The following is a 115343-nucleotide window of genomic DNA, read 5'->3' on the forward strand; positions in this document are numbered from 1 at the left end:
AGCTTCACATGGACTTCGGCTTTGTCCATACTTCGGATCCCTCCTTACGAATTGATAAATGAAACGAGTAAAGGAAACGCTTACAACCGATGTAGAACCCCGCCGCCATTGCTATGGATTCAGTATATGAATAAATGTAAGCGTTTCAAATGTGATAATCTTTACATTTTATTAGTTATTCGAATCAGACTCGTGACAACTAGACTTGTCCGTCCTCCGCATGTCTCAAGCTTTCGACCAGCATCAGCAGCGTCATGGATTGTCCGTACGGCATCGGACAGATCGGGATTTCCTTGTAGAAATCCAAGGTGCGCCCCATTCTCGTCCCGTAGGAAACCCCTTGAACCGTACCTCGTTCGTCGATTTTGCCGATTACCGCATGCAACGCTTTCATCCCGATTTCCCGGTACGACTCGCTCAAATAACCTTTGCGGATCGCCTTCAGGATTCCGTATGCAAATCCGGCGGTCGCCGACGTTTCCTCGTAAGAGGACGGATCATCCAGAAGCGTGTGCCACATCCCGCTGGAGGCCTGGTATTCCGCGAGCGTCTGCACCTGACGTTCCAAAGAGGATAGGAGGAACAACTCGACGCCGAGCGGCAGGCGGACCATATCGAGAAAATCGACCAGACCGGCAGTATACCACGCGTTCCCTCGTCCCCACAGCACTTCCGCAAAATTATGGTTGCCCTCGAACGTCCAGCCGTGGAAGAACAAGCCCGTCCGGGTATCCGTCAAATATTTGAGGTGCACGAGGAATTGACGAATGCTCTCCTGTACGTAATGCTCTTTGTTCAGAAGGATTCCCATTCGCCCCATGAAGAGTACCGTCATGTACAGGGTGTCGTCCCAAAGCTCGCCTTGATTCGGATTATCGATCGCATTATGCGTAATGCCGAACTCTTTCGTCCGCGGCATCTCATTCACCGCATAGCTTGCCCACTCCTCGCAAATCCGTAAATATTCGGGATTTCCGGTGAGATCGTAGAGATAGCTCAGCGTTAACAGCGGGCACATCGTGTTGACGTTTTTCGCGGGAAGACCTTCCCGAATGCGGTTGTCGAACCAATCCGTCAGGTAGGTCAGGATCGATTCATTCCCCGTCTCCAAATAGTACCGATACAACGAGAACAGGCCGACGCCTTGCGACCAATCCCACTTATCCATCGATATGATGCTTACGGGCGTGTCCTCTTGGATCGTAATTTCAAGGTTTTGCATGCCTGAGATGACGTTCTGGATCAATCCTTCGATTTCGTTCCGATCTAGCTGTTGTTTTGGCATCCTTATTCTCCTCCCTTGTTCACTTACCACTTTAAAATAGGGCGAGGGAGGTTTACATACGGGATTCTTACGTTTTTATTAGTTTTCTTTCACTCCGTTTTTGTACTCCTTGGGCGATCGCCCTTCGATTCGCTTAAATACTTGATAGAAATAAGCGTACTCTTTATATCCGACCATCTCGCCGACTTCGTTGACCTTATATCTTGGATCCCGCAGCAGCCGTTTCGCGGCTTCGATTCTTGCCTTCGATACCAGATCGACGAAATTGATGCCGGTTTCCGTCCGCAGCAGCCGACTGAGATAGCTGTGGCTGATCCCGAAATGTTCGGCGACGGAGGTCAAGTTGATCGGCTCCGAGAAATGAGTGTTGATGTAGTCGATAACCTTCCTGACCATTAGACTGTACTCTTTCTCTCCTCCTTCCACCTTGCGCTTGACGACTCCGATCCATTCGGCCAAATAGTCCGATGCTTCTTTAAGACTATTTAGTCGGAACACATCGTCCAGCACCTGGTCGATGCTCTTGCCGAGTCCGAATTCGTCTCCGGTCAAACGGAAATAGTATCGGGCGGTTGCGATGCAAAGTTCCGACAACAGTCCCTTTACCACCAAAATATTGCCCTCGCTGTACACGCGAATCTGTTCTAAAAACCGTTCCAAATAGCCGACGACTTCCTCGCCGGTAGACTGCTCGAGCATCCGATTAAACTGTTCGAGATCTTGCATAATGGAAAATTTCCCGGCTTCTCGGAATTCCGAACTTGCATCCTGAAGCAAAATATGGTCTGCCTCCAGGAAAAATCCGGAATTGATCAGTCCCTTGACCTCCCCGTAGGCTTGGTTCAGCTCCATCAGCGACTTACGGAGGATGCCCACGGCGATATGGCAGCGTACGCCGTTCCATCGCCGTATCCGCTCGAGCCAATCCGACGCAAGCGATTGCAGCTTCATACGCGCTTCGCGCGTCGTCGGAATACGGGGAAACAGGCAGACGAACAATAATTCGTCATTTCGATAAGCGGGGATGATTTGGAGTTCGTCTTTTTCGGTCGCGGATAACACGGTTTCGACGATCCGCTCGCGATAGGCGGTGAACGCCGGGTCCCGTTCTTGAGATCCCAAGGGCAACGGATTTACCGCAATCAACGAAAACCGGCTGTAATGAATCCCAAGCTCCTTCTGCACGGACTGGATGCCGTCTTCCTCCATCGCTTTCCCGCCGATCAGATCGGTCATCCATTTGCTGCGCAATGCCGGCAAGCTGCTGTTGTGGCGTTGCTCCAGAACGTTGTATTCGCGGCTGAGCCGCTCGACGGCCAGCTTCTCGGATCGCATTGCGTCGATTTCGCGGGCGGCTGCTTCTACAACCTTATAAAGCTCATCATTTCGAAGCGGTTTTACGATAAAATCGAAAGCGCCCAGACGAATCGCCCGTTGCGCGTATTCAAATTCCTGATAGCCGGTGATGAGAATCGTTTTCGAAAGCGGCAAGTTCGTGTGCATGACTTCCGTCAAATACAAGCCGTCATGACCGGGCATCCGAATATCCGTAATGAGGATGTCGGGTCGCATGTCCAGAATCAGCCGCTCTCCTTCGAAGCCGTCTTCCGCATGGCCGACCACTTCGCAGCCCAGACGTTCCCAGTCCATCGTCTGGACGATGGATCTGACGATAATCGGCTTATCGTCAATGACGATCACTTTCTTTTTCATCTCGCTCTTCTCCCCGCATGATAGGCAATCGGATCAGAATCGTCGTATATTCGCCGGGAACGCTTCGGATCGATAATCCGTATTCGCCTCCGTATAGGATGCCAATGCGTTTGTGAACACTGATGATACCGACCCTCGTATGCTTATCCTTCACGGGCAGGCCGGGATCATTCCCCGGGTTCATCACTTTGTCGATCGTCGCTTCGTCCATGCCGATCCCGTTATCGGTCACTTCCAGAATCAATGTCTCCCCTTCGGATCGACAGGCGATTCGGATCGTCCCTTTCCCGGGTTTTTCTTCGATTCCATGCTTTATCGCATTCTCTACAAGCGGCTGCAAAATGAATTTAGGCACGACGCAGTCCATCCATCGTTCATCGAGCTCATAACAAACCGCGATTTTATCCTCGTAGATGATTTGATGAATCGTTAAATAGTCGCGGATAAAATCAAGCTCTTCTCTGAGCGGGATAGTATCGCCCTTCTTCCCGATGCTTTCGCGCAGCAAGGAGCCGAGCAAATAAATCAATTCCCCGATCTGCTCCTCGCCCTTCAGCTTGGCCAAGGCGTAAATCGATTCCAACGTATTGTATAAAAAATGCGGATTGATTTGAGCCTGTAACGCTTTATACTCGAACTGCAGCGTCCGATACTCCGCCTTCTGCTTCAGCAGCTTTTCTTTATATACCGTATTGACGAGTTCACTGATTTTATCCGCCATCAGATTGAACTTCTCCGCCAACAACCCGACTTCATCCCGATTCCTCGGCACGATAATCCGATGGGAGAAATCCATCGTGAAAATCGTCATGCTGTGCAGAAGCAGCCTAACGTTGCTCGTTATGCTTTTGGACAAGAAGGCCGCAAGCAGGAAGGCGGCGATCAGCGCGATGATCGTAATGTGGATCGTCCAATACTTGATGACGGACGTCCCCCGGGTCAGCTCGTCTACCGAAATGATTTGAACGATGCTCCATTTATCGCTGGATGTCGAAAGAACCGTATATAAATAGTTCGTATTATTCCACTGGAAAGAATGGGTAGAGCTGTCGCGATGTAAGTAAAAATGATTGTCCATAAAAAACGCGGCTAATTCCGGAACGATGCCGCCGCTGTTCATGATCTGATGATCCTCGTTCAAAATCAAAATATTCGAGCTGGTCAACCGATTGATTTCCGTATAGATGTTTTCGATTTGATTGCTCTCGATCCCTAGCACGACGGTCCCGACATAAGCGCCTGTCGTCAATCCGTATAGCGACTTGAACATCAATAGGGTTCCTTCCGAACCCGGGACCCATATCGCTTTGCCTCTCATCTGCTTCACTCGCTCAATGTCGACCCTGTCGAGGCCGATCCCGGCCAAATCGGAATCCAATGTTTTGCCGATATGGCGGGGAGCGCCGTTCGGTTCGATATAAGCAGCTCGAACGATATAGGGTTGCGAATAGAGCAGGTTGGACAAATAATCGGCGATGTCTTTGCTTCGAAGAACACTGCCGGTATGATCGTCGCTTTCTTGGATTGGAACTTGATCCAAGTTCGAGAGCCTGAACACCTCGAAGGCCAGCTCTTCGATATCCGAAGTCCGTTTCTCGAGGTTGATGCCGATTTGATCGATGAGGAAACGGGAGTAGCTCGCCGTATTGTTTTTAATCGTATTGACCGACACATTGTAGAGGACTGTCGCAATCGTTAACACGAGAATCAAGATGATCAACACGAAGGAAAGCAGAAATTTTGTGCGGAGCTTCATGTCGTGTATTTTTTCCACTATAGTATTCAACGTTGTCACCCCGCCCAATCATGAAAAATAGCGCTATCTTTCATCTTAACACAGGGGCTTCCGACGCCGCTATCGTTCCCGCCATCCATACAGATGGGAGAGATAGGGGACTTCCCCCTGATCTTTCCCATACTCGATCGCATTAATTCGGTCTTTCGCTCTTCGCAGCCCGCAGTCGAAGGGTAACGATCGCCCCCGGCGATAGGTTGCCCAGATCGAGCCTGCGATCATCTTCCAAAGCTAGACGCCTGATCTTGTCCTCCACCAGATTCACTTCTTCCGCGAATTCGACGGGGAACGAGAACGCAATCCTAGCGCGCGTCGGCCTATTGTGAGGCTCGAAGAGCCGAAGCACGTAGTCCGCTTCCGTTCCGGAGCTTCCGAAAGCCGGCTTGAATGCCGTTGCAAGCAAGCCCTCGGACGGCTGCCACCCCGAAGAACCAAGCTCCTCGATGCGGATCGCCCCGAACGGTTCCGATAGCGGCGCATCGCCCGATTCGCTCATATGCGCGGCCATGGGCTGATTGAATTCCCATGCCCTTCGATCCGCTTGCCCCGCCTTCCAATCGGACGCATGGGGATATACCGAGTAGGCAAACTCGTGTAACCCGAGATCCGGGAGATTGTCGGGCTCGTAAGAGCTTCTCAGGAGCGTCAGCGAGATCGTAGAGCCTTGGATCGAGCAGCCGAATTTCCCGTTATTAAGCAGCGTGACCCCGCAGCTTGAAGGAGATTCGGCTTCCGATACACCGCACCAATGGATGGCCGGCACCTCTTGTCCGTTCGCCTCGCGTCGAATCGTGCCGAACGGAATATCGAATACGGCGTCCGGCGATTGGAGCTGCGTCGCGAACGACACCTTTAGCATCGGGGCATCCGCTTCGGCCGTCCCCTTCTCCTGCCAGTTCACGCGGGTCAGAACATCGATCCGTTCGATCCCGGCGTACATCCGGATCTCTTGACGGATTTCCGAGGACTGATGGCGGTGAACGACGGCGATCGATTGAACGACAGGTCCATTGGTCACCGCGGACACCTCGGCTCCGCGAACAAGCCGGTGGATTCGGGTGATGGGACCGATATGCCAGGCCGACATGCCGTGCGGTGCTTCATCATGCACCTCCAACAAATTAAAGCCGGCCTTGCTCGTCAATTCGCGTTGAAGCGTCTTGTCCAAGAGGCTTGTGATCGTGCCGGAACCGCTGTCCACCGCGAGACGATACCGATTGTTCTCAAGTATGTGCGTTCTGCCTCCGCCGGCGGAAACGACGTTACTGCCGTCAGCTTTGGCTCCGGCAGCTTTGGAATAACGATAAGACGCGAAGCCGTAAGCAGGGATTTCTTCCGCCAAGAAAACTACGGAACCGTCATTCATTTTTTGAATCGGCGTCCGGTTCCCGGAGGAATTTATCATTTCATCGCCGGTTTCCCAGCCTTCTATTTGCGGGAAATCGCTTCGCTGTAGCGTGACGATATCGGTCCGGCTCCACGACAGCGAGTTGAACACGGTAACGACCGGGTCCGAGGCCCCACGGCTGCCGGGGATCGTCCGCTCCATCGCGCGGCGCGCTCGGCTCTCGGCGATCGAACGAGCGTCACGAGACGCGGGCACCGCCTCCTGATACGTCACCTGAATGGCGCAGCCGCAGACGATATCATGGAATTGGTTAAAGCATTGCGTACGCCACGGCTCCCGAAGCGCATGCTCCGTCTCCGCGGGCGGCGGCGGATTCGTTCCGGATGCAAGCGAGTAAGCATCGGCAATAACGGTGAGGCTTTCCGCCTGAACAAGCGCATGCTCCGTTTCCCGATTCGCGCGCTTGATATCGCCGTGAGACGTATAGCAGCCTTCGAAAATCGTGTTAAGCTCCCCTTGAATGACAGGGAGGCGAACGCCGGATGACTCGACATCCCGATAGAACGCGGTACTACCCGAGAATATAAAGCGAGGCAAGAGACGGCTTTCGTTCAGTCGTATTCCTCTGCGAATATCTTGTTTGGTCACGCCGCCCCCGTGGTCGCCGATCCCGTACACATACATATTGCAGGACAATCCGTAATCCTTGGCCATCTCGATCGTGCCCGGAACGATATCGGAGGCATAAATTCTTCCGTTATAATGACGGGGATCTTGAAAGGCGAGCACGCGAGAGCCGTGTTCCCCTTCCCACCAGAACAGCGAAGCCCCTTTGCCTGCTCTGCAAAAGTAATAGTATTTTAGCCCGGCCTGAGACAAAATGTCCGGCATCGTCGCCGGGTGCCCGAACGTATCCGGCTCCCAACAAATTTCCGGAGATACGCCCAGTTCATCCCGGCAATACGAGATGCCTTCGACGAGCTGCCGGATCATCGTCTCGTAGCCGGCCATGTTCAAATCGCCCTCCACCCAGGTCGAGGCCGTTACGTCCCAGCGCCCTTGATCGATCCGGGCTTTGACCCGAGCCCACAGCTCCGGATACCGCTCTTGCATGGCTCTGTACGTGGCGGCTTGACTATGCGAGAAACAGACGTCCGGATATTCCTCCATCATACCGTCGACCGATTCGAAGTCTCTGCGGATCAAGTCCTCCGTTTCGCTCCACGGCCATAACCAATTCATATCGATATGAGCGTGTCCGACCAAATAAATGCGATACTTCTTCGCATACGGCTCGAACGAACGAAGCTTCTCCCGCACCGACGCGATGGAGCGTTCAAGCTCCTCCCATCGGTTTTCCTCAAGAGCCGATACAGAAAATGCAGCCAGAGAGTCCTTCACAGCCCGAACATGACTCTCCGTATTCGCATCCCCGTTCTGCAGCAGAAAGAGAACGAAGCGAAGCTCTTCCGAGAACGTATCGAGCGTGTACAGCCATTCCTCCACGACGCCGATTCGAAGATCCGCATCATGAAAGTATCCGAGGCCGTCCCCTTTGCGGCAGTGAATGACGATATCGTACACTTCATTGCCGTTCACCGCAGCAGTCAGCGGGATCGGAACGACCTTCGTATCGGCCCAATAGTCGACCGCATACACCCGCTCGCCATTGATGAAGATGTCGGAGCCGATCAGCAAACAAATCTCGAGAAGCGCCTCGGAGCCGGTGAGCTTCAGACCCATGAACTCCGCCGGAATTCGGACTTGGCGGTAAAAGGTTTTGTCGCTTTTTTGAGGAGGCCATGCGTATCGAATGCGAGCTTCTTCCCAATTCCGATGCAACGCGGGGCATTGCTCTACCGAAACGATCTCATTCGTATATTGCCACTTGCTCAGCGAGGCGATCGCCTGAAGCTGCTCCTTCTTCGCTCGCAACGAACCGCGCAGCCCGTCGACGGTTACGGTCAGTTCCGATATTTTCTTAGAAGTATTCATCTGATTCCCCACCTTGTATCGCTAATTCATACATGCCCTGCAAACAGATTTCCGCATGCTTCATCATATCCTCGATGCGGACATACTCGTCCGGCCGATGCACGTTGTTATCGACCCCGCCCACCAGTCCTGCGCCGAAGGCGACGCCATTGTTGTTAAGCTTTCGGGCATACGTGCCCGCTCCCATCCGCAGCAGCTCGGCCTTCTCTCCTGTCGCGCGCTCGTACACTCGGCTTAAGATGCGGATGACGGGATGCTCGGGAGGGACGTACACCGGATGGAGATGCCTAGTAATATTCATCTTCAGCCCATACGATTGCCCTTGCTCCGCGACGCGGCCGAGCAGCCGATCGCCGTCCGCGGTTACCGGATAACGAACATTGATAATGGCGGTTACGGTATCCTCTTTCGTGACGATTTGCTTGAGAAATACAAGCGTAGACCCCGAAGCCTCGTCGCTGTGTTGAATGTCCAGCGACTGCCCGTTCGTCTCATGTCCGAGCTTCTCATGCAGAAAACAGACAAGCGGCGCGGCATCGGTCGCAACGGGGAGACCGGCGAGCCATTCCATCAGATCCGCGATCGCATTGGTCGGTTTGTCTCCGGTTTTACCGTTTGCCGTGATCGCGATATGCCCGTCCGCGCTCATCTCCACCTTCAGGTTCGTTCGGCCGTTCAACAGCTCGCGCCATTCGCCTTCGGAGACATGCCCTGCGGCGATCCGGACTTCGCACGTATCCGGCTGCATAATAAGCGGCATCCCGCCCGTCAAGCCGACGATGCGGAGCCGTTCCGTCTCTTGACGGCGATCTGGGGTATGCGAGATTTCGACCATCGCGTTGCCCATTTCTACGTTAAACATCGGATAGCCGGCATCCGGGACGAACGCGAAATCCGGCTGCGGCTCTTTGGAAAAATAATAATCCATATCTTTCATGCCGCTTTCTTCGTTCGTTCCGAAGATGACCCGGATGCGGGTCCGGATCGGAAGGCCGAGGTCGCGAATCGCCTTCAAGCAATATAATGCGACGACAGACGGCCCTTTATTGTCGGACGCTCCTCTTCCGATAATCCGGTCGTCCTCGATCAAGCCGCCGAACGGCGGATACGTCCACCCTTCCCCTTCGTGAACCGTGTCCAGATGAACCAATACCGCCGTCTGAAGGTCGCCGCTTCCGTATTCCGCATAGCCGGCGTATCCGTCCACATTTTTCGTCTGAAACCCCATCGAAGCCGCCAATTCAAGCATGTACTCCAGCGCCCGGTTCACCCCGCCGCCGAAAGGCTTGCCCTCCTCGGGTTCCTCCAGGACGCTTCGGATCCGGACGAGCTCGGCGATATGATGAACGATCTCGTCCCGATATTTGGCCATTTCATTCCCTGTCAACATCTGCTTTCCCTCCATGTTACACCTTCATCGAACGTAACCCTCTATCCAAATCGTCAATGAGCGAATCGACCTGTTCCAAGCCGATCGAAATTCGGACCAAGCCCGAAGGAATGCCGGTTCGCCCGGAGCTTTCCTCCGAAATCCCGATGCCGGGTGAATTGATCAGGCTTTCGAAGCCGCCCCAGCTCGGCCCTTCCTCGAAGAAGCGCAAGGACTTGATGAACGCCCAGATTTGCTCGTCATTGCCTTTCGGCACGAAGCTCATCAAACCGGAGTACCCGGTCATCTGTTTGCGGCCGAGCTCATATTGCGGGTGGCTCGGAAGCCCCGGGTAATAGACGCGCTCCACGGCCGGGTGCTCTTCCAGAAACTTCGCCACTTTCATCCCATTTTCCTGATGCTGGCGCATCCGGATCGGCAGCGTGCGGAGACCGCGCAGCAGCAGCCAGGACTGGTGAGGGTCCATGATCCCGCCGAGCATCCCTCGCTCGCGGTGCATCATTTCGGTCATCGTTTCCTTCCGGCCGATCACGACGCCCCCGACAATATCGCTGTGCCCGCCCAAATATTTGGAAGCCGAATGGACGACCAGGTCGATCCCGAACCGGATCGGATTTTGATACATCGGAGTAGCCCACGTATTGTCTATGATCGTCGTAATGTTGTGTGCGCGGGCCAACCGGGACAGCTCCCCCAAGTCCTGCAGACTGAACAAGTTGGACACCGGACTCTCCAAGAAAATCACCTTCGTATTCGGGCGAATCTCCCGCTCGAACGCTTCCACGGACTCCGATTCGACGAACGTCGCCTCCACGCCGAAGCGAGTCAGGTACGTTTCCAAAAAACCGCGCGTCGGCGTGTATACGCTTTTCGGACATATGACATGGCTGCCCTGCTCCAACGCATGCAGAAGCGCCGAAGTGATGGCGGCCATGCCGGAAGCGAAGCACTTGGCTTCTTCCCCTTCCTCTAAAGCGGCGATTTTTTTCTCCGCGATTTCGGTCGTGGGATTCGTCACGCGAGTATAGGTATAGCCGTGATTGACCGTTTTCCGCGTAAAGAGCGAATTTTGAAAGATCGGCGGGACGACAGCCCCGAGAAACCGATCGTAGTCGTCCCCGAGATGCGCGCAAATATCTTCTTTGCTCCATGTTTCTTGACCTCGATGACCGCCCACGCGGAACACCTTCTTTCCGAAAAAGTGGTAAGGAGCCGCTCCGGAAAGCGGCCCCTCTTTGTAAGGCATCGCCTGCTCACTTCAAGGGCTCGCCGTCGCATATCGCATTGAGGATATTCGTATGGGGTGCCTTGCCGCGCGTATCGGCGAATATTTCGTATCCCTTGCAATAAACCCCGTCGATCAGGAAGTTTTCGGCGCTGCCCGTTTGTTCGTCGAAGGAAACGATTTTGCCGCAAGGCGCATCGTTTTTCCGTACGGCCATCACGTTTTTCAGCACCAGATTGTCCACGGCGCCGACCACTTTAATATACTCCGCATTGGCTGTGGCGCTGCCTTCCTCCAAGATCGTAAGGCCGTCGATGATGATCGTGTTCATGTGCTGGCCGTGCGCTTTTTCTATGTTTTTCTTTTTATCGACGAACGGAATGCCGATCTCGGCGATCGGACGGTCGTCGCTCGGGTAATGATGACGGATATTTTTGAGCGTAAGGCATTCAATATTTCCCCCGATGCGGAAGAGGAACGGGTTCGTATAATGGTAATTGGGCTCCGACTGACGTAAATCCACGTTTTCAATCAAAATATTCCCGAACGACCCGTAGCCGTCGCTGAACCACGGATTGATGTAAAATCCGAAGGACTTGTATGTTCCATAGACGTTGCGAATCGTTACTCGGTCGAGCCGTCCCTTGGCTCTGGAAAGCAGCCGTATGCCCTGATCGGCATCGTCCATGTACACGCCGTCGACCTCTACATCGGTAATATCCGACTCCCGGTCGAGCTCATCCGGCGCCAGCGCAAGAATATCGTCCCCCGTACGGCCGCTGAGGTTTTTGATCGTGAGGAACCGCCCCGGCCCCCAGAAGTGCAACCCGTCCTGATTTTGGCCGGGCATATGCTCTTGCAGATCGATGTGCACGTTTTCCACGACAACATGCCGCCAGTTGCAAATAACGGCCGCCCAGCTTCTTTGATCGCGAATCGTGATATCCTTGATCGTCAAATATTCAACGCCGTAAAATTCCAGCGCCATCACCATGCGGCCGTCGACATATTCAAGATCTCCGGGCGAGCCGAACACAAGGTCGCGTTGGTCGGTGGGGACATGATGCAGTTGGTTTTTGGCGTTGTGGTTGTACGTGCCGCCCAACAGCGAGATACAGCGGGTTTTGATCGACTTTTTGTCCCGGTCGGCGTTGATCACGATGGAGCAATTGGACTGATCGTCCAGAAAGAAGCCGCAGTCTTTCGTCAGACATTCGATCGTCGTATTGGAGTGAACGACCAGACCGCTCACCAGCGCGACGCCGTCCATCACGAGATGAACGCCTCCGTCTGATTTGGCTCTGTCAAGAACCTCTTGAAGCTGCCTTGTGACGTTTGTGCCGCCGCCTGTAAATACATTGCTGTCCAGCGTCGCGACAGAGCTTGCGTATACCGTTCTGACAACCATGCGATTCCATCCTTTCTTCTATGCTCAATGGCAATAGGGTCTTTTTTGATCATCCCTAGTATAAGATCGGCTGAAAGCGTTTCACACCGTGTGAATTTGTTCTTTTATTAGGTTTCTTGCGCTTCCCCAGATCGACACACGCGGTTGTGCGACACATAAACAGACCCCCGTTCCGGACCGGAGCGGGGGTCGTCCAATGTATAAGGCCTTCATACGGGCTGCGGCAGCTTGCTCGTCTCGCGCCAGAAGATCGCCGTGCCGATGAGGCCGCAAGCCGCGGCGAAGAGCAGCAGCGCCGAGATCGGGATGACGTCGACGAGTGCCGCGCTGATAATCGGGCCGAACGAGCCGCGGATTCCGGCTAGCAGCAGGTGGAGGCCGAAGACGACCGCCTCGCGTCCCGGCGCGATGCGGAAGACGTACGCAAGGATGCCGATGTCCCAGATCGCTTCGCCGACGCCTTGCACCCCGCCCGCCGCGATGACGGCCGGGTAATTGCCGAACAAGCCGTAGAGAAGCGGCGCCACGCCGAACGCGGCGATGCCGTACGTCAGCGTCCGCTCGGGCGGATACCGATCGACCGCCCAGCCGACGACGAGCAGAGCGGCGATGAAACATACATAATACGTCATGCGTGCGTATCCGATCTCCACGTTGGTCAGCTGCAGCATGTCGACCTGCAAGATCTGATACAATGGCTGCGCGAAGAGGTTGCCGTAGCCGGAAAACGTCGTCGCGATCAAAAAGATCGCCAGCGGCCGATTCTCCTTCACGACCGCCCACTGCTCCTTCAGCGACGCGCGCTTCGCGGCGGGGGGGCGGACCGGCGCCGGCTCCGACGTACGCACGCCGAAGAACATCGAGATCGACGCGAGTCCGGTGAGAGACGCTAAGATTAGCGGACCCGAAGGACCTGCGATATCCGTCCACAGGCCGATGAAATACGCGATCGGGATCATGAGGACGCCCATGGCGACGCGCACGTACCCCATCAGCCGTCCGCGGAGCGGCGCCGGGTACATGCGAGTCATTAGAGACGCGTACGCCGGCGCTTGAATGCCCATCATCAAATGGAACGCGAGCGCGGTGGCGACGAACACCCACGGCGCGCCGAAGAACGCCGGAAGGAGAATGAGCGCCCGTCCGACGACGTTCGGCCAGATGACGAACGGCTTTGGGTTCATCCGCTCGATCCATGCGGCCCACAGCGGCGAAAACAACAGCCCGATCGCCGGCGCCGCCGACAGCATCCCGGCCTGAACGTTCGTCGCCCCTTGCTGCAGAGCCATCGGTACATAGAATTGGTTAAAGACGACGTTGAACGCGCTGAACACGACGGTCGCGCCGAAATCCCAGCGGAAGTTGTTCCATGCGTCGGGGCCGAGCGGCATGCCGAAGCGAGGCTGAGGTTGAAACGAAAAAGCAGTCTTCAAGAGGGTTCCTTCATTCTGTAAGTAGTTTACGCATTTTCATGTAGAATCCCATAAACGCGGTTTTCGCAAGGAGCAATTGGACCGTTCCGGAGCGCGGTGGGGGTCTCCGGCACGGCTTTTATCGTACTCCGCGAACACCCGCGCTTCGCCTTCCCGAATTCAATGGCGTGAAGTCTTCTTGTCCCGGTCGGTGCCCCGTCTTCTTTGGCTCGGTCAAGAACCTCCTGAAGCTCCAGCGTGACGTTTGTGCCGCCGCCTGTGAAGACGTCGGCGTCCAGAGTCGCGACAGGGCTTGCGTAAACAGTTTTGACAGTCACACCCATGACATCCTTCCTTTTCAGCGGACGGTTTGGGTTAATAGTGACTATCCCCAGTATAAAATCGGTCGAAAGCGTATCCCATCGTGCGATTTTGTTTTTTTATTAGGTTTCTTGCGATCTACAAACCCATTTGAGATTTGTTTGTCCTAAATTCAAGGAGGCTGCCAAACGGCAGCTTCTTCCTGTTGGCAAGCCCTGCTTTTTAATAATTTTATTTGAAAAAGAAAAGTTCGCCCGCCCCTTGAGCCAGGAATTGCGTCCGCACATCTTTCAACATTTTTCGAAAATGTACAAAAGCCGCTTCGGGTGCCCTCCAAGCCAAATCAGGCATCGATAAGAAAAAGCGGTTTGGATACAATTCTTGCTCGTTTTAACAAAGTCAGTCTGTCGTAAAGCCTCTTATTATGTAGGGTATCCGATACACTTCACTATAGGAGGTTTTTTTATTATTGCATTTGCAGGCAGTTCAAACCCGTATAGCCCTGGAAAGCATAGCGTAGATCAAACTCGAAGGTGCTGAGAAGATACCGATATATCCACGAGTAATTGTTCCGCTGTGAAGCGGCTCAGTTGCCTGCCAGGGTTGCCTGCCAGGGTTGCCTGCTAGGGAGCATTGGTACCTGAAAGCGGCTCTGGACAAGCATCTCTACGAGGATGCGGAAGCTGCAGGAACACTCCGACGGAGAATTTCTGGAGTTGCGAACGCCCCCGCCCCAATTGCAGAAAGAACCTAACGTTACGCTGCCGCTTCTCTTTGAAGAGCTGATCCGTGCGCAAACGGATATGGAGCTGTTAGTCGGCATTTATCGCGTTTTGAAACCGGCGCTTTTAGAAGCGTATACGCCGCATATGGCGGAAAACCAGCAGCTTGTCGACTATCCGACCATCCGTGTATTAAAGGGATTGTGCTCCGATCTACGCGAGCAGACCGGCTGGGGGGAGCGGATGATTACGCAGCTTCAGCGAGAGGGCGAACCTCCGGAGGAAGCGGCCGAATTCGAACGGCGGATTGCCGACTATTTGACCGCCGCAGGAGGAATTGCAGGTGAGCAAGGAGTCGATGTACACGTGCCTGCGCGGTGGCGGTCGGGCAAACCGTATAAAATGCCGAAGAACGCCGTCAGGGATGCCAAGCGAATGGGAGCATCCGCATTGGGACGAACGCCTAGGACAAGGTTCTTGACACGCATCGGAAATTGGATCAAGTTCTTGACATTGGCTATTGAGAGAACTTGACCCTCTTCGTCGATGATGGAACATACATTCATTCATTGCACCACCTTATGAAAGAAACGGCTGCCTCAGTTAGGTAGCCGTTTCATTCTGCAAATCCTCGATAAGCGAAACGTAATAATTCATAGCTTCTTCGGCGTTACCTTCAAACATGAGAAACGATGCGACCTTTTTCATTTTCTACAGCACCTCCAAAGTGGGTCAACCTTATAACCTGGTTTCAATTCTTCAGTATTTCGTCAATGGGACTATATTATTTTTTGATTTTGATTCTGTAACGACCATCTCTAGAGCATACGCAACGGATTCTCCCGGTTGCAAAACCAGCGGCACCCCCGCGCCGCGTTTCCGCCTCTCGGCCTTCAACCAAGCAATTGGATGGCTCCAGTCCAAGGACATGCTCCCCGGCCCCGGGCATCCGCCACTGCACAAGGATCGGCAGCGTGTCAGCCGACCAGCGCAACGTCACTCGAACCGGTTTTGTCGCCGTCCCCGCCGGAAACGCTGGATTAAAGAGGCTCGCTTCAGCCATGTGATCCGACTTCAGCGCTTCTTGATCGAGCATATGGTAATAGACGGACTCCCGGCAACGAGGGTCCGGATCCTGCCACCTCAGACAATCCGCAAGCCTTGCATGCTCGTCTCTCGACGTGCTTTGGGCGGGCGGTAAATCAATCTCCGTATGTTTATCCAGTAACGGAAATCCGAAGTTGAAGTGGTACAGCATCATATGCGCGGCGGGTTGAAACCCGAAGTTTTCGACACGATCCTTGATCGTGATCCGATTTTCTCCAAGTCGTCCCGAGATGCTCCGATACAGCCTGAGTTTGCACCCGAAGATGGAGCTTTCTTCGATCACGCCGGAGATGCTCCATTCGACCTCATCTCCAGACCATTGCTCGCATATGGCAATATGTAAAGCCGGCGTATGATGCGCCCGACCATGAAGGCCGTTAGCGCCGTGTTCGTCCTCGGACGGGGACCCGACATGAGCCAATCCGCAGGTCATCAGCAATCCTCCCGACGCTGTCCGAAGCCAGCCCGTTCCCTCCGGTTCGTAAAAAGCCGGGTTCGCATCCCCATTCGGCGATTTCCAAGCCATTGAGGCGCCTAGAAATTCCGCAAGCGAAATATCGAGCCCATTGGACGGAACGACGTCGAAGGCGAGCCCCGCGCCCGTTCGCACTCGAATGATGTCCGTCCCGGCCTCTCTGCCTTCCGTTAACGTCATTCTGCGAATGCCGCCGATCTGCCCCAGATGGCCGACACGAGCTTCCAGCTCGCGCCGCGTCCATGTTCTACCATACAACTTCATTCGATGCGCACCTCCCTAATCCTCATCGATGGAACGCGAAATAATACAAGGAACCAATTAAGAGGAACCATGAAATGTCAAAGTCGTCCCCATTAGTGCTCGAGAAAATGGTGACGATCGCGCCATTTCCGCTTCCGCGAGCAAGATGCCCGCCACAAAAAGCATCCGCATTGCAGGCACCGGCTCGTAAACGACAGGAAGCGGCAGTCTTACGGCCTTACAACGGTCCCATCCGCTTTCCGGTCTACAGGGTACGGCTTATGATACGGCGTCGACTTCGCCTCGGCCGCAAGCAAGCGGGCCGCCTTCCCCTCGTCGATATCGACGCCGAGTCCCGGAGACTCGTTCGCATACAAATATCCCCTCTTTAATTCCGGGGTGCCGGGGAACGCCTCCCGCTCCTCCGGTCGGAAGACGTTGTCCTCCTGGATGCCGAAGTTCCAGATCGCCAGATCCAGATGCATCGCCGCGGCCTGGTTGACCGGGTCGTTGTCTCCGCCTTCCTGCCAAGCGGTTCGGATGCCGTAGGCCTCCGCCACCGCCGCGATTTTCCGGCACTGCGTGATGCCCCCGACTTTCGAAACTCGGACGCGGATATAATCGATCAGCCGTTCTTGCAGCAACGGCAGCCATTCATGGGGATGGGTGAACAATTCCCCGACGGCCTGCGGCGTCGCACATTGGCGGCGAATGTCCCGATAGTACACGATCTGCTCCGGAGGGAGGACATCTTCGAGAAAGAACAATCGGTAGGGCTCCAACCGCTTCGCCAATTGAATGGCATTACTGGGATTGAGATGTTCGTGGACGTCGTGCGTAAATTTCGGAGCATCTCCGAACTTTACGCGCAATCGCTCGAACATAAGAGGAATGGCGTTCAGGTACGCCTCTTCATCGAAGACGTGCGGCACAGGCGGCGCGCGTTCGGGTACATTCGCTCGGCTTGCGGGAATGAACCCTCCTCCGCCGTAAGCTCCTAATTGACAGCGAATAACGCCGTACCCTTCCTCCATATACTTGGCGATATCCTCTTCCAATTCCGTCTGGTCGCGCCCGGCGGCATGAGCGTAGCACGGCACCGCCGAACGGCAAGGGCCGCCTAACAAGCGGTATACCGGCATGCCGGCCTCCTTGCCCTTCAAATCCCAAAGCGCCATATCGATGCCGCCGATCGCTGTCATGAGATGGGACCCGTTCCGCCAATAGCCGCTCTGGTACATCGTCTGCCACAAATCCTCGATCGCTCCGGCGTCCTTACCGATCAATAGCGGTGCGAGCAGTTCCTCCACGACCGATACAACAGCCGACGGGTTGAAGTGGTCGTTCGCCGAGCCTATGCCGTATAAACCCGGTTGGTCCGTCTCCACCTTGATGATCGTCCAGCTGGCGTCGCGCCTTGTGCGAATGCAACGCATGCGTTTGATTTTGGTCACATCGAACGCCTCCTTATCTGCGGATATAATCTCGCCAAGAATGCATGGGACTCCAGTTCAGCAACTCTCGCGCTTTCCGATTGGTATAGATAAGCGCATGGCCCTCGAGCGGTTCGCGGATGTCCGTCAGCGCCGGGTAGTACCTCTTAATGAGCTCCATCGTCTCCACCTCGGCCATCGTTTCGTTCGCCGTGATGTTTAACGCTACAGCGCCGAGCCCCTCCGCTTCCATCGCCGCACGGCAGGCGGCGGCGGCGTCGCGGACGTCGACGTAGCTCCACAAGTTTTTCATGTAAAGCCCGGGATCGTCGATCATTCCGCGGAAGTGTTCATACTGGTCGGGCTTCACGATGTTCGCGAACCGAAGAGACACCGTTTGAATTCCCGTTTTTCGGTGATACATCTCGCAAGTAAGCTCGTTGGTTTGTTTGGATAACGCGTAGCAGTCGCCAATCTGGAACGGGTGCTCCTCGTCCATAGGCACATAACGAGGAGACTGCGGCTTCGAGGACCAGCATATTCCGTAGATCGATTCGCTGGAGCCGACGACAGCCTTGGTCATGCCAAGAGAGGAGGCGGCTTCCAGCACATTGAACGTTGAGATCGCGTTATTGCCGAAGGTCACTTCCGGCGTGCGCAGGACGGGAGCGGGGATGGCGGCTAGGTGAATGACTGCGTCGCAGCCCTTCAGCGCACCGTATACTTGGCCAAGATCGTTCAATTCCGCTTTGAGATGCGGACAGACCTTCTTACTAGGCGGATTGACGTCGATGGACAAGGCTTGGTATCCGTTAGTGAGCAGTTCGTCGATCACCCATTGGCCGAGGGAGCCTCCTCCGCCGGTAACTGCAATTTTCACCCTGTTCCCGTCCCCTTTCGATTCGGCATCCTCTGCTTTTGCCGGAGTCATTTTCATTTAATAGAAAGATTTTCGCCATTTAATTATGATCATTATAATATATGGCAAGCCGTTGCACTGGCATTAGTACCAATCGGTGTATAACATAGATAACTCCGATTAAAAATGTTATAATTAAATTATAACATTTTATCGGAGGCCGTATGACGAATCAAAATCAACCTTTATATCTACAAATTCGGACCTTCCTGCGTAATAAAATTGAAACCGGCGAGTTAAAGCCCGGAGACCAAATTCCGGTGGAAGCGGAGCTTGCGCAGCAATTTAACGTCAGCCGAATAACGATTAAGAGCGCATTAAAGATGCTCGTCGACGAAGGACTCGTGTACCGCACCGCAGGAAGGGGCACCTTCGTGTCCGATCCGCAGCGGCCCGCGGCGCTCGAGCCGGCCGGCCCGGACAACTACAGGAAAATCGGCCTCATCGGCCCGATGACCAGCGATTCGTACACGCTCGGCCTCTTAAGAAGCATCGAGGATCAATGCAAGGAACAGAACTTGATTATGTTGTTCCGCTCCGCGGTCACGCAATCCGAGGAAAAGGAAGCGATCCGCATTCTGCGTTCGCAAGGCGTCGAAGGACTCATTATTTTTCCTGCGGACGGCGAAGCCTACAGCCAAGCGATCCTCGATTTAAAGACCGAGGGCTTCCCCTTCGTGCTGATCGACCGGTATTTGCCGGGCATCAAGACGAACGCCGTCGTCTCCGATAACTTTCAAGGCGGCTACCTCGGTACGGAGTATTTAGTCAATAAGGGGCATCGGCAGATCGGCATCGTCTCCGGAACGAAGTCGAAAACCGCCAGCTCGGAAGACCGCTTTTCCGGTTATCTCGAGGCGGCGCGTAAGACGGGGCTGAAGATCGAACCGCTCCATTGGCTGACGCGAATCGACGAAATTTCGTATCACGAGGAGCAGCCGACCCGGGACATGATTCGGGATTGGCTGAACGGTCAGCAGGAGCTCACGGCGGTTTTCGCCTTCGGCTCCGCCATGGCCGTCTACGTCGCGGAGATCGCCGTACAGCTCGGGAAGCGCGTTCCCGAGGATTTGGCGATCCTGTCTTTCGATACGCCCAATATTCGGGATTTTCAAGGTCTATACTTCAGCCGCATCGAGCAGCAGGAGGAACGGATCGGCGTCAGCGCCGTCGAACTTCTCCTGCAGGTCATCGCCGATCCCTCGATCATTGAACGGATCGTCATTCCCGTCAGCCTAGTCGAAGGCAGGTCGACGTAACGAGTTTGCGAACAAGGGACGGCAGTCGCCGTCCCTTCCGTTATCGACGCTCAAGGTACAGATCGTCCGCGCGGAACGTGACGCCAGACCGGAGATAAAACTCGTACCGGATCCATGTCGTTCCGGGCGCTAACGTCGCCGTACCTCCGTAGCTTTGCCATGCGGTTCCGGTCGCGATCGGTAAAATATCGGTTTGTATGATCGTCGAGCCGTTAAACTGCCTGACGACCAATTCCAATGTCCCGCCCGCCCCTTCGGACATAAACTTCCCTCCGAATCGCAAGGTGCCGGGGCCTCCGCTCGGGATCGCGACATCTTGATAGATGCTATTGGTAGGCGCACAAAGACCTCCGCAGTTCGTCGCGAAATAAGGCGTACCGTCCGGGGAGTTGTTCGGCAGGCGATAGACGGCCCAATTCGTGCCTGGCCCCAATCGATTCCACCCATACGTATCGGAACGCCAAAAATCGCCGTTCGCTAACAAATTGTCGGATTTCTCGAGCCGGTACCAATAGAGGCCGTCGTAATCCGGATCGGCCGAGCGGCGTCCGAACGCCAAATATACGAATCCGTCCGTCGGGTCTTTGAACAATCCGGCGTACTGCACGTTGCAAGGCAATATCCCGTTCGCGTCCTCAACAGCTCTGCTGGAGTAAATCATCGGATTCCCGCCGGGGAACTGGCTCCACGTCGTCGCGGTCAGCGAATCGCTGCGATAGAGACCGTAATTCCAATTCTGATTCGCGCTGCACGCCAAATTGATATCGGAAGCCTCGATCAAGTGATAATAGTAAACTCCCTCCTTGATCATATTTCCGGCCCCCGCTCCGATCGTACCTCCAGCCGTCCAGCTTTCCCGCCATGCGGCGGAATCGTACCGATCCGCCACCGCGTCGTTGGGCACGCCTTGGGAAGGATCGCCGGCGATCCATGCCTGAAAGTCGCTCGTCTTCGCGATGCCCCGGTACCCACGAATTCCGTCGTACCCGTGGAACGCCACCCAATAATACGTACCGTCGAATTGAAAAATATTGAAGGTACCCTCGTCGAACACGTTGCCCGGGCCGCCGGCCAAGGACGAGCAATCGTCCGACGCGCTGTCACAGATGTCATCCCACAGCTCCCCCGGAGTAACGACCGGGTTGCCTCCCGCAGGTTGAATCGTGAACGGACCCATCGGATCCGCCCCCGATCTAGACAACGCGCACCCCTTCCAACTAGTGCCGTCGAGACATTGAAACAAGTAATGCCACTTATTTTCCGCAACGTTGTAATAGGCGTCCCCATCGGTCGCCGCGCACGAATAAGGCGTTCCCGGAACGTGCGGAATGATCGTGACGGGCGCGGACCAAGTCGCTCCCTTGTCCGTCGATTTCCGAACCTGCGTCTCTAGTGCGACTCCGCCGAGCGAGGTACATGCCGAATCCGCAACATATTTCCTGTTAAAGTGATACCACGTTCCGTCAATCATGGTTTTGACCTGCGTACCGTCGAAATAGCTTTGCACGCCGGTAGATGCCCAGGTATTCTTACGAACGAATACCCACTCTGCATCGCCGTTCCAGTATTCGTCTAGCGTACCCGGCGCGCCGTTCCCGACCGCGGCGGAGGCGTCTTCGGCGGGGAACGGCGACTGCGGCGCCAAAGACAACAGCATCATTAAGGCGAAGCACCAAACGAAAGAGTACCGAACAGGTCGACGGCCGGGAAACCTTTGCATAAGACCAATACCTCCTACTCAATGTATGTCAACAGGTACAGATCGTCCGACCGATAAGAGATTCCCGCGTCTCGTACCCGAATCTCGAATCGCAATCGAACCGTCTTGGAAGATAGCTCGGCGACATCGTCGAACGACGCCCATTCCGGCGTCGCGGCGACGTTGAGCTCGTCGCTCCGGATCGTCTTCCCATTCGCGTCCATCTGGTGCAGCGCGATCGTCAGACCGCCTTCCGCTTCCTCGGCGTAAAATCCCCCCCCGAACCTGGCTTTGCCATTCGCGATTCTCGGAATATCGACGTCTTGATACGCGCCTGGGCTCGCCTTCGCTTCGCAACCGCTGCAATCGATATGTAAATACGGCGTCCCGTTCGGCGACCGGTTCGGCAGTCTCGGCGCCGCGAGGGACGCTCCGCCCGTCGCCGTCCACCCTTCCGTATCCGCCCGCCACAGATCGGCGTTCGTCAACAAATTGTTCGATCTTTCCAGCCGGTACCAATACAGACCGTCATAGTTCGGATCGTTGGAGCGGCGTCCGTGCATCAGGTATATAAATCCGTCGGACGGATCTTGAAACACCCCGGCGTATTGCACGTTGCACGGAAGAATGCCGCGATCGGGATCCTCCTCCGCCTTACTGGAATAGATGATCGGATTGCCCTCGGGAAACTGCTCCCATGTCGTGTTCGTCAAAGATGTGCTTCGGTATATGCCATAATTCCAGTTTTGATTGTAATTACAGGCTAGATTGATGTCGGACGCTTCGACCAGGTGGTAATAATAGTCGCCTTCCTTCAGCATCGCGCCGGCTCCCGCGCCGATATTGCCGAACGGGACGTCCCACGCCTCGCGCCAGACGGCCGAATCGTTCAAATCGTGGATCGCGTCGTCCGGCACGCCTTGGGAAGGATCGCCAGCGATCCACGTTTGGAAGTCTGCGGTTTTGGCGATGCCGCGGAAGCCGTGCGTCGAATCGAAGCCGTGGAACGCAACCCAATGATGGGAACCGTCGTACTCGAAAATGTCGAAGGTGCCTTCGTCGAACACGTATCGCGGCCCGAAGCTGAGGCTTACGCAATCGTCTTCGAACTCGTCGCAAATTTCGTTCCACAGTTCGCCGGGAGAGACGACCGGATTGCCCCCGGGAGGCTCGATCGTGAACGGCCCCATCGGGTCCTCTCCTTCGCGGGACAACAGACAGCCCTGCCATCGCGCCCCGCTGCCCCCCTCCAAGCATTGGAAGAGATAATGCCATTTGTTTTCCGCTTCGTTATACCAAACGTCACCGTCCGTCGCCGCGCAGGAATATGGCGTATCAGGAGTATGCGGCAGGATGACGACCGGGTCGGACCAGGTTACGCCCTTGTCGGTCGATTTCCGCACCTGCGTTTCCAGCGGCGAACTGCAAGCGTCGTCGGCGGCCAAAATTTTCCGGTTGAACAAATACCAAGTGCCGTCGTCCATGATCTTGACCTGCGTCCCGTCGAAGAAACTGCGCACCCCGGTGCTCGCCTGCGTATCCTTGCGCAAATAGTTCCACTTCGCCTCGCCGTTCCAATACTGCGCCAGCGTGGCCGGGGCGCCGTCGTCCGCGGATGCGTATTTGCTGCCCGGCGGCAGCGGGGGCGGCGGGTCGCCCTCCCCCGCTGCGAGCAGAAACCAGACCAGAGCGAGAACGAAGGCGAGAACGGCAATCCCGGCGAAAACGGCGACTCGCGGCCCCCGCGCATCGGCCCATAAATTCATTCGAACCCCTCGCAATGCATATCAGATATCGAATTGTACGGTGATCGTCGCGATCTGCTTCGACTTCAGTGATATCGGCACGCTTCGCTCCGCGAACGCCGCATCCGATAGCGGTCGTTCGTCCAAATCGACGAGCATCGCCGAGCGCAGCGGCTTATCGAAAGACAGCGTTCCCTCCTCGGACCTGTCGGCGGCGTTCCATACGCGAACGACATATTGTCCCGGTCGATCCTCCGCAGCTTTGACTGCGCTGACGAGTACGTTCGGATTGCTCGACGAGAGGAACGACTTCGCGAGCGGCAGGTCCGCATTCTTCCGCCGGTGCGGCGTCTCGAAGCAGGCGCGGTCCATCGGCCGGTCGACGGAACGGATGCCGCAGACGAAAGCATGATGCTCTTGGAACGAGCGACCCGGGAACGATTCGTCCATTGCGAACGGGCGAATCACATAATCGAACGTCAGCTCGCGGAGCAGCTGCCCGCCGTCGCTTCCGTCGCTCAACACTTCCTGGCCCGTGCTTCGGAATAATGTCAAGGCGACGGTCCGTTCCGTGTCGCTCCGCACGGCGACCTCGTACAATCCTTTGCTGTAGACGGCGAGACCGGAACGGTCGTCCGCTAGAGCGACGATGCCGTTGTGGGGAACCTCGTCTCGCGCCTTTTCCATATAATCCGAATAATCCAGGCGCTTCACGCTCCGCCGCACGAAGTCGAACGGCGTGCTCGTGTAGTACGCGTCCGTCCGAAGCCCCGTCGCGAACAGAACCTTCAACCGATGATCCCGCGCCCGGTTATCGATCGTCGTCCGGCAGACGAGCGCCGGATCATCCTTTTTCAGGTCGATCCGGGTGACGATCGGAAGCTCTACGAACTCGTTATGCCTCCTCGTCCCGCCGGCTTCGATCGACTTCGGAAGGCGCCAGGTCAGCCGAATTTCGATTCGAGTCATGTACGGCCCGTCGAAGACGGTAGAAATATCCGCCGCATTCCCCGTCGTGCGGAACACGCCGTTCGTCACCGGACTAACGTGGTTCCAGCCTTCCCCGATGTCCGCCTCGTCCTCGAACAAAAGCAACGGACCGAAATCCCGTCCGGTCTCGCGGTCGTGAATCCGGATCGAGCCGTTCGAATACACTTCGAGCCGAATCCGCTCGTTCTCCCATGCATTCGCGTTCACCTGCATCGTGCCCGGATACCGGACCGGCTTCCTCATGCGCGGAGCGTCGTATTCCCCGGGGCCCGGCCCTTCGTGCTGCACGAGCTCCACCGTATAGGATGCGTACCCGTATGCGGGAATTCGCGCCGGCAGAGCGATCCGGTACCGGTCGACGGCATCGGCGTGCGGAATGTCCCGGTAAGGTCTGCGTTTCTGCACGCTGTTCCTCATTAGCTCCAACAGCTGATAGGGAATCTCCCGGCGGTCGGCATCGAAGATGCGGAACAACGTACCCATCAATCCCGTCGCGACGCCGGCGACGCCGGTCGGCAAGGCGAACTCCGTCTCGACGACGCCGTTCGTCTCCGAAGCGGACGCGTTAAACAGCGTCAGCACTCGTTCGCCGGGAGCGCCGCTAGCACTCAGATGATTTGAGACGTAGCGGAGCTGCTCTTCGATCATGCGTTCCGCGATCAGCTTGGACTGGTCGAAGCGATAGATCATATCCCGGTGCACCTGATCGATCGAACAACCGCAGATGGAGTCGTGGGGATGATTTTGAAGGAGATGTTCCCACGCGCGGTCGAAGAACGCCTTGGGATAAGGCCGTCCCTCCAAGGCGGCGAAGACGCCCCATGGCTCTGCCCATCGTTCGAGCGTCGACTCGCAATCGTAATTTCGTTGCTTAAGGTGAATCCGGGAGGACAAGACGTTATTCATCAGCCAATTGTTGACGCCAGAGTATCCCGGAGAGCGCTGCTCGCCTCGGAGCACCGCGACGTCCCGCACCCGCTTCCGCATATCCTCAAGATAATGCTCAAGATGCGTATGTATGAATTCGACGCCGCCCAGCTGCTCCGCCTCGTTCAACGTCTGCAACATCCAAGGAAGCCGAGGCTCGACCTCGATATGATCGACGCCGTCAAGCCCGAGCGCCAAGTCCGTCGTCGCTCGGACCGATTTGTACTTCAGCATGGTTTGCGCGCGCTCGATCAGCTCCTTGGCGTCGTAAGCGAAACCGCGCTCCGCGAAAGGCCACCGAAGGAAAAAGTAAAAATCGCCATAGGAGCGGTCCTCGTCCAGCTTTAACCCTAGCACGCGGCTTCCGTCCGCTCCTTCCCAAATCATCTCTGAGGCGTCGGCGTCGCCGCGGAAACCGCGGAACAGCACCGCGTTGTCGATGCCGAAGCCTTGCAGGAGCTGAGGAAGCTGGCTGTTGTGGCCGAAGATGTCCGTGACGTACCCTGACTTCATCGGCTCGATGCCCCAGCTGCGGGCGCGCCGGAAGCCGGTCGACAAATTCCGGATCAGCGATTCGCCGCTGACCAGAAACTCGTCAGGCATCACATACCAAGGTCCTACGCGAATTCGCCCCTCTCGAATGAGCTTCAGGAGTCGATCGCGGTTTTCCGGACGAATTTCCAAGTAATCGTCGATAACGATCGTCTGGCCGTCCATCATGAAGTAACGGTACCCCGGGTCGCTTTCCATTACTTCGAGCAGCTCGTCGATCAAATAAACCAGCCGCACCCGGTAGCCTTGAAAATCCTGATACCATTCCCGATCCCAGTGGGTATGCGACACGACATACACCTTCTTGATTTCACCGGTTGCTTTCGTCATGATTCACCTCGTTAGCGAGTTACGGCAGTCGATCAGTCCAATGGAACGACTGTTCGACTGCCGCTGGGATTCCCTGCCGGTTCCTTATCCTTATTTCAAGAGCGCTTCTACCTTTTGCTGAGCGCCGTCGAGGATCGACTTGACGTCTTCGTTCGTCATGAGGGTACGGGACATCGCCTCGCCGTAGATTTGCCATGCACGCGTGTTATCTTTCGCGAACGTCGGCAAGCCCTTGACGTTGCCGGCCATCGCTTCGTAGAATTTGTAAATTTCAGGATGCGCTGTTTTGTATGCTTCGCTCTCGCCGATGCTCTTCAGCACAGGCGGGCGTACGCCGGCGTCTGCGATGATTTGCTGCACGTCCTCGCTAAGCATCGCTTCGATGAATTTAAAGCCGCCCTCTTTGTTCTTCGCGTAGATCGGAACGGAAGCGAACGCCGCTCCGATCGTAATATTGGCTTGCTGGCCGCCTTCGGACAACGGCAGCGGTCCCGTGCCGCAATCCAAGTTCAGAGACGCGCAAGTGGAGACCATCCACGGACCTTCCGCCCAGATGCCGACCTGCCCCTTGTTGACAGGATCCCAATAAGCGCCTTCGCCCGTGTTGGCCATGACGCCCTTCGGCGCGTATTGATTCAAATCACGCAGGAATTGAAACGCCGCGACGTTCTTTTCATGGTTGAATATCGGATGGTTGTTCTCGTCTACGAAGCCGCCGCCGTTGATAAGCGGGTAGATGCCGGCGCGGAGGTAACCGCCGTTATTCGGCCCCGCGTAGATAACGCCGCCCCAATATTCGCCTTTGCCGGCTTCGGTGATTTGCTTCGACATCTCCAGCATTTCGTCCCAAGTCGTCGGCCCCTTCTCGGGATCGAGACCCGCTTTGCGAAACACGTCCTTGTTCCAAAACAGGATCGATACGCCTGGCTGGAAGGCTACGCCGTAAATCTTCCCGCCGTACTCCATCGGTTTCCAAGCGCCTTCGACGACCTCGTTGCGAACTTTCTCCGCGAGCCAATCCGGGAACGGCTCCAGCAACCCCTGTGCCGCGTAACCCGGGGATTGCGTTTCGCCGGTGATGACGTCCGGCGTCGATTTCGCGATGAACGCGGCCGTTTGCTTTTGCACAAGCGGCTCGGACCAGCCCCAATCCTCTTGAAGCAAGTTATAGCCTTGATCGGCCAGCTTCTGGTTGACCGCCTTCGCGATATCGAGCGGCGCCAACTGATCCTTCGGCATCGGATCCGTCGCCTTCTTGATGTCCGCTTCGCGGGCTTTAATTTGGTCGTCTACGTCGCCTGTGCCAGCCACGTTATCCGCACCATTCACATTGATGACGATGTCGGCGATCTTCTCCGGCTCCGCTTCGCCCGCGGCGGGCTCTTCCTTCGTTTCTTTCGCGGGCATCTCCGCGGGGGCCGGATCGCCGGCGGCCGGATCGGCGCCGTCGCCCCCGCCTCCGGAGCAAGCAACAACGGTAACGAATGCAAAGACCGATAAAAATGATAAAATCCATTTCTTATTTAACCGCATATAGAAACCCCTTCCATATTGTGGTTACACTCAAAGCGCAAACATCATCATAATCATATAGAATATATTTTTTGGAATTTATTAGCCTTTGATTCCGGTGTTCGCCAGTCCCTGCACGATGTAGCGTTGGAAGAAGAAGAAAATAAGCAGCATCGGAATCGTGATGCCGAGACCCAACGTGATCATCAACGGATAATTCGGCAATCCCATCGGATTTTGCGCGAGCGACGACATCCGCGAGATTGCGGCGGGTAGCGTCTGCAGCTCGTTGCTCGTCGTGAAGAAGAACGGCGTCGCCCAGTCGTTCCAAATCGCCTGGGACGTCGTAATTGCGATGAACGCCAAGATCGGGAACTGCAGCGGCATTAAAATTTGGAAGATAATGCGGAACGTGCCTGCCCCGTCGATTTTCGCCGCTTCGTCCAGCTCGAACGGAACCTTCTCCAACGATTGCTTCACAAGGAAAGTGCCCATGATGTTAATGGCGGGACCGCCGACCAAGTACACCCACCACGAGTCCAAGATGCCTTCTCCGCCCGTGAAAATGTAGTTGCCTCCGGCGAGCGGCCATCTGGCGAACTCGATGAACGTCGGGATAATCGCCACCACGGGCGGCACCATCTGCGTCGCCAGAAGCACGAGGAACAGCGTATCCCTTCCGCGGAACTTCAGACGGGAGAAGACGTATCCGCCGAGAAACGCCGTCAGCACGGCCCATACCAGCCCGTACGCCGTGCGCAGGATGGAGTTCAAAAAGTAGAGCCGTACTAGCGGATCGCCGGCTCCCCCGACGAGCGTCATGAAATTCTCGATCGTCGGATCTTTCGCGATCGGGAACGGTCCGATGACGGTGCCGGCGTACTCCTCTGCCGTCATGAAGCCCGTCATCACCATGAAGAGAATCGGATATACGAGCGCAAGCCCCCCGAAGAAGAGGACGACATGCCCGAATACATGGATCGGCCGCCATTGCCGGCTCATGCGGTTCTCCCTCCCTTCGCCTTCTTCCGTTCGTTCCGTTCGTTCTCCGTCGCGTACCGGAAGTAAACGACCGTAAAGATAAACACGACGGCGGCCAAGACGACCGAGGAAGCGCCGGCCATCCCTAAATTAAAGTCGAAGAAGCCGTCGCGCAAAATGCGATACACAAGCACCTCGGTTTGTCCGAAGGGCCCTCCGCCCGTGATAAAGATGACTTGCTCGTAAATCTGAACCGCCCCGATTAAACCTGTAATGACGACAAAGGTGGCGATCGGCTTGATGCCCGGAATCGTCACGTGCCAAAATTGCTGCCGGCGGTTCGCTCCGTCGATCGCTGCCGCTTCGTACATGACCGGATCCACGGACTGCAGGCCTGCCAGCCAGATGAGCGCCGTGCCGCCGATTCCCTTCCAAATCGAATAAACGACGATCCAGAATACGCCCCAACCGACCGAATATTGCCACAGGATCGGCTCCTTCCCGAGGCTCTTAAGAATGTTGTTGATGACGCCGTTGTTCGCGTCCAGGAAGATGTTGAAAATTTGGGTCGTGGCTACCACCGACGTCACAACGGGGATGTACCACATCGTCCGGTAGAGACCCTTGCCGGCCAGCGGCAAGTTCATCAGCAAAGCGACGGCGAAGCCGCCGACGATCGTTAGCCCCGTTACGAGCAAGCCGATCCAAATCGCTCTCCATAACGCCAAGTAATAGACTGAATCTTGAAAGAAACGAACGTAGTTTTTAAATCCGATAAATTTGGGAGCGTTCGTCACGCCGATCCATTCGAAGAATCCTAGGAAAAATCCAAATAACGTCGGGAAACCCGACACGACGAGCCACCAAATCAGCATCGGACCCAAGATGACGGAGGCTACGATCGCATCCTTATGCCTGCGGTAAAACACGGAGCTTCGGATGCGGCGGACGCCTGAACGCGGCGCGGGCGGGGCATCCGTTTTCAGAATGAGCTGCTTTGACATGAGACTCCACCTCGCGCGACGTCTTGGAAACGCATTCAAACCGATCGAAAAGAAAAACCTTCCTTCTTACCATATGGTATAAATAATATAATCTTTAGTCATTTGGTATGTCAATAAGGAGTTTCGCCTGAATTCCAACATCGAAAAGCGATCTCCGGTCGTTCGCCTGTCCGTGCTTCGTAAGACAACTCGAATATTCGGCGTTCTCCCGGCAACAGCACTGCGAATTGCTGCGGCGAGAACAGGGCGATCGTTCCCCCGTCCGCTTGCGCTTCCACGTACCATGCTACGGACGCTCCCGCATTTTCCACCTCGTATCGTTCGTACGCTTGCCCTTCCCTCGCCTCCCGATCCTTCATCGTCCACCGCAGAATGGCTACCGGAGCTCGCAGCATCTCGGCGAACGGAGCCTCCTCCTCGACGGAAAACACGTACGTCTCCGGCTCCTGCCGCTCGACCTGCAGACGAACGGCGAAGACGCCTCGCAGCGTCTCCGGCAGCTCGGCTGCGAGCGTGCCTGCCAAGATGCTGCTGCTCTGCGACGCGTTCGCCGCCCCTCCCTCTTCTGTGAAAACGACCCCGCCTGCGTCGAAGCAGGCAGCTTTCCATTCGAGCTCCCCCGCCTCTAGGCTGTTGTGGAGATAGACGTCCGCGCGGAACGTCCCCCCCGCCCGCTGAAGCAAGCTTTCGTATCGCAGCGAGGCATGCTTCGGCGCATAGGAACGAAGCATGGCGTAATAAGCCATCTTGGGATGCCCGTAATAATCGACCAAGCTGGTGCACGAGGCGTTCGGGAACGGCTCGTTGAACTGCCAGACGATGCTGCCGCTATTGCGGAACTTCCTGCGCCGGTTCGCCTCGAGCGCATAGCGAATCGCTTCCGCCTGCGTCCACTGACTGGCGCGCACGAATTGCGACAGCGACGCGAACGGCCCGAATAGTTCTCGGTCCCGATCGAGGGTGCACCACCATTCTCCGTGATGCCTCCACGTCGCGTTCTCTTTCATCGAGGTCACGACGAGATCCCGGCTCGGCAAAAACCGCGCCATCGATGCGTACGCGCAGCAGCCATCCGCGCCGAATTCGCTGTGCAGCAAGCTATCGGATGCGTTGTAAACCGTATAATGTCCCGTCGGCCCGCCGTATTTCCAAGGTCCGTGCACGTCATGGTTGCGCCCGGGCTCTTCGATACGTAAAAACTCGTTCGGCCCGGACGCCGAGGACGGAAAAAATCGCCGTCCGGGATCGTAACGTTCGACCAAGCGCTTCAGCATCGCGATGTTGGCGTCCTCGTCGGCAACGGGGACGCCATCCGCATTCGTCAGCTCGTTCCCGCCGCTCCAACAGCCTAAGCTCACGTGGTTGCGTTTCGTCTTCAGCGCGTGAATCGCCGTCCGTTCCAGCAAGCCGAGAAATCCTTCGTCCTTCGACGGAATATTGTCGATGCCGGAGCTGGATTGTATGAATTCTTGCCATATGAGAATGCCCGCTTCGTCGCAGCAATCGTAGAAGACTTCTTTTTCGATCAAGCCTCCGCCCCACACCCGGACGAGGTTGACGTTCGCCCGCTTCAACCAGCGCACGACCCGTTCGTAGCGCTCCCTGTCGACCGTACCATAGAGCGCATCGAGCGGCGTCAGGTTGACGCCCTTGATGTATACGGCCTGGCCGTTGACGCGAAGCGCATAAGGCAGCGCCCCTTCCGGCGCGTCCGCGTTGTCCGTCCACTCCAGCTGCCGAAAGCCGGTTCGGCCGTGCCATGCGTCGGACACTATGCCGTCCTCTTGCAGCAGCTCGACGCGAACCCGATAGAGCGGCTGGCTCCCCGAACCGTTGGGATACCAAAGCTTCGGCCTCTCCAATCGAAGGGCGCATTCGAACGAATGTTCTCCCTCGTCTCGGATACAGTTTCGTACAGCCGGAGCGACAGCTGTGGCGGCAATGCCCGCTTCCGTCGCCTCTCCTCCATATAGCGTTACACGACATGCAACGACGGCGCTAGGCGATTCCGCATCGGCATTCACGCGGACGAAAACCTCGCCGACGCCGGCCTTGAGGAAAGGCCGCACCTGCACATCTCGGATCCTCGCCCCGCGGGTAATTTCGATCGCGACGTCGTCCCACAGCCCTAGCGGGACAATCCGCGTCGTGAAATCCCATTTGTACGAGAAGCGGCTTTTCTGCGTCTTCGTCCGGGACGTATATCCGATCTGCCCCATTTCGTCGGGGGCGTGCTCGAGCAACACGGTCAGCTCGTTGCGCCCCCGCCGGAGCAGCTCCGTCACCGGATAGGACGCCGGCTCGAACATGCCTTCGTGTACGCCAAGGTACGTCTGATTGAGGTACACATGCCCTTTGTAATCGATCCCCCGCAGCGTCGCATATGCGCGTTCGCCCTCCGAAAGCTCCAGCTCGAAAAACGATCGATACATCCACCACCGGTTTTCGACCCATTCGCTCTTCAAGCTGTTCATGCCGAAGTACGGATCCTCGATCCACCCCGCTCGATGCAGATCGCGCTGTATGCTTCCGGGCACTTCGGCCGGTATCCAGTCCGTGACGCCGAGCAGCTCGCCGCCCGTTTCCATGCTGTTCCCCAGGTGGGGGACATGCGGATAAAAGCTTTTCGCCTCCCAATCGCGAAGTGCGATCATACACGGCGTTCCCGTACGCATCCGATCCCTCCCTTCACCGTCTCGACCCTCCGAACGGATGAACCGCCTTACCTACGGCAAGCATCGACAGGCAAGGCGATTCGTTCCCGCTTTCCTTACGCCGGATCGAACGGCGGTGTCTGGTATCCGAGTCCGTACGGACTTTCCGGCCGCTCGAAGTCGCCCATCAATGCGCGTCGCAGCGGCGTCGTTCGGGCCATAAATTCCGGATTGTTTTCGAACCGATCCGAAGGCGCCACCCAAGGCGGGCTATATATGTAGTGGGCCGTGTACCGGTCGTAATCGCCGTCGTGAGCGTACGTCCGATGCCACACCGCGTTATGGAACAGCAGTACCGAGCCGGCCGGCGCGCAGACGATATGGCTGTTCGGCGGGCTGCCCCCGTTTTTTCGGAGCTCCGCCGGCAGCGGCGCGAGGCTGCGGTGGCTGCCCGGGACCATCTCCATATTGCCCGTTCGCGGGGCGAGCTGATCCGTTAACAGGAACGACGCCCGCAGCTGCAGAAGCGGAATCGGGTAACCGAGCAGCTTGAAATCGTACGCGCCCGATCCGTCTTGATGCCAGCCGCCGTTGGCGCCGAAGGCGGGCTGCTTCGTGTTCCAGCTCGACTGCAGGATGAAGCGGTCCCCGTACAGCCCGCGCACCTTCGGGAGAACCGCCGGATGGTCGATGAGCCGCTCGAGCGCCGGCTCCGTCTCGTACCCGCGCCCGACCTGCGCCCAACCTTCGGTGCCGGCGGCTTGATGAACGCGAATGGAAGCCTCTAGACATTCCTTCACTTCTTCCTTCGAGAGCACGTCGCGAATGATAAGGTATCCCCACGATTCGAAAATAAAGCGGTCCGTCTCCGTGAACGCCCCCGCTTGAACGACTGGTTCCAACATCGAAATCCCCTCGCTCCTCAGACTTGTCAACCCCGTTCCGCCTTACAACGACACTCTTCTTCGCTCCTTAGCCGAGGCGCGCACCGCATCAAGAACGGCCATGTTGCGGACGGCGTCCGCGGGATCGAACCGGGTCGGCGCATCTTCGAGAATGCAACGGGAAAACTCCGCGACTTGCAGTTCGTACGCGTCGACGACCGGAACGACGACCTTCCGCCGTTCCCCCTTCGTCACGACGAAGAAATCCGCCGATTCCGGAGACGGCACGTATGCCTCCGGAATGTCGATCCGTCCTTTCGTTCCCGCGATTTGGAGCGAGTTTCGTAATTCCGCGGACATGCCGCACTGGAACGATAAACCGATGCCTCCCGGGAATTCGAGCAATCCGGATACCATCATATCCACGTCTGGATCCGTCTCCAGGTACGTCGCGATCGCCGTCGCCGCCTCCGGTTCGGCGCCCAAGACGAGACGCGCCCCGCTGACCGTGTAGCATCCGACGTCATAGATGGCACCTCCGCCGAGCTTTCCGTCCATGCGAATGTTGCCTTCGACGCCGACGTCCTCGATCTGGAACGTAAAGGCGACCTGCACGCCTCGAATATCCCCGATTTCGCCGGATCGAACGATATCGCGCACCAGATCGTAACGCGGATGATAGCGATACATGAATGCCTCCGCCAGCTTGACGCCGTTCCTTCCGCAAGCCTCCGCCATCGCCTCCGCCTCCGCGGCGTTCATCGCGAACGGCTTCTCGCAGAGGACGTGTTTGCCCGCTTCGGCCGCCTTCACCGTCCATTCCAGATGCAGATGGTTCGGCAGCGGGATATAGACGGCGTCGATTTCGGGATCGGCGAGCAGCGCCTCGTAGCCGCCGTACGCCTTCGGTATGCCGAAGCGCTCCGCGACGCTTCGCGCCTTCGCCTCGTCGCGGCTCGCGACGGCGGCGATCTCCGCCTCCCGCGCCGCCTGCAGCGCGGGAATGATGGCGTTGACCGCGATTTGAGCGCAGCCTAGAATGCCCCACCGTACGGTTTTGCGATGTTGCGCGTTTCCGCTCATGGGCCGTCTCTCCCGTTCCCGTTGTTATTGCCGGTGCCGATGCCGTTATCGTGGTCCGTCGCGACCGTTAGCGGCTCGCTCTCCGCAGACGCCCCCGAGGCTCGCTTCGCAATAACCGTAATCGCATACGGCGTATCCTTCTTCAGCCCTTCAATCGCGAACGTGGTCGCCGGCGCGGCGACCGTGCCGACGACGGCTCCGTCGAGCCGGACCTCGTATACGACGACGCCTTCGGACGCCGGCGCGGCCGTCCAACCGACCGTAATCGACGTCTTCGTGACGTCGAGCGCCGCGAGCCCGGTCGGTGCGCTCGGCGCGGGAGCCGCGACGAATCGCAGCTTCGCCCACTTCGCTTGATCGTCGCCGTTGCCCGCCCACATGATCTGTCCCCAGGAATCCGGGCCGTGCGTGGCGAGAACGGACATGCCGATCGTCTTACCGTCCTCCGGCGCGAACGGCACCTGTTGCAGCGCGCTCCACGGTATCGCCGCTTCGAACACGAACGACGTCTCGCCGACCGTCGAGGCCGCAGTTCCCGCCGACAGCTGATATTCTGCGGCGCCGCCGTCCCGTCCCTCGCGAAGAAACACGTGCGGCTGCCCGTCAGGGCCGCTCGGCGTGAACAAAATGGCGTAATCCCCGGCTTCGTACACCGTACCGAACTTCCGGCCGTTCAAATCCAGGAACAGCATCGACGCGTCGGACAAGTACATCTGCGCGCCGGTTTCGGTAAACTGGAATCGTTCGTCCGTGCGTTCCTCCAGAATGTATAAGTTTTCGGCGTCCCACTTCAATTTGTACTTCGACTGCAGTTCCCCGGCATGGCCCCAGACGGTGCCGTATTCCTTCACGTCCTCAGACTCCGCTCCGACCTCGATCGTACCTGCGCCATCCCACTCGCCCGGGGCAGCGACGCCGTCGACGTCGACCGCCGCCGCGGCCTCCGCCGCATCGTAGACGCGGCTCGCCGCCTCCCACGCTCTCGCTTCCTTATAGAAACGGAAGTACGTGTACGGATCTACGATTTCGAACTCGACGTCGGGATGGTTCGCCTTCGTAAGCTCGACCGCGTCCACGATCGTCGACGGCTTGAACAGGATCGTGCGGAACATCGAGAATTGCTGATTTTTTTGCAGACGGTCGCCCAATACGCGAGCCAACGCCGCGGAATCGGTCGAAATCGGGCCCAGCGGGACATCCTCCACCGTCACGAACGGCGTGCCGTTCACGATCGGCTCCTCGAAGCCGGCGTTATTGCCGACGCCGGACGGCGAGAAGCGGCTATAAGCTTCCTGGACCTCGCGGTTGACGCTGCCGCTGTTTCCGCTGATCAAGAACCCGGTAATGTCCAAATCGTGGCGTTCGTACTGCTGCCGGTTATATTCCTCCCAGACGTGCAGGAAATCGGGCAGCCCGTCGGGACGGTTTTCCTCGAGCAGCATCATCGGATTCAAGTACCCCGCTCCGTTATCCCCCGCAACGAAATAATCGTTCGGCGTCGCCGTCGCGTACAAATAATTGAATACTTGCGGCACGCGAGCCGACAATCCGGGCACCGGCGCCCATGCGAGCGGCAGCTCTCCGCGCTTCGGATCGTTCCACAGCACCGGCAGCGCGCCTGCCGTCCATGCGCCGGCATCGTAGTCGCCCATATAAAATGCGATGTACTTTTTATCTGGGTCGTACGTCTTGCCGTTTTCGCCCTTGTCGTTCGGCTGCACGAGCGTCTTCAGCGGTACGTGCCGGAACACCGAAGCGTTCGACAGCCCGACGAGACCGTAAGCGTCCGCATCCTTCTGCGCATTGTATTTCGAAATTTCGTCCGCGAACTTCCACTCCGCGGCGACCGGATGCAGGCGGGCCTGCGGATCGGCGTGCGTCGTATATTTGATCCACCACGGCACGAAGCCGCCGATCGTGATGATTCGCTCTCCGGCGAGCGCGTTCTGCGCCCGCAAAATGTCCCGCAGCGTATGAAAATCGGTGCCTAGCGGCTGAGACCGATCGTCGTTCGGAAGGCTGCGTTCATCCGGACTCAGATCGAAGAAAAACGCCTTGTTCGAAATCAAATAATCCGCATTCGGCAGCATCGAGTTGAACAAATCCGGATACACGTACGTTCCGTCGACGAGGGGCTCGTCGGCCGGCGTCTCAAGCACGTCGTCCGCCACGACCTCGACGCTTCTCCGAAGGCCGGTTCCGTAATACGCGACGCCGTCGCGAACCATCTGGGCGCTGAAGGTATACGTACCGGGCGACGCGGGCGCGATCATCGTAAAGCGGAATGTACGCTCCGCCCCCGGCTGCACCGCCTCTCCGGAATTCAGGAACACCCGCTGATTGTCCGAGGAGACGGAATACCCGCCGTTCAAATTCGACCATACGAACTGGTTCGCCGTGTCTCCCGTCGTGCCGAACCGGTCGTTGGCGGCGTAGGACCATGCAGTCGTGCCGTTGTTTTTCACAGTGACGCTGACGTCTACGCTGGAGCCCGCTTTCATTCGCTTCGGCAGCGCAGCGGACACCCATTGCGCGTTCAGCGGCTTGGCGGCGGCGTCGAAATCCCAAGAGATGCCGTCCAACGCGTACGCTAGCATCGTCGGGTTCGTTCGCCCGGCGTCGAGATACTTCGCCTTCGCCCAACGGTACGCATCGTTCTTCGCGCTTCCGGTCGACGGTTCCCCGATATCCGGAATTTCGCCTTCTCCCGTAAATTTACCTACAAGATCAAGGACTACCGGAAGCGCGCGCTGCCGGACCAGCAGGTCGTATGGACTGCCGACGTTCGCGTCGTAACGAACCGGAAGCAAGTTCTCGACGCCCGCGGCGGTCGATGCCACGTTCGACGTCGCCGGCACATTCGAGTCCCATACGACGACTCCGGCGTACGACGGCGCGAACGAATCGAGCAGCTGGTCGAAGCTCGTCGCGACCGTCACGGCTTTGCCGGACAGCAACTCGCCCTCCTTGCGCAGCTCCGAGAACCAAAACTCGTCGATGTCCACGCCCGCCGACTTCGCGATGCTGTTCGATTCGTACCGGTAATATAATTTCGGCGCATCCCGATTGACGATGCCCTGCAGCGCCGTGGCCAATTTCAAATAATCGTAAGCGAGTTGCGAATTCGGTTGCGTTTGTAAAAACGCTTTCAAATCGAAATACATGATTTCATCTCCGCCCTCCCTAACGGGCTCCGCTGCTGCCGCGGCGCCTGCGAACCCGCTGATCGCGAGGATGAATGCCATCATCGCCAACAACGTCGTCCCGAGTCGCCGATTCTTTTGAATTCGTGGATTCATAGATTTCGAACACCCCTTCCCCGAAAATGAATTCCGATGAAAAAGAATAAAACAAGATTCACCTCCATTCTTTTATGACATTACATATTATTATTATTTTATCTCTTTAGCATGATATTAGCGACGGGATCCACTTTATGTCAATGCATATTATTGAAAAACGGCAAAAAAATATTTTTAATTTACTTTATGACATTTCATTAGTGCTATCTCTTCGCCACCCGGAACGTCACGATCTTCTTTGCTCCGATCGTCGCCGTTTCCGTCGCCTTCGCGCCTTCGTACGGCTCCTCCAAGAAATTGCATTCCGACATCCCGGTCGTCGGTACCGGGAAGCCGATAGTGACGTCCGTCTCTCGGCGACCGACGTTATACATCCGAACAACGACATCCCTACCGTCCGCCGCTCGCTTCACCGCGGATAAAAGCGCGTCCCCCTCGAGCCGCATAAAACTGCCTCTTCGCGCCAATCTCGGCTTGCCCGCATTGGGGTCGCGATCCGGGAAGACCCCGCCATTCATTCCGTCCTGCACCCAAGGTCTGCCCCGCTTCCAACGGGACTCCGCGATCGGCCGTTGCTTCGTCATCAGTCCCTGATGGAATCGCTCCGCCTCGCGGTAAAGCGTCGCAGGCGCGACTTCGCCGGGAACGAACGGACGAACGGCCAACTCGAACGTCCAGCTGCCGAGACATTGCCCCTTCGGCTGCCGATCCTCTTGCATGGGGATCGGTTCGCGAAGATGGATCGTCTCCACGCAGCGCAGCAGCGTGACGCTTGCGACCGTACCTACGTCGATCATCTCGTATTCGTGCAGCCCCTTCGCGAAAACCGCCGTCCCGATGCCGTTAGCGGAAGTCGCGAACCATTTCCAGAACGGCTGCGAGTTCGCGTCCCTCTTCCAGCCCGCGCCCTCGTTCCAAGCGCGCTCCGCGACGTCGAACTGCCCGCCCGCTAAGACGACCTCAGACGTCCCGTTCGTCGGGAAAAGCACCCTGATGCGGTGATCCTTGGCTCGATTGCAAACGTCGATGCGCATGGAAATTTCCGAAGCGTCCCGATCCAGTCGAAGAGTCACCTCGAACGAACAGACGACTCGTCCGGCGGATCGACTCTCGAGATCGGGGCTCAAGGAAACCGGAAGCGCCCAATCGAACCGGTAGACACACTCCTCGTACAATTCGTTTTTCGTCCGGCGCATGTATTCTACCGGGCCGGACCAGACGAGAGCGGATTCCCCGGGCACCTGCCCGAACACATACAAATCCCCTCGATCGCCGGCGTCCTGAAAGCGCCCTTGCCCCCGGAGCACGGCGCCGGTCGACTTCTCCGTCACATCGAACGTACCGTCCGGCCGCACTTCGACGAGGAGGCGTTCGTTCTCCAACGTCGGCCGGGCGGGCAGCGGGCGATCGATGACGACGCGCCCCGTCGCGTTCGGGCGCAGGCGGTAAGCGGCATATCCCAAGGCAGGCACGCACGGCTTCCATTCGACGACGTATCGATGTACGTCGATCACCCCGGGCAAGTTAATCGGACTTAACACTTGGCGCCGCAGGCGCTCCGCGGAGACGATGCGGTAAGGAACTTCCCGGCCGTCCGGATCTTCGATCGCGAAAGTCGACACCTCGTCCTCGGCCAGGAAGTCGACGTTCGTCCGAATCGTTCCGCCGCTCGCAAGCTGCGAAGTATTCATTACGAACAACAGGTGATCCGCCGCGTCGCAGCCTTCCGCGGACACGGCCGACGAGAGGATGTTTAGCTTCCTGTCGAGGACCTCGCCGGATAGCTCTTCGACCCGGCGGAACCGGTCCATCATATGGTCGTGAACGGCGTCCTGGCTGCAGCCGCAAATACTGTCATGGGGATGACACTCCATGTACGCCCTCCATAAATAATCGATCGCGCCGGCATCGTATTCGTCGAGGTCCAATAGCTCGGTCCATGCGGATAAAGGCTCGACCCACTTTTCCAACAAGTCGTGGCACCTCAAGTTCGCCTGTTTGAGATATACCCGGCTGGAAAGCGTCCCCGCCAAAATCGAATACTCGAAGCATTCTCGTAATTCGCCATGAACGACTTCGACTTGTTCCGGGGGAAGAGACTCCATGTATGCCTTAACGGCCGCCGCGTAATTCGGCAGCGTGTCGTGTACGAACTCCGCCTCCTCGCCATACATCTTCCGGAGCTTTTCCAACACCTCGGGCAAATCGTATTGCGCCTCCAAGTGATCGACTCCGTTCATCATCGCGTAATGTCCCGACGGGTTGATTTTCTCCTCCCGTTCTCTTAAGCCTTCGAACACCAAACGGAGGATGGCCTCGTCATTCGGAAGCCGCTGCGCGCTGTTGTACCAGTAATACAACAGCATGCCGGCGACCTCGGAGCCGTCGGGGCTTCTCCATTTAACGAAAGGGCTTTCATGACTCTCGATATCTAAGCCTCTTCCGAAGATGCAATTGTCGATGCCGGCTTGTCGGAACAACTGCGGCATCTGCCCCGCGAGGCCGAAGTGATCCGGCAAATAACCGACCTTCATCTCCCCTCCGAGCGCTCGGGACGTCCGGATCCCTTCCATCAAATTGCGTACGGTCGATTCCCCGCTCGTCAGGAACAGATCGTTTTGCTGATACCATGGACCGACGAGAATTCGGCCGGATCGGATGTACTGCTCCAGCCGTTCCCGCCGCTCCGGCCGCAGCGCGTAATAATCCTCAAGCACGATCGTTTGGCCGTCGAGGTGGAAGTACTTGAAATCAGACTCCCGGTCCAGCAAATCCAACAGGTTGTCGATTAAATGTGCGAGACGATAACGGAACTGCTCGAACGTCAGATACCACTCCCGATCCCAATGCGTATGCGAGATAAAGTGATACGTCTTTCTTGGTTTCAAAATGGACTCCTCCTTGATTGGCCGTTACGTCACATTATATTGCCGCCCTTATTGACATGTCAATAAGGATGATTAATGACATATCTTTAGAATGGCGGCGCGGAGGATTTCCGTACAATCAATCGGGTCGTCAGCCGTTTCGTCATAAGCCCTCCGTCGCGCTTCCAGCTTCCGTCGATGATCATCCTCGCGGCTTGGCTTCCGAATTCGAAAAATTGCTGTTCGACCGTCGTCAACGGCACCTCCAGATGCTCGCAAAACGGCAAATTGTCGAATCCCGTAATCGAAAGTCGGCCCGGGACGGGAACGTCGGCGACCGCCGCCGCTTTCATAAATTGGACCGCAGTCACGTCGTTCACCGCAGCGATCGCGGTCGGCGGCTCCGGTAGCGCAAGCAGTTCTCCCAACAGCCGCTGCGCAAGCTCCGGCCATTCCGTGCCAATGATTGGAGCGTCGACGCGCCGTGCGTCGACGATGTACTCCCGCCGCAGCGGGATCCCGCCGTCGATTAACGCCTGGCAATACCCCTTGAACCGTTCCTTGACGGACCCCGTCTCCTGGGGATCGAGACCCACATAGGCGATCCGCTGGTGGCCCAATTCGACTAAGTGCGAGACGACGCCGTACATGCCGGCGGAATTGTCCGTCAGCACGCTTGCGGATTCGATCCCCTCGATTTGCCTATCGATCAGCACGAAGGGAATGTCCCGAATCAACATGTCGCTGTAGACTCCTATGTTCTCGGGACCCGCATGCGGGTACACGATGATGCCGGACACGCCGTCCTGCTGCAGCCGCATCAAGATTTCTCTCTCTTTCTCGGGCTCGTTGCCGGAGCAATGGAAGGTCATATAATAACCCGATTCCCGGCATGTCTGCTCGACGCCACGCAAGATGTCGTAACCGTACCGTTCGTCGAAAGGAAGCACGACGGATAAGATCGGCAGCTTGCCGAGCGGTAATTGTTCTCCGGGTGCCGGCTGCTCCATCGGCTCGCGAATGAAACTGCCGCGCTTTTTCACCCGATAAACGATGCCTCGCTGCACCAATTCGTTGATTGCGCGGGTTACCGTAATTCGACTCACTCCGTATATTTCCATTAATTCATGATCAGTCGGAATTTTATCTCCGGGCTTCAGCGCCCTGTCCCGGATTCTGCCCAGGATGTCGTCGATGATCGTCTGGTATTGGGGTTTCTTCTTGTCGCTCATGGATAACCGTCCTATCTTATAATGTCATGTCATAAACTATCATGTCTGAATTATAACCTCTCATAATATGAATAGCCAATTGAAATCCGAAAAGATAAGTGGACCTAATGGTCTCATGGAGATTCAGTTATTTAGATGTCTGGGTACATAGCCTTAAGGATTTTTCGCAGACCCGAGTCCTAAGTTGCTCTGGCGCTTTACCATCAATACCCGCGGCACTTTAGGCGCTTCAGGAGTGTTTTTGTAACATATTATTTATAATTATACTTTAACCTTTTTATAATTGACATATTGTCATATTACAAATAGTATTTAGTCTGTAAACGCTTTTATCACCTTTTCCAGGGAGGGGATTTTGATGATGAAAAGATGGTTTTCGCTTAGCCTGGCGGTCAGTATGAGCGTAGGCTCAGCGATTCCGACGATCGCCTCGGCGGGGCCGCCGGCGGAACGCGCCGAAGTCATTCGAACGACGTTCCAGACGAACGCGGGGTATGACCCGGCGCACGACATTCAAACGGATGCCGTGATGGTGTTCCCGATGACGCTCGATTCGTCGGAACAGCTTGTACGATCATGGTTGGACAAGGGCTACCAGGTCGACACGATGCTCTCTATCAGCCACGACTGGCACGGCGACTACGCGCAAGGCCGATATGACGGGCGCTCCCACCAAGATGAAGTGCAGCTCGACCGCTCCGGGAATCCATACATGCATCCGACGCCCGGCACCGGATACGTCGTACCGACCCGAGAGTGGAACGAGTATGTATTCGAGTTCGCACGCAGAACGATCGATGCAGGCGCGCGGCGCGTCGTCTTCGAAGAGCCCGAATTTTGGAATGGAGCCGGGTATTCCGATGCTTTCAAACGGGAATGGGCCGACTATTACGGCTCGCCATGGGAAGACCCTCAAAGCTCTCTTGCCGCAGGCTTCAAGAGCGAACAGCTGAAATCATATCTGTATAAGCGCTCGATCGACGAGATTTCCACGAAAATTAAACAACGCTACCCCAAAGTCGAGGTGCTTGTCGCCTCCCATAGTACGGTCAATTATAACAATTACGGGATCGTCGCATTGAATGCGGAACTGTACGATCTGCCGAACGTGGACGGCTTTATCGGCCAGACCTGGTCGGATACCGCGAAATATCCGATTACATACGCAGGTCAAAGCCAAGAGCGGCTGTTCGAATCGGCTTACTTGGAATACTCCTCTCTCTCCTCGCTCAAGACGGATCGGGACGGGAAGGATTTATACGCCTTGGCCGATCCGGCCGCGGATAACGCTGCGTTCGATTGGCAGGAGCTGGAGTACGCTTATAAGACCACCGTTTCGGCACAGTTGCTGCAACCGGGCTTTCAACAATTCCAAGTGCTTCCTTGGTCGGTTCGCGCCTTCGCGCCCGCGCCGTTGCAGTATAAGTCGATTCAGATGAACGTCTTCGAAGCGCTGAAGTCAATGTACGGAATGCCGACGGATGTGCTGGCCGGGTCGCAGGGGATCTCGATGCTCGTCTCGGATACGCTCACTTGGCAGAACAGCTCGGGGCCGAGAGCCGGCATGGAGTCCGTCGTCGGCCCTTCCGTCCCGTTGGTGGAACGCGGGATCCCGTTACGGATGCTTCCGGTCGAAAGAATCTCGAAGGAAGCCTTGAAGGATACACGCCTCTTGATCCTAAGCTATGACAACTGGAAGCCGGTCAAAGAAGAAACCAATCGGGTCATCTCGGATTGGGTCAAGAGCGGCGGCGTGCTTTTATATTTAGGGGGATATAACCCATATCAAGAAGCGGACGGTTGGTGGAAGACTAACGGTTTTGCTTCGCCGCAGGAGGATTTGTGGCAACGGCTGGAGCTCGGGGTTCAGGCCGGAAGCGAGACGCTTCTCGGCGTCGCCGGCGGGAGCGCAGCCCTTACGCCGGCGCCTGACGGTGCCTCCATCGCCGGCTCGGAATCGCTGACCGTGCCGGGGAGATACCGCCTCACCGCTTATACACCGGAGGGCGTCGTCCCGTTGTACACCTACAACGACCGCACCGTCGCTTTCGAGCAAAATATCGGCGCGGGAAGCGTTGTCGTGTTCGGCGTCGAGCCCTCCTACTTCGCCTCCAGCGCTCGCTCGGCAGAGCTTATTCGGCAGCTGAGCCGATATGCGTTAGGGAAAGGCGGCCACGTATACATGGAATCTAACACAATGATCGCCCGCAGAGGTCCGTATATATCCATTCAAGCGTTGTCACAGCCCGCAATCGTCCACGGCAATTATTTAGACCTGTACGATTCAAGGCTGTCGGTCGTCTCGAAGGCCGAGCTGCTTCCATACTCTTCCGCGCTGCTTCTCGATATCTCCAAGATGATTAAGACGAAACCGAGTCTGCTGTTCGTTAACGGAGAAGTCATCGAGAAGCAAGAAGCGATGGAGTTGACGTCCTATGTCGTAGAAGGACCAGCGGATGCACGGGCTATCGCAAGACTCGGCTCCGACCAGCGCTACCCCGTCGGTGTAACGGCCGAATCCGCCGAGGGACAAACCGTGAACGTTCAATGGGAATGGGATAACTCGAGCCGGACGCTGCTCGTCGGACACATGCACGACCCAACGGGCGTGCGTGTCGCCATCCATTGGTCGAAGCCCCCTATCGAAGATTCCGCTAGAATGGAACTGCAGGAGCTCTCCATACCGTTCAACAATAAAGGGTTGGACCTGCCGTACATCTACTCCGTCACCGGACCGAACGGAACGCTCGAGCACATGCGATTCGTCGACGCCACCGGCGAGATGGTGCTCAAACTGAATGTCAACGATCGTCCGGACGCGGAGCTGTTCCTTGAGCTCGCGAACAACTTCGTCGTCAGCGCTTCGCCGGACGCGACGCAATGGACGGAAATTTTAAACTCGTTCGACATGTTCGATGCGGACATTCATGACGTCACCAACCGGGGCAAGTTCGCCGTCGATCCGGTTCCTTACGCCTCCTCTGAGGGAGACCTTTATTTGAAGCTCGAGGACGGATCGAAGCAAGACGGGTGGGGCGCGGCGATCTACGGCATTACGTTCCGGTACGAGGCTCCGTTGCCGCCGCTGCACATTCAGAGCAACCCTAGCGCACCGCTTCGGGTCAAGGCAGGCGAGTCGAAGACTGTCTCGCTTTCGGTTGCGAACCGGACCGGCGCCGCGCAGACTGTGCACACTCAGGCGGCGCCGATCGACACCGTTCAATCGCTTGTCTCCTTCGTTCCGGCAACGTCCGGAGAATCGGAGTACCTCACGGAGGATCATGGATCCGGCGTCAATCCCGGCTTATTCCGATACGCGGACGTCTCGAACTACTTCGTATACCGCCTGCCGGTCGCGCTTGGAGCGATGCAGCCGACGCTTACGCTCCAAATCGAAAACCAATTCGAGGTTTCGCTATCTTCCGACGGCGTGAACTGGACCGTCGTGGACGCGGAGCCGAATCTTGTCACGGACGGATCGAACCGAAAGAGTCGATCATATCCGGTAGACGGCTTTCTGAACGAAAACCGCGAGTTCTTCGTCAAAATCGGGGACAGTCATAAAGAAACCGGCCACGGCGCGTTATTGACCAAGGTAGACGTTTCGGGCACGATGTTTATCGCGAATCCCGTTACAGTCTCGCCACCTTCGTTTCTCCTTGAACCGAACGAGACGAAGGTGATTACGGTAACGATCGGCGCGAACCCCGACACGCCGTCCGGCATGTTCGACCAACCGTTGAGATTTACCGTCGGCAGCGGCACCCAAACCTACGAGATCCCTGTGGAGTTCGCTTGGCAAGAACCGGTTTATACGGCAACCGCAGCTCCGGATTCGATCGTTGCGGACGGCCGAATCGACCCGGGCGAGTGGGACGGGGCATCCGAAATCGAAGTGTCGACGACCTCTGTCGCGGTGAGTCGGTACGGGAAAATATGGGGGAGCCAAACGTCGGCGGCCGACCTTCGGTCGCGGTATCGCGTGCAATGGGACCGTCAGTACTTGTATTTGCTGGAGCAGCGGGAAGACGATGTTCTCAATTTCACGGAAAACGCTAATCGCATGTATTTATCCGATGCGACCATGCTTTTCTTGGATATAAATCACGACAAGACAGGGTCGCAATACCTAAGCGGCGATTATGCCGTCATGCTCTCTCCGAGCGGCACCGACGGCGCGCCTCACGCTTACATACGTCAAGGAAACGACGCAGGTGTACTGGAGTACCCGATAACGGATACGATCGTCGGTTCATCCATCGACGGCGGCGCGTATACAATGGAAGTGGCGATCCCTTGGAGCTCGCTGCAGACGACTCCCTTCGCTCCCGCCGGCGGCACGATCGTTGGCATGACGATTTTATCGACGGACAACGACGGCCCCGACGACTGGGGGCAAATCATGTGGATTGGCGACGGCGACGATCAGGCGAAATGGGCCGATATGCAGTTGGCTGATTAATCGACAACCGAAAATGCCGCAGCCTCGAGTAGCGAATACTCGGGCTGCGGCTCATAGCGGTTATCGATTGATCCCACATATCCCCAGATTCACATGAGCTTTTTCGCGTTATACATGATTTCCCATATTTTCTCGTATCGCCGGTACTGCATTTCATGATGACTGGGGCCAACTCCCCGACGATTGCCGCGCTTACATCTCCCCTTCTTGAAAATCCTATTGAGTATCCTTTTCTTCCCGAAGATGTCGTCATTTCGACCACACAGTAGTCTCTCTTTAGCACGGTATAACCGCCAATCCACAAAGGTTTTCCAACAGTACTTCAACGTTGCGCGCGATAATACTACTAATCGTCTCCATCGTACATTCACAATCCCTTCCGTTGTTATTTCAAATAGCACCTCGCAGTAACTCTCCGCGAATAACTGATTGAAGCGTTGAACAGAGCTGACTAGGCGCAGAACAGGACTGGTTCCCGAATGCCTGACGGATTGCTCCATGGAAGTAGTCGACCCCTTCGTAGTGGAGATAAGTCCAGTATACGAAGCGACCGGAGGCGACACATTCCACAAATTAAAAGCACCCGATTGGAATAACCTTTAGAAGTTTGGGCGGGTAAAAGATAAGGAGCCAGGCGTTCTGTTGTCGCTTGGCTCCGTGATTTCCGTGTGGTGGCATGCTAAGGGTGTGTCAAGAATTTTGTGTAAAAACTCCTAGTGAAAACCTAGGGACAGCTTAAGGCAGGTGGGGCCCAATTCGGTCGGGGAAGAAGACAGAAAGCTGCAGCAGGATCTGTCCCCAGTTGACGAACGCCATGTTCGATGTAACCACGCATGTATTCCGCCACTCGGTCGTAACTGCCGACGAAATACGGATTATGAGCCGCGCCCGAGCGGTAGGCCCCCATCCAATATACGCCGTCATATAGTTCTCGTTCTGCAAGCTGCGCCATACTGCGAATCCAATGGGAAGGTGATTTCCTCCCTGCGGCTGTTAGGGCCAAGCCGAAGCGCGATGGCTGAAATCTTTCCTCTGCAGCCGTCCATGCTTCCTGATCCGTTCGTCTAGCTATAATCCCGATGCGGATGCCAGTCCGATCGGGACTACAGCTATACGTTCCCCGATATTGCTCCAGCGGTTCGGGATGTGTCAGCCATACGGCTGAGCAGGTTCGGGCGGTATTCCGCCCCGATTCGGAAGAGCCAGCAATAAAATACAGCGGCTGAATTGAGCTGGGCAGCGTCGGTTTCAGCTGTAGGTTCCGGTACGTGTAATGCTTCCCCTCGAACGTAACCGCGCTGTCCGACTCCAGTAAAATTCGAAGTGCCGTAGTATATTCGAACAACCTTTCATATCGGTCCTGATGCTCGCTCCTGTCCCCGACTGCCTCCATTTCCTTCGGGGCGGCGCCAGTGATCATGTTGATGCCTAATCTTCTTCCGAACAGACAACCGATGCTTTGTACCGTCTTCGCGACGGTAACGGGCGGGGAAGCGTTCGGCAAAACGGCTACAATCGGAATGAACCGTCTCGTAAGTGAAACAAGCGCGGTTGTGAGTACCCAAGGATACGGGCAATCATTATTAGCTTGCGTATATAACTACTTCCTTCCTGATGATCCGGAGCCGGAAAACCGCAATAGAGCTGAACGCAATCACTCAAATGTAGTCCCCCCCTGCATCACATTAATTCGCACTGCTGTAATTGCGGAGCGCGGCGGACCAGATGAGCCGGGCCACGGCTAGAAGCAGCAACGGCGCTGCGATCGCCCATGCGAAATAACCCACCTCCAGCCGGTCCATCACAAAGAGCGGCGAGAAGTTGGTGATCATGAAGATGGGAAGAACAAAGATCCCCACTTGTTGAATCCACCTCTTGTAGATGGCCATCGGCATATTGTTGAAGTCCCAGACCGCATCCGCGATGGAATTCAATCCCCGAATTTGTCCGAACCAGAATGACGTCAGTTGCGGTATGAGGAAGAGCGCATAGGTCAGCGCAACTGCCATTACAAGGAAGAACATGAATCCGGCTATATTCCCAATGGTGACAGGAATCCCGGTTCTTCCCCAGCCAATCGCAATCATCGCGATTCCGCCGATCACATTGGGCAGCGGCAGACCGAAGTCAACCCTGCGAAGCGTCAGCATGAATTGTAAGGAAACCGGCTTTGTAAGTAGCAAGTCCAATTTTCCTTGGAGCACCTGCTCCGGAATTTGGTAGAAATTCATGGCGAATAACCCCATGTAAAGCCCTGTCATCATTGTGTACGTCCCTACAAACATAAGGATGGAGTCAGGGGAAAGGCCGGCAATATGAACGTCGGCTTGGTAGACGACTATGACATAAAGCATCTTGGCAAATAAGAATGCCGTCTCCACACCGATTCCCATCAGGAAGTTGAATCGATACTCCATCTGCGCCATTAGGCAGCTTTTAACAAATAGTCCGTAGATTCTCAAGTATTTTACGATCGTCTTCCTCACTCCGTCATCCCCCCATTCCCGAATACTCGCGCAGTCCGGCTTTCCAGAGCACCCGTCCGAGAAGCAATAACAAGACGATCCAACCAAGTTGCATCAAGAGGCCGTCCAGGATTTGATGATCGGGAAGCCGACCGTTCAGCACGTTGATCGGGTAATAGATGGTATAAAAGAAAGGAAGAAAGCGCGAAACGGCATAAAACGTATCCCCGAATATTTCCAAGGGGAAAATGCCGCCGCTTATGATTTGCACAAGAAGGCCGGTAATGACGTATAAATAAGATATTTCCGCAAGCCAAAACGAGGCGCTGCTGATACAGTACGAAATCAGGAAGTTCAGCGCGAGAGCCAGGAACAAAGCAACGGCAAAGACGATCGCTCGTACGGGGCTTATTTCGACTGACCATACGGCGTTCAGAACGAGAAGAAGTAGGGCGACGATCAACAAAGAGATTCCGAAATAGAAAATCTTGCGACCTAGGAAGGAAACGATGCGAAACCCGAAATAACTGAAAGGCTTAATTAGATATTTATTTAAACCGCCTTGTTTAATATCTTCCTTAATGTCGTATTCGATCCCGCCCGTCGAGACGACCTTTGAGAGAATTCCCGCGAGAATCGTGTATAGAATTAACTCGCGAAAGGTGTATCCGTACATCGTAGACTTCTGAGCGAATATAGCTGTCCACATGAACCATTGAATGATAATGGGGAAGAATGCGCTAACGAGCTGAAGGACGAAGTCGAATCTGTATTCCATGGATTGCTGCATCCCGAGAGAGAATGTGATGGCGTACTTACGCAAGGTATGCATGCTCTTCCTCCCGTTGGTAGATGGCAGCGATACTTTCTTCGATCGGAATGTCCTCAATGGTAATGTCGAGGATTGGGAACTGATCGAGCAGAATCTTGGAGCAACGGTTCAGCTCGCTCTTATCCACCTCGATCAAAGCCGAATACCCGTCCTCTTGAATAACGCGACCGACGGAGGAGAGCGATTCGCTGTCGACGCGCTCGGAGAACGCGACCTTGATCCGCTTCGTATGGCTGAAGGCCGGGCTCATTCCGCCGAGACTACCGTCGTACATAATCCTGCCGTGATTTACGATAATACTCCGCTTGCACAGGTGTTCGATATCCTTCAGATAATGACTGGTCAGGACGATCGTCATCTTGTGACGTTCATTGTAGTACTTCAAGAAATCGCGAATATTGCGCTGCGACATGAGATCTAGGCCGATCGTCGGCTCATCCAGCAGCAACACACTAGGCTTATGGATGAGCGCTGCAATAAACTCCATCTTCATCCGCTCTCCGAGCGATAACCTTCGCACCTGTACGTTCAACTGCTCCTTCACTTGCAGCAGCTCCGTCAATTCGTTGAGTGTATCACGATATTCTTTATCGCCCACCTCGTAGATGCACTTGTTGAGATACAGCGACTCATGCGCCGGTAAGTCCGGCCACAATTGGTTTTTCTGCCCCATCACGATGGAGAAGCGCCGCTTGAAGTCGTTTTTTCTTTCCCAAGGGACGTACCCCATGACCGTGGCGCTTCCGCTCGTGGGATGGAGTATGCCCGAGAGCATTTTCAAGGTTGTTGTCTTGCCCGCGCCGTTCGGTCCGAGGAAGCCGACGATTTCCCCCTCTTCGATTTCGAAGGTAATCCGCTTGACCGCCTTCTTGGTCAATTGCTCCCGCCGAAATAGATTCTGAAAAGAGGACTTTAACCCTTCCCCTTTCATATAATATTGAAAGTCCTTCTCCAAATCTTTCACAGTTATGATCCCCATCGGTTCAACATCCCCTATCCGATTGCCCTTTTGTTTGCATCGCAAGTCTGCATTGCTCCATCCACAGTACTCGCTGCTCGATCTCCCCTATCGGGAGGTTCGTCGCTCTCCCAAGGACCACGTTTCGAAAGAACGACAGCTGATTGACATAGTAGTTCTGCGACGGGAAGGCGACTTTCTCCATTACCCCCGATTCCAAATAACGAATGTCCAGCGTAATCTTGAACGCGCCGAGACTGGCTCGGAAGAAGTTACTGATCCGTACTTCGGCTCCTTCGAACGTAAGCCAATACAAAGCTTCATACGGCATGTCGAACGAAAATAGCGCTTCCGCGCGCACCCCGCCGGTGAACGTAATGGCGGCCTTCGATGTCCAATCCGAACCGTTCGGACCGTCGAAGGAAGACTCCGCCTCGTAACGGAGCGGCTCGTCGGCCAGCACGGCCTGAAGAAATTGAATCCAGTAAGAACCTACGTCCAATAAAACGCCTCCGCCCCGTGTCGGGTCGCGGCGGTACTCTCCCTCCACCGTACGGGGAAGAGGCCTGGACATTTGCTGTCCGGATTCGGAGCAGGTGGCCAAATCGCCGATCCTGTATCCACTCCCGAAGGGTCGACTGCCAAGGATGGTGGCGAACCATGACCGCTTCCAGCAAGTGGATCCCAACTTCTCGCATGTGCGCCGAATCTCTTTCCATTCCCCTACGTTAAGGCATACCGGCTTTTCGACCAGTATATGCTTATTCTCGAGCGCCGCGCGAACGACCCAATCCTTATGAAGGTGATTCGCTAACGGGATGTACACCGCGTCAAGCTCGCGGCTCCGAAGCACGTCTTCATAGCTTCGGTACAGGTTAGCGACGTTCCACTTTTTGGCGCGTTCGGCGGCTTCGTCGAACCGGAGCGACGCTAGTGCATTCACTTGCACTCCCGGGCAGTAACGCAAAGGTTCGATGATGGATCGACTCACGACGCGCGCACAGCCGATAATACCTAACGAGACGGACATCTCCCTTTACCTTCCATTTAGATATAGCAAGATGCATTTTGAGCAGACCGGCATGAGGCCGCAAGACAACGTCTCCCGCATTTTGGCGAAAGCTTCTCCGTGCCAAAGCTCACCGACGTCTTGGATCAACAGATCGCCCACCTTGAACTCAGGGAATATTTTACACGCGCTTACCGTTCCGTCGGTCAGGACGTCGATTCGGTTGGAGATCGCAAGGCATTTCGTTCGGTTTTGAGCCGGCTTCTCCGAGCCCAGTACGAAGTCTCCTACTTCTTCCGGCTCCAGGGCGGGCTGGTAACGAATTCGTATTCCACTCCCGAGCGTGGATTCTCTTCATCTCGCCCAGTAGTGGTTGAATATTATCCGGCGACAGACGGAACTTGAAGGAATGCCAGCTTCTCCGTCCCTGGGCATGATCCGATAACCATCCGAAGTTCTGATCGAAATAATGATCCATCCGTTCCGACACTTCGTCGGGCAAATACCAGAGGAAACAAAAGTAAACCGTATCAATCCCCTTCTCCTCGAAATAATTCATAAAGTCGTATAGCTTCGTCACCATCGCGTCGTTAATCGAGAAGGCGATCGATGCCTTTCATAACTTTCCTGAATGTTCCTTTCCCCCGGATCGCATCGTTCTCGGCTTCGAAGCCCTCGACGCTGACCAAGATCGCAAGGTGCTCGGAAATTCGAAGGATCGAATTGAGCTTTTCTTCGATCAGCAGACCGTTCGTGCATAATACAGTCCATCGCGGGTCTTGTACCATCAGGTCTACGTAATCGTCCCATCTTGAATAGACGAGCGGCTCCCCGCCCCATAAAAACATGTTCGCTTTCGTTTCCGCCGTCTGCGCAAACAACTTCTGTACGACCACGAAGTCGATTTCTTCCTTGGCCGTGCCATATCCCAGTCCCTATGGTATCCTTCGCTGTTCCATTCGAAGCAGTGTTTACAGCGTAGATTGCAGCCGTTGGTCAGTTTAATGCCTACCTCTTGGGGGAGCTTCGTCGCGAAGACCGGGTTGTGCTCCAGCTCTTTACTCGTAATCGACATATATTTGATGGTTTTTTTTAGACGGTTAAAGGAGTCCTTATCTAACTTGACTTTAGTCTGTGGTTGCATGCTCTTCACCTCTATACATTGGTATTTTTCTTCGAATCCGCAGGAGACGCTCATTCATGCGGCGAAGTAGTTCGAAATCGAAATCTGTCCGCTTCCATTCTTCATAAGAGATGCCGAAGCCGAAGTGCTCCCACAGTTTTGCATTGTGCGATTCATATTCTCCGAAAGCGTCCAAATAAATCAGAGGCGTGGCTGTAAGCAGCGAGTCAAGTAGCGTCCCCCTGCCCGGCTTGCTAATAATCGCGTTACATGTGCTGGCCAGTTCGTACACTCCGTGGCGATCGTACCTCGCATGGTATGCAGTTACGCGGCCCTGAACGACTTCCCCCATCGGAGGAAAACCATGCTCTCCGTCCACGCCGGAATGCCAAGGCTGCCATTCCGGATCAGTCATGAAATAACGAACGTCATGCGAGGTATGGTCGGTTTCGCCCTCATAATAGGCAATCAGGTTATGCCGAACGGCCGTTCCTTTCGAAACAGCAACCCTTCGCGGTCCAATTGTTCGATGAGTCGTTCATAATCGCATCGTCCGCTCTCCCAAGCTAAAGACATCACGGTTAGACGACTCGATGCGCCCATGCTTCGAAGCTTTTTGTCCAATTGAAAGTTAATGAATCCCATCGACATTCTGGCGTTAATCTCTACAATGTGCCGGAGCGTGCCGTCAGCAAGCTTCATTGAATCGAAACAGACCGGCCCGAAGTAACCGTCTCTCCATAGCGCGTTGGCGGCTCCCCGGATATACGGGAAGTACCCTTGCCTGTCCAGTTGCTCCAGGAAGGCTGGCTCGGCCGACTCCGAACCCGAATAGTTGAAGCCGTTATTCCTCATGCACTGAACGCCTTCGATACTCACGGTACCGGAAGGGGCAATCTGCACGTAACACGAGAAGTCGAGCTCTTTCGCCAGCATAGTTCGAGAAGCAGCTCCACTCGCTTTCCTTTCCGTTCTTGCTTCTCGAAATAAACGAACAATCGCCGAACAGCGGCGGCGCTTTGCAATAAGAGGTTGCCGCTTCCGGAAACCCCCGTGCTTTGCGATACATCCTCGGATGGAATTACTTTTGAGAATGTACTGAAAAAGTATAACAAACTCCATTTTACAGTAGCTAAGATCATTGAGTTTACCCATGTAGGTTTGTTAAATGCAAAAACCAAGCTCATGGACGGGACACTAAGGGATAACTACTACATTGAAGAAGAAATTCAAAAATGCATTACAAATATAAAGAGAGATCGACAATTGAAGCGAGGGTATACAAAAAAGGATTTGATGAAGATTCTAAATATTGGTGAAAAGAGAATTAATTCAATAAAACTGCCAATCTGTACAAATAACTTGCTGTGCTTTCGCCCGGGTGGAAAAGGGGGCGATTTTGTAATATTTTCATTACTTTTTCCTCTTTAACTTACGGTGCCGGAACTTTAGCTTCAATTGGTTTATCTTCTCAAAATATTCTACTTGAAAAGTGAGGGCTGCATATAACATTCTTATACTAGATAGCGGTAACACTATCACAACGTCAACTGTCCAGCTATTCACAACATCGAAATATCCTTATCTTCCGTAGCCGAATACATCTTAACTGGTATGTTTACCAAACCAAAGCTAATTGAACCTTTCCAGACTTTCCATAGTATATCCATGCTTAGACAGTTACATTAGGTAAAAGCGCAAACAACCCTAAAATAAATGACGAGCGGTGTCTTCCGCTCCCGGGAATATCATCAGCAGAAAGGTCCTGCTTTTCTACAAGAACATTCCATGCATCGGCGATCCAGTGTTTCAAATCCACAATTTTCGTAATCAATAAGATGGATGAAGTGGCCGATTTAGATGACGACAAGGACTATGTTTATCATTCAAACATCAAGAGGGAAGTCGTTACAAATACACTTCAAGGCATTCTACCGACTAATATGGAACCTAGGGTGGTTTGTGTAAGCGGGAATCCATTCGACCAGGGACTGGATTATTGGCTAACCCGAGAAGAGGAGTACAATCAATTATCGCGGTTGCCTTATTTAATCCAAGCATTGCAGAAGTTTATCGACACATCCAAGACCGAACTTACAATAAAAGCCGGTGTCAGCGTTGTTCAGGATGCGGTACAACAACTGAGGTTGCAACTCCAAGGTATGAAAGACCAGCTCGCGGCACAGATCGAAGTATCCCAGAACCAAGGGAGAGAAATCGAGAAAACCGCAGATAAATTACAGAGGGACATATCCAAGAAGCATCTCCAAATTAAAGAGGAGATAATAACGTTACGTCAAGACGTCATGGTGTATCTGAACGGTGCGCCGGATAGGAAGCAGCTTCAAGTTCGGATTCAAGAGCGTCTTGGGCAAGAAGGGTATATCTTGCGGGAGCGCATCAATCTCATTATACAGAAATATACCGAACAGCTTTCTTCCGACCAAAAGCAACTTCTTAAAGAGGTTGAGACTTCGATCAAATTTCACAATCAGCTCCAGGACCAAATCTTAGAATGGTCAAAGAAAATGGGAGTAAACCTTGCTTCCCACCTGAACTCTCAGTCTACAAGAGCCATTGCTGATTCTATTATAAAATTAAGGGATATGTCTAACCTTGGTATAAAATTCAAACCTTGGGGCGCTATGAAATGGGCGAGTCGCGTCACCAAATTTGCCGCATGGCTTCCAGTAATCTTCGATACGATCACCACTATCAAAAAAATATATGACGAGCAAAAATTAGAAGGAGATAAACAGAAGTTGTCTGAGGAGCTCGAGGAACTGTTTCGTGGCTTCTTCGATTCCTTCACGTTGGAGGAGTATGCCGATACATATTTTAAACCCCTGAAAGGGACCTTGGAAGTCGTCAATAGTATTAAGAAGTCCATCGATGACTACATCGAACTATTAGCTAAAATAGAGCAAGCGATCAACGATCTAGAACAGCAATAAATTATTTCAAAGGGTTGGACAAGAGTTCGCTTAAGCAGGGCTCGAACTTCAAAGATTATGCCATTTTATTTCTTTTTTAGAAGTATGTTTCTATATAATTATTATTTTTAATATTAATACCCGCCGTGGGTTTAACGGCGGGTATTACAATTTGTTAAGCTATCGTCCCCGTCATTTAACGATCCATCCCCATCGCAGGCATCACCAACTGTTTTCAAAATCCTCATTTAACCAGTACCAACGTTCACCGTTATTTTGAACTAAACGATGAGCCACCCATCCGGATAAATTGAGCCACTACTCCGGTGGCGGAAGCCATCATAAACCCGCTTAGCTAACGGGCAATAGTCGGCGCGCCCACTTATGGCTATACCTATACTACAGAGACGGCACTCTTCGAACTTCATCACGTACTGTGTCAAACGCTGCCGCCATTTCGGTTACGGAAGAAAAGCGATGAGTAATATCCGGGTGTGTAGCTCGTAATAAGAAATCCTTTACACCCTTGCTTTTATCATAAAGTCCGTTCCCAAACTTCTTTCCGGTCAAGATGAAGTTAATGACTTGGGCAATGGAGTAAATTTCATGACCGACCTCATATTTATTAAATCCAACCCTCCCGAGGTCCGGGTCGTTCAGGGAGCCTTTAAGGCTAGAATCAATGCTAGTCAAACTACTCTCGGGGACTTTAACAAGTCCAAAATCCGATATCTTCAATATCTTGGTATCTTCATAAATCTGCACCAAAATATTGGTGTAGCTGACGTCGCGGTGTAAACGCCCCTTGCTGTGAATGTACGAAAATGCCCGGAACAGTTGTGTTATGAAGATAAGCCTCTCCTGCATTATAAGCTTTGTGTTGTTCACCGCAATATATTCGGCCAGCGTCTTACCATTTGCATATTCCATCACATATTCATTATTGACGTCGTCGTAACGGTAAACTCGAATTATGTATGGGGAATCGAATTTTTTTGTTTCTTCAAACTCATTTTTAAACCGTTCGAGCTCCTTCGCCGTAAGGGTTTTCTTGGCTTTCTTTAGGGCAAACCACTGGTTATAGAACGGATCTTTGTATTTAAACACGTCGGCATATGATCCCCCGCCTATCCCTTTAAGCACCAGTTTGTCCGATCCTTGTGGCCGTTTCACGGCAATAACATCAGATAGTGTAAATATTGGTTTATACTCGATTAGGTCGATAACGGGTATATCAGTGGGAATTGTACTTCCACCGGACTCATTTAGAAATGTGTGACAGGTATCCAGCACTGCTGCATATGAGGACTCTATTTTGAAATTAAACCGGCTGTTCTTAAGTGCAGCCTCCAAAACGCGGAGAGTTTTTATAGCTCTAATCAGATCCCGGCTAGGATTGGCGTTGAAATGTCCCCCATGTCCGCGAACATATTTTTGGTACATAAAACCGAGTAAATTATTGAATGCGGTATGCAGGGTAATAAATATATCCCGGAGTTCCTCGTTCTCGATGTCCTCATACAATTCAGCAAATAGCACTGTTGTGAAATCTGATGGGGAAAATAAAGTGTTTAGTTTTTTGGACTCAATGGAAATTATTCTTTCGATTTCTTTTTCTGTTAGTGCGATTGGATTCACCCCGCTTATACCGCGTTACGCTATGGAACTAATAACAACAAGATTAGTGGCGTACCCTTTATTACAACTGAAAACGTCAACCGGTTGTGGCCGGTTGACGTCAAACAAACGTCCCCGATAGTTCAACGATGAAGGCTTACCCTTGAGTTCTTATCCACTTGCTGTCTTGGTCTTCCCTCCATGCAATCCAACCAAGTGGGAGATCAAAGAGCAGATCGTCTCTTCAAGTTAGTTTCAATTCAATCTTCAACGCGTTTTGAGCGATCATTGCAGCATTACGCGGTAAATCACTCCCGTCGCGCTCTTGTCCCAGTTAATTGAATAGTTGATTTAAGACCCTAATGATTTTTTCTTTTGTTTGTGGCAAACGTTTCTCAGCACCATCTGGATGTAACGGTTCACCCCACGTAAATCCATCACCTTCATATCTTGGAATAAGGTGCATGTGATAATGAGTCAAATCGTTAAATTTCCCACCATCTTGACTCACTCTAATACCATCTGGCTTATATACATGCTTCAAGATAGTTGACAGCATTTGAGAGGCGTCCATGATGCTGTAAGCAGTTTCTTGGTCAATTTCGTCGACATCCAAGTAGTGTTTTTTAGGAAGGATTAGCGTGTGCCCTTCATTAAATGGAGCAATATCAAGTACACAAGTAATTAATTCGTTCTCAAATATAATATTCAAATTAGGTTCAATCCCATTAGCAATCCTACATCCCAAGCATTCCATTGCATCACCTCGTTAAATTAACTGTTGGTATTTACAAATAATTCGATTACCTTATTCAACTATCCTGCTCAGCTACTTCAATGAGCAACGGCAGCCCAACGTTTACCGGCTGCCATTGTGTCACGTGGAGCTAACGTCCCCAATAGTTGAACAATTATCTCCGTAATTCTAAGGAGGTTCCCCATGTCATATTAATTCTTGGTTTTGTTTGGAGTACGAGCGGCTTAACATAATTCTCCTCGTCAAATTCAAGAACTAAGCTTTCAAAATCGTTAGATTTTCTAATGGTTATGTCCTTGATGTTTTCTAAAATTATTTTGGTAAGTTCCTCTTCATATAGGTAAAGTCTTATTTGACCACTACGACTCGCTTCTTCAAAATCAAATTCAGCTTTAACTTTGTCTCGAATTACGTAAAAAGACACACTAGTGTACTGCCACGGTATCCCATCTTCAGAAAGCTGCGCATCGCATTCAAAAAGATATTCTAGCTCAAATAATTCAGGAGTTTTCAAAAAGACCACCTCGTAGCAAATTATGTTCTCCATTAAACTAACGCCAAACTGATCAGCAACTTCCTTTTTCTGAGCAGACACTAGTATAGAAACCTTAGGACTTGCGCTATTATTTCAACATTCTTCAAACGCTTCACCACGGCAGTGCTGAACGCAGAAAAGCGATGGATCGGCTCCATCGCTGCTGTCTAGTCCCCTTTAGCTTAATGCGTTGACATGCTTGCCTCGATTAGTTCCTCCATCTTAAACAAGGACAAGAACGTCAGTCCCGAATCCTCAAGATTATCTCTGCCTAGTTGTTCTCGCTCGATGACACACAATACATTGTTTACAGTGGCACCACCGGTTTTCAAATCTTGCGCACTCAACAATATTTGTCCGCCCGTCGTTACTACATCCTCGATGATGCAAATATTCTTACCTTGGAAATCAATGCCTTCAGCCAGTTTACAGGTTCCGTATTCTTTAGCTTTTTTTCTTACGAAAGCTACTGGGATTCCTGTCTTTAGAGAGAGTGCTGTTGCAATCGGAATTCCACCCATTTCAAGACCAGCCAAAACTTCAGTTCCAATCGGAATCAATTGCGACAAATGCTCGGCAATTTCGTTTAACAAAACGGGGTTAGATTCAAACAAATACTTATCAAAGTAATCATTGGACACTTTTCCTGATCTTAACTTAAAAGTACCTGTCAAATGTGCTGTTTTGTAAATCTCATTTGCTAATGCCAATCTTTCCATTTTGCACCGCCTCAAGTTTTCCTTTATTTTAACATACCATGATTGAACATAACTGCCCCGTCCCTCGGTTTTAACGGTTTATCTCACGTAAACTCAGTCATTCGCAGGATTTCGTCACCTTGAGTTGCTTGGGAACGACGTTGAAGAGGAGGAAAGTTAGCTGGGTACTCCATGAGAATGCTCATCAGGGCATGCGGGAATAGAAGAAATACCTTGGAATATTCCCCCAGGACGTTATCTACTGCACGCTTCCTCCACATAAGGCCCTGGTGTTTACCATCCCATGGCTCAACGGGTCTTCGCCCTTACATTCCATCGTCATACATTTCCAAGGTGTGGAGACCGACAGCGTTTAGCGGACGGGTCTAAGCCCTTATTGGGCAGTAACGCGGTTCTCCGTGCTTTCTTTGTTGAAATCCTACGAATGAGTCAATCTACGTAATACCAGAATTACGCGACCTGTGCGAGAACGCAGCTTACTTTTTCAGGCACAAAGGTTTCCCCTCTTTGAACGAGACCAATCAGAATCCTGGCTAATTCCCCCACCAATTTAAACACAGATTGCTGCTTCTTCATTTGCTTCACTTTGACGTTATGGTCATGCAGTTCACGAAATACCGGATTTACACCGATGAGTTGTATCGTTGCGAGATACAGATATTTTCGTAAGGTGGAATCTCCACGTTTAGATACAATAATCTGGCCCTTCCGCTTTCCTGACGTACTATCAGCCAGGTTAAGGCCAGCTTTTCGCAGCAACTGTCGACCGTGTGCATATTGTTTCAGATCGCCTGCACCGGATAAGATTGCTGCCACAAAGATCGTTCCTAAGCCCTTTATCGACCGCAGCTGGGTCGCTATCGGAATTTCGCTCAGTAGAGATGCGACTTGTTTCTCCATGTTTTCCAGCATACCCTCAATACGCTCATACTCTGTGATCAACCGCTTTAAGTCTTCCTTTGCCTCGCCTAAAGCCGTAGTGTCCCCCACACTCCGCTTGGCCTCTGAGATCAGCTCGGCTGCTTTAAGCATGCCTGTTGAGCCGCCGGCTCTTTGCATATGCTTTCTCCACGCCGTAATAACCTCTTCTACAGACTTGGCTGCGAGATCCTGTGGGGAGAACAATTCCTTTAACGTTGCCATTGAACGTTTGCAATGCCAATGCTTAAAAACCGATGTATACTCTGGAAAGCGAATATCCACCAGCGAATAATTCGATTCTGCAAACGGACACTGTTGGCCACCCAAAACTCCCGGTCGCTCATCATGGTGCGGAGTCTTTGATACACGTGAGATTGTTTTGTGTAGTCATAATAATAGCCCCGACTTACAATATCCGCGATGACTAGTGCGTCCTTCGGGTCACTCTTTGAAGGAGAATTATCGCGGTTTTCTTTGTTCCTTTTCGTCGTAGCCGGATTCACTAGGACGACGTTCATCCCTTTGCTTGTTAGCCAGTTGGCTAAGTTCCACCAATAATGCCCCGTCGGCTCCATGCCTATGAGAATGTTGTTCAACCGATGCTTTTGGTAGAGAACCTCCACCCAGCGATGCAGCTTTTCAAACCCTTCAATCGTGTTGTTAAATGAGAGATGTCGATTCGTGAGGATAATTCCGCGGTAATTTGTAGCTTGAGCCACATGCGTCTCTTTAGCCATATCGATGCCAACGACAAGATGAGAAGTGGTAATTCGTTCAATTCGTTGATTTTGCCCTTGGGATTGCTTAAACTTCATAATAAGAGCGCCTCCTTGATGGTGTTGGGTTTCGAACCCGTGGACAAACCCATCATACCGAGGCGCTCCTTTTTTGACAAAGACCATTTCTTAGCCTTAACAGGAATGTTTAACGCAGTGAAGCCGCCCGGTCGTTCCGGCAGCTTCGTCGTTGTTTAATGAAACTATCGTCCCCGTTACTTCAACATGAAGGAAGCCAACTAGATTGCGCTCCCGCAGAACAATACCCTTTAGATCTTTTTGGTAAGAAGTATTTCCAACGGTTGTGTATCAAGTATTAAGCACCCAGCATCTTTATATCCTAGTTTCCTATAAAAATGTTGGGCACCTTCGTCAGCTTGGGTGGAGGTCATGATTATTTTGTAGCCGCTCCGTTTCATTTGTTCTTCCCAAAAGAGGATAACTTGTTTTCCCACACCTTTACCTCGATTTTGTTCATCGACCCAAATCATGTTCATGAAAGGGGTGTTGTCCCAAAAGTATCCGTACCTCATCCAACCGATATTATGTTCATCTTTATCCCGGATAATATATATTTCAGTTCCCTTGATTTTTGACAGAATCAAGTTCTCGGAAATATGACGGTCGCGTTCTCTAATGTATTCATAGTCCGAGTCATTTGCAAAATCTATCCTCATTTAAACTTCCCCCTTGTGGTACATAGCAGTAGTAATAAGAATTTCCCAAATATCTAATTTACCCCGAACAATAGATCTCACCTATATTGAACATTTCTGCTCCGATAGCTGGGCAATTGTGCGGAATGCAGATAAATGCAATGGATCGGCTCCATCGCTAAATTCTTGTTCACGTAAACTTACTCCTAGCGCAATGGGTATATAAGTTGAATACCTGTTTCTGAAACTAACCCCTCATAAACTGCGTAATTGTGGTCCGCACCTACAATACACAGGAGTCGTTTTCCCGAATGCTTCTTAACTGCATTCTTAATCCTTTGAATCATGATTAGATGTCTGCATGTATACCTGAATAAATGTGATTGAGGATTAACTTTTTCCAACCATAAGTATTTTTGCTTTGTGATGTTATCCCATTCTGTAGAATTAAATGGCAGTACACTGGAATCCAAGGCTGTGAGCTGTTTTTCAAACCATCGATCTAACTCAGCGTTATATTCGCCGCGAATCTCCTTGTTGAAACCGTTGAATGGATCAAAATCCATCCAAACATCAAGCTCGACCCAATCTATTGGTTCAAAACCATATTTCTTCTCTTCACACAAAGGGAATATTAAATCCCAATACTCGCTAGGAGGTTCTCCCCAATACCCTCGGTAATCACGGTCTCGCTGGTAATGTTCCCAACTGGTGGGAAGTACCTCTCCACAGATCACATCGGGACTGAAGTCCAATATCAATTCCTTAATAAGATCCAATGTTAAATTGTGTTTTCGTCTTAATTGATCGTCATGAACTACTCCCAAAATTCCGACCGTTGTCACGAAAGCGCCTCCCACTTAGCCCACATTAATCAAAAACCTAATAACCCATCAATTATTAATAACGAACCAATTGTTGGAAAGTTGCGCATTACTGCCAGCTTGTTGAATAGCCGTGCAGAACACAGTAAAAGCGATGGTTCGGTTCCATCGATGTGCTCTCAACCTGATATACACTGTTATATTGTTCCAATTACTCTCAATATGTTTTATACTTTGATTTAGCGCACGATTTTTAAATATAGAGGGGTTTTGAAATGGAATCTATAAAAATTATGATTAGTTCTACCGTCGACGACCTAAAAGCAGAGAGAGAGACAGCTGAATTAGCATTTACGAGTAACGCCTTTGTTGAGTTAATTGGAGCAGATCGTTTCAATACAGCTTCTGTTGCTGGCAACTCCCGACTTGAAACCACGCGTATGGCAAGAGAGTGTGATCTTTACATCCTTATTCTTGGATCAAGGTATGGTCATGAACTCTCAAATGGAAAGTCAGCCACAGAGATTGAATTCGACGCCGCTATTAAAGCTGATCCAACTAAGGTTCTGATCTTTAAGAAGGAAACTACAGATCCTGCAGAACTAAAACAACAAGATTTTATTAACAGGGTAAGTAATTACACATCAGGTTATTGGCGAACTTCATTTTCACACACCGCTCAACTTATGGCACTAATCCAAAACTCATTCCAACAATGGCTTAAAAATCGCGCTAATTTGGGAACCAGTGCAGATTTCGTCGACCACTTTATTCGATTAGCAAAACAGCGGATCCCTGAGCCATCAGCCCAAATGTACTATAAAACAGAAAAAGATAACGTTGATCTGTCATTTGAAATGTTCTCTCACACTTATTATATAAACTTCAGTAAAAAGCAAATATATGATGATTTTTGGGGTTGCTTAAATCATTTAGAAGATCAATTCGGTCTTTGGCTTAGCTAAATTAAAGGGGGCATTCTGAGTATGAACAAAGTACAAACTGATCCATATATAAATATGCTCTTAACAATTATTAGAGATAATTCGACTCAAAAACAGGAGATAAGAGATGCAATTAAAACTTTAGGTCAAATTGTAGGGAGAAGAATCTACGGTGATCATTATACGTCTGCTAAGATTGTCCAAACTCCTATGCAACAACCATATCAAGGTTTAGTAAGTCGATTGGCAACTACTGTAGTATTAAGCACCCGTGATGATCATGAGTACTTTGCCGCTGGAATAGCCTCTGTATTTGATGGGTGTTTACGCGGTTATATGGATTTCTCTGGTGCTAGAGGTGAACAAGCATTAAATCTTCCAATACAAGCCGCTTCTCTACCTACTCCACCAGTAGGACAAGTAGTAAGTAACGTTATTATTGCCAAATCTGTACTTGCAACAGGTTGTACAGCAGTTTCAATAGCGAGAAAAGCAATTGAATTATATCGGCCTGAAAAAATATTCTTAGTATCCACTTTTTATTCCCAGCGAGGGTTAGAAGAGGTCAACCATCAAATCTACCCAAGACCAGAAATATATATTATCGGGGAACCAGATGATTTAAATAGTGATGGAATGTTGGTGCCTGGAGTTGGAAACCTAGACCAACGTTTATCTTCCTAAATAATAGGTGCACATTCAGCCTTGGGGACGATGTGATAGACTGAAATCACAGTCCTAACAGAACGATTAGGGGAGAATGAAGCATATGGCCGGGAGTGTTTTGATAGACAAATACGGTTCAAATGAGCAACTCCAAGAAAAAGTAATTCGCTTCATCAATGACCACGATTTTTCTGAGCAGCTGCTTGAGTCATATCCCCAGAAGGTTCGGAAGATCGTCAATTTCGCGTATCAAACCAATAGCGGTATATTACTCAATCCCCATGAAATGGCTCGGTTGTTTAAAGTCAATACAGAAGGATGCCACTCAAACGATTATATTAATTTGTTTTCAGGATGCTACGGAATCCCAGTATATGTAACCACGCCTAGCAATAGATTTCTGTTTGTTTGCAGGGACGTCATCCACAATGGGATGGCCGTGTTTTTGAATTCTAATGTTTCACCTACACCTGATAAACCCATTACCGGAAACGCCCCTGCAAATCCAAATATTGAGGAACTTCTTAAAGAGGGGGAAGCAAAGTATAAAAAGGTCGTTCAGTACGAACGGAATCCAAAGAACCGCCAAAAAGCTATTGAGATGCATGGGATGACATGCAAGGCTTGTGGCTTCAACTTTTTTGAGAAATATGGGAAGCATGGCGCTGGTTATATAGAGGTACATCATGTGGTCCCACTTCACCAATACCGGGAGAGTACACCAATTGATCCAAGCAAAGACTTAACGGTTCTATGTTCAAATTGCCACCGAATGATCCATCGTTATAAACTGCATTACTTATCCGTCGAGGAGCTAATACGAATAATCGACTCACAAAAGTGGAATTCAAAAAAGACGTCGATATAAACTTATTACCGAGGCTCTCACTATACTACCAAGCAATAATTCAGGAGAAGGCTCCTCAAATAACTGCCTCGCCGCTTCAAAATGGACCATTGCCACCGATCCATCGCTTTTTGCGTTAATTAGAGACTCATCACAATCCGTCTAAGGTATGTAAAGTTCGTTGGTTGAATGGCTGCCGTACTGTTCAGAACAATCTTGTAACAAATGCTCTATCCCCTTGATTTCCAAGACAAGGAATGGCGATACTTTTCCACCGCATGTATACTGTTTAACTCCTTATAAAGATAAAAAACATCTTCTACCTCCTTTTTTAAATAATACGGTTTTTCCAATCTATAATATGTAGTGAGGAATGCCACATTAAATAATTTAACTCCAAGTCGGTTTATTGTCTCAGTTCTATCATAATAATCACCCATGTCACAGCTCAAACCTTTAAGCGCTTCACCAACTGCACTTCGATTGTAAATATCTTGCCCGTCTTCTAATTGCTGAAGTACTAATACACCATTTTGCCGTAGGAACTCCTTTATTGTACTGGGATTCCAAATGTTATCCTGAGCAATCTCCCACAAAGTAATATACTCTTCAGTCTTATGTCCTAATTGAATAACTGTTTCTTTATCGAAACAAGGCTCAGAATAGATTATTTTTGACTGTAGCTTTAAAAATGTACATAACCCTCTTGCCACTTGTTCGGTTCTTCTCCATAAAATTGCAACGGATCCAATCGAAATAATAACTTGGCTAGCTTGATAATCACTAGCTTTTTTGCTTATGAAATCCAACCAATTTACATGTATGATTGTTTTTTTATTCCTTGGATGTATTTCAGTTTCTATTGAATGCTGGCTTACAATCATCGAAACAACCGCGATACATATCCCTCTGTTTTCAGCAAAGTCAATTACATTTATGTACTCACTGTCAAATATCATATGTTCCTTTAAGAAACTACTATATGACACTAATTGACCTTCACGTTGCATGGTTTTTGCAATAAGCCTATTGATCGACTTATTGTCTAGTGTAGAAATATTTCTAAAAATCTCTCTGCTTTCGTTAAAATCCTCATAATTCTCTTTTAAGAAAAGAACAAGATTTATTGGCCATCGTTGCAGTAACTCTTGGGATTTGGTATAGACTTCTTTTAGCAAGAGTACATTTCCAACATATCCATTTTGTACGAGTTGTCTTCTTTCTTTATGATCTAGTGTTAATGAAAAGACCTTCGTTCTTGTACAAAGATAAAATGCCACACGTTGAGTTAATAGCAGTTGATCTTGGGCTGTTAGATACTCTTGTAGGATTGGAGAATTACCAACTGTGTATTGCTCAACTAATGAGAAAGGTAATTCCTCTCCAACAATTATTTCTGTATTAGACAGAGATAACGTTGCTCCACAACTTTCACAACAGTCGTTGATAACGCCCGATAATGTTGTTTTTCGATTACATGAAGCACACTCTTCTTTCATCAAGGCAGAATGTCTTTTGCAGTAGGTGAAGTACGAAATGCACCAGATTAATCGATGGTATGCATTTTCACTTAGACAAAATGGGCAAAACCTTGAGTGCCCACGCGTTCGCCAGCCAGGTAAAACAAAACCTTTCGAGTACCAATAATAAATGAGTTGTTCGATTTGAAATTTCTCTTGACTAAGAGTCTCAGCCTGATTAATAAATTGCTTCATACTCTCCGTAATATCGTCCGCTCTGAAAAATCTAATTTTCTCAAAACCCAACTCGCTGAACTCCGTGTAATTAATTAGTGCTAATCGTTGGAGATATCCCTTCTAAAGACTCATCTGGCAATATTTCTGGCCGATTAAGCAAATGTTCTGCCATTTGTAATCACCACCCATAAAAAAACTGGTCAAGCAACAATAACGTTGCCTGACCAGTTGGAAAATTAATATCTACTCATAACGATGTATTTTTATGCAATTCCAGTGATTTATGGAATTATTCGTCTAGGTAATTAGGGAACAATTCCAGTCATTTATGGAATTTCACATTTTTTTGTCGCCTGACCTGGAAGCTTCTATCCCATTAGCTGCACTTGCTGTAGCCGCAGTTCGTGCACGTCTTGCAGCCTTCGCTGTTCACGAGCGAAGCCGAGCCGCAACCCGGGCACAAGTCGGTCGAGGAAGCGACGTGAAGCTTCTTCATGACCGGTGCCGCCGGTGCCGGTGCTTCGATTTCCTGCGTTGCGGTCACGAGGTGGTTCGCGTTGTCCTCATAGACGGCGCTTGCTTCCGCATTTTCCTTATGAATCTCAAGCGCCTTCGCGACGGCGTCCGCGATCGATTCGACGCGGTTCGGACCGAAGCCGACGGCGCCGGAGCCGCCGATGCCCTTGAGGTGCTTGATCAGAAGATCCGTCTTGCTGCCGTGATCCCCGTAACGGAGGAACAGCGAGATGACGCGGCCGAGCGCTTCGGACATCGCGAAGACGTCGGAGCCGGCCTTGCCTACGTTCAGGAACACTTCGCTCGGCGTACCGTTCGAATCGTTGATCGTGATATAGGCAATTCCGAACGGCGTATTGAACTTATATGTCGCGCCGCGCAGTACTTGCGGACGGCGTTGATATTGCTTGTCGAATACTTGCTGCTGCTCCGGCGTCGCCTTGATCGGGAGCGATGCGATCGCTTCGATCGCTTGCTCTTCCTTCGAAGCTTCCGGCGTTGCGGCTTCTTCCTTCTTGTCCTCGTCCTTCTTCGTGCTGAGGACTTGAACGTCGCGGCTGCCATCACGGTAGATCGTCACGCCTTTGCAGCCGAGATCGAATGCGAGTTCATACAGCTCTTTCGTCTCTTCGACCGTAAAGTCGGACGGGCAGTTGGCTGTCTTGGAGATCGAGCTGTCGACCCAACGCTGGATCGCCGCTTGCACGCGGATGTGATCCTTCGCGGACAGATCCATCGAAGTGACGAACCATTCCGGGAGCTCTTGGCCCGGGTTCTTGTCCTTCCACTCTTGCGCGATCGGTACGAGCTGCTTGTCGAAGCCGAGACGGCTTTGACGGTAGTACTCGAACGCGAAGTAAGGCTCGATGCCTGTGGACGTGCCGACCATTGTGCCGGTGCTGCCGGTAGGCGCCTGGGTGATGACCGTAACGTTCCGCATGCCGTTCTTCTTGATCGCCGCGCCGACCTCCGGATATTCGGAGACGATGTTCTTCATGAACCCGCTCTGCATGAACTTCTCGTACTCGAAGTGCGTGAACGAACCCTTCTCCCCGGCGATTTCTGAGGATGAGATATACGCTTCCTTCGCCATGAAGCCGTACAGCTTATCGAGGAATACAAGAGATTCCGGGCTGCCGTAACGAATTTCGAGTTTGATCATCAATTCCGCGAGACCCATCGTGCCGAGGCCGACGCGGCGCTCGCCCTGCTGGTTCTTTTGGTTTTCCTCGAAGTGGTACGGCGTCTTGTCGATGACGTTGTCGAGGAAGCGTACCGAGTAGCGAACCGTCTTGCCGAGCTCATCCCACGCGACGTCCTTCTTCTTCTCGTCGTAGAACTTCGACAGGTTGACGGCCGACAAATTGCACACGCCCCAGGCAGGCAATCCTTGTTCGCCGCACGGATTCGTGCAAATGATCGGGTTGAAGTACCACGAGTTCGACATCTGGTTGTAGTACTCCATGAACACGACGCCCGGCTCCGCGGATTTCCATGCGGATTCGATGATCGTGTGCCAGACGTCGCGCGCCTTGACGGTGCGATACGGCTTCACGGCTTTGCCTGCAGCCTTCCACTTCTCCAGATCGCCGTCCCACAGCGCGTCGTACTCCGGATCTTTCGTATCCGGGAAGACAAGCTCCCAGTCGAGGTCTTCCTTAACGGCTTTCATGAAGGCGTTGCTGACGCAAACCGACAGGTTCGCGTTCGTCACTTGGCCCATCGTCTGCTTGACGGTGATGAAGTCGAGCACGTCCGGGTGCCAGTCGTTGATCATGAGCATAAGTGCGCCGCGGCGCGACCCGCCTTGCTCGATAAGCCCCGTCGTGTAGCTGAACAAGCCGCCCCACGATACCGCCCCGCTGGAGGAGCCGTTCACGCCCGCTACGATCGAGCGGCGCGGACGAAGCGAGGAGAGGTTGATGCCGACCCCGCCGCCGCGGGACATGATCTCGGTCATCTCGCTCAGCGTCGTCATGATGCCGCCGCGGCTGTCGTGCGGCGACGGGATGACGTAGCAGTTGAACAGCGTCAGCTCGTCGCTCGCGCCGGCGCCCGCCGCGATGCGTCCGCCCGGGACCAGCTTCCAATCGTCCAAAATATATCTGAAGTTCTCGGTCCACTGCTTCTGCTTCTCGGGCGCTTCCACGGAAGCCATGGCCGCCGCGAGACGATCCCACATCTCTTCAGGCGTCTTCTCGACCGTGAGCGTGATCTTCTCGACCGACGTCTCTACCGTATCGCCGGAGCGCGTCTTGACCGTGACCTTATTTCCGTTCCTGGCGATGACTTCCCCGACTTCCTTCGCCGGGAATTTCGGGTCGTCTTTCGTTAAGGCGAGAACGATGTCCCCGACCTTCGTATTGTTATAATCGGCATCCTTCCGAGCGTATCGATCCAAAAAAATCTTCTCGCTGAGGCCTTCCAGTTTCGTCTTCTGCTTCGTCTTCAAAAGCCGCACCCTCCCAACATTGATAAAAACACAATATATGCACCGTCAGCCTTCGACACCGCCGCCGGGACGAGAACATGATGTATAAATCCATGTATGTAGAAATCATCACTATATATTGTGTCCGGAGTTCATTATACGTCACTAGATGTTGTAGTTTCTAGCAAAATATTTTTTGATTTTGGCAGGAATTTCAGAAGTGCTTACAAACCCTTAATACAATCGCTTTCATCCGGTTTACAAAATCCCGCCGATTTCGACACCGTTCGATTCGACCGAATCGATCGTTTCCCCGGTCACTAGATTGTAACACATTATGACCCAAATGAGAACAAATATTCGCATTCGGGCAAAAAAGGAATTGAGGAACCCGCAACGAAATAGTTCTTACTAATGCGATGTCCGGAGAGGAGGGGCCCTGTGACGCGGATTCCGAAGCCGAAGAAGCCGACGAAGCTAAAGCCGAAGCCGGAGGCGATCGCGAAGCATCCGATGGCGCTGCCCGGCATGCGCTGGATCCCGACGGCGGCGCTCTCGCCCGCCAACCTGCTGCAGCTGCAGCGATCCGCCGGCAATCAAGCCGTCGCCCGGCTGTTGAAGCGGTTCGCGGACCCCGAGACGGGCAGCCTTGAAACCTTGAAGACATACCATGCCGCGAGGCGGGACGGAGTCGTGCCGGTGCCGGGCGCCGAGGGGGAAGCGCTCATGGAGGCGCAGGACCCCCGCTTCGGAGACTGGCGGTTTCAGTTCGTCGCCGGGGACGACGGCGGCATGGCGATGTACTGGATCACGCTCGGGCAATATAAACATCGGCAGCGCCATATTTTGATCGACGCGGCGACGAACGAGCCGCTCGAGGTGACCGGCGGCGATCTGGACGAGCGGGATCGGCAGCTGCTCGCCGATTGGGCGGCGCAGCTGCTCCTCGAGCAGCTGTCCGGCGCGAAGCCGGCGCTCGCGCAGCCGGCAGCCGCGGGCGCCGCTCCTCCCGATGATGAAGAGGAGGACTTCCTCGGCGGCCTGCTCGCGGACGACGGCGGCGACGAAGGCGGAGGAAGCGGCCTCGGCGCGGCGATCGCGGCGGCGGCGGCTCGAAGCGCCGGCGGCAAGGGCAAGGGCGGCGGCGGCAAAACCTAATGCGAAGGGGAATCGGCACCATGGGGAAGTATGTATGGAACGGAGAACGGCTGTTGAATCGAGCGGAGGCGTCGGTGGACGTCGAAGATCGGGGACATACGTTCGGAGACGGGATATATGAAGTGTTTCGGGTTTACGGAGGGAAGACGTTCGAACCGGAGCTGCATTGGGCGCGGTTCGAGCGGAGCGCGAGAGAGCTCCGCATCGAGCTGCCCCTTCCGATCGCCGAGCTTGAGCGGGGCGTCGAGGAGCTGATCGAAGCGGACGGTCTCGCGGAGGGCATCGTCTACCTGCAGCTGACGCGGGGTGCGGCGCCGCGGGCGCATCCGTTCCCGGCGGAGGCGCGTCCGGCGCTGACGGCGTTCGCGAAGCCGCTTGAGCGGCCGCTCTCGGCGCTCGAATCCGGCACGTCCGTCATTACGCGGCCCGACATCCGATGGCTCCGCTGCGACATAAAGAGCTTGAACCTGCTGCCGAACGTGCTCGCGAAACAAGAAGCCTCCGAAGCCGGAGCCTCGGAGGCGGTGCTGCATCGCGACGGCGTCGTCACGGAAGGCAGCTCTTCCAATATCGCGATCGCGAAGGACGGCGTCGTTCGGACGCATCCCGCGAACAACCTGATCCTGCACGGCGTCACCCGCGCGGTCGCGCTGCGCCTCGCCGCCGAGCTCGACATCCGCGTAAACGAAGAACCGTTCACGCTCGACGAGCTCTACGCCGCGGACGAAGCGTTCCTGCTCGGCACGACGGTCGAAGTGATGCCGATCGTTCGCGTCGACGGTCGCACGGTAGCGAACGGCGTCCCGGGTCCGATCGCGCGCAAGCTGCAAGCCGCGTTCGCGAAGCGGATTTAGAAATCCTTCACCATGAATTTGTAAGTTCCGCAAGCGTACTCGTGAAATTCGTCGGGGCGGTCGGTTTGCACCAATTCGGTGCACTCGGCCGTCTTTTCGCGTTTGCGCGCCGATTCGGAGGCGAAAGCGTCCTCGGAGTTGTCGACCACGACGACGTACTTGCCTTCCGCATACGAAATATCGGTATAAATCGGATCCCCTTCGATCGTCGTGTCGACGATCCGCACCGCGTCGTTCCCTCCGCTCGCCGTCACCGCGAGGAACGCGTCGAACCGTTCCAGATTGCTCGCTTCCTCCGGCCCGATGCCGGAATGAACGATGTCCCCTTCGTCGAGCGGCGCCACGGCCGGTTCGGACGTCGAGCAGCCCGCAGCCGTCATGGCGACGACCGCCGCGACCAGACTCCCCAATAGCTTTCTCATCTCGTCACCTCTAGAAGCATTAAACGCACAGGATCTGGAAAAGGTTTCATCCATTCCGGAAATCGTTCGGAATTCGCCCCCTCAGCGGCCTACCCGCTTCCGCAGCCGCCTCCGCCGCACGAGGCGCCCCCGCCGTCGCCGCCTCCGCCCCCGTCGCCGCCATCGCCAACGCCGCCGGCGTCGTCCTCGCCGGACGCCGACGAGCTTAAGACGCTGACGACGATGAGGCCCGCCGCGTAGTCGCTGGCGAGGCGCGGATCGTTCGTCGAAGATCCGTGGCGGCGAGCCTCCTCGAGGCCGGCTTGCACCGACCGCTCGAGCGCCCGCGCCGCATCGAGTCCGGCCGCCGAGCCGTCCGCGAACCAGCGCGCGGCGATATCCTCGGCGTTCATCCGTCCAAGCGCCTCCACCTCCGCCCCGCCGAACCGAAGCCGCCCGAACGCCCCGAGCAACCGCTCGTTCGCCGGATACAGCCGGAACAGCGTGCCGTACAGCAGCTCGAACTCGACGCGGGCGCGCTGCGCTTCGGCGCGGGACGGCGGCGCTACGTGCGGCACATGCGCGATCGTCCGGTCCGCAATGCCCGCGCACAGCGCCTCATACTCCCGCGTGAACAACAGCATCTCGTGCCAGATCGCGTCCGCGTCCGGGCTGTACATCGGCGTCTCGCCCTTGCGGAGGGCGGACATGAAGAAGAAGCGCCGAAGCTCTAGCAGCGCCCACTCGTACGCGTCGTCCGTCCAAGCCGGATGCGCCGCCATGACGCGTCCGCGCACATGCTCGAGGAACGTCGCCCCGAACGCGCCCGCGACGCGGCGCTCCAACGCCGACAGCGCCTCCGTCGTCAATCGCAGCCCGCACCCGCCGACCAGCTCGCTCCGCGGATACGGCTCCAGCGCCTTCGAGCCCGCGCCGAAGCCGAGCGTCTTCCCGATCCGTCACCACAGTCCCATTGCAACGCCGCCTCCCTAGAATTAACAATCTTAATACATAAGATTGTAACAGCTATCGGCGCAAATTCCAGACGTCCGCGCCGTATTTTTCCGACGCGAGCCGCGCCGTCTCGGCCTCCTCGGCGGCCGACAGCCCCGACGCGGCGAGCGTCACGCCGAGCGCAGCCGCCCAACCCTCGGCGAACGCGTCTTCCGCCGCCGACGCTTCCACCGGCGCCAACCCTCGCGCGCCGCGCAGCTCGTTGATCGCCGCCGCCTTCTCGGCGAACGACGCCGCGAGCCGCTCGCGCAGCCGCTCGCTGCGGAACTGCAGCAGCTCGAACAACAGCTCGACGTCGAGGTCGAGCAGAATCGAGCCGTGCTGCAGCACCGCGCCGTGCTGGCGCACTTGAGCGCTGCCGGCCACCTTGCGGCCGTCGACGACGAGCTCGTACCACGACGGGGAGTCGAAGCAGGCGGCGGAACCCGCCGAGGCGTATTTCGCCTTCTCCTCTTCGCTCGCCAGCGACACCATCGCCGCGTCCAGCCCGAGCGCGCGGAAGCCGTGCACCAATCCTTCGCTCAGCACGCGATACGACTCCGTCACCGACGTCGGCAGCCCCGGATAGTCGTCCGGCACGACGATCGAATACGTCACCTCCGCGTCGTGCAACACCGCCCGGCCGCCGGTCGGCCGGCGCACGAAGCCGAGCCCCCGCCGACGCACCTCGTCCAGCCGGACCTCGTCCTCCGCCTTCTGGAAATATCCGATCGACAGCGTCGCCGGATTCCACCCGAAAAACCGCAGCGTCGGCGGCGCCGCCCCGGCGCCAACCGCCTTCATCATGGCCTCGTCGGTCGCCATATTGTAATCAGGCGCGCAAGCGCCCGAACGGATCAAACGCCAGTTGTGCGTTTCCATCGATATCATCACCCGCCTCCATCATAGCATGGGTCGAGGCGCGGAACCATTTTCGATAGAATGCTGATCGGTTATGAATGACGGCGGTTTCGTGCATACTAACACGTAATGTTTTCAAAGATACGGCGGTTTTCTACATCGAGGGGGCGAACAACTGTGCGAAAAACCGTGTTGCCGGAGCCGACCCGCGCCCTGAACGACCATCTGACGCTGACGTTCGACCGGTCCTGGCACGAAGCGCTCGAGGATCGGCTGGCGAAGAACGGGCCATGGGACAACTATACGCACTACCAGCTTGCGTACGAGGCGGAGCGGGCGGCGCTCGTTCACAGTTTCGAAGAGTTGCAATGCCTGCGCCACCTGCCGAAGCTGCGGCCGCTGCCGCATCAGCTCGACGCCGCGAAGAAGGTGCTGCACGAGATGCGCGGCCGCGCCATTCTCGCCGACGAAGTCGGACTCGGGAAGACGATCGAAGCCGGGCTGATTTTGAAGGAATATATGATACGTGGGCTTGTGAAAAAGGCGCTCATTCTCGTGCCCGCTTCGCTCGTGCTGCAGTGGGTGCGCGAGCTGAACGGCAAATTCGGCATCGCGGCGGCGGCGCAGAAGAAAGCGCATATGTGGGAGACGTGCGACGTCATCGTCGCGTCCATGGATACGGCGAAGCGCGATCCGCACCGCGACATCGTGCTCGGTCTCGATTACGACATGCTCATCATCGACGAGGCGCATAAACTGAAAAACAAGAAGACGACGAATTACCAATTCGTCAACCAAGTGCGTAAGAAATATTGTCTGCTGCTGACGGCGACGCCCGTGCAAAACGATCTCGGCGAGCTGTACAACCTAATCACGCTGCTTAAGCCCGGCCAGTTAGGCGCGCAGGGCAGCTTCGCGGCGAATTACGTCGCGGAGAAGCGTGTGCCGAAGAACGAGGACGCGCTCCAGCAGGAGCTGCAGAAGGTGATGATCCGCAACCGGCGCAGCGACGGCGGCGTCGAGTTCACGAAGCGCAACGTATCGAACGTCCTGCTCGACCTCTCGCCCGAGGAGATGGAGTTGTACGAGGGCGTCACCCGGTTCGTGAGGCAGCGCTACGAGGAGGCGGGCGGCGACATCGGCAGCGTGCTGTCGATGCTGACGCTGCAGCGCGAGGTATGCTCGTCCCGCGACGCGGTGTTCATTACGCTCGTCAATCTGTTCAAGAAGACGGCCGAAGACTCGCCCGCTCGGGCGCGGATTTGGGAGCTCGTCGAGCTGATCCGGGGCATCAAGGCGAATACGAAAGCCGAGAAGGCGATGGAGCTCATCCAGGGGATTAACGAGAAGGTGATCGTCTTCACCGAATATCGGGCCTCTCAGGAGTACTTGCTCAATTTCTTGAAGGAAAAGGGGATCCGCGCCGTCCCGTACCGCGGCGGCATGAACCGGGGCAAGAAGGATTGGATGATGGATCTGTTCCGCAATCGGGCGCAGGTGATGGTCGCGACCGAGGCGGGCGGCGAAGGCATCAATCTGCAGTTCTGCCACCATATGATCAACTTCGATCTGCCGTGGAATCCGATGCGGATCGAGCAGCGGATCGGCCGGGTGCATCGGCTCGGGCAGACCAAGGACGTGCAGATTTACAACCTGTCGACGCGGGGCACGATCGAGGAGCATATTTTGAATTTGCTGCATGAGAAAATCAACATGTTCGAGCTCGTCATCGGCGAGCTCGATACGATCGTCGAGCGCGGCGACTCGCTCGAGTCGAGCTTGGCGAAGATCGTGCTGGAGGCGGCCGACGAACGCGACCTGAAGGCGCGGATGGATTCGCTCGGCTCGACGATCGCCGCGGAACGGCGACCCGTCGGAGGCGGGGTCGGAGGTGTGCGCGGAGGCGGAAAGCCGTCCGCGGCCGACGAGCGGCGCGCCCGCATCGGCGCGATTCTCGACGCCGTCGCGGTCGACGCGGAAGCCATCGGAGCGGAGGCGAGACCATGAATCCGAAGGAAGTACAGAAGTTCGTCATGCGTTATTTGGAGGCGACGGAGTGCCACGTGCAGGAGAAGTCGCCTTCGCACGTGACGGTGCGCCTGTCGCCGGAAGCCGACCGGGACCTGACGAACCGGCCGTATTATTGGAGTTTCGTCGAGCGAACCGGCGCGCCGGCGGAGACGATGACGCTGACGTTCGTCTTCGATCCCGAAGCGCGCGCGGCGGCGACGGCCGGGGCCTCCGGCGCTCCTGCGCCGAAGCCGGCGACCGCGGCGCAGCAGGCGGCCGCCTCGGTGGCGCCGCAGCCGAACGCCGGCGGCGGCGACTCGATTCTCGGCCGCTACTTCGGCTTCGCGCCGGCGGCCGCTTCGCCGGGGCGCATCGCGTACGACGAGGTGACGTACGGCAGCCGGCGGCTCGAGCAGCTGTTCGGCGTCGTCCGGTCGAAGGGCCGGTTCGTCCAGATGTTCGAGGACGTCAAGGCGCCGCGGGGCGCCCCTCCCGCCGTCTGCCACACCTGGCTCGCCGTGAATTACAAGGTGGAGCTGTGCTGCGACATGAAGCGCGACGAGCTTCACTCCCTCGGCATCTCCCTGATGACCGGCGAGATCGTCGAAGAATTCGGCGAGACGTTGGCCGGGCTGTCGCTCACGCCGCGGCTGCCGTCGAATACGCTCGTGCAGCGCCCGGTCTGGTCGATCCCGCGCGCGGTCGCCGCGCTCGAGCATTATCTCGATCGCGAGCTGCGCAATTACAACCACGACTGGGCGCTGGACGCGAAGGCGCGGCTCGACGACGAGCTCGCCCGCGTCGACGCGTATTACGAGGAGCTGCTTCGGGGACTCGAGGATCCGGAGCAGCGCGCCGCCGCCGAGGCGCAGTACGAGGCGCGCAAGCGCGAGATCGAATGGCAGTACGCCCCTCGGGTGACGGCGAACGTCGTCAGCGCGGGCGTCTTCCATCTCGGTTCCGACACGCCGGTTCTGCATTAGACAAAAGTTCTTATAATTCGCGGACAAGAAGGGACAAACTTCTCGCGTCCCTTCCGCTACACTTAGTTGTATCGGCTTGTCCCATCCCTTAGAGAGGCAGGTGACGCTCACGGTGATACGATGGGTTGCATGGGCCGCGGCGCTGGCGATCGGCGTCGCCGCGCCGCACGGGGGCGCCACGTCGTCGGTTCCCGCGATCGAACGCTCCGCGACGGTGTCGGTGCTGTCGGCGGCGGAGACGTCGCTCGAAGCGCAGGTCGCCGCATGGATCGCGGAGCTCGCGAAGGACGAAGCGTTCTCGAGCTGGAAGGACGCGACGTGGCGCAAGGCGCCGCTCGGTCCGGGGCAGCACGGATGGGTCATTTTCGTGAACGGACAGGGCGGTTCCGCGCTCGGGTATCTCGTCGTCGGCGCGAAGCCGGAAGGCGGATACGCGCTTCTGGAATACGGCGCCGGCGAGTATTCGTTATTTTCGTCGGAAGTATTGGATCGAGCGCTCGGGTCCGACGGACTCGAAGACGTAGCCTTCACCTCCAACGCGTCGGTGGAGCGGCTGTACTTCGATCCGATGCACGCGTTCTGGCAAGTGTCGGAAGCGGGCGTCACCCGCTATGCGGATGCGGCGAACGGCGCATGGCTGCCGATCGCGGAGGAAGACGTGACTAGGCTGAAGGTTGCGACTTCTTCTCCGGAGTCACTATCGGGGAAGCGCTTGCATATAATGAAGAAACCCGGTGATCCTTACCTGGATTTGGATTGGCTCGATACGCCCGATGCTTCGATTCGGGGCTGGGGCGACTTCGCCGCTTGGCTCGACGGACGAGGCGACGGCGAAGCGATGTACGCGGGCGCCGCGTTCGGAGGCGCCGTAATGACGCCGGTCGGCGTAGCGGGCTACCATTGGTGGCCGGTCGCGGACGGCTCGCAGGCGGCGGGAGCAGCTTCGCTGCGCGGTTACGTCGCGGTGGATCAGGAAGGGTTGACGCGCTACGCGCCGCTCGAGCGGCTGCTTGCGGTCGGCGCCTTCCGCTGACGACTTCGGTTTTTCTCCTCTTCTTATATACCTATTGCCCTCGGCGGGCTTTTCCTGCCGGGGGCGCTTTTTTTCCGCGGCCGAACAGCATGGAGACGGACATCGGAATCATGCCGAACCACCGCGTCGTCCACGGCTCGTGCTTCCGCCGGCGCAGCTCGCGCTCCCGCTTGCGGCGGTCGCTCGGGGTATCGATATATTGAACGACCTTCTGGGTGACGTATTTGACGATCTCTTCGCCTTTGGCCATGGTCGGTTCACGCTCCTTTACCAGTCTAGTATGCCCGACCCGCCGCGAAGTAAACGCCCGTCGCCGCTCCTTCAAATAGGCGGCAGAGGTTTGCGGATTGTCGCGGCATGGTGCATAAACTGCATCTGGGTGGTGCAAAATCTGCACCACAATGCAGCAGTTCGAGCAGATAGTGTGTCTGGCGGACGGCGGAGGGGCGAGGATTGTCGCGGCATGGTGCATAGGCTGCATCTGGGTGGTGTAAAATCTGCACCACAATGCAGCAATTCGAGCAGATAGTGTGTCTGGCGGACGGCGGAGGGGCGAGGATTGCTGCGGTATGGTGTATAAACTTCATCTGGGTGGTGCAAAATCTGCACCACAATGCAGCAGTTCGAGCAGATAGTGTGTCTGGCGAACGACGGAGGGTCGAGGATTGCTGCGGCAGTGTGCATAAGCTGCATCTGGGTGGTTCATAATCTGCACCACAGTGCAGCAATCCGAGCAGTTAGTGTGTCCGGAGCTCGGAGGAGAAGCCCCTGCGTCAGCCTCCGCGCCGCGCGGCGACGTAGGCGAGGTAACGCCGCCCGGAGTCGTACACGGCGTCGTAGACGGTGCGGCCGACCGCGTGGCCGACGAGCGTCGCCGTGCCGGCGTACCGGGCGTACGCCCCGCGGCCCGTAGCGACGATCGCGACCGCGTCGGTCGTCGTGCCGGTGGCGGCGCCGCCGTCGTCCGGGTCGCGTACGCCGAGGTCGGCGAGCGCGGCCGCCTTCGCCTCCGCCGCGACGCACGCCGCGCCGACGTACGCGCCCGGCGCAAGGCCGCCGTCGACGACGACGACGGCGTTGATCGTGCCGGGGAACAAGCCCCCGGCAGGCTCCCGCACGCGGCCCGCGCGCGCCGCGTTGCCGAGGCCGACCGTCGCCCAGCAGGCGACGGATCGCCCGCCGTCGCCGAGCGCGCACTCGGCGAACCCGACCTCGCGGACGAACGCCGCGGTCAGCAGCCCCAGCGTCCGCACGGCCGAAGCCCCGACGGCGTCGACGCCCGCGTCGACCTCGAAGCCGTGCCGGACGAGGAACGCCCGCATCTCCGCTTCCGGGTCGTCCGCCATATAGCTCTTCGGCACCTGCCGATTGACGATCGCCCCGCACGCCTCGACGAACCCGCCGCCCACGACGGCGGAGCTGAGCGCGCCGCAAGGCGCGTCGAAGCGGACGACGAGGCAAGGACCCCCGTCGTCCGCCTCCAACACCGACGCACGCACGCCGTCGATCCGGCACGCCTCGAGCGGCCGCTCGGACGCGCTCACTCGCCCGCCTCTTCTTCTTCGCCGATCGCCCCTGCGATCGCCGGGGGCAGCACCCGCTCCTCCGACGCCGGCTGATACACGTACCGCCGGTCCAGCTTCACGAGCCGGCGCGTGCTGCGCTTTCGGATGAGCACCGACGACTCGTCCCACGCGACGACGAAGCCGCGCACGTCGTTGTCCCGATTCGCGTCGCGCACGACGCGCAGCAGCGTGCCGTCGATCCGATAGGCGTCCAACGCTTCTTCCGATATGATGGCGTTCGCCCCCTTCTCCCAAATAACGTTCCCTATGTATACGAAAAAAGACCCGGCATGCCGCCAAGGTCCTCTCCCATTGCCTGAAGCCGAAACAAGCGACTTAGCCGACGTGTTCCTTCGAATCGTTCGGTTGGTTCTCGAACCAATGGTCGAGCACCTTCGCCGACATGACGCGCTTGCTAACATAATCCGCTTGCGCCTCGGTGAAATGCGTAGTCCATTCGAACTCGCAATCCCGGCATATGTTAACAATGGTCAACAGCTCGGACCAAGCGACGTACCGTTTGTACCAGAAAAATTGAGGATGTTCCACCATGTAGGGGTAGAGGTCATCAAATTCCGTGTGCTTGCAGTCGACCGTCCGCTCAAAATGCGTCTTGGCTTCCAAGAGCTTCTTCGCCAAATACTCGTTCGTAAACGGCTGATTCCCCATCGCGACGCCCTCCTCTCCAAAACTTACTCCTCATTATAAAGCAAGATTCGGAAGGATGAAAGACATAGACAGGTTGAAAAATGCTGTAAATTCAGGTTTGAAAACGCTCTCCCCCGCCCGTCCCGAACGACGCGGCCGTTCAGGCCGCTTATTCCTCCGCGAATCGAACTTGTCCGCCCTCGAGCGACGCGATGCGCGCCAGCGACAACACGGGAATGCCTTGCTCCCGCAGAAAGCTGCCGCCCGACTGGAACGCCTTCTCGATCGCGATGCCCGCGCCGACCATCGTCGCGCCCGACCGCTCCACGATGCGCAGCGCGCCGCGCGCGGCGTCGCCGTTGGCGATGAAGTCGTCGATGAACAGGATGCGGTCGTTCGCCTTCAGCACTTCCTTCGAGATGACGATGTCGGTGACGATCCCCTTCGTGAAGGACGGCACCCGTTCCGAATAATATTCGCCTTCGTTCATCAGCGCCTTCCGCCGCCGCGCATATACGAGCGGCACGCCCAGCTCCGCGGCGGTCGCGAATGCGATCGCGATGCCGGAAGATTCGATCGTGAGCACCCGCGTCACGCCGGCGTCGCGGAACCGCTCTGCGAATTCGCGCCCCATCGCGGCGATCAAGACCGGGTCCACTCCATGGTTCAAAAACGTGTTGACGCTGAGTACCTGGTCCGACAACACCCGTCCGTCCTCGATAATTCGACGCTTCAATAATTCCATCGCGTTCCCTCCGGTTGCCTCGCATCGGTTCGCACCGTTTTGAATAAAATTACCATAACGGAAAATTCGATTCAACCATCATTTTCCGTGCAACTTTTCCCATTCAAATCCAGTCTAATATTATAGAAACGTATGAAATGATGATTGCGCACACGTGACGCTTCTTGTTAGAAACAAAAACGTGATTTTTTCCCGCATTTTCGCCTGAAATCGGTGCAAATTCGTCTTTGTGAGGGAGTGCCGTGATGCCGTATAGTAAGGGAAGACCTATAGAGAGAGTAAACGGATCCATATCGGGAAGAGAGCTGGGTAGATATTATATGATGAAGTGGCTGGGCACATTAGGTGCGGCGGCGCTGCTTGCGCTTGCCGCGGGCTGCTCCGGCGGCGGCGGAGCTATGCCGGCGACGAGCGAACCGCCTGCGTCCGTCGCGGAACGACCGACCGCGGAACCCGAGTCGAAGGCGCCCGTCGAGACGCCGGCGAAGCCGGCCGAGTCGGAAGCCGCCCCGAAGCCGGAGAGTACCGCTCCCGCGAAAGACAAGAACAACATCTCGGTCGCTTCCCCGCAAGCGGAGACGATCGAGACGGACGTCCCGGACGATCTGTACATGAACGAAGACGACCGCGAGGCGATGAAGACGGCGGAGGAAGCGCGGCAAGAGTTCAATCGCCGCAACTACGACGTCACCGGCACGTTCGATCCGCTTCATCCGACGCTGATGGGCATCGGCATCGGCACGAACGCGGACGTCGTCACCCAGCGGTTCGGCGAACCGACGGAGAAATACTTGCTCCCCGACGAGAAGGAAGACGCGGCGGTATATTCGTATCCGGGCTTTACGATCGGCATCCGCGATAAGAAGGTACTGTTCGTCGAAGTGAGCACGCGCAGCGTCAGTCCCGGTCTGAACGGCCTGCGGCTCGGCGACGCGAAGGATGACGCGATCGCGAAACTCGGCAAGCCCGCTTCCGAGACGGAATTCGTCGTCAGCTATATCGCGGACGGCGCCGTCCTGAAGCTCGACCTCGAGCCGGAGACGAACAAGATCCATTCGATCAAATTATTTCCCGAGGAATAATTAATAAGGTGAACCGTATGAGCTGTCCCGAAAACGACCTCGAAAGAGGCCCGGGGCGGCTCTTTCCTTTTCCGAAACGAAGCGTCCGGCGACCTTGTACTACTTCCCTTCGCTATGTCATACCTTGTACTATTCACGGTACAGGCAGGGGGGCGCAGCATGAAGCGTACGGCCGCCACGATGCAAATCGCGTTCACGTACATCGGAACCGTCGTCGGAGCCGGATTTGCCACAGGGCAAGAAATCTTGCAATTTTTCACGAAATACGGCAGCGTCGCCCTCGTAACGATTCTAGTGTCGACCGGGCTGTTCATCTGGTTAGGAACGAAGGTCATGCTGCTTGCGAACGAAATCGGGGCAGCGTCTTACGAGGATTTAAACAAGCATCTGTTCGGCGCGAAGTGGGGCGAGCGGTTTTCGCTGCTGATGCTCGTCGAACTGTTTTCGGTCGCCATCGTCATGCTGGCCGGAGCCGGCTCCGTCTTCAGAGAGCAGCTCGGCATGTCGTTCCTGCTCGGCATCGGCGTTACCTTAGCGCTCGGGTATGTCGTCATTATGGGAGGCATGAAGGGCATCATGGCGGTCAATTCCGTCGTCGTGCCGATCATGCTCGCGTTTACGGGCATCGTGTTTTACCGAACGACGCAGAACGCCGACTTCCTGACGTTCGAGTGGCTGCATCAGGACGATCCCTACCTCCCCGGGCGCGCCTGGATCGCCCCGCTCCTGTACTCGGCGTTCAACCTCGCGTCGGCGCAGGCGGTGCTCGTGCCGCTCGGCGCGGCGGTGAAGGACCGGACCGCGATTCGTCTCGGCGGCGCGATCGGCGGCGTCGGCCTCGGGGCGCTGCTGCTCGTCGGGCACATCTCGCTGTCGACGCACGCGCCGGTCATTTTCCAATACGAAATCCCCATGGGCCTCGTCGTGGCCGGCATGGGGACCGCCATCCATCTTATGTATTTGCTGCTCATTTACGCCGAGATCTTCACGACGTTCATCGCGAACATCTTCGGTCTGTCGCTCCAGCTGGAGCAGCGGCTTCGCATGAAGCGGCGAACGATCGTCGTCCTGGCGCTCATCCTCTGCTTCGGCATCAGCTTCGTCGGCTTCAAAGCGCTGCTCTCGACGCTGTACCCGTTCTTCGGGGTGTTAAGCTTGATTTGGTTCGCGATGATCGTCGTCCGGCAGCGCAGCTCCGCCTGACGCGGCTCCGGCTGCGGCGGCTCCCGCTTCCCCGCCGCCCGTCCCGGCTCTCTCCTCCGCCGCTTCCTCCCGCTCGCCGAGCAGCCGGAACGTCATGCCGAGCCGCACGAACAGGAAGACGCCCGCCAGCGCGTTGTAGACGAGGCCGGACAGCAAGTACCCGTAATGGTAATACGGATACGCGTCGCGGTCTTTCATGACGCCTGCGACGTCCGCCAGCAAAAACAGCGTGCCGATCAGAAACACGGCAAGAATCAAGTAGTCGAACACGGTCCATCGTCCGAGCGCGGTCCGCACGGCTTCGCGCCTTGCGCCGAACGCCATGTACGCGGCGAACACGCCGAAGCCCGTCACCAGCAGCGCGATGACCGCCGCGGCGCCGGCCAACATCGAGTACAAATCCATGAAAGCTCCCTCCGTTCCGATTCGTTACATTGTCGTCATACGGTACGCCAGCCAGACGAGGACGGCGAACGCCGCCGCCGGCAAGCAAGACAGAAGGTAGGGCCACGCCTTCGCGGGCGGCAGCGGCGCCGGGCGCAGCAGCAGCTTCGCGAGCCGTTCGGCCGGCAGGCGCTCCGCCGTCGGCGCCGGCTCCGGCTCGCGGGTCGCCGGCTTCGGCGCTCCGCCCGGGGCGAAGTCGGACAGCGTTCCGCCGCTCGGGCTCGGACGCGCCTTCCCCTTGTCCTGCATGTGAATCGTCCCGCTCTTCCAGCCGACGCGATATGTGATTTTGCGCGGATCTTCCTCCGCCTTGCCCGGCACGATCGGCTTGCCTTGGACGAACGGCTTGCCCGGTACGGGCGGCTTGCGGCGATCGGTCATGCGGCTGCACCTCCTCGTGTTGTTTGGCGCTCCGGTTGCGCGGTTGTGCGACAGTGCGGTTTTGCGCTTGAAAGCGAACGCACCGTTTGGATACAATATGAAACAAATCCTAAGTTTCGAACAACAAACGAAAAAGGCGGTGGAATTCCTCTATGAGCAATCACGCCGGATCTCCGCAACCCGTCGTCGCCATTACGGGCGGCGCCCAAGGCATCGGCCGGGCGCTCGCGTACGCTTTCGCGAAGCGCGGGTACGCGGTCTCGATCGCCGATCCCGACAAGGACGCCGGCTTCGAGGTCATTCGCGAAATTCGCCGCTTCGACGGCAAGGGCGTCTACCTCGCGGCGGACGTCAGCCGCGAAGAGGACGTCGAGCGCTGGATGCGGGTCACCCTGGCCGAGCTCGGCGGCGTCCACGCGCTTATTAACAACGCGGGCATCGGCCGCGGCGGCGACCCGCTGGAGCTCGACGTCGCCGAGTGGGACCGCGTCATCGGCGTCAACCTGCGCGGAACGTTCCTCTGCTCCCGCGCCGCGGGACGCATCATGAAGCGGCAGCGGCGCGGCGCGATCGTCAATATCGCTTCGACGCGGGCGCTCATGTCCGAGCCGCATACGGAGGCGTACGCCGCATCCAAGGGCGGCATTCTCGCGCTGACGCACGCGCTGGCCGTCAGTCTCGGCCCCCATGGCGTCCGCGTCAACGCGGTGTCGCCCGGCTGGATCGAGACGCGCGACTGGCAATACAGCGCCCGCGCGACGGAGCCGGTCCACTCCGATCGGGACCGATCGCAGCATCCCGTCGGCCGCGTCGGCAAGCCCGAGGACATCGCCGAGGCGTGCCTGTTCCTCGTCAGCGACGAGACGTCCGGGTTTCTCACCGGACAGAACCTCGTCATCGACGGCGGCATGACCGTGAAGATGATCTACGAGGAATGATCCCCGCCGGCGCCGTCAGTCCCCGAGCTCCGCGGCGCCTACATACAGCCGCTTCAGCTGGCGAATGACGCGGTTGAGCGAATACGTCGACTTCGCCTTCTCGTAAGCGGCTCTGGACAGCTCGTAGCGGAAGGACGGGTCGACGACGACCTGCTCGAGGGCGTCCGCGAGCGCGCCGGCGTCGTTGACGGGTACCAGCAGCCCGTTCACGCCGTGATCGATCTGCTCGCTGATGCCCCCGACGTCGGTGCCGACGAGCGCCAGCCAGCACAGCGCCGCTTCGGCGAACACGTTCCCGAACGCCTCCGCGCGCGACGGCAGGACGAACACGTCGAAGAACGGCATGAATTCCTCCGGATGAAGCATATAGCCGTAGAAGACGATATCGTCATAGACGCCGAGCGTCTTGGCGAGCTCCTCCAGCTCCTCTCGCATCGGTCCGTCGCCGATAATATGAAGCATGAACGGCAGCTCGCGCCGCTTCAGCTCCGCGCACGCCCGCAGCAAAATGTCCAAACCTTTCGCCGGGACGAGCCGGCACATCGTGATGAGCTGCGGGACTTCGTTTTCGTGGGCCATCGGCTTGAACCGCTTCTCGTCGAACCCGTTGCGAATGACGAGAATGCGCTCCGGGTGCTTCACGTACGCGCTCATGTACGTCTTGAACGCCTCCGATACCGTCATGAGCCGATCCACCTGATGCTCGAGCTCTCCGTAGAGCGACGTCAAAAATTGCTCCTCCGGCCCGCCCTCCTCGATGCGCCCGTTCAGCAGCAGCTCCTTCTCGAAGCTGGAGTGCACCGTCATGAGCACCGGGGTGTCCGGGAACAGCTTCTTCATGACGAGCGCCGCCACCGGATGGTGCGCGTGAATGACGTCGTAGCTTCCCTTGACTCTAAGCTTCGTCCACCATTCGTAATCTTTCAAGATTTGCATATATCTATCGACGATCGGCACGCCCGCGTACCGTCTCCAATCGAACGTTGCGAATTCGAAGCTGCCGGCGCCCTTCCCCCGCACCCGCTTCGGGATCGAAAACAACTCCATGCCCCAACCCATCCGAACGAACCGTTCTTGCACATACGGTACCATCGAAGATACCCCGCCCGGCTGTTCCGGCGGAAAAAACAACGCCTGCAACACGTTCACGGCCGTCCCCTCCTTGATGCATAGAAAACCTACTTTAAGGATACCGAAAAAAGACGCCAGGGACAACGAAAAGGTCTGAGGCGTTTTCCGGAAGACGAAGCTGTCGAATTCTGTTACAATATGGGGGAATTCCCGAAGGAGGGTCGACTCCCTTGGCCAGCGAGTTATTTTTCGGATCGTCCGGCGGCATCGTCTCGGCGTTGATGATCCTGCTGATGTTGTTCCTGATGACGGCCATGTCCCTCAGACTCATGCTGTCCCGCAAGAAGAAAGCGTACTTCTCGCTGACGTTCTCGCTGCTCTTGATCGCCGTCCAATACGCCGCGGTCGTCGCGATCGGCGCCAGGCCCGACGCCGGCGACGGCGGCGCTTATCTCGTGAACGGTCTGCAGACGCTGTCGTTCATCGCGTTGAACGTCGGCTTATATCAGCTTTATAATCCAACCAAGCGGAAGGTGACGTTCCTCGCGTATCTCGGGACGATTCTAACGTTGCTCATCCTCGGCGCCCGCTATTACGCCGCGTCCGAGCTGTTTCCGGACCCCGCGGCCGCCGCGTCCGTCCAGGCGAACGCGTTCCTGAACGTGTGGATGGACATTTATTTATACGCGCTTATCTTCTTCTGCTTCTATTTCGTAACGCCTTCGGTCGGACAGACGGCGAAGTACCAGACGGCGCTCGTCGTTTATTTCTTGACGCATTCCGCCGCGGTTCTGAACAGCTACATATACGACGAGGGCGCGACGGGGCTGCGGTTCGCCGAGCATTTCCTGCCCGTCGTCTTTTTCTTCATCGTGTTTCTCTTCATCTTCGAACGGGTATTGGAGCTAATGCAGGCGGTCTATCACTCGTCCATCACGGACGGGCTGACGGGCTTGTACAACCGCCGGTTTTTCATGCGTCGGCTGCAGCAGTACCTGCAAGGAGGCGTCGCCGTGGGCGTCATCTTCACGGATATCGATAACTTCAAGAAGCTTAACGATACGAAGGGGCATCAGCAAGGGGACGAGGCGCTGCGGAAGGTGGCGTCGATCGTGCTCGAGATCGCCGAAGACATCGGCCTCGGCGGGCGGTACGGCGGCGAAGAGATCGTCATGATCGTCGCCGATCCGAAGCTCGACCCGGGCAAGGTCGCGGAGCGGCTGCGCGCGCGCGTCGAAGCCGAAGCGGGCGTCACCGTCAGCGTCGGTTGGGCGAAGTACCGCAAGGGCGTGACGGCCGAGCAGCTGACGAAGCAGGCGGACGAAGCGATGTACGTGTCGAAGAAGACGGGGAAAAATCGCGTCACCGCGTATAAGCCCGGCATGACGGCGGCCGGACTCCCGCCGCTGTCGGGACCGCCGCGCGCGAGCCAGTCGTTGCCGATAGAGTGATCGGCGGATGGCCGGTCCGCGCGAAAGGGAATTCCTCCCGTCCAAGCGCTTCCTTGCTCGGTAAACCTGCGCCTGAAACGGAAAACCTCCCGTCCATTTCGCCGAAAGCGACGACATGCCGCGAATTCGTGCGAATAGACGGGAGGTTTTCCCGTTCGATAAGCGATTTCCCCTTATGAAGCTTGAATAAGCAGGAGGTTTTCCCGTTCGGATCCGGGCTTCACCCGCGGCGAAGGTACAGCTCCCGGTACTCGCGCGCCAGCATGCTCATGAGGATCGAGTCATGATATTCGTGATCGTAATAGAGCGCCTCCCGCTGCACGCCCTCCCGCCGGAAGCCGAGCTTCTCGTAAGCGCGGATCGCCCGTTCGTTATACGCGAACACGTTCAGCTCGATCCGATGCAGATTGACGATGCCGAAGCCGTAATCGAGCATGAGCCGCATCGCCTCCGAGCCGTACCCGCGCCCCGTGCGCCCCGGGTTCAGGGCGATTCGCACGTTCGCGCTGCGGTTCATCGCGTCGATGTTCTGCAGCGCCACGTCGCCGATCGGCTCGTCGGTATCGTTCGCCGCGATCAAGAGCAGCACGCCGGAACGGTCCTGCGCTTTCCCCGCGATATAGTTCGCAATCTGCTCTCGCGTATAATGCAGCTGCGTCCCCGTCAGCTTCCGATTTTCGTCGTCGTACAAGCTTTGGAAATACCATTCCGCGTCCTCCGCCTCGATCGGGCGAAGGTATACGTTCTCTCCTCGCAAAAAACGCGCCGGGCGAGCCCGTTCCATAGACGTCATATCCTCCAACGTTCCTTCCTTCAACTAGAAAATAATAGATTCGCTTCCCTTAGTTTATTCTCGTTCTGTATACTCTGAAATAGACAGTTTACAACAAAACCGGACGACAGACGTCGAACAACCAAGGTGATCCTCATGGCCTTCAAGCTGCCCGACCTTCGAAGAGAGCCGCAGTATATCGCAATCTATGAATCTATGAAAGAAGACATCGTTCGCGGACGGGCCGCCGAACGCGAGCGGCTGCCGTCGATCCGAAAGCTTGCGGCCTCGTTGTCGGTCAGCGTGACGCCGGTGGAAACCGCGTACGCGCAGCTCGTCGCCGAAGGCTTCGTCGAGAATCGGCCGCGGCAAGGGTACTATGTCCTGCCGCTTCCCGAGACGTACGGCAGGCTCCGCCTCGAGACGACGGAACCCGCGGCCGACGGCCCGGGCCCGATCCAAGCCGCGCCGTCGTCACTCGGAGCGGAACCGTCCTTCGCGTTCGACTTCCACTTATCGAAGAACGACTTCGCCTCCTTCCCCTACGACGCCTGGAAGAAGCTGTACAACCGGGTGCTTCGGGAGGAGGGGAGGGAGCTGCTCTTTTACGGCGACCCCCAGGGGGAATACGGACTTCGACGCGAGATCGCCCGCTATTTGGCTTCGTTCCGCGGCGTCGTCTGCGGGCCGGAGCGAATCGTCGTCGGCGCCGAGCAGTTCGTGCTGATGTCGCTGCTTGCGATGATGCTGCGCGAGCGGGTTACCGCGCTCGCGACGGAGGAGCCCGGCTACCGGCTCGTCCCGGCCACGTTCGCGTCGTTCGGCGTTCGGATCGCTCCGATCGAGCTGGACGAGCACGGACTCGACGTAACGCGGCTGTACGAGAGCGGGGCGCAGGCGGTCTGCGTCTCCCCGTCCCACCAGTTCCCGCTCGGCATCGTCATGCCCGTCGCCAGAAGATTGCAGCTGCTCGAGTGGGCGCGGGAGACCGGCGGCTATATCGTCGAAGACGACTACGGGGGAGAATTCCGTTACGCCGGCCAACCGATCCCTGCGCTGCAGGGTCTCGTTCCGAACGACCGCGTTATCTATCTCGGCGGCTTCTCGCAAGCGTTCGCCCCGGACGTATGCTTGCATTACATGGTGCTTCCGTCCGAGCTCGTCGACCGGTTTCGAGCGCTGCGCCGCCACCTTTTATTCGAGCCGTCCGCTTCCCGCATTCAGCAGCGGGTCATGGAGCGTTTCATTCGTAACGGCTCGTTCGAGAAACATATTCGGAAGATGCGAACGGTGTACCGAAGGAAGAACGAGGCGCTGGTCGCGGCGCTGAGAAGCCGATTCCGCGGGGCGGCGACGGTCATCGGCTTTCAGGCGGGCCTGCACGTCATCCTGAAGCTCCGCGCCGTTGCAAGCGAAGACGAACTGCTGCAAGCGGCCGCGGCGGCGGGCGTCCTCGTCGCTTCCGCCGCGTTCTACTGGGAGCCTCGGGAGACGTCGGACGAACGCGCGTTCATTATCGGCTTCGGCGCCGTCCCGCTGGAGAAGATCGACGCAGGCGTCGCCCGGCTTCGCGAGGCGTGGACGCCTTATTTGGGCGGTCTATGAAACTATTTTCACGATCATTAGTATTATTAGGTATTTACTGCTGCGGAGGTGAGGGACATGCGGCGACGCGTATGGCGCTATGCCGGTACGATGCTGCTGGCTTCCGGCTTGGCGGGCATCGCCCCGCTTCAGGCGCAGGCGGAGGGGTTATGGGACCGGGTGAAGGACGTCTATCATATGCCGGAGACGATGGACCGACTGGAAGAGAAGCTGGCCGAGACGATCCGTCAATCGGAGGAAGCGGCGGAACAGTTCCGCGAAACTCAAAGCCTGTTGATGGAGGAAAACGAAGCGCTGCGTCGAACGAACGAATCGCTCGAAGCGCGCCTTCTGGCGGCGGAAGCCACGATCGCGGACCAGCGTGCGGCCGCATCGCGTTGGACGCGGCTGCTGGCGACGGCGGCGGCGCTGCTGCTGCTCTATTTCGCGCTCGCCCGCCTGCTTCGCTTCTTCGTGTGGCGGAGAGAGCATAAGGCGGCGAAGGGCGGCGGTTCCGTATGACGCCGTCCGATACGTCCGCGCTCGCGAAGCTCGACATCGAACGGAACGCCTCGGTCCACGTCTTGCATCCGAAGCAGATCGCGGCGTTCCGGGGGGCTTCCTCCCAGCGGAAGGACCGATTGCTTGCGCTCGGCGACATGTACCGCAAGAAGAAATGGCTGGAATCCGTCGTCGAAGGCCCCGCCGAGCTGTGGATCGGCCTGCCGAGGGGCTTTTCGTATAGCACGCTGGAGATCGGGACGGAGAGCAGCTTGTTGTTTCTTTTTCGCAATGTGCTGCATTATCCGGCCGGCATGACGATGTCGACGACCTGGCTGCCCGTTCGGAAAGCGCTCGCCGCCGGCGATCTCATGCGCGTCCGCTTCGCCGGTCCCGGCACGATCGGACTCGTCTCCAGCGGCCCGTTGGTCGAGGTCGAGCTTCATCCGACGGAGCCGGCGTTCGTCGACGTTCGCTCGCTCGTCGCCTTTCCGAAGGAATGCTCGCTCCGGCTGGCCGTATACGGCAACTCGTTGGCAAGCCAGCATATGCCTTATCAATGGCAGATGACCGGCACCGGAAGCGCGCTCGTTCAATCGTGCGTGCCGAACGCCCGGCTCGAAGCGGAGACGGATCATGACAGCTTCTTCCGCCGCGTGCTTCGGGAGATCGTGCCGTTCGGCGGCGTGTTGTTTAAATAATCGGCTTGGCTGCGAAAAGGAAATCTCGGCGATAGCCGCATTTTCCGCTTATCGTTGCGGTTCGAGCAATAAAAAGTCCCGGCCCGCAGAACCTGTTCCGCTAAGAACAGAGTCTACAGACTGGGACTTGAGTTCAAACTTGTTAGGAAGACAGCATCCGCAAATACAGCAGCTTGCCTTCGCCCGGATAATAGTAGTCGGGCAGGCGGCACATGAATTGGAAGCCGTTGCGCTCGAACAGCTTGCGCGCGCTCGCGTATTCCGGCAAGTCGCAGGTGAACGTCTCGACGTAGCGGCCGTTATTTTCGAGAATGTAATCGAACATGCGCTCGATGAGCCGCCAACCGAAGCCCCGATGCCGGTGCGCCCGATGGACGCCGAAGTACTCGAGCCGGTAGCCGCCGCTCTTATGCTCGTTCTCGACGAAGATGATCGCCGCGATGACCTCGCCGCCCTCCTCCGCGTACCAGCAAATGACGGCGTTCTCCTGCAGGCTGCGCATCGGCAGCCACCGCAGGTGATCCGTCTCCCCCGGCGTGAATCGTTGATCGTCGAAGCAATGCTCACCCAACAAAAAATCCGATACGCGCCCCGCCTCCGTACCGGTCTTCACCGGCTTGATGACGAACGGCGCCTCGCTTCCGGTCGGACTCATCTTGCGACACTCCCCTCTCGCGTTACTCGATCTTCAAAGCCCCGTTCCAATCCTGCGTCACGCCGTGCTGGTAATAATGGTCGCAGGCGAAAAAGTACAGCTTCGCGGCGAGATCGTCGCGATTTTTCTTCACGACCCCGACGAACGCTTCCCGCGCGTCGTAGAAGCGGCCGCTCTGGTACAGCATTACCGCGTCTTCGAACTGCCGCTGCGTCTCCCGCTTCAGCCTGCGGATCGGCTCCGGATCGCCCTCGTAGACATCGTATAGTTCTATCGTACGCGATTCGCCATACAGTTGTACCGCGCCCAGCTTCCGATAATCGAGACGCACCGTCCTCTTGCAGGCGGCCAGCGCCTCCTCGGTCAGCAGGATGGGGGCGCCGAGCTTGCCGGATGCCTTTTCCAACTCGCCAGCGAGCCGCACTTGATCGGAGACGACGCTGCCTTCCATCCGCTGCTCCTCGCCGATAATGCCGATCATGACGTCGCCGATATGGATGGAGATGCCGATCTCGATCGCCCGGTATCCGCTGTTATCGCGGAAGCCGTTATACGTGGCGAGCGTCTCTCGCATCTTCACGGCCGCCTTCAGCGCATCGCCCGGGTCGTTCGGGAACAACGCCAGCATGCCCGGCCCCAAATACCGGCTCGTAAAGCCTCCGTGCTGCCGCACGACCGGTCCGAACACCTTGAGGAACGAGTTGATGAACCGGAAGTTGTCCTCCGGCGTCAGCGTCGACGAAAATTCGGAAAAGTCCCGCATGTTGCACACGAGCACGGTCATCGTCCGATGCACCTGATCGCCTAGACGAACCTGCGTCATATTGCCCTTGCCCAGCACGTTCAAAAACTGCTGCGGCACGAAGCGGAAATACGATTCGCTAAGGCCCGTCACCTCGCGGATGTACCGCCGGATCGAGCTCGCCATCATGTTGAACCGCTCGCCGAGCTCCGCCACCTCGTCGCGCGTCCGGATGTCGACCTCGGTATCCCATTCGCCGCTGGCGATCAGGTTGACGCTGCGGCGCAGCCTGCGGATCGACGAGATGAGGTACACCGTCATGACCGTGATCACGATCAGGATAACGCCGCCGATCAACGCGATCATGCCGAGGACGTCGGACAGAATTTTCAAGTGACTTTGCCTTACGCCGTTCATGTCTTTCCCGGTTTCGTAGATGCCGATGATGTCGCCGGATGCGTTATACAGCGGACCCAGCGCGTACATCCACTCCCCGGTCGCGTCTTCCCATTCGCCGGAGACGATCTGCCCCTTCTCCAACACGAGCAAGTTTTCCTCGGACGTCAGGAACGGGCGGAACATCGTTACGCTGTCGTCGTCGTCCATAATAATGTACAGATTGCCGTCGATATACCGGTAGACGGTGCTGTACAGACCATCGCGGTTTTCCCCGGCTTGGCTGAGCAGATCGTTCATGCGCAGCTTGATCGCCTGATAGTCGTCGCTCATGAAGTCGAGCGGAGAATTCAGCCGCTCCAGCCGCTCGCCGTCGACGAGATGCTTCCCGTTGCCCGCGAGCAGCATCAGCTGTCCGCGCATCTCTTCCTTCATCTCGTTCGTGAACGAGTCGTAGACCGAATAGGACAACCCGACCATCGCCGCCAAGATGATCGGCACGATGACGCCGAGCTGCTTCACGAGCAACGAGATGCGGCGCTTCATCAAGTGGACGTACAGGTGGCGGATCGTCGCGAAGGACGACGCGGCCGCCGCCAAGATGAGCGCCCAGTACGCGTATCGCATCCATATGGTGGCCGTCGGGTACCGGTACGTACTCGTCCAATGCGTGACGCGTCCCGTCGGATCGACCTCGATGATCTGATCGGTCGTCGCGACCGTGATCTTCCCGTTGCCGACGTATAAATTCGTAAAGTCCGACCACTCGACGTCTCCGAACTGCTCCGTCAGCTGCGTGTACCGTAACAGCGACTGGATCGGGTAGTGGGGTTGGCCGGCATCCAGCCGCTGCACGGCCGCTTCGTGATAATCGATGAAGTAGACGTGGCGCCCGTCGTTCGTGAACACCTGCACCGGAAAGTTCAACTGCACCGTGCCTTCGCCGGGGTACAGCATCGTCGGACTCTCCGTCGCGTCGACCGCGTACAGCCGGCCGCGCTTGGAGGTGAAGTAGAAGCTGTTCGGATCGCTTCCCGCCAGCTCGGAGACGTACCGGTTCGCCGGCAGCGCGAACGTGCGCAGCTCCTCCGGCGCGCCTCCGCCCGCCGCAAGCCGGAACAAGACGATCGTATCGACCTCTTTGCGGAAAAAGTGCACCGCGCCTTCCTTCACCGACAGGCCTTGAATTTTGCCGACGCGGAGCAGGTTTTCGGAGGCGGCGTACGCCGCCTCGTACAGCACTTGCTGCGTCTCCCCGTCCGGCGACACCTTCAGGATGCGTTCGCCGGACACCTTGAGCCCGTAAGAGTCCAATACCGCGAGCAGCACGTACGCGTTGCCCTGTTCGTCCGTCGCGATGCCGTCGAACAGCTGGATCGTGCCCGGCAGCGCATCCGCGTTGCTCGAAACCGAATACACCAGCTCCCCGTCGGGGTTCACCTTGATCAGGGAGCGCTTGGAATCCGCGATCGTATAGAGCGAGCCTTGCGCGTCGGTCGCCACCCGCGAGATGTTCGAATATGCCGCTTCGGTTCGATACGGCGCGGCCGACCAATAGTCCCGCTGCGTCCCGAGGCCGGCGAACAGCAGCGCCGTCAGGCAGAGCAGGAGGAAAAACTTCGTTTTCATGACAAGCCCTCACTCCGTTCCGCCGTCGCGCTCGGTTCGCCGAAGACGACCCCTTGCCGCAAGCTCTCGCTCCAATACGATTTCATTCCCAATACCGCCTCGAAAAAGGATATCGGGACGAACGTCTGCCCGTTCGTCATATACGTCATCGACGCCAATTCGATCCGGCCAGACAAGCCCGCGACTTCCTTCGTTCCGACGCGAATCGCGATCGAGCCTTCGGCGCCGCGAAGCGTCGCGGTCGACGTCTTGTCGTCCCAGACGACCTTGTAACCGAGCGCTTCCGCGTACGGTCTCACAGGAACGTACGCCATCGTCCCGATCAGCGCCGGGGCTGCCGTCAGCTTGACGGGCGCCGCCGCGAACGCGATGGACGTCGCCGGCAGCGTATCGGCCGTCTCGCCGTCCGGCGTCGTCCACGGCTTCGCCTCCGCGAGCGCTTGCAGCTCGGCTTCGGCGTACGCGCTTTTCGCGTCCTCGACCCATCCCGCAAGCGTCTGCTCTTCCAACGCCGGGAACAGGCCGAGCTCGAGGTACGGCAGCAACGCGTCGAGCTCCGCCGTCTTTGCCGCGCGCGCCTCGGGCGTGCTCGGCGGACCGGACGCGCCGGGACCTCCCGGCGACGCCGGCAAGCCGAGCGCTTCGAAGATCGCCGACGCGGCCGCCGCGAGCTTCTCTTCCATCGCCGCGGCGACGTCGGCCGCGCCCGCTTGCTTCGCCAGCTCCGCCGCTTGGGTTAACTGGTCGAACTCCGTCAACAACAGCGCCGTCACATCGACCTCGTCCTCCCCGGCATCGCCTTCGCTTGCGGTCTCGTCTCCGTCCGTCGTTCCGTCGCCGCTCGCCGCGCCGCCGCCGTCCGTCGCGCCGCCGCCGCCCGTCGTGCCGCCGCCGCTCGCCGCTCCGCCGCCGCCCGTCGTGCCACCGCCGCCCGTCGTGCCGGCGCCGCTCGCCGTTCCGCCGCCGCTCGTCGCTCCGTCGCCGCCCGTCGCGCCGTCGCCGCTCGCCGCTCCGCCGCCGCCGGCCGCTCCGCCGCCGGTCGCGCCTTCATCGGCGCCTTCGGCGGCAGCCTTCTCGGCGGCCGCCTCCACCTGCGCCTGCAGCCGCTCCGCCGCCGCCGTCAACTCCGACTCCATGTCCGGATCGTACGCCACGAGCGGCTGGTCGGCCGACGCGTCGGTCCCGGCCTCGCCCGGCTTCGCCGGCGGCTTCCCGACCGGCGCCCGCGCGTCGCCGGACAGCCGCTTCGCGAACGCGCCGCCGGTCGCGTAATGCAATTCGACGACGGCGTTGAAGTACGTCCCCTGCTTCCCGACGGCGTCGAGACGCGCCTTGGCATACGCCTCCTGCGCCGCCGCGAGCGCCTCGCCGCCCGCGAGTCCGGCCTTCTGCTTCGCCGCCGCCGACTGCATCGCGGCGAGCGCGTCCGCTTCGGCGCGGATCGCCTGGCGCATCGCCGTCTCCTCCATCGTCGCGGCCAGATAGTACGCGTTCACCTGATCCGCGAGCACCTTCGCGTGCTCGCGCTCCAGCGTCGCCGCCGTCGCGTACGCCAACACCGCCGCCGGAAGCGTATACGGCTGCTCGCCGAGATACTTCTCCTTCGGGGGAAACAGCAATTTCTCGAAGAACGGCCTCGCCGCGTCCTTCCGTTTCACCTCGGCCAAAAACACGTTATACACGCTAAGCGTCAGCTTGTAATCGACCGGCCGCAGCCGCAGCGTCGATTCGAGCGGCTTCAAAGCGTCCGCGCCGAAGAACGAACGGTACAGCTGCAGCGCGAACGCATACTTCTGCTCCTCCAGCTTCCGCGCCGACTCCAGCTTCCGCAGCGTCGGATCCGCCTCGACCGCGGAACGAACGAGCGCGGCCGCCTCCGCCGTATCCACGCGTACGTCGAGGAACAAATCCGACGCGCGAAACTTCGTCAAGCCGCCGCCGCGGTACGTCTCTTCCAGCTTTCGGGCCGCGTCGTCCATCGCCTTCTTCGCGCCCGCCGCGTCCTCTTTCGCCTTCGCGTACTTCTCCTCGGCGCGCTTCAGCTCGTCCTGCGCGGCGAGCCCGAAGCGGGCGCGAGTCGCGACGACGTCCCGCGCCTGCGCCATCCGCGTCTCGAACTCCCGCGCGATGTCCGCCTTCGCCGCAGCGACGACGTACGCCGACGTCATCGTCGCCGCTTCCTTCTCCGCGTTCCGCGCGGCCAGCTTCAAATCTTCCTTCGCGCCGAACAGCTGCTGATTCGCCGAGGCGAGCCGGCTCAGCTTCGCCAGATCGCCCTCGAGCGTCGCATCCTCGCCGCCCGTCTCGAGCAGCGAGGCGCGCGACCGGTCGATCGCCGCCGTCACGTCGGTAGATTTCTGTTGAATCATAGTCCGGTAGACTTCTAGGCCGGAATGCTTTTCGGCCGCCGCCGCGACCGCTTTCCCCCAGGCCGCGTTCAGCGGTTCGACGCCTTCCGCGGCCGACGCGAGCGCCGGTCCCAGGACGGACGTAACGGTCGTTCCCGCGAAGCAGCCGCTCATGGTCGTTGCGATGGCGAGCAAGGTCGCCGTCGTTCGCCGTTTCACCCGGCCGTTCCCCTCTTTCTGCTCGCTACCGGTTCCGTAGCAATTTCGACATAAGTTCATAGTACTACAAAAAAAACCGTTTGTGCTTTTAATTATGTAAAATTTTAACCTGGAACGCCCCCCCAAAAACGGGTAAAAAGTAGTATAATACGAGGATATGAATCGGATCGGAGAGGGGAACCTTCATGGGTCAGCTCGTATGCGGAGGAGCGATGCTCCAATGCTCGTTCGGCGTCGCGCCGAGCTCGCTAATGGTGCTTCCGGCCAACCGCGTGCTCACGTCCATGCCGATCGCCAACATCATGGACAATAAGCCGATGGTCAACATTTTGCCGTTCGGCATGTGCCAGTCGCTGGCGAACCCGACCGTCGCTTCCGCGACCGCCGCCGCCTTCGGCGCGCTGACGCCGATGCCGTGCGTTCCGGTGACCGCCGCGCCGTGGGCGCCGGGCTCGCCGACCGTGCTCGTGGCCAACATGCCCGCGCTGAACAACACGTCCAAATGCATGTGCAACTGGGGAGGCGTCATCTCCGTCGCCCAACCGGGCCAAATGACGATTCAGGTACCGTAGTCCGCCAAATTCGAAGGACCGCCGAAGGAGACGAACCCCGTGATCGAGAAAATCGTCAAACCGTTCATCACCCCGATCCAGAAGAAGATTCTAATGCCGCTGAAGCGGGCCAAAAGCTGGCCGAAGCTTCTGGTCAAATGGCTGAAGAAGAAATTCAAGGAGATATTGGGGCAGAAGGAAATCACGAAGGCGAGCTACGTGCCGATCGGCAACTACTACGTCTCCAAGAAGCTGATCGTTATCGTCGTCATCGTTATTTTGGCGTTATACTTTCTCATTTTCATCAAGCCCCCGAAGTTCGTGAACAAGCTGCTCGCGCGCAAGCCCGCGGTCACCGTCGCCCAAGACGGCACCGCGGCGGCGTACACCGGCGCGGCGAAGCTGTACGCCGCCGACGGTTCGCTCCTCTTCGAGGGCGAATTGGCCGAGGGGCTGTACCAGGGACCGGGCAAGCTGTTCGAGCCCGACGGTTCCGTCTTGCAAGAAGGCACGTTCGAAAAGGGTCAGCTGCTCCAAGGCAGCGCCTACGACAGCGAAGGCGTCCTCCTGTACGCCGGTTCGTTCGCGGCGGGCATGTACTCGGGACAAGGCACGAGTTATTACCCGAACGGCGCCGTACGGTATCAGGGCGAATTCCAGGCCGGCATGCCGAGCGGACAGGGGCGGCTGTTCGACGAAGCCGGCGTTCTTCTGTACGAAGGCGCCTTCGCGAACGGCGCGTACGCGGGCGAAGGCACCGAATACGACGGCGCAGGCAACATTCGCTATCAAGGCGCGTTCCTCGCGGGCAAATATAACGGAGCCGGCAAGCTGCTGACCGTCGGCGGAGTCGTCCGCTACGAAGGCATGTTCAGCAACGGACTGCCGACCGGGCAAGGCGTCATGTATTATCCGAACGGCGGCAAGCAGTACGAAGGCGCCTTCGCGGCAGGCGAATACAGCGGCGAGGGCCGATTGTTCGCCACGAACGGCATGCCGGCGTACGTCGGCTCGTTCATGGCGGGCAAGTTCCACGGCGACGGGGAACGGTACGGCTCGCTCGGCACCGTCGAATACCGCGGCAAGTTCGCGAACGGACGCATGAACGGCCCGGGGACGTGGCTGCGGCCGGACGGCACGGTCGCGTTCCAAGGCATGTTCAAGGACAACGAACCGGATTACGCGGCTTTCCTCGGCGCGACGGCCGCCCGTCTCGAAGAGCTGTTGGGCGGTCCCCCGACGACGTTCGACATCGAAGGCGGAGCGGTTACGATACCGGAGGCGCCGACGGCTTCGTCGGACGACCCGGCGACGGAAGGCGATGCGGCGGAAGAAGCTCCGGCGGAACCGGTCTTCGTTCCCGCGGAGCCGGCGCCGAACGCGGATTTGCTTCTTGCTTATCAGGATCTTCGACTGATCTTCGTCTTGTCGGCGCTCGAGGACGGCACGAACGGCGTCAGCGAAGTGCGCCTGCTCCCGGGCGACGCGCTCGACCGCGCGGCGGCGAGATTGGCCGAATCGGCGGCGCAAGAGCCGTCGATCGGCCCGTTCTCGATCGACGCCGACGACGAGCGCATCTACCAATGGAACGGCACGACGTATACGATTCGGGTCGACGAAGGCGGCAAGCCCGTCTCCGGCACCGTTCGGAAAACCGTATAAGCTTCGCCGCGCAAACCGTCGATATCATCGACGGTTTGTTTCGTTTTCCATCGGCTCCTCCGCCCTTTCCAACTTCATTCCCTCTGCTCGGATCGCGTTACCCCCTCCTAACCTGAACGAAAGAAATCAGCTTAGAAAATGCGCCCGACAGCGGTGTCCCTCCTCCCCCTTGCTCTGGGAACGGTACACAGCTTCCACTGAAGGACCCTTCCCTCGTACCGCACATAATTCGCTGGGAAAACAGGAAACTTAAACCAAAGGGGTGTGAACGATGCGGAGATGGATCGCCTTGTTCGTCGCGGCGACCTTGTTGGCCGGAAACGGCAGCGGCAGCGTCGCTCGCGCGAAAGAACTTGAACGACCGCCGGAGTTGACCGGCGCTTTCATCCGGGAAGGCAATCTCTGGCTGAAGGAGGGGCGCAGCGAACGCTTGCTCGCGGACCGCTCCGCCCCCGTACGCGCGGTCGCTTGGTCCGGCGACGGCCGATGGCTCGCCTACGAGACGTTGGAACCGAGCGATGAAATATGGGTGTACCGGGTGAAGGACGGGAAGGAGACGAAGCTGTGCGGCGGATGCGGGGAATCGGTTTGGGCGCACCGCGAGGCGAAGCTGGCGTATCGGATGGACGGCGAGGTATACACGGTGAACTTGGACGCGGAAAACGGTGCCCCGTCGGAACCGGTCCGGCGCGCGGTCGACGTCGGCCGATTCGGTTGGCTGCCGGACGACCGCGGCCTGCTCGCGGCGTCGCTCCCGATGCGCGAAGGCGGCGAGTGGAAGCCGCTTACGTTGTACGCCGTCCGGTTCCGCGGGGTCGACGGCGAGGCGAGCGAGACGAGACCGCTCCTTACGCTGCCGGGACCGACCGAACGGTTCCTGGCCGTTTCGGTCAGCCCGTTCCGTTGGTCGCCGGACGGCCGATGGGTCGCCTTCGTCGCCGAGCCGACCGCCTCGTGGTCGATGGACAGCAATACGCTGTGCCTGATGTCCGCGGACGGAGCGCGTTTCTTCGCCATCGGCAAGATGCTGTCGCGCGAAGACTGGTACGGCTGGGCCCCCGGAAGAAGCCGACTCGGCTACATCGACGGGGAAGGTCGGTTCGAGGTGTCGAACAAACGCTTCGAGTATAAGGACGCCCCTTCGTCGATCGCGCCGTCGTTCACGCCGCCGGGCGTCATGGACATCGGCTTCGCTTGGCTGCGCCCCGACCTTGTCGTCGTGTCCCGGGCGCCCGAGCTGTCCTGGGACGAAGGCCCGGTCCCGAACGCGGAGCCGTCGCTGTACGCGCTGGACCTGAAGATCGGGAGCGCCAAGCGGATCACAAGACCGCCCGAGGGCAGCGGCGACTTCCGTCCCATGTACGTCGCCTCCGCGAAGCGGCTGACCTGGGTGCGCTCGGCGGGCCGGCCGAGATATCCCGCCGACGTCTGGACGTCGACCGCCCGCGGCGCCGGCGCCGCCGCGTACATCCGCGGCGTCGACGCGCCCCCCGTGTGGCTCGAGCTCGGACGGTAGACGGAAATCCGCCATTTACATGGAAAACCTCCCTCTAATCGAGCCCGAACCGGCCAAACGGCCGGTTTCGGAACGAAAAAGAGGGAGGTTTTCCCGTTAAAGTGCGCACGGACGGTATTTTCCATCTAATCCGCGACGTACGGCGCGACGATCGAGCGCACCCGCTCGATGCCCGCCCACATGTCGCCCGGGCCGTCGTACACGAGCGTGATCGGCCCCGCGAAGTCGGCGTCGCGCACGAGATCGAGGCAGCTTCGCAGCTCGTCCGCGTCCGGGAACCCTTCCGCGTCCGTCTTCGCCTTCGCGTGGATTTCCTCGGCGCGCGGCGCGATGCGGCTAAGCTCCTCCAGCTTCCCCGGACCGCCGAAGTTGCCGAAGTCCGCGATCAGTCCGAGCCGATCCCCGCAAGCCTCGAGCAGCGCCAAGCAATTGTCCGCCGTCGACGTAAGCGGACGGAAGTTTTCCGTTACGACCCGAACGCCTCGCGGCTCCGCGTAATCGCACAGCTCGCGCAGACCTTCCGCGGACCGCTCCAACGCGCGAGCGTCATCCGGCGCGGACTCGCCCGCGACGACGCGCACGCGCTCGGCCCCGGCGGCGGCGGCGAAGTCGATCCACCGCTTGAGCCATGCCAAGTCGGCCTCGCGCCGAACGTCGTCGGCGGACGAAATATCGCCGTAATCGAGCAGCAGCGTAAACAATCGAACGCCCGCCGTCTCGAACGATCCGCGTAACCGCCGCGCATACTCCTCTCCAACGTCCGGAATATGGAAGTGGCAGACGTTCGCCGCTTCATATCCCTTCTCCGCTAGCGCGGCCGGCAATTCGGGCAGCGACAGCAGCTCCGGCTGCTCCTGCGTCTCCGTGTAATGCTTCGCTCCGGCGCCGTCCCAGCGCGTCCAACGCAGCGGGCCGAGATTTCGATGCAAGCTCCAAGTCGTCAACGAGAAAAACCGCATGCGAATCGCTCCAGTCTCATACAAATTGAATATCTGTCCATTCCTCTCTAAGCACGTTAGGAGGCGCGATGAAGCGATGTTAAAACGAGTCTATTGGGTAAGCGACAAGCTGCCGGGCGTCGTGACGGCCGGCGTCGGCTTCCGCGCCGACGAAGACGCCCCTTACGAACGCTCCATCGAGCGTTGGGAGAAGGAGGGCGAAGTTTGGGCGTACAAGGGGACCCAGCCTCCGGAGAGGCAGCGTCAGCTCGAAAGCCACCCGTTCATCCATGCGAAGCTGGAAGGAGCGGCAGCCGAACGGTAACGACCGTGCCTCGGCCGAGCTCGCTTTCGAACGTCGCGGCGCGTTCGGAATCGATTCGCCCCGCCGCGGCTCGTCGTTCGTCAAGCTCACGTATTCCGGCTGATAGCCGCGCAGCATCGGCCGAAGCAACCCTTGATTGCCGTCCGAGGGTTACGGATTTCGTGGGCGACGCCGGCGGCGAGCCGGCCGGTCAGCTTTAGCTTTTCCGTTTTCAACGGCGGCTCTTCAGCCTTCTCCCTTGGATGCGAGCGCTCGCCGGTTCAATCGATCCAGTCGAAAATAAGGTCGGGCGTCAGCTCCTCGCCGCCGCGGCCTCTTTAGCGTTCGCCGCTTCGTCGAAGACGCCGAAGGCGGACCCGAACGCCGCGCCTTCCTCCTGCGGCTGCTTCGTCGCCCACCAACGGATGCGCAGACGCGTCCGCTCGGTCTTCTGCAGCACGCGGACGCCGATGCGGAACGTGCCCTTCTTCGGGTACGAGATCGTACCGATCGACACGCGCGGGAGGCCCGAATCGTATTCGCTCTTCGCGAACACTTCGGTCGCCCCGAAGTAGACGGCGTCGCGTCGATCCCACATCTCTGGAAGCGCCAGCTCTTCCTTTTCGTCCGAGAGCGCCACCTCGAACTGAACGGAGCCTTCGCCGAGCGCGTGCTCGATTTCCTCCGAGTAGAAATCCCGCTGCTTGCGATGCCACCACTTCAGCTTCTTCGGCGGAATGATGGAAATTTCGACGATGCCCGTGTCATGAAGCTTCTCCGGCGGCGCCTCTTCTTCTTCCTCGTCCTCGTACGGTTCCTCGGCCGCCTGCGGCGCCGGGAACGGAATCGGCGCGTTCAGCGCCGGCAGGACGGAGGCCGCGGCCTCGCGCACGGTGCGGATAATTTCTTCCGTGCCGCCCTTGCTGCCGACGATGCGGTACAGCATCGACGGATTGATGACGTATTCGTCGAACGGCACCCGCTCGACGCTGTCGATGACGTACGTCGGTCCCATCTGCAGCAGGTTCACCTTGGCCAAGTAGACGCAAGGTTCCGAAGGCGCGTCGATCGCGCGGTCGAGCGACCGTTCGTGGAAGGCGCGCAGCATGCGAGCCGACGCGGACTCCTCCGCCACCTCGATCGACTGCCGCACGTCGGACAGCTCCGTGACGAGCCGCTCGCCGACGACGAGCCGGGCGGTGCCGCGGCGGGAACGCAGCGATGCGTTCATCGACGCTTCGCCGTCCGGCAGCGGCAAGGCGCGAAGCGTCGCGACGGTCGTATACGACGCTTTCCCGCCGTCCGTCGGCTCGGAGAAGACGATGCGGCCGCCATTTTCCTCAAGCAGACTGTCCGCCGCTTCGACCCCGGTCCAATCGGGGGTATATTCGAACTCGACATGCGGCGTCTGCAGCGTCTTCTCGATCCGAATTTTCAGCTCGAACGTCTCGCCGGGCGTCACGTACCGCGGTACCGTCTGCAGCACGCGCACCTGCGCGTCCTGGTACCACACGCTCGTCTCCTCGACCAGATCGCTGTACTCGAAAGCCGATGGCGGCGGCGCTTCCTCGCGGACGAACAGCCGATAGCCCTCCATGATGCGGTTATGCTCGCTCACTTCCTCGGTGCGCCCCGACGCGCCGGCGACGGAGTGAACCGGCTCCTTGCCCTTCTCGTCATAGCCGATGCATAGGTAGACGTTCTTCGCGTACTCGTTGTTCGTGAAGCCCTCGAGCATCGACAGCTTCAGCGTCACCGGCGACGGCACGACGATCTCGCGGCCGAGCTGGTCGAGCGCGACCCCGGTTTCCACGGAGACCGACTTCTCGTCGACCGCCACCACCTGCAATCCCGCCACGACGCCGCTGCCGAACAAGAGTCGGTTGGTCAGCCTCCGCTTGTCGGAGACGTACGTCTGCTCCGATACGAAATCCCGTACGGTCAACAGCTTGCCGTAGAAATACCGGTTGCGCTCGAATGGCACGTATCTCGACTTGTTCATTCGCTGATTCCTTCTTTCCTATGGTTATTCCAACCGCGAATCGAGCTCCAGCCGCGTGTGCTGATCCACCCGGTTGTCTTGGCCGACGTCGATTGTGATCGTATGGTGCGGCATCGAAGAGCGCCCGTCGAGCGTAAGCAGCGTAGGCTCCGACAACACCGTGTTGAGACCGAGGTAAGAGTGCAAATCCATGTACACCCAAGGCTGCAGGACGATGAGCCTCGCGGTCGCGAACGCCGGCTTGCAGCTGTCGATCAAGTGCTGCAGCGTCGCCCGTTTCGTATCGGTGTCCGCGTGCTCGGGCTTCACTAATACGTTGAACCCGTGCGGATCGGTGACGTACAGCTTCTCGGCCACCTCGCCGAGCTCCGAATGCTCCTTCAGCGAACGCAGCTGATCGTATTCCATAAGGATCGGCTTCTCGCCCGTGTAAATTTCGATCAACGTCTCCAGCGCGTACCGCGTGCCCCGCAGCTTATAGATGCGGGGAGCGGCCTTGAGCAGCTTGCGCAGCTGTTCGTCCGTCCAATGATCGTCCTCCCGGAGACCGATCCACGTCAGCAGCCAGCGGAGCGACGGACCCGAGGATGCCTCGGGATCGAACGACCGCGGCACGCCCGCGATACCGGCGTCCGTCTCTTCGAGCATCGTCTGGAACAAGCCGAGAAACCGTTCCAGGAAATCCTTGCTTTTGGGGTCTTGCTGATACAGCGCCGGAAGGTCGTTCACGTACGATTGTCTCGGAAAATGCACCTGCACCCCCCGCACCGTCGGCGCGTTCGCCTCCGAGCCGATCAGCTCGATATATAACCATAAATATCGGCCTTTGGCCCTAAATAGAAGCGCATCCTTCGGATCGACGATCGGCTCCGACCAGAGCTCGCGCAGCGCCGCCAGTTTAACGTCCGGTTCGATCGCGGGATCGGCGACGTACCGGTCCAAATCCGGGACCAGCCGCCCGTCGACGACGGCCGCCTTCCGATCCGACGCGTAATAGCGCACTCGAACCTGCGTATCCGGTTCGCCGACCGCGTCGACGACGATCTTGTGCCACTCCGTCTCGGTGGACGTGCTGTCGAGCGCGCCTCCGATCCAGACGCCCATGCGCCGGCGGAACGGCTCCCATATCGCCGTCTCGGGCTTCGCTCGCAGCGTCGTGACGACCGCTTCTTCGTTGTCCCAGACGTACATCCGGCCGCCTTGGCCGGCCTGCAGCCGGTCCGCGCCGCCGGGGCCCGCTTCGCCGACCGGCTCCGTCCGTCCGTCCAGGCCGAGGCGCAGCAGCGCGCGTCCGCCGCCCGCTTCGGCTCGGCGGATCAGCCATGCGCCGCCGTCCGGCGCGGCTAGGATCGCGGCCGCGGGCGTCGCCGCCTCCGGCAGCGGCACGAACGCCGGGCGCTCCGCGGCGTCGAAGTCGAAAGGCAGCGCGGCGAAGGCGTCGCGGTCGAGCAGCCAGCCGGCGCCGCCGGCGCCGAGCGACAGCTCGAAGCGCCGCGGTCGGAGGGCTGAGGGAGCGTCACCCTCGTCGGCTGCCGCCGAACGGACGTCGAGGTCGACGTCCAACGTCCCGGCCGGCTCGCCCGACGGCTCGAATCGCAGCAGCTTGAAGACGGGACCGGCGTCTTCTTCGACGACGGCCAAGACGACGGTCCGGTCGGCTCCGTCCGCCGCGACGGCATGCGCGCGGAACGGCTTGCCGTCCCAGTCGGACTTCGCCCAGAGCACCTGGGCGTTATCCGACGACAGCAGCGCCAGCGTCGGGCTGCTCTCCGAGTCCGCGGCGGCCCACATGTCGCTCAAGACCGCGACCGACGCGCCGCTTCCGAACCAGCCGTGGCCCGGCGGCAGCAGCGACTCGGTATGTCCGCTGACCATGTCGGCTTTCCAGACGCCGGCCGCGCCGTCCAACAGAAACCATCGCCCGCTAGCGTCCGCGGCGGCGTCCGCCACGGGACGGACGATGCGCGGATGGTCCGCCTCGTCGCGACGCGTCGGGCGGTAGACGTCCTGACGCACGATCGTGAGGCCTTCGTCGTCGGCCGTCAGATGCATGCGGACGCCGCGCCGCCATGCGGCGATCCCGCGCAGCGAGAAATAACGCGCTTCGCTCACCTAACTCCCCTCCTTATCGCCCGGATGACAACAACTCGATTTCGTGCGCGCCGCTGACGACGAGACCGTTCGGCGGAATGCGGACGTCGCCGCCTTCCTCCTTGAACACGTCCTTGCCGTCCGCCATCAGCCACACGTCTTGAATGTACACGACGCCGGGGACGCTGTGAATCGCGTCGTAGACGTCGCCCTTGTATACGGAACGTCCGAAGTCCCAGCGCGCGAACCACCGGTCGATCGCCTCGTGCACCCGGCTCTCCTTGGCTTCGTACCGAGGGTCGACGACGACGATCGCGCGCACGCCGACCTTCACGTACTCCGGCGGCACGACATGGAATTTCGTCGTCAGCAGCCGATAAGGCTCCAAGTAATTGCGCACCGTCTGAAGGAAGCCCGCGCTCGGCTTCGCCGCCTCGCGCTGCGACCTCGGCTCCACGACGACCGTCACGTCGCCGAGCGTTCGCTCCTCCGGGTAGTTCCTGAGTCCCGGCCGGAAACCGGGAATCGCCTTCACGCGCGAGACGGCGATGCCCGGTACGGCCAGCACGAGCCGCTCGATGTCCTCTTCGGTCACGCCGCAGTCCGGCTCTAACACGCCGCGTTGCACGCGGCGCAGCGCCTCGCCCGTCGTCTCCGGCTCCGCGCCGCCTTCCGCCGGACGAACGTTCTCGATGATCAGCGACTCGGCGACGACGGAGTCGTCGCTGGATCGGATCCGGCCTTCCTTCACGTTGCCGATCGCGCCGCCGCCGACGCGAAGTCCGATGACGCGGATGTTCGGGAAGCCGGACGCCGGCGGCACCGCGCCGCGTTCGCCGCCCGAAAACCGAAGCTCGCCCTCGGCGTCGTCCAGCGCGTAGTGGCGGCTGTCCGGGCGCGACCGGTCGAAGTCGTCGACCCGGCGCCAATCGTGCCATACCGGCGCGGACGCGCCTTCCGGCACCCAGCCGACCTGCACGAGCAGCGCGCCCGGCAGCGCCGGCCCGATCGGCAGCTTGACCCGCTGACCGGAGATGCCGGTGCCGGCGCCGCAAGCGGCGCGCCCGTACAGCTCCGGCGAGACGGCGATCAAGCGGATCGCGCCGACGCCCTCCGGCGGAATCGCGCCATGGACGCCGTCGCCGAACGTAACGGTCACTTCTCCCGTAGCGTCGTCCCGCGACGTCCGGAACGCCCGGCTCGGGCCGTCCGGCCACGACTCGACCTCATCCCAGTCGACCCAGCCGCCATCCGCGCCGCTGCGCGTCTGCGCCTGAACGACGCCGCGCGAGAACAAGGCGTGCCGCGGCCGCAGCGCGAGGTCCGGCGCCCCGGTGCCGTCGAACGTCTCGACGACCGCATGCGAGAAGCCTTGCGCCGCCGACGTCTCGTTCACGTGAAGCTTGCGGACGCGCGGAACTCTATCGTACGCGCCGCCGGTCATCCGCACGGATAAACGGCGGGTCGTCGCCGGCAGGTGGAATCGGATCGAGCCGCTCTGGTGGAACGCGTACGTTTCGTCCAGCTCGAGCGGGAGAGGCGTCCATGTCGCCGTACCGTCTTCCGCCTCCGCCCAATACGTCCACTCGACCGTGCCGGACGGCACGAACGAGGCTTCGTTCGGCGGAATGCGCTTCGCCTCGAGGCCGCCGTCGAACGCCAGCTCGATCCAGAGCGACAGCGGTTCGTTCGCCGGCAGCGGCTCCCGGAACCGAATCGAGAACCGGGCGCCGACCTCGCCGTCCTGGCCGAACGGATAAAACGGCGCATGCCCGTTCTCGTCCCCCGCCGACACTTCGCGGCTGCCGGACGCGGTCGTAACCGACAGCCGGACGCCGTCCGCCGGCACGACCGTCAGCGGCCGTTCCGTCTCGTACGGCGTATCTCCGGCGCGCAGCACCGTGCCGACGGGCAGCTTGAGCGCCCGGTCCGCGCCGGAGAAGACGACCGATGAACGCGCCGGCGCGCGCGGGAGCGGCGACTCGCCGAGCAGCTTCAGAAACTTGCGCTCGTGGTTCGCCGTCAGCCGGTCCAGACGGTACTGCTGCACCTCGAGATGCCATGCGAGCATCTCGAGCAGCGTAATTCCGGGGTCGTGCGCGTTTTCGTCGGTCCACTCCGGGAAGACGCCCGGAATCAAGTCTCGGGCTTCCCGCACCAGCTGCTCGAACGTGCGGTCGTCCAAATTCGGTAACGGCAGCATGCCTGCGATCCCCCTCCCCTGCGTAACCTGTTTCGATTTTGCCGTAATGCTACTTGCCGATTTCCACGAGAATGCGGTGCTCGCCCGGAACGACGATGCCGTGCGGCACGTCCCCGATGCGCTCCGGATTCCACTCGACGCGTTCGCCGTTCTCCGCCTTCGTGACGGAGAGCGAAATTTGCGGAATATGCAGCACCGGTCCGACCGCCTTGAGCAGCGCGTAGAACATCGATCGGTGCACGATTTGGCCGATGTCCCAGCCGGCGCCGTCGGCGCCGCCGGTCAGCGGATCGAGGAAGCGGTTCAAGCGCTTCACCGCTTCCCGCTCCACCGGCACGACGTCCTCCATCGACCGCACCCACAGCGTCGCCTGGACGCCGATCTCGAGCACGGCCGGATCCATCACCTGGATGGCGCCCGGGAACGCGACGTTCGCGGCGGCCCGCCGGATCAGCTCCTTCTCTACGTGGCGCTTCAGCTCCTGGAAGAACGGTCCCCCGCCGACGCCCGACTTCGGCAGGACGACGATCGAGATCGCGCCCGGCTCCTTCTCGAGCTTCACGTTCACGTTCGGCAGGCACTTCACCTTCGCCACGTTCGGATGCGCCTCCCGCGTCAGCCATTCGAAGTCCTCCGCCGTCACCGCCCGATGCCGGTGGGTGAACAGCTTCGGTCCTCGGCGAATGGCTTCCTCCACCGTGCCCGAATCGCAGCCGCCGGCGGCCGGCTCCGGATTGCGCACGGCGTCGATGTACGCGATCGAGGCGCGAATCGAAGCGATGGCTCCCGCCGGGACGTTGCCGCGCCGGCCGCCCCCGGTCGCGTAAGTGACGCGGACCGAGTCTTCCGTCAGCTTCGGCGGCAGCTTCCCTTGCTGCCCGTTGCCGAACGACAGCCTCCCCGACGCTCGATCGAGCGCGTAGTGCCGGTCATGCGGACCGGACAACACGAAGTGAGGCACCGCCGCGTACTTAACCCAGCAGCGCATCATGTCGCCCGCCGTATCGCGTACGATCTCGGTCGCGACGCCTTCCTCCTCGAGCTTCCTCGCCTCTTCCTCGGACATCGTCTCCGTCTCGTCGACCCACACCTCTTCGGAGAGCACCGGCGTTCGAGAGAGGACGTATTCGACGCGAACCGTTTCGTCGACCGTGTCGTACGTTTCGACGCGCTGCGGCAGCTCGTTCTTCAGCGTCTCCTGCTGCTTCGCGAGCGCCGAATTGAGCGTCGCATGGAGCGCCCGCGGCGCGTCCGCCGCTCGTTCCTCGGCGTCGAGCGACGCGTCGCGGTTCACCGCGCGAATCCAATACCGCTCCACGCCGAAGGCGGAATGAGAAGCGAAGTCGCGCGGCCCGACGAACTGGACCGTGCCGCTGCGCGTGAAGCCGTTCGTATCGTCCGCCGCCGCGAGCGGCGCCCAGACGGCACCGCCGCCGCTGCGCTTTAGGTACTCCCATTCGATCAGGGGCACGTCCCGGTCGAGCGTCCGCTTCGTCCGCAGCGACCAATACAAGTGGATCGGCCCTCGCTCCGGCGGCTTGTCGAAGCCGAGCCAGAGCGCAGGGTGACCGCCGTCCAGCTTCAGGAACGGCCGGAACGCGAAGCCGCCGGAACGCGCCTCGAGGGTGCGATCCTGCACCTCGAGGTTGTTTCGGATCGCGAATCGCTGCGGCGGATAGACCGGCTCGGGATATTCGAAGCGGCATCGCAGCCGCTTGATCGTCGGCGAATAATATACCGCGTTGTTGCTGTATGCGTTCTGCACCGAAAGAATGCGTCCGCGAATCCAGAAGTTGTCCTCCGAATTGACCGCCGACTCCTCGAGGTCCTCCGGGACGACGAACTTGATCTCGCGCGGCTCCGTCCCTTCGTACGGCAGATGGAAGATGCGCTGCGCGTCGTCCTCCGCCGGCAGGCGCACCCAAGCGCGACCGTTCCAATACTCCCAATGAACGTTCGCGATCGTCACCGGATCCGGAATTTCCGTCTTGTCGACCTCGGCCCGCTTCATGATCGGCTTCCAGTTGATTTGGGGCGGTCGGTCGGGCAGCAGCCGGTTCTGCCGGAAATTCAACTGAAACTGCATCGTCACGTTCGCGCCCCGCTTCGAAAACGCCTCGCGGTTCGCGATATAAAACACGCCGTACGGCGCGAAGAAATCCCCGAACGGCTGGCATTCGTCCGCTTCGACTTGAATGTCGTTAAAGTACAGCCGATCCGGCGCGATGCCGTCCCCGTCCTTCGCGACGAGGAAGTCGCTCTTCAGGTCTAGCATGTCGAGCTGCACGCTCGCGAGCTGCGGCGTCCCCGTCGCTTCGTCGAGCGATCTCGCCCGGCAGCGGATCCAGTAGCCCTCTTCGCCGAACAACGTCGTCCGATCGATTCGCGCGCGCCGCCGTTTCGTCAGCCGGATGCGAGCCCCGTTGCCGAACACGCGGTCGAACGCGACCCACTCGCCGCCGCTGAAATATTCCCATTCCACCGCGCTCCGATCGGACAAATACCGCACCGTCTCCGGCACGGCGTACCCGTTGCGCGTATTTTTCACCGTCATCTCGATGTAGGTCGGGCTGTTCAGCAGGAAGAGGAAGTCGTGCTTCAAATAAAACACATGCTCCTGCAGGTTCGTCCCTTCCGGACCGAACAGCGCGACGCCGCGTCCGTCCGGACCGGGCTCGATCTTCGCGAACGCCCGCGCTTCGTCCTCGTTCGCTTCCTCCTGCAGCCGCACGATGCGGTCGCGCTTCGGGCTGACCGACAAACAATCGGTCAGCTTCGCCGGCGAGACCAGCAGCGCGTCCTGCGTCTCGAACAGCACCGGCTCGAGCTCGCCCGGCGGCGGCGGCGCGGACAGCTGCGTTCCCTGCTCGACGTACACCGGCTCCGTCGCGCCTTCCGCCAGCTCGAAGACGACCTGCGCGAGCGACGAACGCGCCGGCAGCAGCCTCGCGTCGAACCGATTCAGGAACGTCAGGAAGCTCTTGTACGGCACCTGATTCAGACGGCGAATGTTGCCCTCGAGCAGCTTCGCGAACATGAGAAACAGCGCGGTGCCCGGATCCGGATCGTCGGGCCGAAACCGCCATTCCGGCGTATAATACGGCGCCAGCCGCTTCATCTGTTCGATGAGCGCGGCGGCGTCGCGATGATCGACGGTCGGGGATAAGACCCGGGGGTCCCCGCCGGAGCTATGATTGACCATTCGTCTCTCCCCTAATTAGCGCCCTCGTGCAAATAGAACGGGTACACTTGGTTAAACAAGTTGTTCGTCGTGCGCACTTCGTATTGCACGTGGATCAGCAGCTTCTCCGCCTCGCGCGCGTCGCGGACGACCTTCACCTCGACGTTGTGCACGCGAGGCTCCCAGACGCGCACCGCCTCCTCGAGCTCGGACTCGATAAGCCGCAGCGTCATGTCGTCCGTGCTCTCGAACAGGAACCGCTCGATGCCGGAGCCGAAGGTCGGACGCATGATGCGCTCGCCTCGGGACGTCCAGATGATGACCCGGATCGACTCTTGAATGTCGTCCTCGTGCTCCGACATTTTGATGCGGCCGGTCGCCTCGTCCACCTCGATCGGGAACTTCCATCCTTTTCCCAAAAACGCCTTCGACATCCTCCAGCCTCCTCCGCTCCGGAACGTTAGTTGATCTTCACCATCGAGCCCTTGATGTTCAGCATACCGTCCGACGCGATGTCCACCATCGCGCCGCCCTTAAGGCTCAGCTTCGCGGTCGCCTCGATCGCGACCTCCGTCGACTTCAGCGTCAGCTTCTTCATGCTCTCCACCGTCGCATCGCCCTTGCTGTTGATCGTCACCTTCGTCGAGCCGGTCTTGATTTCGATCTCGCCGGCGCTGCCGCCCTTGATCGTGATGGCGTTCGTTCCGGGTTTATCCTGCAGCTTGATCGTCTCGTCCTTGTCCGTCATCTCGAGCTTGAGGCCCTTCTTCGTGACGATCGACACGCTCTCGTCGCCGGCCTTGTCGTTGAACGTCAGCTCGTGGCCGGCGCGGGAGACGATCTTGCGGACGTTGTTCTTGTCGTCCTTGCCCGCCGGCGGCTTGTTCTTGTCGTTCCAGAGGGAACCGACGACGAACGGCTGCGAGATGTCGCCCAGCTGGAACGCCAGCAGCACCTCGTCGTTCACCTCGGGGATGATCAGCGTGCCGTTCTCCTTCCCGGCCATCGGCTGTGCGATCCGCACCCAGTCGGACTCGGTTTCCTGAGTCAGCATCGGAATCTTAACCTTGACGCGCCCTTTGTTTTCCGGGTCCTTGTTATTCGTGACGATCCCGACGACGACGCCGTCGATCTTCGGCAGGATGCGCGCGTTCGCTTGATTCATCGAATCGTAAAGCATTAGACCACGTTCCCTTGGACTTGGAATTGAGTGACGTAACCGGAACCGTCAAGAATGTGCGTCGCGCGGGACACGTAATACGCCGCGTCCAGCTTCTGGCCGATGCCTTCGATCTTGATGAACAAGCCGGCCCTCAGCTCGGGCAGTCCGACGACCTCGCCTTCGCCGGTCACGAGCTTGAGCGCCCGGCCGTTCAAGATCGCCTTCGCGAGCGTGTTCGCCTCCTCTTGGCTGGAGACGTTCGCGTATATATGTTCGATGAAATTGGAGCCGCCCATCGTCTGGAGCAGGTTGATCCCCGTTTTCGTATTTCCGTTCGATTTGTCGATTTCGGTCGCCGTGCCCTTCAGTTCCTTCTGTTCTTTCACGTTCCAGGCGTGCACTTCGACCTTGCTCACTTGCTCGGACAGATTATGCTCCAATGAAAATTCGTTCAGGTTTTTCATATAGGTCAGCGTGATGACCGGCGATTTGTTCGCGAACCGCTTGCGGAAATACAGCTTCTTGCCGACGATGAAGAACTCGTAATTGAGCGCGATCGCCATGTTTTGCAGAAACTGAAAATCGGATTGCTGGCCTCGCGCGAGCAGCGGAATTTTCGTGCCCGTATCGTCCACCTCGCTGCTGAGGCCGTGCTCGGAGGCGATTTGTTTCGCGATGTCGGACACCTTTTTGTCTTGCCACGTTTCGATTTTTTGGCCCCGCATCAGCTTGATCGAGGAATCCATGCCCGTCACGACGACGACCGGCGTGCCTTCGCGCGGCAGCGAATAATTGACGGCCGTGATATAGCCGGAGAAGACGGTCGTCAGCTGATCCTTGTAGCCGAGTTCGACCTCGATCGTGCTGCCGAGGGCGTACTTATCGGTCCAGGCGAAATCCCGTTCGATCTCGTCGTAGGCGTTCGCGATCGTCAGCGTCGCCGTGTCCGTATCGACCGCCGTCGACGTCGACACGCGCACGTTCGTGATCGCCATGCCGGTCGACGTCGCGTCCGCGCCGTTCAGCTTCACCTTCGCGGTCGGCGCCATGAAGTCGCCGTATTTCTTCGCCAAGTCGTCGTATGTATGGCTCGAGGTCGACAGCGTGACGTCCGCCATGCTCGCTCCTCCTTCGCTTCGGGATTCGTCTTAGTGCAGCCGCGGAATTTTCAGCACGGAGCCCGGCTCGAGCCGCGTCGGGTCGTCGATCCGATTCGCCTTCGCGATTTCGCGCCACAGCCCCGGATTTTCGTATTCCTCGGCGGCGATGCGCCACAGCTGGTCGCCTTGCTTCACCGTCTTCTGCTTCGTCCGGTCGGCCGACTGCCGCGGGATGTTCTGGTACTGCTCCTTGACGCTCGCGACCGCCTTGAACGTGACGCCGAGCGTCGCGCGCACCGGAATGCCGGAGTCGAGGAACATCGTATACTTCTGCGTGACTTGCTCGAGGACGCCCTTGAACTGGAGCGAGCCCCAGACGAACTTGCACAGCGGCGGGGCGTGAAGATCCTTGTCCACGTCGAGCAGCTTCGCGACCTTCTGCGTGTGGGCGCGGACGTCGGTGCCTTTCTCGTAGGTATCGAAAAAGAGATCCATCGTCAGCGTCGGCACCGCGCCGCTGATGAAGTACGCGATCGGCTGCGACAAGCCCGGCACCGTGTCCCAGCTGAATTCGTTGCTCGTCTCGATCGAATATTCGGTCGGGTTGAACAGCACGTCGATCTTCTCCGTGACGTTGTTGCCTCGCGTGACCATGATGGCCGCTTTCTGCAGCGCCATGCGCGCACCTCCTCTTTGTCGGACTATGGGCGAAACCGTCTACTGCGACGACCTCGCTTCCTCCGCCGCACGAACGGGAAATCCTCCCGCTAATTTCGGCCCCGGCACCCTCACCCACCGCACGAACGGGAAATCCTCCCTCTAATTTCAGCCCCGGCACCTTCTCCCACCGCATGAACGGGAAATCCTCCCTCTAATTTGGTCGATTTCCTGCTCTGGCGGGGGTTTCGGGCGATTTAAAGGGAGGTTTTCCCTTTAAATCGTGATTTGCTGGCATTTTGACGTCGATTAGAGGGAGGTTTTCCCTCTGGTGTTCCGGTTCTCGGCGTTTACAAGCCTCGACGCTGCGATTCGAAGCGAATTCGCTTGCTAAGCTCCTTATAGAGCTGATCCGACAGCCGATTCATGTCGAGCTTCGGCTTCGCCCACAGCTCCTTCGCCTTTTGCAGCTCCGCTTCGACCGATTTGACGGCGGTTTGCAGCGTCTGCACGACCGGGTCTTGCGTCGGCCGATCGCGGCCACCGTTCTTCGCGGCGACGTCGAGACGGATGTCGCGGACGTGCCGCTGCGCCGGGGCGACCGTCGATTCGGTCACCGCGTGACCGATCGTTGCGCCGGGGCGCACCGTGGCGATGCCGCGGCGCGCGGCGGACGGCGGCGGCGACGCGCGGTGCACAAGCGCGGCGCGGTGCGCGACCGCGCGTTGAGCAGGCGCTGCGCCGCCGACGCGGCGCGTTTGCGGCGGCGGCGCCGACGGTGCGCTCGCGCGTGCGGCGGCTGGCGCCGACGGCGCTAGACGTGCTGACGACGCCTCGCGAATCGCGGCGGCGCGATGCGTCTGCGGCGCTGGCGCCGGCGGTGCGCTCGCGCGTGCGGCGGCTGGCGCCGACGGCGCTAGACGCGCTGGCGCCGACGCGCGAATCGCGGCGGCGCGATGCGTCTGCGGCGCTGGCGCCAGCGGAGCGTTCGCGCGTGCGGCGGCTGGCGCCGTCGTCGCTTGTCGCGCAGACGTCGTCGCGCGGACCGCGACAGCGCGGTGCGTCTGCGCCGCGTGCTGCATCGGCGACAGACGCGAAGCCGAGGCGG

At 57.4% G+C, this 115343-nt stretch carries 89 protein-coding genes and 3 pseudogenes (2 of these 92 only partly in view); 24 read left to right on the forward strand and 68 right to left on the reverse strand.

Translation table 11 applies throughout. The annotated features are described in order from the left end of the window. The 9 genes from FE782_RS00640 to FE782_RS00680 form a co-directional block, all read right to left on the reverse strand. Positions 1-29, reverse strand: partial view of an ABC transporter permease gene (locus tag FE782_RS00640; RefSeq protein ID WP_138191470.1) — the start only. The gene continues 904 nt to the left of window position 1, outside the view; 29 of the gene's 933 nt are visible here — the first part of the coding sequence; the start codon lies at positions 27-29; its stop codon lies beyond the left edge, outside the window. A gap of 170 nt (positions 30-199) precedes the next feature. Continuing rightward, positions 200-1285 carry a beta-galactosidase BglB gene (bglB, locus tag FE782_RS00645; RefSeq protein ID WP_138191472.1) on the reverse strand — a complete coding sequence of 362 codons (1086 nt, stop codon included), beginning with the start codon at positions 1283-1285 and terminating at the stop codon, positions 200-202. 78 nt (positions 1286-1363) lie between these two features. After that, on the reverse strand, positions 1364-2998 hold the full coding sequence (locus FE782_RS00650) for a response regulator (protein ID WP_138191474.1): 1635 nt from the start codon (positions 2996-2998) through the stop codon (positions 1364-1366). Continuing rightward, positions 2973-4754, reverse strand: a complete 1782-nt coding sequence (locus tag FE782_RS00655) for a sensor histidine kinase (protein ID WP_138191476.1) — start codon at positions 4752-4754, stop codon at positions 2973-2975. Before FE782_RS00655 ends, FE782_RS00650 begins: the two co-directional genes overlap by 26 nt. Before the next feature lie 172 nt (positions 4755-4926). After that, positions 4927-8136 carry an alpha-mannosidase gene (locus FE782_RS00660; protein WP_138191478.1) on the reverse strand — a complete coding sequence of 1070 codons (3210 nt, stop codon included), beginning with the start codon at positions 8134-8136 and terminating at the stop codon, positions 4927-4929. Further along, positions 8123-9526, reverse strand: a complete 1404-nt coding sequence (locus tag FE782_RS00665) for a Sapep family Mn(2+)-dependent dipeptidase (RefSeq protein ID WP_158299189.1) — start codon at positions 9524-9526, stop codon at positions 8123-8125. Before FE782_RS00665 ends, FE782_RS00660 begins: the two co-directional genes overlap by 14 nt. A gap of 16 nt (positions 9527-9542) precedes the next feature. Further along, positions 9543-10703, reverse strand: coding sequence for a trans-sulfuration enzyme family protein (locus tag FE782_RS00670; protein WP_202914458.1), 1161 nt, complete (start codon positions 10701-10703; stop codon positions 9543-9545). Positions 10704-10779: 76 nt separating this feature from the next. Beyond that, a complete protein-coding gene (locus FE782_RS00675) occupies positions 10780-12159 on the reverse strand; it encodes a hypothetical protein (RefSeq protein WP_138191484.1) in 1380 nt (459 codons plus the stop codon). A gap of 209 nt (positions 12160-12368) precedes the next feature. Continuing rightward, positions 12369-13592 carry an MFS transporter gene (locus tag FE782_RS00680; RefSeq protein WP_238392282.1) on the reverse strand — a complete coding sequence of 408 codons (1224 nt, stop codon included), beginning with the start codon at positions 13590-13592 and terminating at the stop codon, positions 12369-12371. A gap of 974 nt (positions 13593-14566) precedes the next feature. Between FE782_RS00680 and FE782_RS00685 the strand changes: the two genes are divergently transcribed. Then, positions 14567-15148, forward strand: coding sequence for a hypothetical protein (locus tag FE782_RS00685; RefSeq protein WP_138191486.1), 582 nt, complete (start codon positions 14567-14569; stop codon positions 15146-15148). Between the two features lie 69 nt (positions 15149-15217). Here FE782_RS00685 and FE782_RS33065 read toward each other — a convergent pair whose 3' ends face one another. The 4 genes from FE782_RS33065 to FE782_RS00705 form a co-directional block, all read right to left on the reverse strand. Continuing rightward, positions 15218-15322, reverse strand: a complete 105-nt coding sequence (locus tag FE782_RS33065; RefSeq protein ID WP_274388655.1) for a VOC family protein — start codon at positions 15320-15322, stop codon at positions 15218-15220. Between the two features lie 76 nt (positions 15323-15398). Then, complete coding sequence (locus FE782_RS00695) at positions 15399-16460, reverse strand: DUF4432 family protein (RefSeq protein ID WP_238392283.1); 1062 nt, start codon at positions 16458-16460, stop codon at positions 15399-15401. A 209-nt stretch (positions 16461-16669) separates the two neighbouring features. Continuing rightward, the gene (locus FE782_RS00700) at positions 16670-17893 is read right to left on the reverse strand and encodes an enolase C-terminal domain-like protein (RefSeq protein WP_138191488.1); all 1224 of its coding nucleotides are present in this window, start codon (positions 17891-17893) and stop codon (positions 16670-16672) included. Between the two features lie 13 nt (positions 17894-17906). Next, entirely contained in the window at positions 17907-18752 is an 846-nt protein-coding gene (locus FE782_RS00705) for an NAD-dependent epimerase/dehydratase family protein (RefSeq protein WP_138191490.1), read from the reverse strand. Positions 18753-18955: 203 nt separating this feature from the next. Here FE782_RS00705 and FE782_RS00710 point away from each other — a divergent pair, with 203 nt between their 5' ends. Continuing rightward, entirely contained in the window at positions 18956-20050 is a 1095-nt protein-coding gene (locus FE782_RS00710) for a GntR family transcriptional regulator (protein WP_138191492.1), read from the forward strand. A 40-nt stretch (positions 20051-20090) separates the two neighbouring features. On the opposite strand, the gene FE782_RS00715 is transcribed toward FE782_RS00710, so the two are convergent. From FE782_RS00715 to FE782_RS00770, 12 genes are all read right to left on the reverse strand, one after another. Beyond that, on the reverse strand, positions 20091-21770 hold the full coding sequence (locus FE782_RS00715) for a hypothetical protein (RefSeq protein ID WP_138191494.1): 1680 nt from the start codon (positions 21768-21770) through the stop codon (positions 20091-20093). 14 nt (positions 21771-21784) lie between these two features. Next, the gene (locus FE782_RS00720; RefSeq protein ID WP_138191496.1) at positions 21785-23515 is read right to left on the reverse strand and encodes a hypothetical protein; all 1731 of its coding nucleotides are present in this window, start codon (positions 23513-23515) and stop codon (positions 21785-21787) included. A gap of 21 nt (positions 23516-23536) precedes the next feature. After that, a complete protein-coding gene (locus FE782_RS00725) occupies positions 23537-26293 on the reverse strand; it encodes an alpha-mannosidase (RefSeq protein ID WP_138191498.1) in 2757 nt (918 codons plus the stop codon). 90 nt (positions 26294-26383) lie between these two features. Continuing rightward, a complete protein-coding gene (locus FE782_RS00730; protein WP_138191500.1) occupies positions 26384-27826 on the reverse strand; it encodes an extracellular solute-binding protein in 1443 nt (480 codons plus the stop codon). Between the two features lie 81 nt (positions 27827-27907). Continuing rightward, positions 27908-28807, reverse strand: a complete 900-nt coding sequence (locus tag FE782_RS00735) for a carbohydrate ABC transporter permease (protein ID WP_138191502.1) — start codon at positions 28805-28807, stop codon at positions 27908-27910. After that, a complete protein-coding gene (locus FE782_RS00740) occupies positions 28804-29790 on the reverse strand; it encodes a carbohydrate ABC transporter permease (protein ID WP_138191504.1) in 987 nt (328 codons plus the stop codon). Before FE782_RS00740 ends, FE782_RS00735 begins: the two co-directional genes overlap by 4 nt. A 110-nt stretch (positions 29791-29900) precedes the next feature. Beyond that, the gene (locus FE782_RS00745; protein ID WP_138191506.1) at positions 29901-32465 is read right to left on the reverse strand and encodes a glycoside hydrolase family 2 protein; all 2565 of its coding nucleotides are present in this window, start codon (positions 32463-32465) and stop codon (positions 29901-29903) included. A gap of 95 nt (positions 32466-32560) precedes the next feature. Next, positions 32561-33349 carry a phytanoyl-CoA dioxygenase family protein gene (locus FE782_RS00750; protein WP_138191508.1) on the reverse strand — a complete coding sequence of 263 codons (789 nt, stop codon included), beginning with the start codon at positions 33347-33349 and terminating at the stop codon, positions 32561-32563. Between the two features lie 42 nt (positions 33350-33391). Next, positions 33392-34411: a Gfo/Idh/MocA family protein gene (locus FE782_RS00755; RefSeq protein WP_138191510.1), complete on the reverse strand. Its 1020-nt coding sequence runs from the start codon at positions 34409-34411 to the stop codon at positions 33392-33394. Continuing rightward, on the reverse strand, positions 34408-37710 hold the full coding sequence (locus FE782_RS00760; RefSeq protein ID WP_138191512.1) for a fibronectin type III domain-containing protein: 3303 nt from the start codon (positions 37708-37710) through the stop codon (positions 34408-34410). Before FE782_RS00760 ends, FE782_RS00755 begins: the two co-directional genes overlap by 4 nt. A gap of 206 nt (positions 37711-37916) precedes the next feature. After that, complete coding sequence (locus FE782_RS00765; protein WP_138191514.1) at positions 37917-40601, reverse strand: glycoside hydrolase family 38 N-terminal domain-containing protein; 2685 nt, start codon at positions 40599-40601, stop codon at positions 37917-37919. An 86-nt stretch (positions 40602-40687) separates the two neighbouring features. After that, the gene (locus tag FE782_RS00770) at positions 40688-41812 is read right to left on the reverse strand and encodes a GntR family transcriptional regulator (RefSeq protein WP_138191516.1); all 1125 of its coding nucleotides are present in this window, start codon (positions 41810-41812) and stop codon (positions 40688-40690) included. 358 nt (positions 41813-42170) lie between these two features. Between FE782_RS00770 and FE782_RS00775 the strand changes: the two genes are divergently transcribed. Then, positions 42171-46274 (forward strand): sugar-binding protein, encoded by a 4104-nt coding sequence (locus FE782_RS00775; protein WP_138191518.1) that lies wholly within the window; start codon positions 42171-42173, stop codon positions 46272-46274. A gap of 724 nt (positions 46275-46998) precedes the next feature. On the opposite strand, the pseudogene FE782_RS33225 reads toward FE782_RS00775, so the two are convergent. The 8 genes and pseudogenes from FE782_RS33225 to FE782_RS00810 form a co-directional block, all read right to left on the reverse strand. Beyond that, a pseudogene (locus FE782_RS33225) lies at positions 46999-47835 on the reverse strand (LLM class flavin-dependent oxidoreductase); the annotation flags it as partial. Positions 47836-47959: 124 nt separating this feature from the next. After that, positions 47960-48760, reverse strand: a complete 801-nt coding sequence (locus tag FE782_RS00785; RefSeq protein WP_238392284.1) for an ABC transporter permease — start codon at positions 48758-48760, stop codon at positions 47960-47962. A 4-nt stretch (positions 48761-48764) separates the two neighbouring features. Continuing rightward, positions 48765-49571: an ABC transporter permease gene (locus tag FE782_RS00790; RefSeq protein ID WP_138191520.1), complete on the reverse strand. Its 807-nt coding sequence runs from the start codon at positions 49569-49571 to the stop codon at positions 48765-48767. Continuing rightward, entirely contained in the window at positions 49555-50550 is a 996-nt protein-coding gene (locus FE782_RS00795; protein WP_138191522.1) for an ABC transporter ATP-binding protein, read from the reverse strand. Before FE782_RS00795 ends, FE782_RS00790 begins: the two co-directional genes overlap by 17 nt. 4 nt (positions 50551-50554) lie before the next feature. Beyond that, entirely contained in the window at positions 50555-51559 is a 1005-nt protein-coding gene (locus FE782_RS33390; RefSeq protein WP_138191524.1) for a Gfo/Idh/MocA family protein, read from the reverse strand. A gap of 6 nt (positions 51560-51565) precedes the next feature. Then, a complete protein-coding gene (locus FE782_RS33170; RefSeq protein WP_338016880.1) occupies positions 51566-51868 on the reverse strand; it encodes an SPASM domain-containing protein in 303 nt (100 codons plus the stop codon). 260 nt (positions 51869-52128) lie between these two features. Further along, entirely contained in the window at positions 52129-52434 is a 306-nt protein-coding gene (locus tag FE782_RS32720; RefSeq protein WP_238392286.1) for a radical SAM protein, read from the reverse strand. Between the two features lie 695 nt (positions 52435-53129). After that, entirely contained in the window at positions 53130-53597 is a 468-nt protein-coding gene (locus FE782_RS00810; protein WP_138191526.1) for a hypothetical protein, read from the reverse strand. A gap of 96 nt (positions 53598-53693) precedes the next feature. Between FE782_RS00810 and FE782_RS00815 the strand changes: the two genes are divergently transcribed. Next, positions 53694-54092 (forward strand): hypothetical protein, encoded by a 399-nt coding sequence (locus FE782_RS00815; protein ID WP_138191529.1) that lies wholly within the window; start codon positions 53694-53696, stop codon positions 54090-54092. A gap of 416 nt (positions 54093-54508) precedes the next feature. After that, positions 54509-55615, forward strand: coding sequence for a LeoA/HP0731 family dynamin-like GTPase (locus tag FE782_RS00820; protein WP_138191531.1), 1107 nt, complete (start codon positions 54509-54511; stop codon positions 55613-55615). 378 nt (positions 55616-55993) lie between these two features. Here the strand turns inward: FE782_RS00820 and FE782_RS00825 are convergent, their stop codons facing one another. From FE782_RS00825 to FE782_RS00855, 7 genes and pseudogenes are all read right to left on the reverse strand, one after another. Continuing rightward, the gene (locus tag FE782_RS00825) at positions 55994-57232 is read right to left on the reverse strand and encodes a protein kinase domain-containing protein (RefSeq protein WP_138191533.1); all 1239 of its coding nucleotides are present in this window, start codon (positions 57230-57232) and stop codon (positions 55994-55996) included. A gap of 313 nt (positions 57233-57545) precedes the next feature. Continuing rightward, entirely contained in the window at positions 57546-57968 is a 423-nt protein-coding gene (locus FE782_RS00830; protein ID WP_138191535.1) for an HIT family protein, read from the reverse strand. 154 nt (positions 57969-58122) lie between these two features. Then, positions 58123-58563, reverse strand: coding sequence for a hypothetical protein (locus FE782_RS00835; protein WP_138191537.1), 441 nt, complete (start codon positions 58561-58563; stop codon positions 58123-58125). Between the two features lie 122 nt (positions 58564-58685). Continuing rightward, positions 58686-59222, reverse strand: coding sequence for an orotate phosphoribosyltransferase (gene pyrE, locus FE782_RS00840; RefSeq protein ID WP_138191542.1), 537 nt, complete (start codon positions 59220-59222; stop codon positions 58686-58688). Between the two features lie 450 nt (positions 59223-59672). Beyond that, positions 59673-60958 (reverse strand): annotated as a pseudogene (locus tag FE782_RS00845) (IS110 family RNA-guided transposase). Positions 60959-61188: 230 nt separating this feature from the next. Further along, on the reverse strand, positions 61189-61596 hold the full coding sequence (locus FE782_RS00850; RefSeq protein WP_138191544.1) for a GNAT family N-acetyltransferase: 408 nt from the start codon (positions 61594-61596) through the stop codon (positions 61189-61191). A 185-nt stretch (positions 61597-61781) separates the two neighbouring features. Then, a complete protein-coding gene (locus FE782_RS00855; protein WP_138191545.1) occupies positions 61782-62420 on the reverse strand; it encodes a hypothetical protein in 639 nt (212 codons plus the stop codon). Positions 62421-62674: 254 nt separating this feature from the next. On the opposite strand from FE782_RS00855, the gene FE782_RS00860 reads away from it, so the two are divergent. The 3 genes from FE782_RS00860 to FE782_RS00870 all read left to right on the forward strand — a co-directional run bounded on the left by FE782_RS00860 (position 62675) and on the right by FE782_RS00870 (position 64877). After that, complete coding sequence (locus FE782_RS00860) at positions 62675-63364, forward strand: DUF4062 domain-containing protein (RefSeq protein ID WP_138191548.1); 690 nt, start codon at positions 62675-62677, stop codon at positions 63362-63364. A gap of 21 nt (positions 63365-63385) precedes the next feature. Then, a complete protein-coding gene (locus FE782_RS00865) occupies positions 63386-64027 on the forward strand; it encodes a uracil phosphoribosyltransferase (RefSeq protein WP_138191550.1) in 642 nt (213 codons plus the stop codon). Positions 64028-64112: 85 nt separating this feature from the next. Further along, positions 64113-64877, forward strand: coding sequence for an HNH endonuclease (locus FE782_RS00870; RefSeq protein ID WP_158299191.1), 765 nt, complete (start codon positions 64113-64115; stop codon positions 64875-64877). 209 nt (positions 64878-65086) lie between these two features. On the opposite strand, the gene FE782_RS00875 is transcribed toward FE782_RS00870, so the two are convergent. After that, the gene (locus FE782_RS00875) at positions 65087-66622 is read right to left on the reverse strand and encodes a TniQ family protein (protein WP_138191554.1); all 1536 of its coding nucleotides are present in this window, start codon (positions 66620-66622) and stop codon (positions 65087-65089) included. A 307-nt stretch (positions 66623-66929) separates the two neighbouring features. Beyond that, on the reverse strand, positions 66930-69521 hold the full coding sequence (locus FE782_RS00880) for an adenosylcobalamin-dependent ribonucleoside-diphosphate reductase (RefSeq protein ID WP_138191556.1): 2592 nt from the start codon (positions 69519-69521) through the stop codon (positions 66930-66932). A 420-nt stretch (positions 69522-69941) separates the two neighbouring features. Here FE782_RS00880 and FE782_RS00885 point away from each other — a divergent pair, with 420 nt between their 5' ends. Both FE782_RS00885 and dat read left to right on the forward strand, forming a co-directional pair. After that, positions 69942-70658 carry a hypothetical protein gene (locus tag FE782_RS00885; RefSeq protein WP_138191558.1) on the forward strand — a complete coding sequence of 239 codons (717 nt, stop codon included), beginning with the start codon at positions 69942-69944 and terminating at the stop codon, positions 70656-70658. Positions 70659-70678: 20 nt separating this feature from the next. Then, positions 70679-71512, forward strand: coding sequence for a D-amino-acid transaminase (gene dat, locus FE782_RS00890; RefSeq protein ID WP_138191560.1), 834 nt, complete (start codon positions 70679-70681; stop codon positions 71510-71512). On the opposite strand, the gene FE782_RS00895 is transcribed toward dat, so the two are convergent. The 3 genes from FE782_RS00895 to FE782_RS00905 all read right to left on the reverse strand — a co-directional run bounded on the left by FE782_RS00895 (position 71509) and on the right by FE782_RS00905 (position 73788). Beyond that, on the reverse strand, positions 71509-71934 hold the full coding sequence (locus tag FE782_RS00895) for a DUF4362 domain-containing protein (RefSeq protein ID WP_158299192.1): 426 nt from the start codon (positions 71932-71934) through the stop codon (positions 71509-71511). The two genes, dat and FE782_RS00895, sit on opposite strands and share 4 nt — an antisense overlap. An 89-nt stretch (positions 71935-72023) precedes the next feature. Next, positions 72024-72782: a UCP032817 domain-containing protein gene (locus FE782_RS32165; protein WP_158299193.1), complete on the reverse strand. Its 759-nt coding sequence runs from the start codon at positions 72780-72782 to the stop codon at positions 72024-72026. A gap of 157 nt (positions 72783-72939) precedes the next feature. After that, a complete protein-coding gene (locus FE782_RS00905; protein WP_138192380.1) occupies positions 72940-73788 on the reverse strand; it encodes a lipoate--protein ligase family protein in 849 nt (282 codons plus the stop codon). Positions 73789-73944: 156 nt separating this feature from the next. On the opposite strand from FE782_RS00905, the gene FE782_RS00910 reads away from it, so the two are divergent. The 3 genes from FE782_RS00910 to FE782_RS00920 all read left to right on the forward strand — a co-directional run bounded on the left by FE782_RS00910 (position 73945) and on the right by FE782_RS00920 (position 77793). Further along, on the forward strand, positions 73945-75774 hold the full coding sequence (locus tag FE782_RS00910; RefSeq protein ID WP_238392287.1) for a DEAD/DEAH box helicase: 1830 nt from the start codon (positions 73945-73947) through the stop codon (positions 75772-75774). Next, positions 75771-76760: a YqhG family protein gene (locus FE782_RS00915; RefSeq protein WP_138191566.1), complete on the forward strand. Its 990-nt coding sequence runs from the start codon at positions 75771-75773 to the stop codon at positions 76758-76760. Before FE782_RS00910 ends, FE782_RS00915 begins: the two co-directional genes overlap by 4 nt. Positions 76761-76872: 112 nt before the next feature. Continuing rightward, the gene (locus FE782_RS00920) at positions 76873-77793 is read left to right on the forward strand and encodes a hypothetical protein (RefSeq protein ID WP_138191568.1); all 921 of its coding nucleotides are present in this window, start codon (positions 76873-76875) and stop codon (positions 77791-77793) included. 31 nt (positions 77794-77824) lie between these two features. Here the strand turns inward: FE782_RS00920 and FE782_RS00925 are convergent, their stop codons facing one another. From FE782_RS00925 to FE782_RS00945, 5 genes are all read right to left on the reverse strand, one after another. After that, the gene (locus tag FE782_RS00925; protein ID WP_138191570.1) at positions 77825-78043 is read right to left on the reverse strand and encodes a YqzE family protein; all 219 of its coding nucleotides are present in this window, start codon (positions 78041-78043) and stop codon (positions 77825-77827) included. Positions 78044-78566: 523 nt separating this feature from the next. After that, the gene (locus FE782_RS00930; RefSeq protein ID WP_238392288.1) at positions 78567-79337 is read right to left on the reverse strand and encodes an adenosylcobinamide amidohydrolase; all 771 of its coding nucleotides are present in this window, start codon (positions 79335-79337) and stop codon (positions 78567-78569) included. Further along, entirely contained in the window at positions 79334-79573 is a 240-nt protein-coding gene (locus FE782_RS00935) for a hypothetical protein (RefSeq protein ID WP_375295297.1), read from the reverse strand. Before FE782_RS00935 ends, FE782_RS00930 begins: the two co-directional genes overlap by 4 nt. A gap of 121 nt (positions 79574-79694) precedes the next feature. Beyond that, positions 79695-80027: a hypothetical protein gene (locus FE782_RS00940; RefSeq protein ID WP_138191572.1), complete on the reverse strand. Its 333-nt coding sequence runs from the start codon at positions 80025-80027 to the stop codon at positions 79695-79697. Between the two features lie 148 nt (positions 80028-80175). Beyond that, entirely contained in the window at positions 80176-80751 is a 576-nt protein-coding gene (locus FE782_RS00945; RefSeq protein ID WP_138191574.1) for a xanthine phosphoribosyltransferase, read from the reverse strand. A 320-nt stretch (positions 80752-81071) separates the two neighbouring features. On the opposite strand from FE782_RS00945, the gene FE782_RS32170 reads away from it, so the two are divergent. After that, positions 81072-81833, forward strand: coding sequence for an RAD23 family protein (locus FE782_RS32170; RefSeq protein ID WP_158299194.1), 762 nt, complete (start codon positions 81072-81074; stop codon positions 81831-81833). A gap of 159 nt (positions 81834-81992) precedes the next feature. Further along, the gene (locus FE782_RS00960; protein WP_138191578.1) at positions 81993-83036 is read left to right on the forward strand and encodes a YkvI family membrane protein; all 1044 of its coding nucleotides are present in this window, start codon (positions 81993-81995) and stop codon (positions 83034-83036) included. On the opposite strand, the gene FE782_RS00965 is transcribed toward FE782_RS00960, so the two are convergent. Both FE782_RS00965 and FE782_RS32175 read right to left on the reverse strand, forming a co-directional pair. After that, complete coding sequence (locus FE782_RS00965) at positions 82983-83441, reverse strand: hypothetical protein (protein ID WP_138191580.1); 459 nt, start codon at positions 83439-83441, stop codon at positions 82983-82985. The two genes, FE782_RS00960 and FE782_RS00965, sit on opposite strands and share 54 nt — an antisense overlap. Positions 83442-83465: 24 nt before the next feature. Then, the gene (locus tag FE782_RS32175) at positions 83466-83861 is read right to left on the reverse strand and encodes a hypothetical protein (RefSeq protein ID WP_158299195.1); all 396 of its coding nucleotides are present in this window, start codon (positions 83859-83861) and stop codon (positions 83466-83468) included. A gap of 152 nt (positions 83862-84013) precedes the next feature. Here FE782_RS32175 and FE782_RS00975 point away from each other — a divergent pair, with 152 nt between their 5' ends. Then, entirely contained in the window at positions 84014-84799 is a 786-nt protein-coding gene (locus FE782_RS00975) for a glucose 1-dehydrogenase (protein ID WP_138191584.1), read from the forward strand. 15 nt (positions 84800-84814) lie between these two features. Here FE782_RS00975 and FE782_RS00980 read toward each other — a convergent pair whose 3' ends face one another. Next, entirely contained in the window at positions 84815-85948 is a 1134-nt protein-coding gene (locus tag FE782_RS00980; protein ID WP_138191586.1) for a glycosyltransferase family 4 protein, read from the reverse strand. Positions 85949-86100: 152 nt separating this feature from the next. Between FE782_RS00980 and FE782_RS00985 the strand changes: the two genes are divergently transcribed. Further along, the gene (locus FE782_RS00985) at positions 86101-87321 is read left to right on the forward strand and encodes a GGDEF domain-containing protein (RefSeq protein ID WP_138191588.1); all 1221 of its coding nucleotides are present in this window, start codon (positions 86101-86103) and stop codon (positions 87319-87321) included. Between the two features lie 220 nt (positions 87322-87541). Here the strand turns inward: FE782_RS00985 and FE782_RS00990 are convergent, their stop codons facing one another. Next, positions 87542-88114 (reverse strand): GNAT family N-acetyltransferase, encoded by a 573-nt coding sequence (locus FE782_RS00990; protein WP_138191590.1) that lies wholly within the window; start codon positions 88112-88114, stop codon positions 87542-87544. 135 nt (positions 88115-88249) lie between these two features. On the opposite strand from FE782_RS00990, the gene pdxR reads away from it, so the two are divergent. The 3 genes from pdxR to FE782_RS01005 are packed head-to-tail and all read left to right on the forward strand — an operon-like array spanning position 88250 to position 90879. Beyond that, the gene (gene pdxR, locus FE782_RS00995; protein ID WP_138191592.1) at positions 88250-89698 is read left to right on the forward strand and encodes a MocR-like pyridoxine biosynthesis transcription factor PdxR; all 1449 of its coding nucleotides are present in this window, start codon (positions 88250-88252) and stop codon (positions 89696-89698) included. Between the two features lie 57 nt (positions 89699-89755). Then, a complete protein-coding gene (locus FE782_RS01000; RefSeq protein ID WP_138191594.1) occupies positions 89756-90199 on the forward strand; it encodes a hypothetical protein in 444 nt (147 codons plus the stop codon). Beyond that, positions 90196-90879 (forward strand): AIM24 family protein, encoded by a 684-nt coding sequence (locus FE782_RS01005; RefSeq protein WP_138191596.1) that lies wholly within the window; start codon positions 90196-90198, stop codon positions 90877-90879. The genes FE782_RS01000 and FE782_RS01005 overlap by 4 nt, the downstream gene beginning before the upstream one ends. A 142-nt stretch (positions 90880-91021) precedes the next feature. Here FE782_RS01005 and FE782_RS01010 read toward each other — a convergent pair whose 3' ends face one another. The 3 genes from FE782_RS01010 to FE782_RS01020 are packed head-to-tail and all read right to left on the reverse strand — an operon-like array spanning position 91022 to position 96868. Beyond that, on the reverse strand, positions 91022-91534 hold the full coding sequence (locus FE782_RS01010; protein ID WP_138191598.1) for a GNAT family N-acetyltransferase: 513 nt from the start codon (positions 91532-91534) through the stop codon (positions 91022-91024). 22 nt (positions 91535-91556) lie between these two features. Then, complete coding sequence (locus tag FE782_RS01015) at positions 91557-94301, reverse strand: HAMP domain-containing protein (protein ID WP_138191600.1); 2745 nt, start codon at positions 94299-94301, stop codon at positions 91557-91559. Then, positions 94298-96868, reverse strand: coding sequence for a copper amine oxidase N-terminal domain-containing protein (locus tag FE782_RS01020; RefSeq protein ID WP_138191602.1), 2571 nt, complete (start codon positions 96866-96868; stop codon positions 94298-94300). Before FE782_RS01020 ends, FE782_RS01015 begins: the two co-directional genes overlap by 4 nt. 185 nt (positions 96869-97053) lie before the next feature. Between FE782_RS01020 and FE782_RS01025 the strand changes: the two genes are divergently transcribed. From FE782_RS01025 to FE782_RS01035, 3 genes are all read left to right on the forward strand, one after another. Further along, the gene (locus FE782_RS01025; protein WP_138191604.1) at positions 97054-97440 is read left to right on the forward strand and encodes a DUF4280 domain-containing protein; all 387 of its coding nucleotides are present in this window, start codon (positions 97054-97056) and stop codon (positions 97438-97440) included. 39 nt (positions 97441-97479) lie between these two features. Then, a complete protein-coding gene (locus FE782_RS01030; protein ID WP_138191606.1) occupies positions 97480-99081 on the forward strand; it encodes an MORN repeat-containing protein in 1602 nt (533 codons plus the stop codon). Between the two features lie 271 nt (positions 99082-99352). Further along, on the forward strand, positions 99353-100597 hold the full coding sequence (locus FE782_RS01035; RefSeq protein WP_138191608.1) for a WD40 repeat domain-containing protein: 1245 nt from the start codon (positions 99353-99355) through the stop codon (positions 100595-100597). A gap of 125 nt (positions 100598-100722) precedes the next feature. On the opposite strand, the gene FE782_RS01040 is transcribed toward FE782_RS01035, so the two are convergent. Continuing rightward, a complete protein-coding gene (locus FE782_RS01040; RefSeq protein ID WP_138191610.1) occupies positions 100723-101556 on the reverse strand; it encodes a sugar phosphate isomerase/epimerase family protein in 834 nt (277 codons plus the stop codon). Positions 101557-101632: 76 nt separating this feature from the next. Between FE782_RS01040 and FE782_RS01045 the strand changes: the two genes are divergently transcribed. Next, the gene (locus FE782_RS01045) at positions 101633-101860 is read left to right on the forward strand and encodes a hypothetical protein (protein ID WP_138191612.1); all 228 of its coding nucleotides are present in this window, start codon (positions 101633-101635) and stop codon (positions 101858-101860) included. Between the two features lie 128 nt (positions 101861-101988). On the opposite strand, the pseudogene FE782_RS32725 reads toward FE782_RS01045, so the two are convergent. The 10 genes and pseudogenes from FE782_RS32725 to FE782_RS01090 form a co-directional block, all read right to left on the reverse strand. Next, positions 101989-102099, reverse strand: a pseudogene (locus tag FE782_RS32725) (hypothetical protein); the annotation flags it as partial. Between the two features lie 53 nt (positions 102100-102152). Beyond that, positions 102153-103841, reverse strand: coding sequence for a hypothetical protein (locus tag FE782_RS01050; protein WP_138191614.1), 1689 nt, complete (start codon positions 103839-103841; stop codon positions 102153-102155). A 24-nt stretch (positions 103842-103865) separates the two neighbouring features. After that, positions 103866-105953: a phage tail protein gene (locus FE782_RS01055; protein ID WP_138191616.1), complete on the reverse strand. Its 2088-nt coding sequence runs from the start codon at positions 105951-105953 to the stop codon at positions 103866-103868. 13 nt (positions 105954-105966) lie between these two features. Then, positions 105967-108135 (reverse strand): putative baseplate assembly protein, encoded by a 2169-nt coding sequence (locus tag FE782_RS01060; protein ID WP_138191618.1) that lies wholly within the window; start codon positions 108133-108135, stop codon positions 105967-105969. 49 nt (positions 108136-108184) lie between these two features. Next, positions 108185-111337, reverse strand: a complete 3153-nt coding sequence (locus tag FE782_RS01065; protein WP_138191620.1) for a putative baseplate assembly protein — start codon at positions 111335-111337, stop codon at positions 108185-108187. Between the two features lie 11 nt (positions 111338-111348). After that, the gene (locus FE782_RS01070; RefSeq protein WP_138191622.1) at positions 111349-111750 is read right to left on the reverse strand and encodes a GPW/gp25 family protein; all 402 of its coding nucleotides are present in this window, start codon (positions 111748-111750) and stop codon (positions 111349-111351) included. Between the two features lie 26 nt (positions 111751-111776). Beyond that, positions 111777-112496: a phage baseplate assembly protein V gene (locus FE782_RS01075; RefSeq protein WP_138191624.1), complete on the reverse strand. Its 720-nt coding sequence runs from the start codon at positions 112494-112496 to the stop codon at positions 111777-111779. Next, positions 112496-113596 carry a phage late control D family protein gene (locus tag FE782_RS01080; protein WP_138191626.1) on the reverse strand — a complete coding sequence of 367 codons (1101 nt, stop codon included), beginning with the start codon at positions 113594-113596 and terminating at the stop codon, positions 112496-112498. The genes FE782_RS01075 and FE782_RS01080 overlap by 1 nt, the downstream gene beginning before the upstream one ends. A 30-nt stretch (positions 113597-113626) precedes the next feature. Next, a complete protein-coding gene (locus tag FE782_RS01085) occupies positions 113627-114256 on the reverse strand; it encodes a CIS tube protein (protein ID WP_138191628.1) in 630 nt (209 codons plus the stop codon). A 329-nt stretch (positions 114257-114585) separates the two neighbouring features. Further along, positions 114586-115343: the final stretch of a hypothetical protein gene (locus FE782_RS01090; protein ID WP_138191630.1), read on the reverse strand. 2842 nt of this gene lie beyond the right edge of the window; the window shows 758 of its 3600 coding nt (coding positions 2843-3600); its start codon lies beyond the right edge, outside the window — the gene reads right to left on this strand; its stop codon occupies positions 114586-114588.

This window comes from Paenibacillus antri, assembly GCF_005765165.1.
In the GTDB taxonomy this organism is placed as follows: domain Bacteria; phylum Bacillota; class Bacilli; order Paenibacillales; family YIM-B00363; genus Paenibacillus_AE; species Paenibacillus_AE antri.

What these genes read in the sequence shown, in the direction of transcription:
- bglB (WP_138191472.1), bottom strand. Translation starts at nt 1,285, where the DNA reads ATGCCAAAACAACAGCTAGATCGGAACGAAATCGAAGGATTGATCCAG.
- FE782_RS00650 (WP_138191474.1), bottom strand. Translation starts at nt 2,998, where the DNA reads ATGAAAAAGAAAGTGATCGTCATTGACGATAAGCCGATTATCGTCAGA.
- FE782_RS00655 (WP_138191476.1), bottom strand. Translation starts at nt 4,754, where the DNA reads ATGAAGCTCCGCACAAAATTTCTGCTTTCCTTCGTGTTGATCATCTTG.
- FE782_RS00660 (WP_138191478.1), bottom strand. Translation starts at nt 8,136, where the DNA reads ATGAATACTTCTAAGAAAATATCGGAACTGACCGTAACCGTCGACGGG.
- FE782_RS00665 (WP_158299189.1), bottom strand. Translation starts at nt 9,526, where the DNA reads ATGTTGACAGGGAATGAAATGGCCAAATATCGGGACGAGATCGTTCAT.
- FE782_RS00675 (WP_138191484.1), bottom strand. Translation starts at nt 12,159, where the DNA reads ATGGTTGTCAGAACGGTATACGCAAGCTCTGTCGCGACGCTGGACAGC.
- FE782_RS00685 (WP_138191486.1), top strand. Translation starts at nt 14,567, where the DNA reads ATGCGGAAGCTGCAGGAACACTCCGACGGAGAATTTCTGGAGTTGCGA.
- FE782_RS33065 (WP_274388655.1), bottom strand. Translation starts at nt 15,322, where the DNA reads ATGAAAAAGGTCGCATCGTTTCTCATGTTTGAAGGTAACGCCGAAGAA.
- FE782_RS00695 (WP_238392283.1), bottom strand. Translation starts at nt 16,460, where the DNA reads ATGAAGTTGTATGGTAGAACATGGACGCGGCGCGAGCTGGAAGCTCGT.
- FE782_RS00710 (WP_138191492.1), top strand. Translation starts at nt 18,956, where the DNA reads ATGACGAATCAAAATCAACCTTTATATCTACAAATTCGGACCTTCCTG.
- FE782_RS00715 (WP_138191494.1), bottom strand. Translation starts at nt 21,770, where the DNA reads ATGCAAAGGTTTCCCGGCCGTCGACCTGTTCGGTACTCTTTCGTTTGG.
- FE782_RS00720 (WP_138191496.1), bottom strand. Translation starts at nt 23,515, where the DNA reads ATGAATTTATGGGCCGATGCGCGGGGGCCGCGAGTCGCCGTTTTCGCC.
- FE782_RS00725 (WP_138191498.1), bottom strand. Translation starts at nt 26,293, where the DNA reads ATGACGAAAGCAACCGGTGAAATCAAGAAGGTGTATGTCGTGTCGCAT.
- FE782_RS00730 (WP_138191500.1), bottom strand. Translation starts at nt 27,826, where the DNA reads ATGCGGTTAAATAAGAAATGGATTTTATCATTTTTATCGGTCTTTGCA.
- FE782_RS00735 (WP_138191502.1), bottom strand. Translation starts at nt 28,807, where the DNA reads ATGAGCCGGCAATGGCGGCCGATCCATGTATTCGGGCATGTCGTCCTC.
- FE782_RS00740 (WP_138191504.1), bottom strand. Translation starts at nt 29,790, where the DNA reads ATGTCAAAGCAGCTCATTCTGAAAACGGATGCCCCGCCCGCGCCGCGT.
- FE782_RS00745 (WP_138191506.1), bottom strand. Translation starts at nt 32,465, where the DNA reads ATGCGTACGGGAACGCCGTGTATGATCGCACTTCGCGATTGGGAGGCG.
- FE782_RS00750 (WP_138191508.1), bottom strand. Translation starts at nt 33,349, where the DNA reads ATGTTGGAACCAGTCGTTCAAGCGGGGGCGTTCACGGAGACGGACCGC.
- FE782_RS00755 (WP_138191510.1), bottom strand. Translation starts at nt 34,411, where the DNA reads ATGAGCGGAAACGCGCAACATCGCAAAACCGTACGGTGGGGCATTCTA.
- FE782_RS00760 (WP_138191512.1), bottom strand. Translation starts at nt 37,710, where the DNA reads ATGAATCCACGAATTCAAAAGAATCGGCGACTCGGGACGACGTTGTTG.
- FE782_RS00770 (WP_138191516.1), bottom strand. Translation starts at nt 41,812, where the DNA reads ATGAGCGACAAGAAGAAACCCCAATACCAGACGATCATCGACGACATC.
- FE782_RS00775 (WP_138191518.1), top strand. Translation starts at nt 42,171, where the DNA reads ATGATGAAAAGATGGTTTTCGCTTAGCCTGGCGGTCAGTATGAGCGTA.
- FE782_RS00790 (WP_138191520.1), bottom strand. Translation starts at nt 49,571, where the DNA reads ATGCATACCTTGCGTAAGTACGCCATCACATTCTCTCTCGGGATGCAG.
- FE782_RS00795 (WP_138191522.1), bottom strand. Translation starts at nt 50,550, where the DNA reads ATGGGGATCATAACTGTGAAAGATTTGGAGAAGGACTTTCAATATTAT.
- FE782_RS33390 (WP_138191524.1), bottom strand. Translation starts at nt 51,559, where the DNA reads ATGTCCGTCTCGTTAGGTATTATCGGCTGTGCGCGCGTCGTGAGTCGA.
- FE782_RS00810 (WP_138191526.1), bottom strand. Translation starts at nt 53,597, where the DNA reads ATGCTGGCGAAAGAGCTCGACTTCTCGTGTTACGTGCAGATTGCCCCT.
- FE782_RS00830 (WP_138191535.1), bottom strand. Translation starts at nt 57,968, where the DNA reads ATGGAATGCTTGGGATGTAGGATTGCTAATGGGATTGAACCTAATTTG.
- pyrE (WP_138191542.1), bottom strand. Translation starts at nt 59,222, where the DNA reads ATGGAAAGATTGGCATTAGCAAATGAGATTTACAAAACAGCACATTTG.
- FE782_RS00850 (WP_138191544.1), bottom strand. Translation starts at nt 61,596, where the DNA reads ATGAGGATAGATTTTGCAAATGACTCGGACTATGAATACATTAGAGAA.
- FE782_RS00860 (WP_138191548.1), top strand. Translation starts at nt 62,675, where the DNA reads ATGGAATCTATAAAAATTATGATTAGTTCTACCGTCGACGACCTAAAA.
- FE782_RS00865 (WP_138191550.1), top strand. Translation starts at nt 63,386, where the DNA reads ATGAACAAAGTACAAACTGATCCATATATAAATATGCTCTTAACAATT.
- FE782_RS00870 (WP_158299191.1), top strand. Translation starts at nt 64,113, where the DNA reads ATGGCCGGGAGTGTTTTGATAGACAAATACGGTTCAAATGAGCAACTC.
- dat (WP_138191560.1), top strand. Translation starts at nt 70,679, where the DNA reads ATGGGGAAGTATGTATGGAACGGAGAACGGCTGTTGAATCGAGCGGAG.
- FE782_RS00895 (WP_158299192.1), bottom strand. Translation starts at nt 71,934, where the DNA reads ATGAGAAAGCTATTGGGGAGTCTGGTCGCGGCGGTCGTCGCCATGACG.
- FE782_RS00905 (WP_138192380.1), bottom strand. Translation starts at nt 73,788, where the DNA reads ATGGAAACGCACAACTGGCGTTTGATCCGTTCGGGCGCTTGCGCGCCT.
- FE782_RS00915 (WP_138191566.1), top strand. Translation starts at nt 75,771, where the DNA reads ATGAATCCGAAGGAAGTACAGAAGTTCGTCATGCGTTATTTGGAGGCG.
- FE782_RS00925 (WP_138191570.1), bottom strand. Translation starts at nt 78,043, where the DNA reads ATGGCCAAAGGCGAAGAGATCGTCAAATACGTCACCCAGAAGGTCGTT.
- FE782_RS00940 (WP_138191572.1), bottom strand. Translation starts at nt 80,027, where the DNA reads ATGGGGAATCAGCCGTTTACGAACGAGTATTTGGCGAAGAAGCTCTTG.
- FE782_RS00945 (WP_138191574.1), bottom strand. Translation starts at nt 80,751, where the DNA reads ATGGAATTATTGAAGCGTCGAATTATCGAGGACGGACGGGTGTTGTCG.
- FE782_RS32170 (WP_158299194.1), top strand. Translation starts at nt 81,072, where the DNA reads ATGATGAAGTGGCTGGGCACATTAGGTGCGGCGGCGCTGCTTGCGCTT.
- FE782_RS00960 (WP_138191578.1), top strand. Translation starts at nt 81,993, where the DNA reads ATGAAGCGTACGGCCGCCACGATGCAAATCGCGTTCACGTACATCGGA.
- FE782_RS00965 (WP_138191580.1), bottom strand. Translation starts at nt 83,441, where the DNA reads ATGGATTTGTACTCGATGTTGGCCGGCGCCGCGGCGGTCATCGCGCTG.
- FE782_RS32175 (WP_158299195.1), bottom strand. Translation starts at nt 83,861, where the DNA reads ATGACCGATCGCCGCAAGCCGCCCGTACCGGGCAAGCCGTTCGTCCAA.
- FE782_RS00975 (WP_138191584.1), top strand. Translation starts at nt 84,014, where the DNA reads ATGAGCAATCACGCCGGATCTCCGCAACCCGTCGTCGCCATTACGGGC.
- FE782_RS00990 (WP_138191590.1), bottom strand. Translation starts at nt 88,114, where the DNA reads ATGACGTCTATGGAACGGGCTCGCCCGGCGCGTTTTTTGCGAGGAGAG.
- pdxR (WP_138191592.1), top strand. Translation starts at nt 88,250, where the DNA reads ATGGCCTTCAAGCTGCCCGACCTTCGAAGAGAGCCGCAGTATATCGCA.
- FE782_RS01000 (WP_138191594.1), top strand. Translation starts at nt 89,756, where the DNA reads ATGCGGCGACGCGTATGGCGCTATGCCGGTACGATGCTGCTGGCTTCC.
- FE782_RS01005 (WP_138191596.1), top strand. Translation starts at nt 90,196, where the DNA reads ATGACGCCGTCCGATACGTCCGCGCTCGCGAAGCTCGACATCGAACGG.
- FE782_RS01010 (WP_138191598.1), bottom strand. Translation starts at nt 91,534, where the DNA reads ATGAGTCCGACCGGAAGCGAGGCGCCGTTCGTCATCAAGCCGGTGAAG.
- FE782_RS01015 (WP_138191600.1), bottom strand. Translation starts at nt 94,301, where the DNA reads ATGAAAACGAAGTTTTTCCTCCTGCTCTGCCTGACGGCGCTGCTGTTC.
- FE782_RS01025 (WP_138191604.1), top strand. Translation starts at nt 97,054, where the DNA reads ATGGGTCAGCTCGTATGCGGAGGAGCGATGCTCCAATGCTCGTTCGGC.
- FE782_RS01035 (WP_138191608.1), top strand. Translation starts at nt 99,353, where the DNA reads ATGCGGAGATGGATCGCCTTGTTCGTCGCGGCGACCTTGTTGGCCGGA.
- FE782_RS01040 (WP_138191610.1), bottom strand. Translation starts at nt 101,556, where the DNA reads ATGCGGTTTTTCTCGTTGACGACTTGGAGCTTGCATCGAAATCTCGGC.
- FE782_RS01045 (WP_138191612.1), top strand. Translation starts at nt 101,633, where the DNA reads ATGTTAAAACGAGTCTATTGGGTAAGCGACAAGCTGCCGGGCGTCGTG.
- FE782_RS01050 (WP_138191614.1), bottom strand. Translation starts at nt 103,841, where the DNA reads ATGAACAAGTCGAGATACGTGCCATTCGAGCGCAACCGGTATTTCTAC.
- FE782_RS01060 (WP_138191618.1), bottom strand. Translation starts at nt 108,135, where the DNA reads ATGCTGCCGTTACCGAATTTGGACGACCGCACGTTCGAGCAGCTGGTG.
- FE782_RS01065 (WP_138191620.1), bottom strand. Translation starts at nt 111,337, where the DNA reads ATGGTCAATCATAGCTCCGGCGGGGACCCCCGGGTCTTATCCCCGACC.
- FE782_RS01070 (WP_138191622.1), bottom strand. Translation starts at nt 111,750, where the DNA reads ATGTCGAAGGCGTTTTTGGGAAAAGGATGGAAGTTCCCGATCGAGGTG.
- FE782_RS01075 (WP_138191624.1), bottom strand. Translation starts at nt 112,496, where the DNA reads ATGCTTTACGATTCGATGAATCAAGCGAACGCGCGCATCCTGCCGAAG.
- FE782_RS01080 (WP_138191626.1), bottom strand. Translation starts at nt 113,596, where the DNA reads ATGGCGGACGTCACGCTGTCGACCTCGAGCCATACATACGACGACTTG.
- FE782_RS01085 (WP_138191628.1), bottom strand. Translation starts at nt 114,256, where the DNA reads ATGGCGCTGCAGAAAGCGGCCATCATGGTCACGCGAGGCAACAACGTC.